Here is a 115,343-nt window from a genome sequence, read left to right as displayed (position 1 = left end):
CGGTAATAATCTCCGGTGCCTGCACCGAATACCTGTGATTTGCCTTGCAGCCGTCGAAAGGTCGGCGAATGGATCAGACGCGAATAATCGCGTTCATATGCGGCTCTGGATGTTTCCAGCCGGGTAATTTCCGGATATTGCCTATGCTCTCTTTTCTCAATTAGTGTCATCTCCGCTGCCCCTATTCCATTGTTCTGTATTTAGTATCTCATTATAAGTCATTTCCGGCAGAACTTTCACTCTAAAATGCGACCAGATAAGTTTCCGGTTCAGATGTTACTTTCATCTTTATCATTAACCTTCCAGTTCGCTCTATATAAAATGCATATTTCCCGGGGCAAATGGAGCATTCTAAGGCTCAAGCAGCGCAGGAACGGCTTATAAAAACACAGGGTGTGGAGTGAAACTTGAGACGCATGAAAAGAGGAATCCGAATCACTGCCGCGGCCCTTGCAGCGCTCGCGCTTATGCACGGCTCTGCAGACATTGCCCTTGGCAGCCCGAACAGGGCCAAGAACCGCTATTATTATGAGGAACGGGGCGACATGATCTGGGAGGTGCAGACCAGCCAAAAGGTTATTGCACTCACCTTCGACGACGGCCCGGACCCCTTCGAGACGGATGGCATTCTGGAGGTACTGCATGAATACAATGCGAAATGCACTTTTTTTGCAATTGGCAAACGGATCGCCGCTTATCCCGAGGTCGCCAGACGCGTCATTAATGAAGGCCATGAGCTTGCGAACCATACCTATAATCACGTTTATTTCAAAAAACCGGTCTCCGGGCAGCAGATTCAGGAGGAGCTGGAGCTGACGGAGAAGGAGATTGTCAAAGTATCCGGCAAACACAGCAGCCTGTTCAGACCGCCGGGCGGAATGTACGACGACACGATGATTGATGTGTCCAACAGCATGGGCCTGAAGCCGGTGCTCTGGTCCTGGCATCAGGATACCCGCGACTGGAACCGCCCGGGAGTCTGGAGCATCTCCAGCAGAGTGATCCGCAATGCCCGGAATGGGGATATCGTTCTGTTCCATGACCATGTCCATGGGCAATCGCAAACGAAGGAAGCGCTGAAGATTATCCTCCCCGAGCTTGAGAAGCAAGGGTTCCGGTTCGTCACTGTCTCCGAGCTGATCACGTTATCCGATGCGCAGCAGGCGAAGACAGAGCGGCACGGGACTTATTGAAGCTCCGTCTACCGCTCTCCGCTTGCGGTCCGGGGGTTTCTTAGATTGCGCAGGTCCACAAAATAAGGTAGTCTTGAGCATTATAAGCATTATATGGCTACCTGTGACTTCTGCCGCAGTGCATCCCTGGGAGGGTTTAATTCATGTCTGAGAATACTTCCTATACCACCGAGGAAATCGCCCGGTTACTCAAAATATCCAAACTTAAAGTCTATGATCTGATCAAAAAAGGAGAGTTGCCCTCCTACCGTGTCGGCAAACAGATGCGTGTTGACCTCTCTGATCTGGAGGCATACAAGCAGAATTCCCGCAGCAGCGGGGCTTATGGGCATCCGCTCCCCGGCGGAAGCGGATTACAGGAAATACAGCCGCTGCAGACGCCCGCTTCCTTCGCGGCTCCGTATCAGGCCTTTGCCCCTCCGCCCCCCCATACCGGCAAAAGCACCAGTATGAATGTGGTCATTACCGGCCAGGATATGTCGCTTGATATTCTGGCGACCTATCTGGAGCGTACGCTGCCGTCCACCCGCCCGCTCCGTTCGTATGCCGGCAGTCTGGACAGCCTGATTGCCATGTATCACGGGGAATCGGATATTGTCAGCACCCATCTCCTGGATGGGGATACCGGCGAATATAATCTGCCTTATATCCGCAAGCTGCTCGTAGGCTTCTCTTATATCGTAGTGCATCTGCTATCGCGCAGTGCCGGGTTCTATGTGCGGAAGGGCAACCCCAAAGGCATCCGCGGCTGGAGTGATCTCCGGCAGAGCGGGCTGACCCTGATCAACCGTGAACGCGGCTCCGGGGCCCGGGTGCTGCTGGATGAGCAGCTCCGCCTGCTCGGAATTCCATCCGCATCGCTGGAGGGCTACGGAACCGAAGAGAACAGCCATCTGGCTATAGCCGGCATGGTGGCGCGGGGCAGCGCCGATGTGGGCATCGGCACCGAGAAGGCCGCCAAGATTATTGACGGCATTGACTTCATTCCGCTCACCACGGAACGCTACGATCTGGTCATGGTCAAGAAGCCCGAGAATGAACAATGGATCAGCACGGTTCTTGATATTCTGCGTTCATCCGCCTTCCAGAACGAGCTGAAGTCCATTCACAGCTATGACCTTACCGAAACAGGGAATATTATATACGAGACTTGAACTAGCGGAACAGCAAAGGGACGCCCGGCGGAGATATACCACCGGGACGTCCCTTTTCGCTGCATCTGTATTTCAATCGGGGTCTTCAATCCTTACTGCTGCATCCGGTCTACAATCCCGGTGAACAGAATACCTATCGCTGTAGCTCCGGCATCGGGGTGGCTGAGGCTCCGCTCGCCCACATAGCTTGCCCTGCCTTTGGAAGCGATAATGTCTTTGGTGTGCTCGGCTCCCTGCACCGCCGCTTCTGCGCCCTTGCGCATGCTGATCAGCAGGGCGTCGCCACTCTCCGCACTCTTCCGCTGAGCTTCAGCAGCAGGAATCAGTGCATCGAGCAGCGTCTTGTCGCCAAGCTTGGCCCCGCCCCGCTTCTGGATGCCCTCTACCGCGTTCTCCAGCAGCTCCGCCAGCTCAAGTCCGCTTAAATCGGTCTTGCCCTTGGCGTATTTCGCCGCGCTGCGGAAGGCCGAGCCCCAGATCGGACCCGAAGCGCCTCCGCAGTGCTCAATGATCACCATTCCGCAGGCTTTGAGGAATTCACCGATATCTTCCTGCGGCAGCTCCTCCCATTCCAGTTTCAGCTGCCGGAAGCCCTTGGCCAGCGACATGCCGAAGTCCCCGTCTCCGGCGAAGGAATCCAGTTCACAGAATTCGACTTCCTTCTCAATGATAAGCTTCGCCATCTCGTCTATCATCACTACTATATCAGCTGTAAGCAGCTTCTCCATTGCTTCCGCCTCCTAACATCTATAAGCTGCCGTCTCCGCGCTATAGTCGAGTGCCTGCTTCAGCTCATCATCCAGCTTCAGCAGGGTGACCGATGCTCCCGCCATATCAATCGCACTCATATAATTACCGACAAAGGTCCGGTATACCCTGATCTTGGCTTCCTCCAGCAGCAGGCTGACGGAACGGTTCAGGATGTAGAGCTCCTGCAGCGGTGTTGCCCCGAAGCCGTTAATCATCAGAGCGACCTCTTCCTCCGGGTTAACCGGCATATCGGCGAGCAGCGCCTGCAGTGCCTTCGCGGCCAGTTCATCTGCCGGAACGAGCTTTTCCCGGGCAATACCCGGTTCGCCGTGAATGCCTACACCGAATTCGATCTCATCCTCTCCAAGCGCGAAGGTTGGTGAGCCTTTGGCCGGCACGGTACAGGGAGTCAGCGCGAAGCCGATCGACCGGACATTGCGCACTGTTTTCTCCGCGATGGCCTTGACCTCCGGAAGTGTATCTCCCCGTTCTGCAGCCGCTCCGGCGATCTTATGCACAAACACCGTTCCGGCCACGCCTCTTCTGCCTGCCGTCGATGCATCGTCCGCTACGGACACATCATCGTTCACATACACTTTTTCCACGGTGATATCATCATCTTCGAACGCCATCTCCGCCGCCGCATCGAAATTCATACAGTCGCCGGAATAGTTCTTGATAATCAGCAGCGTTCCTTGGGAGGAAGCCGTCTTCGTAATCGCATTGTAGACCTGAATCGTCGACGGAGATGCAAACACATCACCGCATACCGCCGCATCCAGCATTCCCTTACCTACGTATCCGCCATGCGCAGGCTCATGTCCGCTGCCTCCGCCGCTGATCAGGGTGACTTTGTCCGGGTTCAGCTCTTTACGCGTAATAATCTTGTATTTCCGGTTCCACTCCAGCAGCTCCGGATGGGCAAGCACCATGCCCTCGATCATCTGCACGACTACATCTTCAGGGGCGTTAATGATCTTCTTCATCTGGCTTCGCCTCCGCTTCCGCCCAGCCGGTCCGCAGCCAGAATGGCCGCATATACATCATACTTCGTAACCGGGAACGGCATATTATGAATGGACTCCCCTTCGGCACAGGCTCTTTCGGCCACCGGCATCAGCCGGGCTTCACTGATATCTGTAACACCCAGGTCCTTCAGGCAGGTAGGTAATCCGAGCGATTTGCAGAAGCCAAGCACCGTGTCCAGTTCTTCCTGCGGCGCATTCTCCAGCACCATGTGCACCAGCGTGCCGAAAGCCACCTTTTCCCCGTGATAATAATGATGAGTCTCCTCCAGAATGGTCAGCCCGTTATGCACGGCATGCGCTGCGGCCAGTCCCCCGCTCTCGAATCCAAGCCCGCTGAGCAGGATATTCGTCTCGATAATATTCTCCAGCGCCTGCGTAACCACCTTGCTGTCATTGGCCGCTTTGGCCTTCAGTCCGTCCTCCAGCAGTGTTTCGTAGCAGAGCCGGGCCAGCTCCATCGCTGCCTTCGTGCTTACGGCCCCGGAATTGTTATAGGTGAAACCTCTGACACAGGATCTCGCCTCAAAAAAGGTCGACAGCGCATCCCCCATCCCGGCCACCAGAAAACGCGTTGGTGCATTGGCAATGATTCCGGTATCCACCAGCACCACATTGGGATTCTGCCGCGCATACAGATAGGATTCGAATTCGCCATGCTCCGAATAAATAACGGAAGAGCCGCTGCACGGCGCGTCGGTCGCCGCAATCGTCGGCACGACAATAATCGCAATTCTCGCGCGGTTGGCGATGGCTTTGGCTGTATCCAGCGCTTTGCCGCCGCCAAGGCCGACAATGACATCACAGCCTTCTGCTGCCGCGAACTGCTCCAGCCGGCCGATCTCCTTAAGTGTACATTCCCCGCCGAACCCGCCGGTTACGAATTCGAACCCTCCTTTGGCAACCGCTTTGTCCAGGTAATCCTGAACCCGGGCCTGATCATCCTTATGCGCCACCAGCAGCGCTTTCCGTCCATAGATCGTTACATAGTCCCCGATGTTGTACAGTTCATCTTTGCCCTGAACATATTTAGAGGGAGAGGTTAGTATTTTTCTCATTTCACAGCACTCCTTAGGCAGGATTTGTAAACGCTTCCTATTCAGTATAAGCGCTTTGCCGCTGTTTGGCATTGCACGATCCTGTATAGAACTATTCCGTCATTTCATCCTATAAACTCCCAGCGCAGCGCGGATTATGCACGGTTCTTCAGGCGGTAGACCGCCGGTGTTTCGCCTGTAGCTTTTTTGAAGGTCCGGATGAAATACCCGCTATCCTCAAAACCCAGCGAATACGCGATGCTCACTACAGATTCTTCTCCCTCCGCCAGACTACGTTTCGCTTCCTCCAGCCTAAGGCTATTTATATAGGAAGAAAAGGTGCTGCCCGTCTCCTGCCGGAACAGTCTGCTGAAATAGTCCGCGCTGATCCAGCATAACTGGGCCATGTCCGCCAGTCTCAGCCGCTCCCGGAAATGCCCATGCATATGCTCCAGCGCCGGCTTCAGCCTGAGGCTCCCGCCTATTGTGCCCGCAGCTTGCTTCCTGTCAGTCGGCTGGCCCGCCTCCTCCTGTACCTGCTGCCGGGGAATCTCATGTACTTGCGCTGCTTCTTCTGTAAGCTTCACATCCGCAGCAGCTGCAGAAGTGCCGAATACATAAGTCCGATTCCTGGCGCTAACTCTGCCGGTTATATAATGGCTCATGTGGGTGACCAGACGGGCTACGGATTCGATCCGTTCATAAGACATCACCGGAAGGCTCCGGTAATATTCCTCCAGCATGCTGTCATGCTCCCTTTGATATGGACGGCTGGTTGCGCTCAGTATATCAAGCTTCTTACCGGTATCCTGTGCGGGAATAGAGATCTGCCCCAGCATAATGGAGCCAAGGTACTTGCTGCCGACTACCAGCGGTACCGCCATATCCACAATCCCCATATGGCATTTATAGACATAGGGACGCTGCATACTCTGTGCGGCATATCCCCCGCGGTAATCACAGCTCTCACATAACCGGGAGGACTGGGTGGCCGATCTCATCGCTCTGCAAAAGTCCGTGCATTTGCTGTGCCGGGTCACCGGCTTGCCGCCAGCATCAACCGTAAGCACAGCCATATCCGTCACCGCAGCAAGATCGTCCTGAATGATCTGCAGCGCCTGTGTATCCACGACATCCTCAAGCAGTTCCAAAGAGTTCCTCATGAGTCCCTCCATTATCATTCAAATTATATCTAAAATTATAACATGATAACGATTGCAACAAGGGGATTCGGCGCAAACATTTTCAATTCTTGATCCTAGCCGACCGTAGTGCCGTTATTTATCGAAAGGGAAACGTTGTGCCGGGCTTAAAGGCTTATGCACACTTGCGTTCTCTCCAGCAGGCGACCAGGTACTTGTCCAGCCCACTTCGGGCGGAATTCGCCTACTTCGGGCGGAATCAAGAGCTTTTATGCTCTTGATTGGCTCGTCCAGACCAATTGTATTCGAAATATCGAATACAATGAACTACTGTGAAGGTAACCAGACCCAATGTATGCGAAAAACCGAATACAATCGGTGCGACCCCCTTATCCCGGAGTCCTCCGTATAAAATCAGTACTTGTTGTAGATATGCTCTTTATTTCGCTTTTTCTCTCGGCCAGAAGAAGCGGGAGCGGTCTTCTAGGGTCAGCACCCACTCTGCAAAGGTAGCTGGCGGCAGGTTACGAAGGCTCGTATGCATTCTGCGATTGTTGTAAAAGTCCATGTACCGGTCCACCGCTTCATAGGCCTCTTCGAACGTTTCGAATGCCTCTTTGCGGAACAAATCCCGATCGATATTACTGTGGAATGATTCAATAAAAGCATTTAAATCCGGCGTTCGAGGCGGAATACGTTCATGGGTCATTTCCCAGCTTTCACACATGTCGCCAAACAGGTGGCTGATGAACTGTGGGCCGTTGTCGGTGCGGATCACAGGGCGAGCGCTGTCAGGGGCGCAGTGATGCTCCATGGCGCGCGCCAGCGTCTGGCAGGCGTGCTTGGCCTCACACGACGATCCCCGGTGGTAGCCGACGATGACACGGGTAAACACATCGATAATGCTCAGGACAAAGAAATGCCGGTCACGTCCCTCCACATACCCGTATTTAATGTCCATCTGCCAGAGCTGGCTCGCTCCTGTAATGACTCGGTTCTCCGGCAGCTTCCGGGGATGCTTAAAGCGCTTCTGACGCTGGGGCTGCAGGATATCCAGCTCCTGACACAGCCGGTAGCTTTTCTTGTGATTGAGCTTCAATCGGTGCTGGTTCCACAAGCACTTGGCCAGGAGTTTGTACCCGTACACGTGCTCTTCTCCAGCGATTAATTCCAGCAGCCATTCCTGGATCTCCTCGTCACTAATCTTTTCCCCAGACTCGTTAAAGGAGTAGCCTGGCTGGGGTCTTCCACGCCCCCCTTGATCGGCCTTTGGGGACAGTGACCTGCGTTTCTTACGGTCGTAGTACGTGGACTCTGCTAGCCCCATGAGACGCAGTACCAAAGCTGCGGTATTCCCCTGCTTAATGAACATGTCGGCTACCTCGATTTTTTCGGATAAGCAGGGGTTGGCTTTTTTAGCAGTTCACGCAGAATCTCAATCTCTAACTCCTTTTCGCCGAGTATCTTGACGGCCTTCTCGTATTTCTGCTCCACTTCCAGGAGGCGCTTTAGTTCCTCCACCTGCTCCTGGGGATACGGATGATCTTGTTCCCCATGGGCCCCTCGGTAATCTCTCACCCACTGATTCACCGTCGCTGGGGTCACCCCATATTTTCGGGCAACCACCGCTGCCTTAATGCCAGACAACACCTCTTGCGCTGCCTTCTCTCTTGTTCCCGTTAAGTGTCCCATTGTGTTCATCCTCCTCCTGTATTCAGTCTACATTTTTATGGGGGAGGACTCCAACTTCATTAGGGGGCTGTGGAGCAATGAGCTACTGTGAAGGTATCCAGACCCAATGTATGCGAAAAACCGAATACATTGAGCTACTGTGAAGGTAACCAGACCAATTGTATGCGAAAAACCGAATACAATGAGCTACTGTGAAGGTAACCAGACCCAATGTATGCGAAAAACCGAATACATTGAGCTACTTTGATGGTAACCAGACCCAATATATGCGAAATTTCGAATACATTGTAGCCACTGTGAAGGTATTGCGCCCTTCCTTCTCTCAACCCTCCCACTCCTTTAAGCTCTCCCTTTCGAAGGAGCACTTAACCGTAAATTCTTATATTTACAACTAAAACAACGCCCACCCCGGTACAGGATGGACGTTGTTCTTTTCAAACCGCTATGATTTGGATTCCGTGATCACAATAACATCCCGGCTATAGCTCCCCCCGGCAAACTCCAAGCCTGCCGGCTCTTCCTTGCGGGGCAGCAGCGCTTCGGCAATGATATTGCCGGTGTGATCGAGGTAGCCCGCTACCTCTACACTATTATGGTATAAGCAGATTTCATCCACTCGATCTCCCATTATAATACGCAGGGCCGTTGCCTCTTCAGCAGATAGCTCTTTCCCGTTCATCCGTGCAGGCAGGGGCTCAATGGTCACCTTAGGTTTCTCCGTTCCGAACGGAACGGCAAGCGTTACGATTGCCGTCCTCCCCGTCACAGTTAGCGAACGCTTCACCACCGGACTCTCAGCATACTCCCCCTGCTTGAAGATCAGGCCCTGCTCAAGCACCAGCTGGTCCTCAGCGTGGCCGGATGGCAGATGCAGCAGCAGCAGATTAGCCCCCTTCAGTTGAGTGGACACTTCCCCGCTGCGGCAGTCATATCCCGCTCCGCCTGTAGGCAGATGAAAGTACTGCTCATAACGGTGCTGTTCCTCCGCTTCAAACAGATCCACAATCAGCCAGTAGCTGTTCTTGATGAACAGCACCTTGCGGGAATGGATGACCGGATCATCGTAACGGGTATAGCCGTAATGGCTCGCGAAGCTGTAGTCATAGGCTGCACTGGACTGGACGTCCCAGATTCTGCAGGCTGCCGTAGTCGGCGTATTCCAGTGAAAGCTGCGGACATGCTGGTCCTGGCCATCCACCACTACGGTATTATGGGCCCGGGTGGATACCGTATATTTACGCTCCTTGTTCCACTCGAATAATCCCATGCCTGAATCCGCCAGCAGCTCGCGCCCTCCGGCGTAGAGCACCAGGCTCAGCGCATCCGAATGGGCATGTCCGCCGACTCCAATCCCTGCACGCATCGCCATGTACATGTCTTCCCTGCTCCAGCCCTGTCTGGAGGTAATGTAACCTCCAATCGGGAAGCAGGCTGCCGTTTCGGCAGGCTGCTTCGCCTTCAGCTGCTCATATTGCTGCACCGCTTCCGGCCCTATTCTCCAGAGCAGCGAGAACGGCAGCCGCTCATGCCCCAGCGCTTTGAAATCGCCGCGCTGATACAGATAAGCGCCCAGACTCATGACATTGCGCAGCTCACTGACCACCTGCACATCCGTATCGCCGAATTTGACCAGCTGTCCGTCGGGGGCCAGCAGATGCATCGTCACGGTGAACATTTTCTCCAAGGTGTCGCGATACTCCCCGGCGTCAATTCCAAGCTTATGGAACAGTGCCACCAGTTCATACAGATCGCGCATCACGATCAGATGATAATTCGGACTGCCTTCGAACTGTACCCCATCCGCATATACGTTCTGGCGGATATATCCCGGCAGCTCACGCAGCCCGTACTCCAGCCATTCTGCGGAATCCTTCAGCTCCGGCAGGAGCAGCGCCGTCTGGATCAGCCCCCGCAGCTGCATGCAGACATGGTTGCCGCCGCTGGCATGATATTTGCGCACATACTGCCCGTGCTCCTGGAAGGACTTGATCAGCTTCAGCTTAACCGCAGGTTCAAACGCAGGTGAGCTGAAGAAGATAATGAAGGCTTCCGGCAGCATAAACAGCCGCACCCCGACAGACAGCGGGTCCCAGGTCGAATGCTCGGAACGGAACGTATCATCGACAGGCATCCTATTATCATCGATGAAGTCGCTGATCATGTCATTGAAGCATTTGGCGTATTTCTCATCACCGGTCAGCGCATAAGCTCTGGACAGATGCTTCACATATACGAACCGGGTCAGATGCAGCTGATACTGTGAGCTGTCATACAGCCAGCTGTTCCAGTCATAGGTTCCACGCGGAAAGACCACTCTTTTCCCTTTAAATAGCGGGATATCCCCTTCCACGATCCGGTCTGCCTCAGCGATTGTCTGCTGCGCTTCCTCCTCATGGCCGTAGTAGCTTGCGGCATACGCCTGAAGCTTGGGAACATCCTTCACTTCAAAGTAATATCTCCCGTTGTTACCTGCTGCAATGACCTCCAGATAGGCATTCCGTGCAGCCGGGACATCACCTGTCTTCAGCTGTGCGGCCACACCGGCAAGCTCAGGTCTGCTCAAGTCCAGCATGGTGCCGAGGAATTCTTCATCCGACAGCTGCGGCTTTGTATATATAGGATTATGGCGCAAGTCTTTATATCCAATCGTCATTTGAACCCTCACCTTTATTGGTTTAACGGATCTCATCCGCGTCTATTCCTTGATCGAACCCAGCATGGCTCCCTTGGCAAAATACTTCTGCAGGAACGGATACACGATTACAATAGGCAGCATAGCGAGCAATATCGCCGCATTCTGGACATTGGGTCCAAGGTTGGCCGCAAGCTGTGCGTCAACTGCAGCCTCTGCCGAAATATTGGAGGCGCTGATCGCCACCATCTGCCGCAGGAGCGGTTGAATCGGCCAGCGTGATGTATCATTCAGATAGATGACCGCAGAGAAGAACTCATTCCAGAACTGCACCATGAAGAACAGCGTAAACGTGGCGATGATCGGCTTGGACAGCGGGAGCACGACCGAATACAGAATTCTGAACTCTCCTGCCCCGTCAATTCTTGCCGCTTCATCCAGACTTTCCGGCAGGCTCTGGAAGAACGAGCGGATGACCATGATATTAAAAGCACTGGAAGCCGCCGGAAGCACCACTGCCCAGTAGGAATCGATCAGACCCAGATTTTTGACCACCAGATAACTGGGAATCATACCGCCGTGAAAGATCATGGTGAAGAAAATAATCAGCAGCATGATGCGGCGGCCGGGCAGAAACTTCTTGGATAAGGCATAGGCCAGGGTAATCGATACAAACAGGCTAAGCAGCGTACCCATTACCGTGATAATCACGGAGTTCTTGACCGAGGTCAGGAACGTATTCGCATTCAGCAGATAGCTGTAAGCATCCAGCGTCCAGTGCTTGGGCCAGATGAAGAAATTCCCGGCCATTGAATCTCCGGGCGGACTGAAGGATACCGCGATAATGTATAGAAAAGGCAGAATAACCAGCAGACTGATTAAGCAGATAATAACTACAATAATGGTGTCAAACCATGTTGCCTTGAGCTTCATAACGTCTCCACTCCTGTTCTTGTTCTAGAATATGCCTTCTTCGCCAAGCAGCTTTGCCGCATAATTGGCCCCGACTACAAGGATCAGACTGGCAACGGATTTGAACATGCCTACGGTAATCGCGAAGCTGTAATTGAATTGCTCCAGACCGATATGGTAGACGAACAGATCGAACACATTGGAGACATCCAGGTTGAGGCTGTTGGTCATCAGGAAGATCTGCATAAAGTTGGAGTCCATAGAGGAGCCCAGACGGAGCAGCAGCAGTATAACAATCGTGCTCTTGATGCCGGGGAGGGTAATATGCCAGATGCTCTGCAGCCGGCTCGCTCCATCCACTTTGGCCGCTTCGTACTGCTCCGGGTTGATTCCTGCCAGTGCCGCCAGGAAGATAATTGTCCCCCAGCCTGCATCCTTCCAGATGGACTGGAAGATGACCAGCGGCCGGAACCATTCATTGCTCACCAGGAAATTGGCATTGCCGTCAAACCACTGGCTGAGATAATGATTAATAACGCCTGAAGGCCCGAAGAACGAAATCGTAATCCCGTAAATGACGACCCAGGACAGGAAATGAGGCAGATAGACGATCGTCTGCGACACCCGTTTGAACACTTTGAGCCGCACTTCATTCAGGAGTAACGACAGGAGTATCGTAAACGGAAAATAAATGATCAGGTTCAGCAGGCTGATCAGCAGTGTATTTTTCAGCAAAATATAGAAATCGGAGGTTCCGAAAAACTGTCTGAAATTATCCAGCCCCACCCACGGGCTGTCCATAATGCCTTTGAACGGGCTGTACTCCTTGAAGGCTAGAATAAGTCCCGACATCGGGATATAATGAAAAACCAGAAAATAGAGAATGCCCGGTGCCGCCAGTAAATAGAAAGGCCATAATTGATTAAACCGTTTAGGACGCAAAGTTCTCTGCACAGGCTAAACCTCCTTATCCATGGGCAAAAGAAAGGGGAAGCCCCCTCCTTTGCCTCTGTGTATATTTATGGGTGTCTTATTTAGTGCGCTGCATTATATTGATCCAGCAATTCCTTGGCTATCTGCATACCTGCACCATTAGTCCAGGTATCAATCTCCTTCTGCACATCTTCCCAGGTGCCTTCACCCAGCACATATTTCGTCATCACGGCGCTCATTTTTTTGTAGCTGTCCGGATTCTTGCTGGCGAACTGTGAGTTGTAGCTGAGGAACGGATTCTCAACACCGATCTTGCTGATAATATCCAGCGTCGCCTTTTGCTGCGCCAGAATCTCCGGCTCCTTGGAGCTGGCGTATACATATGGATCTACCCGGTTCTCCAGCACGAATTGGCTCGGCTTATCCAGGTCGTATTGCTTCTTCTGCTCTTCAGTCTGCACAGCAACACCATCTTTGAAGTCACTGGAGTGAATGCCGGTAACTCCCGCTTTGGAGAATGCTATATTCTCCTCGGAGGCGGTGAAATCAAGGAAATCAACAATCTGCTGAACCTTGTCTTCCGGTACGGAGCTTGGAATGACCCACAGCCCGTAGTATCCGCCGAGTACAGCAGCACCTTTGTGTCCGTCTGCCCCTTCGAGAACGTCGACAATGGCAATTTCAGCATCCGGATCTGTCTGCTTCAGCTTCTCCACATTGGCCTCTCCCAGATCGCTGACATTCCCCACAAAAGCACCAGCTGTGCCTGCCAGGAACTTGCTCCGTGCCTGGCCCTGATTCTTGAGCACCGGCGCATCCTTGTCAATCAGGCCTTTGCTCCAGGAATCTCTCAGCCACTCCAGGAATGCCTTGTATTCGGGAGTCTGGAAATCGCGCACAGCATTCCCGCCGTCCAGCTTCCACACATTAGGAATGCCGAAGGCAAACTGAATCGGAAGCACACCTGAGAACGGTCCGGGACTGTTGACTCCGTCTGAACCATAGATCGTAAACGGAATGGTTTTGCCTCCGCCCGCCGGATCCTTCTCCTTGAATACAGCAAGTGCATTCGTCAGCTCATCCATCGTCTTTGGCACAGCCAGATTGTATTTGTCCAGCCAGTCCTTACGGATCAGGATATTGGCTTCCCCTCCGCCGTACAGGCCGCGCGGCCGGGGAACTCCGTATACCTTGCCGTCAATTCTGATTCCATCCCAGACAACATCATCGATCTGGCTGATATTCTCCGTCTTCTCCAGATAAGGCGTCAGATCATGGAACGCGCCCATCTTCACCAGGTTATTGAATTTGTCATCCTTTCCGCCGTCCATGAGCAGCAGATCATAGGAATCACCTGCCGACACGGCTACGGAGAGCTTATCGGTATAGGCCTCGGAGGGTACGAAGGTCACATCCAGATCAACGTTGCCGCGTTTCTCCAGATCCTCCAGCGCTTTATTGCTGCCCATCTCCGGCGGATTGCCGAAGAGGATCGTCATCGCTTTGATGCTGGCCGGCTTGCCGCCAGTCTCTGTCTGTGCGCTTCCATCCGGTGAGGCTGTGCTGCCTGCTGCAGAATTGTTGTTACCGGAGCAGCCTGCCAGGGCTGTTGCCATTAATGCTGCTGATGCCATAAGCGGTACAAGCTTTCTTGTAAAATTCATTGTTATCCCCCATTCGCTTGTATTGAGTGCGTTTACATTGTTCTTACACTTTGGATTATAGAAGACACCGCAGGTAGTGAACATGCCGGATTCGAGCCAAAGTGTCACCATTCTTAAGATTCCCTCGGATCTGTGTTTCTCCTTATTCTCCAATGTACTATAATCTTTATAGGATAGCCTATCCAGCATCCAGCGTCTAAAACCGGTTAACGGAAGGGGTTCCTATGAGTTCACAATTTTTCAGCTTTTTGCGGCGGAGCTTCTATATCAAGATGATTCTCGTCATGTTCGCCATCTCCGTGATTCCGCTGATTGTATTGTCTATTATCTCTGTAAGCGTATCCACCACAACCGTTGAGAAACAGGTGAACCGTCTGAATGCCCAGCTTGTCAATCAGGTCGTAGACCGGATTGAATTAACCATGACCCGGCTGAGGGAATTAAGCGAGCAATACTCACGTATTTCGTCGATTCAAGGCGCGCTGGTTTCACCGTCGGCCCAATATTTTGAAGAGGTTGTCCGCAAAAAGGACCTGATCTCCGTGCTCAGCAGCGCCTCGGCGATTATCGGGAATGTAGAGGGGCTGCAGGTCTATTCAGCTATTACAGGGGAAGTGCTCTCTTCTACGGAGGCTCCGGCTGCCCTTGCGGATTCCCCTTACCGGCCGCTGATTGAAACGTATTTGGCCTCGGGGAAACCTAATATTTTTCTGGATAAGCACTCTTTGCCGGAACTTGCGATTCTGGACTCTTCCACCTATTATATCTCACGGGTTCCCTTCGACTTGTATGAGGACTTGAAGGGAGTGCTGCTGATCTCCATGAGCAATAACCAATACCAGCGGCAGATCGAGAATATTCAGCTCGGGAGCGAGGGCTCCATTTCGCTGTTGACCGAAGACGGGCTGACGATTGCTACAACCAGCAAGCTTGAGAAAGCCGAGGATACCCGGCGTGTACAGGGTATTCTCAAGCACTGGAAAGAGCTGAACCGCCCCGATCAATTCGCAGCCGGCTCTTCCATTGTCTCAGTCAAACAGACCTCCACCTACGACAACTGGATCGTGGTCTCGGAGATTCCGTCCAAGGAGCTTACCGCCAGCGCAGACATTATCCGGCGGACCGTAACTTATTTCCTGGTCATTCTTGCGGTGCTGGGGGCACTATGCGTTGTCGGGTTCGGGTATCAGTTATACCGGCCGCTGCAAGCCGTGAAGCGGCAGGTCGATGCGCTTAAGAAAGGGCATTTCGAGGCCCGGGTCACTCATTTTGCCAATAATGAAATCGGAGATCTGGGCCGGATGCTTAATACGATGGCTGTCCGCATTCAGGATCTGCTGGCAGATTTGCATGATTCGGAGGACCTGAAGCGCAAGCTGGAGATTAGAGCGCTGCAATCGCAGATTAATCCCCATTTCATGTACAATACCTTAAATACCATCCGGATGTTCGCCATGATGAAGGATTATGAGAAGATCAATTCGCTGATGGGCCGGCTGGTCGCGCTGCTGCGGTACTCTATGGAGAATTTCGAGCAGACCGTGCAGCTTCGGCAGGAGCTTGATTACTTGGCGGATTATGTGGGGCTGCTCAATATGCGGTATAAATGTCAAATCCGGCTGGAGTCAAGCATCGAGGAGCCGCTGCAGAGTATGCAGATTCCGAAGCTGAGCCTCCAGCCGCTGATCGAAAATTCTGTGTTCCATGGGATTCTTCCGCGTAAAACGCCGGAAGGGCATATCAGTATACGGGTCTTCACCGATACCGGGAAGAACTATATCATCCTTGAGATTACTGACGACGGGATTGGCCTTGCGGAAGCCGAACTGAAGAAGCTGCAGCTCCATCTGCTCCATGAAGAGTCCACGGAGAACATCGGGCTGCAGAATGTATGGCTGCGGATGAAGCTGCTGTTCGGAGGGGACGCGCAAATTCTGCTCTCCAGTGCTCCGGGTGAAGGGCTGACGATCCGTATTATGCTGCCGTCTGAGAATGTTCTTGTAAAGGAGGAGCCTCATGAATCCCTATAGAGTTGTGCTCGTGGAGGACGAAATTCCGGCAAGAACGGTATTCCGGCATTTCATTGAAGAGCGTACCGATTTGTTCACGCTGGTCGGCGAAGCCGAAGACGGCCGGGACGGACTGGAATTGTTCCTGAAGCACAAGCCGGAGCTTGTCGTAACCGATATCACCATGCCGGGCATGAATGGGCTTGAGATGCTAAGTGAAATTGAGAAAAGCGGAGAACGTCCTCCGCAGATCATCATCCTTACCTGCCACCAGGATTTCCATTATGCCCAGCAGGCCATTCATCTGAAGGCTGCAGCCTATCTCATTAAAGATGATTGTCTTTCTGATCCCGGCCTGTTGACCCGGACGATGGAGGAGCTGGCCTCCCAGGTGAACTCACTTGATGAAACCCGGGAAAAGCATCTCCAGCTGGAACAGCAGGTCCGCCTCAGCGAGGTGGAGATTGAGCAGAGCCTCTTTCTGGATATGCTGCTGAATCCGGCGGCAGAAGCCAAATGGCTGCGCAGTCTGGAGGACGCTCAGCTCCCGCTTCACGAACAAAGCTTCAAGGTATTGCTGCTGGAGCTGGACAGGAATTCCCTTCGCTTCCCGATCGATCAGCTTGAAGAGCTGAAGCTGTGGCAATTCGCCGGAGTCAACGTACTCAAGGAGCTGCTGGCCGGCATAGGCCCGAATAAAGTCATCGCGCTCGACAAGGGACGTTTTCTCGCCATATACACCGATACGTCAAAGGCTATGCGCCCCAATTTCCCGGAACAGGTGCTGGATTCCTTTGCCGCCAATCTCAAAATGAGCTGCATTGCCCTGCAGTGCAGCTTCGGCCAGGGACTGAAGGCCCGGCCTGAGGCACTGAAACGGCTGGCTTCTGCCCCCTATCCTTTCTTTTACCGCTTTGGCGATAGCATTGCTATTGAGGATTGGGAACAGATCGCCCGTTTCCAGCGGATTCCGGAGCCCCTTAGCCGATTCTGGAGCAAGGTACTCAAGAAAGCACTGCTGGAGCCGCATTTGAACACGGCTGCACTGGAGCAGGAGCGCCTCTCCTTATACCGCCAGGCTATGGAGCAATCCTGGGACCCGGAGCAGATCAAATCCTTATATTTGAGAGTCTTCCTGGATATGAGCCATAACGTTATTGGAGCAGAGGGCGGTGCGGATCTCGAAGCGGACCTGCGTAAAAAAATGGAGCTGTGCCAAACCTTCAACTCCGTACACGAGGCGACCTGTGATTATTTCCGCAAGCTTCAGCAGCTTCAGGAGGGCGGCCGGAAGATCGATGCTTCGATTACAAGAATCATTCAGCATATGCGCGAAGACCTCAGCTATCCCTATAAGCTGGAGGAGCTGGCAGCTTCGATTAATTACAGTGTGCCTTATTTCAGCTCCATGTTCAAAAAAGCAGTAGGCGAAAGCTTCATTCAATACCTGTCCCGTCTGCGGATTGAAAAGGCAAAGCTGCTGCTGCTTACCACGGATCATAAGACATTCGAAATTTCCGAATCTATCGGTTTTGAGAATTACCGGTCCTTTAACCGGATCTTCAAGAAAGAGACCGGCGTATCCCCTTCCGATTACCGCAGAATGGGTATGGGAATGCCCCAATGATAAACCCCCGGTATCTCCAGAATTTCTGGTGATGCCGGGGGTAATTTAGCTTACACTCCGTCAGGATCGGCGGTTAACAAACATCAGCATAAGGGCCGAGATGACAATGATTGAGCATACCCACATCCAGGCCAGCGTCATGTTGCCGCCGTCAACCGCTACATAGATTGCGGTCGGCACCGTCTGGGTACGTCCGGGGATGTTCCCCGCTACCATAATCGTTGCGCCGAATTCGCCCAGCCCGCGGGCAAACCCGAGCACGTAACCTGCGGCCAGTGAACGGCTGGCCAGCGGAAGGGTTACATAGCGCAGGACCTGAAGCTCGCTGGCTCCCTGCGCCCGAGCGGCATCCTCAAGATCCTTCTCCACCCCTTCAAAGCCCGCCTTGACTGTCCTGTATACCAAGGGGAAAGCAACCACTACTGCGGCAATGACTGCCGCGCCCCAGGTAAACAGAATGGTATGCTCGGTGAACTGCTCATACAGCCTGCCAATCCAGCTCCGCCGGCCGAGGATCACCAGCAGGACGAAGCCGACAACCGTCGGCGGCAGAACCAGCGGAAGCAGCAGGACCGTTTCAACCAGGCTGTGTCCGAAGAACCTCCGCCCTGCCATCTTCTTGGCTGCGAGCGTAGCCAGTAAGAACACTATAATGCTGGTAATCACTGAAATCTTGACCGAAAGCCAGACCGGGGCGAAAAAATCGGTCCAATTGATCTCCATCTCTTCTCACCCCATTTATATAGTAGTTATTATTGTGCTAATTGAAAGCCGTAGCTTGTAAATACCGCGTCCGCCGCTGTTGTCTGTACATAATCGTAGAATGCCTTGGCCTCCGCCTGATGCGGGGACTCCTTAACAATGCCTACCGGATAATTAATGGCCTTGTGCACATGTCCGCCCACTGTCAGGGCAATCTTCACTTTGTTCGACGTAAGCGCGTCTGTCTTGTAGACGAAGCCGGCATCTGCATTGCCTGTTTCCACATAAGACAATACCTGACGGACATCCTTGGCAAAGACCAGCTTGCTCTGCAGCGTATCCCATACCTTCTTAGCCGTCAATGACTGCTGCGCATATTGCCCGGCCGGCACGGATTCCGGCTGGCCGACAGCCACCTTCTTGAAGGCTTTATCGGTAAGCTGGGTGATTGTAGTAATGGAAGTCTTCGAATCAGAAGGCACCACGAGAACCAGCTGATTCTTCAGCAGTTCCGTATTATCACTAATGAGCCCGCCATCTACCAGGGCAGTCATCTGTTTGTCTCCTGCAGAGAAGAACAGATCGGCCGGAGCGCCTTGTTCAATCTGCTTTTGCAGCGTACCGGAAGCACCGTAGTTAAAAACAAGATCAATACCGGGATGCTGCTTCTCGTAAGTCACGGCAATCTTGTCGAGACTGTCCTGCAGGCTGGCTGCCGCAGATATAATAATTTCAGTTTTCTTAGCTGCCTGTGCCCGTTCACCAGGTGCAGCAGACAATCCCGCCGCTACCAATCCCGCCACTAACACTAACCCCAGCTTCTTGAACATTTCCATTCCTCCCATGTATGTATCTTATATATTTTGGTGCTATTCTAGCACATCTTTTTTGGTTTTACTATACGTTTTGATTATGTTTGATTATATTTAGTTATTATTGACATGAACAAGTGATAATTCCAGCTGTAAGTATAGCTACTCAGAAAAAATAGCCCTTACAAGCCAAAGGCCTGCAGGGCTATCAGTGAACAGAAGTTAATTCTTCATACGCGGGTCAAGCACGTCGCGCAGGCCGTCCCCTACCAGGTTGAAGCCTAGCACGGTCAGCATAATGGACAGCCCCGGGAAAATAACCGTCCAGGGTGCCTTCTGAATGAACTGCCGTGAATCCGAGAGCATCTTGCCCCATTCCGGATCGGGCGGCTGTGCGCCGAGTCCCAGGAAACCAAGTGCAGCTGCCTCAATAATCGCAGTGGCGATGCCAAGTGTCCCTTGCACGATAATCGGCGTTAAGCTGTTCGGCAGAATATGGGTCAGCAGAATGCGGTTATTCGTCATTCCGATCGCCCGGGCTGCCGTAATGTACTCCTCCGATTTCAGAGAGAGTACCTTGGCCCTTACCAGCCGGCCATAGGTAGGGATATTAACTATGGCGATGGCATATAGCGCATTCTGCAGCGAAGGCCCCAGAATGGCTACGATGGCAATAGCCAGCAGAATACTCGGGAAGGCCAGCAGAATATCGAACATGCGGGAGATCAGCATATCGATCCATTTGCCGTAGAATCCCGCAAGAATCCCCAGAAACGTACCGACAACAATGGAACCGATAACCGAGAAGAAGCCCACCCAGAGAGATATCCGGGCACCGTATAGAATACGGGTGAACATATCTCTGCCCAGATCATCTGTACCGAACCAGTGGTCAGCGGACGGCGCCTTGAGCCGGTTGACCAGCTCCTGCTCCTTGAAGCCGTAAGGCGCGATGAAGGGTGCCAGCAGGGCAATCAGCACAAAAAACACAATGATGCCAAGGCCGAGCATCGCTGTCTTATTCTTGCGGAAAGCCTTCCACGCATCCCGCCAAGGCCCGGAAACCTTGTCAGCAGGTACAGCCGGGGGCGTTACTTGAATTGATGCCTGTCCCATAGGTTCCCCCCTCACTTGTAGTTGATGCGCGGATCAATGACGGCATAGAGCAGATCCACCAGCAGATTAATGAATACGAAGATAAAAGCAATGATCAGGATACCGGTCTGGATTACCGGATAGTCGCGTGAGCTGATCGCCTCAAATATATATCTTCCCACGCCCGGCCAGGCAAAGATTGTCTCTGTCAGCACCGCACCGCCGAGAAGCGCACCTGTCTGCAGACCTACTACGGTCAGCACGGGAATCAGCGCATTCTTAAGTGCATGCTTATATACGACAAGGAATTGCGACAATCCTTTGGCCTTTGCCGTACGGATATAGTCGGAGTTCATGACCTCCAGCATGCTCGAACGGGTCATCCGGGCAATAATTGCCATCGGAATGGTGCCCAGTGCTATGCTTGGCAGGATCAGATGCTTAATGACCGTCCACAGCTGGCGCCAGTCTCCTGCCAGTATCGTGTCGATCACATACAGATTGGTTATACTCTCCACTGGATTCCGCTGATCCATTCTGCCTATCGAGGGCAGCCAGTGCAGCTTCAGCGCGAATAACATCTGCTCCATCAGCCCCAGCCAGAAGATCGGCATGGACACGCCAATGAGCGCTATAATCATCGCGGTATAATCAAACCAGGAATTCTGCCGCCAGGCACTTAGAATACCGGCGTTCACTCCTACAATCGTAGCGAACAGCATACTTGCTGCCGTAAGCTCCAGCGTTGCCGCCAGATAAGGCATAATCTCTTTGGCAATCGGTGTTTTGGTCCGGATCGAGGTTCCCAGATCGCCCTGCACCAAATCGCCCATATAGTTGAAGTATTGCTGCAGCCATGGTTTGTCGAGACCAAGCTGCTCGCGCAGCGCCTGTTTGGACTGCTCGGTTGCCTTTTGGCCCAGAATGGTTTCTGCCGGATCACCCGGAATGGCATGAATAATGGAGAAGACGATAATCGTCATTCCGATCAGCACAGGAAATAAAACCATGACACGTTTTAATAGGTAGGAGTTCAAGTTGGCTCACCTTCCAGTGGTCCTTAAGCATAACTTGCCGCCCGGCATGCGGCGGCAAGGAAATGCTTATGGAGCATACTATTCGAAGTAAATTTCGCTGTAATATTCCGTACCTGTAGGGCCTGGAACGAATCCTTTCAGATTGGCCTTCGCAGCCAGCAGCGGTGTAGTGTGCACAAGCGGAATCCACGGTGCATCCGCTTTGATGATCTCCTGAGCCTGTTTGTACAGGTCGGAGCGTTTCGCCTGATCCGTTTCCTTCTGGGCATTGATCAGGATCGTGTGCAGATCTTCATTCACATAGAAGGTACGGTTATTGCCGGGGATAGCATCCTTATCGAGCAGCGTATACAGGAAGTTATCCGGGTCACCATTATCGCCGGTCCAGCCGAGCATGTAGATATCATCCTTCTCGCCGGCTTTGGTGTCATCCAGATAAGTCGCCCATTCCGGAGATTCAATAACCGTCTTCACACCGATTTTCTCCCAGTCCGCCTGAATGGCTTCCGCAACCTTCTTGCCGTCTGGCATGTAAGGCCGGGATACCGGCATAGCATAGAGGGTTACTGTATCCGGCAGGCCGTCAGGGTAACCAGCTTCCGCCAGCAGTGCCTTTGCTTTGTCCAGATCATAATCATAATCCTGCACAGCATCGTTGTAGCCCCACAGTGAAGGCGGCATCGGGTTAACCGCTGCAGTAGCCTGGCCTGAGAAGAATGCATCGATGATTGCCTGTTTGTTCACCGCATAGTTCAGCGCCTGTCTTACTTTCACATTATCAAAAGGTTTCTTCTTAAAGTTGAAGCCGAGGTACGCTACATTGAACGGCGGGCGCTCAATCTTCTGCAGCTCAGTATTGCCTTCAAGTGTGGACAGATCATCCGGGCTTAAATCCTCCATTAGATCGATCTCGCCGTTCTGCAGGGCATTGAAGCGTGCCGAGTTGTCCGGAATGGAGCGGACGATTACTTTGTTCAGCTTAGGAAGGCCTTCTTTCCAGTAGTTCGGGTTCTTGTCCAGTGTAATGGAATCATTATGCTTCCACTCCGTGAACACGAAAGGTCCTGTGCCTACCGGCTCGTTCTTGAAGTTCTCCTTCTTCTCCTGGATGGCAGCAGGGCTGGCAATCCCGAAGGAGGTCATAGCGATATTCTGCAGGAACGGTGCCTGCGGCTGGTTGAGTGTGAACTTTACCGTAGTGGCGTCTACAGCCTTAACCTCTTTGATTACACGGCTGCCGTCCGGACCGAACATCGAATCATAGTAATCAAAGGAATCGCCTTCGAACTTGAACTCACTTGCCGGATCACTCCAGCGCGTGAAGTTGAAGACTACTGCTTCAGCGTTGAAATCCGTTCCGTCATGGAACTTCACGCCCGGATGAAGCTTGAAGGTATACGTCAGACCGTCAGCAGATACCTCCCAGCTGTCCGCAAGGGATGCCTGTACTTCAGAGGTGCCGGGCTTGTATTCCAGCAGGGAATCGAATACCTGGTGGGCAATCTTCAGGGATTCGCCATCGGTGACAATGGCCGGATCCAGCGATGCAGAATCGCCGCCGCGCCCAAGAATCAGCGTATCCTGAGTGTTAGCCGATGTTTCAGGTGAGCTCTCCGGTGCTGTAGTCGCCGCTGCATTCGTGCCTGCAGTCGCTTCTGTGCCTGCGTTGTTATTGTTACCCCCGCAGCCGCTTAATGTTAATACCGCCCCCAGCGTTACTGCCAGTGCAAGACTACTCCACTTCTTCATCTCTAGAAAACTCCCTTCTCTCATTAAAAGTATTAAAGCGTTTATATGGAGCTGCGCCAAAGCGCTGCCATATATCAGGGCCAATGCATAGAGAGCGGTATTGAATTCTTCCTTCTTTCATTAGGCCAGCCGGGAACGGACTTCCTCATCATACAGATGGCACGCGGTCAAATGTCCGGCCCCTGTCTCCTGCAGCGGCGGTCTGACATTACGGCATACCTCCATCACCCTGAGACAACGTGTATTAAAAGCACATCCGACCGGTGCATTCGCCGGACTCGGCACCTCACCCTGCAGAATGATCCGTTCCTTGCGGATATCAGGATCGGGCTCAGGAACTGCGGACAGCAGTGCCTGCGTATAGGGATGCTGCGGATCGGCATAGAGCTTATGCTTATCAGTGACTTCAACAATCCGTCCCAGATACATGACGGCAACACGGTCGCAGATATGCTTCACCACGCTGAGATCATGGGCGATGAAGATATAGGTCAATCCGAATTCCTTCTGTAAATCCTGCATCAGGTTAATGACCTGTGACTGGATCGATACATCCAGTGCAGATACAGGCTCATCGGCGATAATCAGCTTCGGCTGGAGCGCCAGTGCTCTGGCAATCCCGATCCGCTGGCGTTGTCCGCCGGAGAACTGATGCGGGTAACGCTGCAAATGCGCTTTAGCCAGCCCGACTACATCCGCAAGCCGTTCTACTTCAGCCCGACGCTGCTTGGCATCGCCTACTCCGTGCACGATCATCGGCTCTTCAAGAATACGCTGTACGGTATTGCGCGGATCTAAGGATGAGAACGGGTCCTGGAAAACAATCTGCATCTCCCGGCGCCGCTTGCGCATCTCCTCTATAGATAGCTTCGTGATATCCTGACCTTCGAACCAAACCTCTCCCGCCGTGGGCTCAATCAGCCGAAGCAAGGCACGGCCGGTTGTGGATTTACCGCAGCCGCTCTCTCCAACCAGGCCAAAGGTCTCACCTTTGCTTACCGAGAAGGAGATATCGTCCACAGCCTTGACATAACCCTGCGCGCGATTGAAGAACCCTTTGTTGATCGGATAATACTTCTTAAGGCCCTTGACCTCTAGCAGGCTCTCACTCATACCGCATCCTCCTGTTGACTTTCATGCAGCCAGCATCTGCAGCTGTGCTGTTCCTCCTGGAGCGTAAGCTTCGGAAGACTTTGACGACAGATATCCATGACATCAGGGCAGCGCGGCGCGAACCGGCAGCCCTGCATTTCTTTGCTGAGAATCGGCACATTGCCCGGAATTGAATACAGTCGTTCTCTGGTTTCATCCATCCGCGGTACCGATTCGATCAGCCCCCGGGTATACGGATGCAGCGGATTCTTGAAAATATCACGTACGCTGCCTTCCTCCACTACCTTGCCGGCATACATAACCGCAACACGGTGGCACATCTCCGCTACAACACCAAGATCATGGGTAATCAGCATAACTGCGGTACCCTGTTCTTCGTTAAGCCGGCGGATCAGATCCAGAATCTGTGCCTGAATCGTTACATCAAGCGCAGTCGTCGGCTCATCGGCAATCAGCAGCTCCGGACTGCAGGAAATGGACATGGCGATCATTACACGCTGGCGCATGCCTCCCGACAGCTGATGCGGATATTCATCAATAATGGCCTCCGGCCGGGGAATGCCAACCTTGCGGAGCATCTCTACAGCGTGCTCCCGGGCCTCCTTCTTGGAGAGTCCGCGGTGCAGGCGTACGGTTTCTATAATTTGCTGTCCGACCGTGAACAGCGGATTGAGCGAAGTCATCGGTTCCTGAAAAATCATCGAGACCGAGTCACCGCGGATCTTACGCATCTCTTTCTCTTTGAGCGGGACAAGATCACGGCCCTTCAGCAGGATACGTCCGCCCACGATTTTTCCCGGGGGATTCGGAACCAGCTTCAGAATGGACAGGGAGGTTACGCTTTTACCACAGCCGGATTCGCCTACCACACCCAGAACCTCACCCGGATTAATGTACAAATCAACACCGTCAACTGCAGGAACTTCACCGCGGTCTGTAAAAAAGTGGGTGTGCAAATTTTCAATTTTTAGAATGGGCTGGATCAAATCTCTACCTCTCTTCTACTTAAAAATTGAACAAAGGTCAAATGACAGGATAGAAAATATATTTAAAAAGTTAGATATATTAACGAATACCTGACATGACACGTTACAATAATCCGCTTAAATACACATTGTTGTTATTTAATGTATAACTTACTATATATACCCCGACTAGACAAGGAAAATTTGCACATATAACTAACACGAGTGTTTTGGTATGAATAATTACATGCCCAACCTGTGTAAATACCTATATATAAAAAGAAAAACTGCGCTATTTGTATAGCGACAGCCATTTCTCGAGCTGATTTCTGAGAACTTCCCGGTAGTAGACCGGCTCCATAATCTCAGCTTCTTCCTCGTATCTCATAATCCAGTGAACAAAGCCAATATCCTGCTCCACCGCAACCTTAAAATGCAGACAGCGGTTCTGGCGGTCCACCCTACTGGGCTTCACAAACATCTCCTCATGCTTAAGCCTCTCCATCATCCGTTCCGAGAACTTGACTTTGAATTCTACCTGCAGACTATCCTGGTCCAGAGACCACTTCTGCTCCATAAAAGCCTGTAAATCAAATTTATCCTTGGAGAACCAGCTGTCCAGCGGCTTCACACTGGAAAACCCGTTAATATGAAAGGTGCGGATGATCCCGAAGCGATGACAAAACCCAATCAGATGAAAACGATTCTCCAACGGGACCAGGCAGTAGGGATCAATTTTGATACCTTTTTCTTCGTATGCATTCTCACTGTAGTCCGCCTGTATACTGCGCTGCTTCATCACGGCATCCAGAATGCCGGTCAGATAGAATGGCTGATCTCCATGAGATCCGCTTCTCTCCATCCAATGCTGACCCGCCTCCTTCTTCGCGCTCTCCATCGTTTCTTCCCTTTCTGCCTTTTGCTTATATTCTGCGGCCATCACTTTCTCATAGGCGTCTTCGAAATCCGGGGGCAGTAAAGGTTTGATATCCGTCATAATACTGCGCAACTGTGAAAATGCGGCTGCTTCTTCTTCTGACCAATCCAAAGGGTACAGTGCAAAATTACCGATAAAAGCATATCCCTTACCGTGTCCCATATGGGTAATGGGGATATGCATGGCACTGAGCGCATCCATATCCCGGTAAATCGTTCTCTCACTGTTGCCGCATCGTTCCGCCAGCTCACGGGCCAGAATTCCCGGTTTGGCTTGAACTAGCGTAATAATGCGCATCAGCCGGATTAATCGGTCTGTCATTTTCAGTTCTCCTTGATTCATGGTAAAATAGACCCATTATTTTTAAATAAACTAGTTATATATATCTATAACCAAGGATGTAATAACCGAGATAAGAAAATATAATAGAACTATTTTACTATATTACCACATTTATATATTACACGATTCGTTATCTATTTCTGCGAATTGGATTCAAATTTTAACCTATATGTATGATCACTGCCTATTGTATCCCTGCTGCATTCCTTACATTTATCTCGTTACAACCTTTCCCAAGAGAGTCATCTCCACCTCAAGCTGCTTATAGAGTGCTTCCGCTTCCTTTACAAGCTGCATATCGCCGGAACGTGCAGCGAGCAGCAGCAATTTATCCGCCTGACGCCGCAGCTTCTCCGTGGAGACCTGCTGCTGATTTTGGGCTCTGGCCACTTCCCTTTCTGCTAATAATCCCTCCATTTTGAGCAGTTCTACATGCTTCTCAACATGAAAACAACACTGAGCGCCCAGTACATCCGTATGATGTGAATATTCCATTCCGAGCTTCTTGAGCGGCAGCTCACGTATACGTTCTACCGTGGGCTGTCTGTATTGCCACTGCAGCCAAAGCGCCTCATGTATGCCTGCAGGCATGCCTGACATCGTAAATTCCAAAGCAATAAACCTGCGTTGCCCGGAATGGATTTTGCCCAGCTTCAGCAGCAGTGAGCGTCCTTCTCCTTCTTCTGCTGTACACCCGTAGCATCCGGTCACCGTAACGTGGCTTTCCAGCCATACGCGCAGCTCAATTTCCCGGGCTACAACCTTTCGGCTTTTCTTGCGGAATTCCTCTCCTTGTGACACTCCTTTCCACTCCACGAGCAGGATAATATTCTTCGCACCTCCTGCTAAAATCCGATCCTGGCTCCAAGTAAATATGGGCTGAATACTTGCTTGCATATTTCCACCTCTTTCTTTTTTTGGGTCTTCTATTAATGTACCAATAATGGCGGACAACTCCTTGTCATGGAATATATGTTCGGTCCTATAATATCGACAAAAAAAGAGCCAACCTACCACTAAAGGTAATTGCCTCTTTGCGAAAGTCTATTATTTTGTCAAAATATGACGAACACAGTTTTGCGCATTATAGGCTTCTTGCCCGGTTAGCTTTTTTTTCTTCCCTGAAAAAAAAGCCCAGCGCCCACTTGGCACATAGCAGCGAGAAGAGGAAGAACAGCAGTGCCCACAATATAGCCGGCAGCGGCGTTAATCTGGCCAAATTTGCTGCATCCCCCGCACGGGAAGGCGTCAGTACCGAAGCCGTTACCAAAAATAGCGTCCCCATTACGGACTCCTCCAGAGTCAGAAATGCAAGAAATAAATAATAATATTTGCTGACCTTCGGCCAAAGGAACAGCATAGCGGCATTCAGCAGAATAAAACCGCTCAGCCAAATCATCCCAAAGCCGCCCCGTACATAGAGCACCAGCATCACCAGCGCAACACCGCTGGCCATAATCAGCCCCCACTGCCGCTTGTCTCTACTATATAGATAGAAGAGCAGCAATGAGAACAGTGAAGCCAGAGGATAACCGGCCAGCGATACAAGAATTGCCCTCCCCCCTGCGGCAATCGCTGAATAGGTTACACCGCTATGGTCGGGATGCAGCTCTATCCGCAGCACACTCCCCGAGAGCAGCAGGGTTACCAGCGCATGGCCGAATTCGTGAAACATCGTATCCAGATTACGGAATAAGGATGAGAACGGAATAAACCGGGTCAACAGTGCAGAACCTGCCAGAAACAACAACGTTTTGAGCCATTTATTCACTCGAAGCAGCTCCTTTCCGTTCAAAGTATACGTTAATTTATGTGCACACTCAATATAATAGAAACCTTCATATGATTTGTACTGTATTACACATATGGTTACCTGCATAGACAGGAAGGGTAATTATGCCTAAAGCTGCCCGCACTGCCCAAATCAGGACCGGCTATGATAAAATAAGAATACAACAAGCCTATAACAGGTGGTGATCATTAATGAACAAACGCGCAACAAGAAATATGATAAAGCTGCTGGGGTCGGCCTTGCTGCTGCTCGGGATTTCTTTCACTTATGATATCCCTGCGGCCAAAGCCAACTATTTCACTGATTTATATAATGGACTACAGAGCTTCTCGGAGCTGCCCGGTGAAGTCAACAAACTGCAGGAGAGCTATCAGCAGACGGCGGAGGAACTGCAGAAAACAAAGGCGGAGCTTGGAACGGCAGTGGACGAGCTGGGGCAGACAAAAGACCAGCTGGACCAGTCTCTGCAGCAAATGGCGACCTACCAGGCCCAGAATGCCGCGCTGCAGGAACAGAACCGCCAGCTCAGCCAGGTCGTCGATGAACTGAAGAATGACCGTACGGCACGGGAAAATTACTATAACCGGATCAAGGTGACGGTAATCACCGGACTTGCTCTTATCCTGGGTTATTTCCTGCTAATCCGGCTGCTGCGCTTCACCATGCGCCACCGTTCCAGAAGAAGCGACCGGCTGCGTTAAGGCTGGAGGAAGAAGCGCATGTATACAGCACTGCACGAGGGGAGCATAAGGAATGAATGTTGATGTCCAGGATGAAGGCGACAGCGGCAGCGGACAGGCTGTTGCTTTTACCGTCGCAGAGAATGAAGAGGTTCATGTGCTCCATCCGCAGCAGATTATAGCCTATCAAGGCCCCTCTTCAGGACGGGCGGACCGGCTGATGGATGTGAAGGGCATGTACCGCAAACGAAAGCTGATCCGCTCGGATATCACCGGCCCCTGCCGGTTCGTCGCTGCATTGCCGCCCGGTTACCGTGTCAAGACGCTGCAGCTCGACGGCAAGAGCGATCTGCTCTATGATTTCAGGCATCTGTTCTTCTACAGTAAGGGAGTCACCATGCAGACCAGAGTATTGAATATGAAGAATATGCTGATTACCCGGGATATCGTCAAGGTGAAATTCTCCGGTCATGGCAGCATCGGCATTCTGACAGAAGGTACAGTCTGTGAAGCCGAGCTTGACCCGTTTGATCCGCTGTATGTCGATGCCGGCAGTATTATTGCCTATCCCGAGAATGCCCGGCTTGAGCTTACGGTCTACGGCAATCATCTCGCCAGCCAGCATATGAGCTATCACTGGAAGATGACCGGCCACGGGCCTGTGCTGTTCCAGGCCGGACGCCAGAGCAGGCGTTTTCAGCGGGATAATAATGAAGACGGCATTATCAAACGGTTCCTGCGCGAGGCGTTGCCGTTTGGCGGAGTATTTATCAAGTAAACCTGCCGGGATAACCGGCCATACTGCAAAGAGCGCCCGTGCGGATACCACGGGCGCTCTTCTTATATACTTTTGTTACAGTTTAAGCCAGGTAAGCGTTCAGCATCCAGGATGTTTTCTCTACGCTTGTTCTAATACCGATCAGCAGGTCAGCCGTAGGCTGGTCGCTAAGCTCTTCGGCAGCAGAGATCGCCTGCTTCAGCTCTTCGGCTACGGCAGTGAAGTCCTTAACCAGCTGCGCTACCATTTCCTTCGCGCTTTCGCCGCCGGTTGCTTCCTTCAGTCCGGAGAGAGCCAGATATTGTGTCATTGTGGAAGCAGGTTGTCCGCCAATGGCGAGCAAACGTTCAGCCAGCTCATCCACATAACCGGCAGCTTCATTGTACAGCTCTTCAAATTTCTCATGCAGCGTGAAGAATTGTGCTCCGCTGACATACCAGTGGTAATGATGCAGCTTCACTCCAAGCAGCGTCCAGTTCGCTGTCTGACGGTTCAGGGCAGCATGCAATTCAGTATGGCTTTTAACTTGTGTACTCATTCTAATAACCTCCTGGGATGTGTATTTATTTGTTATTGTATTTAGACTCATTCTAAATCTATATACAATTTAACACAGATTACGCCTTAATGCAACTCTGTTTTATGATATAGGGTTACTGCAAATTCTAGCATTCCCCTTTCGGAACCTCCTATTATTTCGGTCACAATGCTGTAAAATCTGCTATATTGACACAAATCACTTCACCCGGCAGAGAAGCTCACATTTATCCTAAACCGATGTGATATCTGTCTCCGCCGCCTTCCCCTTCCCGCTCCGGAAGATCGCCCGCATCTCGTCCCGTTTGGTCTTGGGGCTGAGTACATATACTGTATCACCCGGTTCAATAACCGTGCTGCCATGCGGCGTCACGATGCTCTTGTTGCGGATAATCGCGGTGAACAGGATATCATCCGGCAGCCCGATCTGCGCAATCTGCATCCCGGCAATCGGCATATGCCGGTCAATCCCGATGTGGTTAAATTCGGAATCCGTCTTGCCAAGAGCCACGAGCTCCATCAGCGACGGCTGGGATGCATCCTCCCGTCCTACCAGTCTAAGCCGCGATGCCAAGGGCGAAATGGTCGTTCCCTGAATGACCGCCGAGGTCAGGACTACGAAGAAAACGACATTGAAGAACAGCCGGCCCTGCGGAAGCCCCGCGAGCAGCGGGTAGGTCGCAAGCACAATGGGGACGGCGCCCCTGAGTCCGGCCCAGGAGATCAGTGTCTTTTCGCGGAAGGAGAACTTGGCAAACAGCAGACTGATGAATACACCCGCAGGTCTTGCTACTACCATTAGAATAACGGACAGCAGTATACCCTGCCAGGCAATATCCGCCAGCTCCTGGGGAAAGACCAGCAGTCCGAGCAGGATGAACATGGCAATCTGCATCATCCAGGCAAAGCCGTGATTGAAATTCATGATCGTACGGTGATACATCAGCTCGGAGTTCCCCAGCACCAGCCCCATGACATAGACGGCAAGCAGACCGCTGCTGTGGACCATCGCCGAAACCCCGTAGGTCAGAACCGCAAAGCCGATGGCCATCACCGGGTACAGCCCGGTGGAGTCCAGATTGATCCGGTTGATCAGATATGTAGCCAGCTTACCGATAAGAATCCCCAGCAGGAGACCAATCCCCATCTCCCAGAAGAAGGAGAGCACCAGACTCCAGATTGCAGTATCAGGATGCTGTATCCATTCGATCAGGGAGACGGTGAGGAATACCGCCATCGGATCGTTGCTGCCTGATTCTGCTTCGAGTGTGGAGGTCAGGCGTTTATCAATGTTTTTGCCGCCCAGTACTGAGAACACCGCAGCCGCATCCGTCGAACCGACAATCGCCCCGAACAGGAAGCTCTCCGCCCACGGCACGCCTAATATAAATCTGGCAAAAACACCGACAACCCCCGTTGTCACAAGCACACCTGCCGTAGCCAGCGACAGCGCCGGCTTCATGACCGGACGGATATCCTTCATACTCGTCTGCATTCCGCCTTCAAACAGAATAACCACAAGCGCAAAAATCCCGGCGATCTGTGTTAATGAAGCATTGTTGAAATAAATGAAATGGCTGAGCACCATCCCGGCAGCGATAAACAGAACCAGTGCGGGCATTCCAAAACGGGTGGAGAATTTGGTGGACAGCACGCCTACCAGCAGCAAAGCCGCCAGCAGCAGAATAATTTGATCTGCAAGATGAGTCATCGATCCGGTTCACCCCTTTCCCATTCATACTTCGCAGCAAAAAACCCCGGTGGCTTCTTAAATCCACGGAGCTTATTATGCCGTCCTTTATTCTCTTGAATACACCTGCAGCTCCTGAATCGACCAATAGTTGCCTCCGGAACCTGTCTGCTGTATGCGGATATAACGGGTTTGGACCTGGGAAAAAGCAATTCTTGTCAACTCCAGCTTCCCTTTGCCGGATGCTACCTGTGTCCAGCTCTTGGCATCATCGGATACTTGGACGGTATATCCCCGCGGATAATCATACGACGATAAAGTATAAATCAGCTCTATGGCTTCTATTGCATGTACTGCACCTAAATCAATCTGGAAGTATTCACCTGATGCCTGGTGCTTACCGGTATCCCAGCGTGTGCGCCGGTCCCCGTCAATGGCACTCTCCGGCTTCGAGGCTGCCGTGTTCACATTAGACGTAACCTTCCAGCCGGTCCGGTCCAGCGGGACGAGTCCGGTTGCTGTAATCTGCGTCTTCTCCGACATGACGCCAGAGCCTGACACTCTTACCGCATAAGTATACAATGTGCCCTCCTGCAGTTTGCTGTCAGTGTACTCTGTGCTCTGCACACCTGCCGCAATCACTTTCAGTTCACTGCCCGGGCCGTCGGCCCGGAGCACTTCATAGCTTGCCCCGGGAGCCTCCAGCCAGCTCAGATGCATCGACAGCCCTTTGACTGCCGCGGCCTTGAAGCCTTGCGGCGCCACATCCGCTACTTCGGAAGAGGGCTGCAGAATATACTGCACCGCCTCACCCGGAGCCAGCGTTTCGGTGAATTCCAGCACAGGCGTAGCATTCCTGCCCGACATATAGCTGCGTGCCTCTTCATAAGTATCTCCGCGGCCAAAGCGTTCACCCTCATATACGGTCTTCTCCGGCATGGTCACCTTCACTTTAACCGTCTGCTCGGTTTCTTCGAAATTGACAAAGTTCACAAGCAGTTTGTTGGATGTGGCTCCGCTGCCTGCCAGAGGCTCAAGGGTGGAAGTGTCTACCGCCCGCACATACACCAGTTTGTCAGCCAAATCATCTTTGTTCGTAATCTGGTAGCTCAGCGGCGCCCCGTGTGTGGCATAAGCCAAATCCAGCCGGCGCATAATACTTACGCGTGAGTCTTCACCTTCTTTGGTATAATAAATCTCTGTAGCTCCCGGATCATGTTCCTCCAGGTTGAAGCCGTACTTGAACAGACTGAAGTTCTTGAAGAAAGCGGCATGCTGCACAAACATATCGGCATATCCGATATGCCCCCGCATAATCCGGTCAAACACCGCCGCAGTCCGCTCGGACGCGCCGTATTGATAGGCATCCACATGAGAATCCGAGGTGCCGAATTCGGTGGTGAGCATTTTTTTGCTGAGACCGTCTACAGCTCCCCCAAAGGTCTTCAGGTTCTCTGTAAAGCTGCCTCCATTGCTGAAAATGTAGGATTCACCATAGGAATGCCCATTGGTCAAATCCGTTACTTCCTCCAGCTCGTTCCGCTGCTCCGGGTCCCGTTCCCAGCCGTCCGGATCTCCGCACTGCTTAAGCGTCCCCTTCTGATTACCACAGGAATCTTCGCTGTAACCCGGCCAGTATGCCCAGCCCGGGGCCACCGTCTGCAGATGCGGTGCGATCGTCTTGCCTTTCTTATTCAGCCAGTCGGCTATCGCCAGATTGACTGCTTTGGAACGGTTGAACAGTCCGGGCTCATTATCCACCTCATAATACTGGAAATACTGGCCGTACTGCTTGAAATAATCGGTCAGCTTCTTCTCCGCATCATCCGGCAGTGAACCGTCTTCCTTGAGCTTGATATCACCCGTGTACAGATAGAGGGCAACAGCCTGCATATTATAATCCTTCAGGACCTCGTAGTACTCTCCCATATTCTCACAGGATCTGCCCACATCGCTGGCACAGCTGGTCCGCATAATGTTGCCGCTGTAGGCTAAACCCAGCCATTTCATAATATAAGGCAAATGCGTAACTGCACCTTTGTCAAAATAGAACTGTTTGTTGTTGACCATGGTTCCGGTCAGCGTATAGCTCCCGTGAATCGGCTCCTTGACCGGAGTCTTCAGTGCTTCCAGACTAAGGTTATCCCATGTCCACCAGTTATACTTATCCTCCGCAGCGGAGGAATAGATCCCGCGCGCTGCCCGCAGTGTCAGCTCGTTGGTTCCGCTGATGAGCTGTTCTTTGGGAATGTACAGCTCATAGGTTTTGCGGAAATCGTATTTACTGTCCGTACCGTCCACACCGGCAATCTGAATAATCCCTGACAGCTGCCGGTTAGAGAATACGCTCATCTGCGGTACGGATTTGTAGGCATCAAGGATGCTGACACGAAATAAGACCCCGTTAACCGGGATCTTATCCAGCTTGTAGGTAATCCGCAGTTCAGGATTGGTAGCGCCGTGCAGCCCGGACGGGATACTCTGAAGCTCCGCCGCCTTCACTGCGGTTGAAGCAACGCTGAATACCCCCTTGGCCCCGTTTGATCCGGCTGCTGCAAACTCTGCGGCTGAGCCGTCATGCTGGCCCAGCTTCCATAGTACAGTCCCCTCCGGAACTGCGGGACCCGCATCCTTGGCTGCAGATAATTCCGACATGTCAACCTCCACCTCGCCGCTATTTGTCCCATCCTCTCCGAAGACAGAAACGGACAACAGAAACAAGATGATCAATGCTGCAAATTTTAGTAGTAGATGAATGGGTTTATTTCTCTTTGTTTTGAGTCTAGTCCTCATTCCCTTGTCCTCACTTTCTTCCAGGGTGGCTGTAATGTACCGGTTTCCGTAGAGCCGCATTCGTGATGACCAGCTTCATTCCTCAAGGAAGAGTCAGCGCGTTCTGGGGAATCACCGCCTGCTTCTGGCGCGGGCTTTGCCACATCAGACGGACGCTTGCGTCACCGTGATTCTCATAATACTCCACTTTAATATCGTAGGCAGTTGCGGCTGTAAGAGTTATACTTCCCTCCCGGCTGACACCGCTTTGCTTCTTCCAGCTGTCAATGATCAGCTTGCCGCCGATCCACACACGGATGCCGTCATCGGAAGAGGCTGTAAAAGTATACTTTTCACTGTAGACTGGCTTGATCTTACCGGTCCAGCGTACGGAAAAAGAGTCCTTGCCGATTCCCGGCGCCGGTGAATCCCCATGCCAGTTGAAGTCAATCCTGTTGTCATTCCGGGTAAGCAGCGGTTTGCCGGACAGCTCCGCATTGCCGAAATATTGCCCCTTGAGACCGTTGCGCGATACCGCAGTAAGTGTGTTGATCTGAGCATTTAGTGCCAGCTTGTAATCATCCCGTGATACGGTGTACTTATTGCTCATAAAGCTTTGAATTTTCTGGAGATTATTATTCTCGAGCAGCATTTTCCCCCATGTCATCGTATATACCCATTTACTCTGGGTTTGAGACAATATGACAGGGTCTGGAAGCTCTCCGCTCTCCCCGATACCGATCGGTTTGCCGTCTGCCAGCTTCAGAAGGTTCTCGTAATAGGATTGCTTAAAGTCATTGTTATAAATATCGGCTGCCAGTACATCCACCTTGGAGGCACCCGGATAATAGTCGCTGTAAGGCTTTGCCCACTCGTTCGGTGCATTCGGGTTCCATACCCATAGCAGGTTATTCAGCTTATGTGTGTTCACCATACGGTCGTACACTATATCCCACAGCTGGGCAAAGTTATCCTTGTGCCCCCACCAGAACCAGTTGCCGTTCATTTCATGATATGGACGCCATAAAACCGGAACTCCGGCATCCCGCAGTTCTCCCAAGTACCCGGCTACCTCATCCAGCTCGGCAATCAGAGCTTTGTACTGCGGAGTTCCCGGAGTAACGTACGCGTCAAATTTGTCCTGGCTCAGATTCATTTTTACATTAGCCCATTCGGGAGCGGTTCCCGGCAGATTCTGATGGAAGGTCATCGCCACAATGCCTCCGCCTTTGTACCACTTAATGGCACTGTCTACGACAGCTTGGCGCTGCCCAGCAATGGTCTCTTCGGACTGGTTGTTAATGGCTCCCAGCTCGTAGCCGTGCAGAACGGCATACTGCCCGCTTGCATTTTTAAGCTTATTATTGAATTCATCGGGGCTCTCCAGGTAATCATGCTGGCCGGAGATCATGCCCTTGCCGCTGAGATCGGACAGATAGCTTAACAGTGCGGTGGCTTCCTTGGAAGCGGAGGAATTAACGGGTTTGATTGGAGCGGCAGGAGTATTGACGGTACGTGCTACCGGAAGACTGCGCGCCTCCCCCCATGGCAGAAGAGAAAGGATAAGGATAATTGGAATAATTGTTGTATATAGCCTGTACTTACGGTAAGTGTTCAATATAATCTCCTTTCCCCGGGCCTCACTGCCGCCTTAGGCGTGCAGGCATGCAGTTCTCTGTTAAGAGGCTGCATTGAATTACCCGGATGGTCTATAGCTTAGTAGCCCTGCTGATAAGCAGGGCCATTAAGATTGGACTTTATAGGATTTAGAATTGTAACGTCTTAACCAGTATCAGCGCCAATAATGAATGCAGCTGCGGGGGTATGATCTTAGGAAGCGGAAGGGAGAAACAGTGCGCTCGCAGGAACCGTTGCCTTAACTTGGCTCGGACTCTCCCACATCAGGCGTGCTCTGGCATCTCCTTGATTCTCATAGTACTCCACTTGTATATCATATAGCTGACCGGCTGTCAGGCTTATGCTTCCTGTGCGTTCGGTCCCGCTCTGCTTCATCCAGCTGTCGATCACAAGCTCACCATTGATCCGTACGCGGATGCCGTCATCTGAAGTGGTATAAATCTGATAAGTCTCAGTGTATAGCGGCTTGAGCTTACCGCTCCAGCGTACAGAGAAGAAATCTATGCCGATTGCGGCATCCGGCGTGCCTTGACGCCAGTTGAAGTCAAGCACTGCATCGGTACGTACCACTGCCGGAGCACCAGACAACGTCATATTATTGAAATATTCCGCAACCAGCCCATTCGCCGCAGGAGCCTCGGCCGTAAGATTCTCCGGTAATGGAGCTTCTGCCGGCGTCGGTACCGCTGTTGGCGTTGGTGCCGCTGTCGGCGTTGGTGCCGCTGTCGGCGTTGGTGCCGCTGTTGGCGTTGGTGCCGCTGTCGGCGTTGGTGCCACTGTCGGCGTTGGTGCCGCTGTCGGCGTTGCTGTTGGCACCGGTGTTGGTGTTGATACTGGTAACGGCGTTGCTGTTGGTACTGGTGTTGCAGTCACAGCCGGAGCATCCAAAGCTGCTTTGCTGGCTGAAGAAGCAGCCGTGTTCACAAATAACGCGCTTGTAGGGACAGTTGCCTTCGCCTGGCTTGGACTCTGCCACATCAGGCGGATATTGGCATCGCCGGCATTCTCGTAATACTCCACTTTGATATCATACAGCCGGCCTGCCTGCAGGTTTATGCTTCCTGTACGCTCGGTACCGCTCTGTTTGGTCCAGCTGTCGATTACAGCTGTGCCGTCAATATAGACGCGGATACCATCATCGGATGTAGTGATAATCTGATAGGTTTCACTGAAAGAAGGTTTGATCTGACCCGTCCAGCGTATGGAGAAGCTATCCACTCCAAGCTTGGCATCCGGCGCTGCCTGGCGCCAGTTAAAGTTCAGCAGCGCATCATTCCGGACCAGAACCGGAGTGCCCGAAAGCGTCATGTTCTTGTAGTATTCTCCCTGAAGACCATTCTGAACGACGGGGGCCGTCACAGAATCATTGGAAGCAGGGGGCGGCGTCAGTATCGGTATTGGCATTGCAGTCTGTACCGGCGCTGGTGTTGCTGTTGGAACTGGCGTTGGCGTTGCTGTCGGTACCGGCGTTGGTGTTGCTGTTGGTACTGGCGTTGGTGTTGCTGTTGGTACCGGCGTTGGTGTTGCTGTTGGTACTGGCGTTGCTGTCGGTTCCGGCGTTGGCGTTGCTGTTGGTTTCGGCGTCGCCGTAGCAAATGTGCCTGCTTTATAATCGTCCCGGGTCACAGTATAGCTGTCGCTCATGAAACCTTTGATGGTAGCAACTGTGTTGGTTTCATACAGCATTTTTCCCCAGCTCATCATATATACCCAATTTTTCTGTGAGAGTTGCAGCTTTGCTGTGCTTGGCATTTGTCCATTCTCGCCAATGGCAATCGGTTTGCCATTCGCAAGTGCGAGCAGGCTGTCATGATATTTATTCATATAATCGTTCTCATATATATCTGCCGCGAGTACATCCACCTTGTCAGCCCCCGGGTAGGTCAGCGCATAAGGATCAGACCAGGCATTGGGTGCATTGGGGTTCCATACCCACAGCAGGTTGTTTAATTTATGAACGTTTACGAAACGGTCATACATAATATTCCAAAGCGCAGCAAAGTTATTTTTCTTCCCCCACCAGAACCAGTCACCGTTCATTTCGTGGTAAGGTCTCCAGAGTACGGGAACACCAGCATCCCGCAGGCTTTTAAGTGAAACTGCCACTTTGTCCAGATCTGCAATCAATGCAGTGTACTGTGTTGTACCCGGAGTAATATATTTATTGAATTCCGCCTGGCTCAGCGGTTTCTGAACATTGGACCAGAGGTATGCGGTACCGGGCAGATTCTCATGAAAAGTCATGGCTACAATGCCGCCGCCCTTATACCAGTTGATCGCGCTGTTCACAACATTTCTGCGTTGCGCCGCTGCTGTACTTTCCGATTGCCCGCTGATTACGCCCAGTTCATAGCCGTGAAGAGCAGCATATTGTCCGCTGGTTCCTTTCAGCTTGTTGCTGAATTCGTCCGGACTTTCCAGATAGTCATGTTGGCCGGTAATAATGCCTTTTCCAGTGATAGAATACAGATCATCCAGCAATCTGACTGCTTCGGTTGAAGCCTCCGGATTAACGGGCGCTTTGGAACTAGACGCAGCTTCTGCAGATGAAGGCATTCCGCCGAGTCCCAGAGGTACTGCAGTCAATAAAAGGGCCAGAGACAGCACAGTGCACAGCAAACGAGACTTACGGTAAGTTATCAAAATCCATCTTCCTTTCGGTAGCCAGGCTGCCACTCTTGCGAAGGCCCTATAGCTTTGCGTCCCTATCTTTCGATTAGGTTTGCCTTTGTCGTATTGGAAGGATTAATCCCTCTTACCGTAAGTATCGTCCCTATTTAGTTTTAATTTAGAGCAAAAATGAATTTTTCTTAATAAATGGTTCTTAATACCTGTTTTGGATTTGTAACAATTGGTTATATAGATAGATTAGACCTATGAAATGAATTGCTGCAAGGCGATATCTTCCCAATCCAAGGTGATTCGGATGTTATCTTCCTCCACCAGCTCAGAGCCGGTCTGCACTTCGATAAATTCCATATCTGTCAATGCCAGGATCGCATGCTTGGTGCCTTCCGGAATCCGTACGACATCCCCCGCCTTCACATTATGCATTTTCTCATTGAGCACAATGCTGGCTTCACCGCTGACAATGGTCCAGATTTCACTGCGTTTGTGATGCAGCTGATAGCTGATATTTTTACCTTCAGAGATAAAGATTCGCTTCGTCAGCACCTCATTGCCTTCCGCATATTTCACATAATCAATTACCTTGTAGTGGCCCCAGCGGCGTTCTTCGTACATCGGTCTTTGTTCAAAAGATTTCAGCACTTCTTTAATGCGCGGGCTCTCCGCCTTGTGCGTAACCAGAATTCCGTCCGGGCTGGCGGCGATAATCAGATCCTTCGCTCCGATCACGGTGATCGGAATGTCCAGCTCGTTGATCAGGCAGGTGCCTTCGGAATCTGCAGTGACGAAGCCTTTGCCGACATGATTGCTGGTCATTTCTTCAGTCAGCGTGTTCCAAGTGCCCAGATCCTTCCAGAATCCGGCGTAAGGCTGAACCACGATATTCTCTTCTTTTTCCACCACTTCGTAATCAAAACTGATGGAAGCCAGCAGTTTATACTGCTTCTGCAGTTCCTCATAGTTCAGCGGCAGTCCTTTGCGCTGCAGAATATCCAGCAGATAACCTAGACGGAAAGCAAACACGCCGCAGTTCCAGAGCGCGTTCCGGCTGATCAGCTCCTCAGCCTGCTTGCGGTCCGGCTTCTCCTGGAAGTGGCTCACCTGCAGATACCCGCTCGCCCCCGCTTCGGCGCTGGTAGGAATGATATAGCCGTATTTCTCGGAGGCATGCTCCGGAACTACGCCCATCAGCGCCAGATTGGCGCCGCTCTCCAGCATCGTGCTCTCCAGCTGCAGAACGGTTTCGAAGAAGGACGACTCCACATAAGGATCGACGGGCAGGATGGCTACCGTCTCGCTTGGTGAAACACCGGCGACCGAATACAGATAAGCTGCTGTCAGTGCGATGGCAGGGAAGGTATCGCGCCGCTCCGGCTCAACGATAATCGGCACCCCGCTGCCCAGCTGGCTCTGAATCATCTCTACCTGGCTGCGGCCGGTAGCCAGGTAGGACGATTCCGCCATCCCTGTCTCCTGCAGCTGTCTCCATACCCGCTGTACCATGGATTCCGGTTCACCTGCCGGGCTTTCCAGTACTTTCAGAAATTGCTTCGAACGTGAATCATTGGACAAAGGCCAGAGCCGTTTACCAGAACCGCCTGATAGAAGTACTAGTTTCATAAGTGAACCCTCCTAAGTTTATATGATGTCGCGAAAATATCGGATTGTTATTGGGAGCAGGCTGCGTTTGCTTAAGCCTAAAGGCGGCTGTTATGAGGGTCACTGCAAGGAATGTTTGGACTTTCGGCCGCTGTTGTCTCCAGATTTCCTGATTTAAACCGCTTATCGCGGTAGAAATCCGGAGACAAAGGCGGACGCTAACGCTCCTACAGTTCCAAAATTCCTCTCCGTTCCATTACATAACAGCTGGCTTATTCGCTTCGCCCGCAGGCTAAGCTCCCGGCTAAAGATCCGGCTATTGCCGCTTGGTTGAGCGGCAATTGAATCAGCTGCTGCCGCTTGTTGTTGCGGCAATTGAACCTGCGGCTGCCCCGCCTGCTTTTGCGGCGGCAAGGCCATTCACGCTTGTTCCAAGGCGGCGCCGCTCAACTAAGCGGCGGTGAGAGATTTAAGGGATTAAATGCATCTTGTTCCAAGGGATTTCCGCTCGCTGTAGCAGCGAAGGGGAAACATAACACTCTTGTTCCAAGGTTTTACGTTCACTTACGCGGCGGTGGAATCAAGAGCACTAATGCCCCTCATTTCCTCCATTGGCCCACATCCGGTGCATTCAGAGGAATTTATCCCTTAATTTCCCCGTACAGCACACTTTCGGCGGAATTAGAGGGGTTTTTCCCCTTAATTTCCCCATACAGCACACTTTCGGCGGAATCAGAGGGATTTTTCCCCTTAATTTCCCCATACAGCACACTTTTGGCGGAATTAGAGGGGTTTTTCCCTTTAATTTCCCCGTACAGCACACTTTCGGCGGAATCAGAGGGATTTTTCCCCTTAATTTCCCCGTACAGCACACTTTCGGCGGAATCAGAGGGATTTTCCCCCTTAATTTCCCCGTACAGCACACTTTTGGCGGAATTAGAGGGATTTTTCCCTTTAATTTCCCCATACAGCACACTTTTGGCGGAATTAGAGGGATTTTCCCCCTTAATTTCCCCGTACAGCACACTTTCAGTGGGAGGCTGCGGGATCACTGATAGACCAAGAGCTTAGACCGCGCCAGCAACGCTGGCGGAGAATCCGCTAAGGCCGCCCATCTGCGGGCGTCCGACAGAATGATACTCCAGGCCGGTTCCTTCGATCTGCTCTTTGCTATAGACATTGCGGCCGTCGATCAACACCTGACGGCGCATGCTCTTCGCCAGCAGATGCAGGTCGATATCCTTGAACTGGCTCCAGTCGGTCAGGAGGCATACCGCATCGCTGCCTTCGGCAGCCTCTTCCGCCAGCCCGCACCAGCGGAGCTGCGGGTGATCATATTGCGCCCGGAAATTCTCGGCGGCAATCGGATCATAGAGCTTCACCGTGGCGCCTTCGGCTACCAGCGCTTCAACGATTTCACGGGCAGGCGCCTCGCGGACATCATCAGTGTTCGGCTTGAAGGCGAGGCCCCAGATGCCGATGACTGCGCCGCGCAGGCTGCCCAACGACTCATGGAGCTTGGAGATGATCATGAAGCGCTGGCCTTTATTGACCTCGACCACCGATTTCAGCAGCTTGAACTCGTAGTCCACGTTGCCGGCAATCTGGATCAGCGCATTGGTGTCTTTCGGGAAACAGGAGCCTCCATAACCGATACCGGCCTGCAGGAAGGTAGATCCGATTCTCCGGTCCATTCCCATGCCCTCGGCCACCTCGGTTACATCAGCTCCCACTTTTTCGCAAATATTGGCGATTTCGTTAATGAACGATATTTTAGTAGCCAGGAATGCATTTGACGCATATTTAATCATCTCGGCGCTGCGGATATCCGTGACGAACACATTGTCTGTGAAGCCCTGATGAAGCTGGCGCATCATCGGCTCAAGCTCAGGATTATCGAGTCCGATCACGATCCGGTCGGGATGCAGCGTATCGCGGATCGCGGAGCCTTCACGGAGGAACTCAGGGGCGGAGACAATGTCGAAGGGATGATTCGTGTGCGAAGCGATCAAATTGCGGATTTTCTCATTGGTGCCTACGGGTACGGTTGACTTGGTCATGATGACCTTGTAGCCTTCCATTGCCTGCGCAATTTCAATGGCTGCCCCTTCGATATATCTTAGATCCGCTTCACCGCCCGGCAGTGAGGGGGTCCCTACGGCAAGGATGACGATGTCGGAGCGGCGGACCGAATCCTTAAGATCGGCCGAGAAGCTCAGCCTGCCCTCACGGAGATTCATTTCGATCAGTGCCTCAATACCCGGCTCATAGATTGGGGATTCCATCCGGTTCAGCTTCTCGATCTTCGCCTCATCCTTATCCACACAGATGACATGATTTCCGTTAAGGGTGAAGCAGACACCTGAGACAAGACCTACATATCCGGTACCGATTACTGCGAGTTTCATACAATCATCCTCCTTTTAGGAAATTGACGTAGGCCTGTTCCACATACTGCTTGAACTGGACCATAAACGCCTGCTCATCAAATTTACGTGCATGGCCCATAATCTGCTCGATATCCCACGCATAGGATTCTGCTTCATCTATGGCCTGGAGCAGATCATCAACTTCCTGGTGCTGGAAGAACACGCCGTTGACGTAAGGAATAATCGTGTCCAGCGCTCCTCCGGCCTGATAGGCGATGACCGGTCTACCTGCTGCATTCGCCTCCAGGGGCGTAATGCCGAAATCCTCTTCTCCGGGAAAAACAAAAGCCCGGCACTGCGACATCAGTCCAGTCACTTCTTCATCCTCCAGCCGGCCCAGGAAAGAGATATTATCCTTAGCCATGCCTTCCAGACGCTTGCGGTCCGGCCCGTCTCCCACGATGTACAGCTTTACACCGTTACGGTTGAACGCCTCTACTGCCAGATCGATCCGCTTGTAGGAAACCAGCCGGGATACGATCAGATAGTAATCTCCAATGGTAGGGGAGCTGGTGAAGCGTGCTGTATTGATCGGCGGGAAGATCACATCGGAATCCCGGTGGTAATAATTCTGAATCCGCGTCTTCACGACGGAGGAGTTGGCTACGAACTGATTTACATTTTTGGAGGTACGCTGGTCCCAGTTCTTCAGCCGCTGCATATACACCTTGAGCAGTCTTTTGAATAATCCGGAATTCGACTGCCGCTCCATGTAAGTGTCATAATCCCAGGCGAACCGCATGGGGGTATGGCAGTAACACAGATGAAATGTAGACTCGGGCACCTGGATGCTTTTCATAAAAGCACTGCTGGAGCTAAGGACGATATCATACCCGCTGAAGTCCAAATCGCGGACGGCCATGGGATAGAGCGGCAGCACCCCTTTGAAATTCCGCTTCACGCCGGGGATTTTCTGCAGCCAGGAGGCCCGGATATCCGCATCTTTGAGGTTATCGGTCAGGCGGCTTCCGTTAAAAACCGTTGTGAAGATCGGAGCATCCGGATACATGTGATGAAAAACCTCCACCACTCTTTCCGCTCCGCCCATTTGGATTAAGTAATCGTGCGCTATCGCAATTTTCATGTGAATCATCCTCAAAGTTTTATGGAGCAGCATCATCAAGCAGTGAACGCATGGTAGAAACGGATAGTGAAGCAAGTCTTAAGCATTGTCCAAGTACGAGGGTCAGGTAACCGCCAGCAAACCTTTGTAGTAAGCGACGATATCCTTGACCGTATTCTCGATGACAAAATGCTCTTTCACCCGTTTCATTCCATTATCCGCCATCCGTCTACGCTCTTCGGGATGGTTCAGCATCCAGGTGATGGAGTCTGCAAGTACAGTAGCATCTCCCGGCTGGATCAGCATTCCTGTTACGCCAGGAACTACAATCTCAACCGGTCCGCCTTCATTGGAGGCAATCACCGGCAGTCCAGCCGCCATACCTTCGACGATGACCTGGCCAAACGGCTCGGGGGTGATCGACGTGTGAATCAGTAAATCGGCTTTGTTCATAAGTCCTTGTATATCATCTACATGACCCAGCAGGCTGACATTGGTAATGTTGCCTTGCTGCATCTGCTGAATTAATTCCTGTTTGTATTCCTCTTCCCCGAACAGCGCGTCTCCGGCAAGCCAGAACTTCACCCGGCTGTCATGCTTGAAGGCCTTGGCGGCTTCCAGTACAATATGCTGGCCTTTCCAGTGAGCCAGGCGTCCCACCAGCAGGACATTGAAGTCCTTCTGGTCCCGCTTGCCGATCCCTTCACCAATCGCTTTGGCAAAAGCGGAGTAAACGACCAGCGTCTTCTTCGACCGCGGCAGCTCCAGCGCATTCAGCGTGGAATGGGAATTGGCGATGACGCCGTTCGGCAGCAGGCGTGACAGCAGCCGGATCGCCTTGGCGACAACCGGCTTCAGGTACGGGGCTCCGATATGGTCCCGGATATGCCAGATCAGGGGCACTCCGGCTTTTTTGGCAGCCACCGCTCCGTAAAATGCCGATTTCAGCGAATTGGTATGCACGCAATCGACCTTCTCCTCTTTGAGCAGCGGAGCGAGCTTACGGCCGTAGGCCAGCAGCTTCATTGCAGCCGCCGGGGCGCCGAGGTTCACGGCATTGCGTCCGCGGCTGCGGATGCTCTCATCCAGCGGGATAATGCGAACATCAATGCCCTTCTCCCGCAGCCGTTCGGCCAAAGTGCCTTCTTCCGCCAGAATCACCAGCGGGCTAATCTGTTCACCGATGTTGGTGAGAATGTTGAACAAGGCAACCTCTCCGCCGCTCCATTTGGCGGTGTGATCAATATAAGCGACTTTGATCATCCTACGCTCACACCCTTTCCCAAAGTTTCGAGGAATACGGACTCCACTTGATCGCCTACATGCTGCCAGGTATATTTCTCCAGCACATGATTCCGGCATTCGTCACGGCCCGGCAGCAGCTTGCGGTTGCTCAGCATATGAATCATGCCTTCTGCCATATCGTCGCTGCCTGCACTCTTGAACAGCAGCTCCGGCCGGAAGCCCTGCAGAATCTCCTTGTTGCCGCCGACCGGAGTCGCCATTACCGGAAGGCCGGAGGCCAGCGCCTCCACGGTGATCAGGCCGAAGCCTTCCAGCGCCTGCGAAGGAACGACGAACATATCCGCCGCCTGATAATAGGAGGCCAGCTCATGATCGGGAATATAGCCCAGGAGCCGGACCTTGTTGCCCAGTCCGTAATCGGCTATTTTCTCTTCGAGCTCACCGCGCAGCGGGCCTTTGCCCCCGATCAGCAGAATTGCGTTCGGGAACCGTTCGGCAACCTGCTTCCAGGCTTCGAGCAGCTGCAGCAGCCCCATCCGGTTCATCAGCCGCCGGACCGTCAGCACGGTAGTTGCACCTTCCGGCAGATTCAGTGTCCGCCGGATCGCCAGCCGGTTGGTGGAAGGCACGAACCGTTCCACATTAGCCGCACCCGGAATGACGATGATCTTGTGCAGCGGCACCCCGTGCAGATCATGCAGCATACCCCGGAAGTATTCGCTCAGGACAATGAATTTGTCTGCCAGCTTGTAAGCCTTATGTTCAATCGATTTGGCAATCGTTGTTTTCACCTTGTGCCTGATGCCTTGACCTTCGATCTTCATCTCTTCATTCCAGGGGCCGTGGAAGGTCATAACCACCGGAATGCCCCGCTTCTTCGCTTCTATCGCCGGCCCGATGCCGTAAGGTGCGAAGTGGGTATAGAGGATATCAATCCGCCCGCTGCCGTCTCCCATCAGGTCCGCCGCCTTGCGCTGGAAGGCATCCTTGCGTTTCCAGATCGTCTCCTTGGGATCACCGGCGTTGTGGATGATCAGTTCCTTCGGGGTAGCAGGTGTCTCCTGACTACAGATCAGGGCATGCACCTGGTTCCGTGAGGAGAGCTGCTCACATACGGATTTGAAATAGGTGTTCAGTCCTCCGGGCTGTAACGAGGGCCAGCTGAGGCCGGTCGTCATAATGTTCAATCCGTCATTGTACGACATAGCTTCTCTCCCCTTTGTTCTCCTTGTCGGCCTGGCCCATGGCATTATGCCGGGTCAGCTTGCCGGAGCTGTGTAATTCGTAATGCTTGAAGCCGACCATGAATTCATACATCACCCAGAATATCGATACCGCGAAGCCTGAAATTCCTTTTTTGAATAATCCGTGCACGAAATACTTCTGCAGGAAACGTGCCGGCGGCCGCAGCAGCAGGTGGCTCAATTTGAACGGCTTGCCGCTTTCAAAGGCGCTTTGCGCTTCCAGATCCGTGTATTTGTTGAACCGGGCCACGTGGTCGTTGATGCTGCGGAAGCCTTGATGCCACAGCGTTCCGTTCAGCTTCACCGTCCGTTCCTCGGATACCTCGGGCATCTCATGCACCAGGCTGTTGCGGATGCCGTACTCCTTGCGGTTATACAGCCGCACCAGGTACTCACCCTTATCCAGCCATTTGCCGAGAAAATCACCAATCCGGTATAGCGAGAACGCTACGGTAGCATCCGTAAGTCCCGGCTTGCGCTCCAGAATATCCCGCGCCAGCTCTTCACTGACCACTTCGTCGGTATCAATCAGGAAGACCCAATCATGGACGGCGCGTTCCACTCCGAATTCCCTTTGCTTCGCATATCCGGGCCATGGGTTAACATACACCCGGCATCCCAGGCTCTCGGACAGCTGGACCGTCCCGTCTTTGCTGCCCCCGTCGATTACAACCACCTCGTCGGCGAACAACCGGCAGGACTGAATTGCTGCGGAGATTCGAACTTCGTCATCCTGAGCAATGATGACCGCCGATATCGGGTAACTCCCCCGGCCGCCAAGCACGCTTGTCATTGAATCCATGAAGGTATCCTCCTTTGCCTTGTAGGTCCGGTGTGTGTCGTCGCTGCGAGAAAAGTTTGGGCTTCCGGCCGCTGTTGTCTTCTGATTTCATTGATTGGACCGCTGTTTGCGGTTGAAATCAGAAGACAAAGACGGACGCTGACGCTCCTGCAGCTCCAAATTTTCTCTGCGCTCCTCCAAGCACCGTCCCTTGGTTTTTTAGCAGATAAGTCGCTCGCCTCGTATTCTCGGCTCGCTGAATCAATTACTTACCTGCTTACACATCCATAGGTTTCTTGCGAATATACGAATTCATCGTCGTCTTCAGCCACTGAAGGTCCTGGGCGTTAATAAGCAGCCGCGGAAGCTTAACCTTCAGGTTGTATCTGATATTAAGAATAATGAACAGGAACCGCAGCACTGCCGAGGAGAGCATGGCCACTCCGGCTCCGAACAATCCGAACTTCGGCACCAGCAGGAAGAGCAGCGGAATCACGAGGATGAGGCCGACTCCCTGAAGGATGGATACGAACTTCGGCTTGCCCAGCGCCATGAATACCTGGGCCAGAATCAGGGTCCCTCCGCTGATGGTCACTTCCAGCAGCAGCAGGCGGAACACGGTAAGCGCCGTATTGAAATCCTTGCCGTAGAGCAGAGGGATGACGAACGGGGCAACCAGCATCAGGAACACTGCGCCTAGCAGAGTACAGGTAGTACTGATCCGGAAAGCCTTGAAGGTAAGGGCTACCGCTTCGTCCTTCGACATCTCGGAGGCTTTGGGGAACAGGACCACCGTAATCGAATTGGAGAAGAAGTTGACCATTCGCGACAAGCTTACCGCAACCGCATAGAGCCCCAGATCGGCCGGCCGGAGCAGCCCGGCAATAATGATCTGGTCTATGTAATAAGAGAACTGTCCAAGCAGGTCATTACCATAGGAGCCCATACCGTAAGTAAACAATCTTTTGAAGTTAAGATAGGCATCCCGCAGCTTTACTTTGTAGGTGCGGAGCAGCGAGACCGTCATTCCGATGAACAGCGGAACCGACGGGACCAGATAGGCCAGCGCTGTTGTATAAGGATTCATGTGTCCGGTCAGGATGAGTATCCCAATCGCGGCCAGCGTCAGCAGGGGAATCAGATAACGCAGCCAGTTGAAGGTTTTGTAATCGCCTCTGAACTGGAACGCCGCATTATTGACCTGTGAGACCACAATCAGCGGACACAGGATCATCGACCACTGGGCGAAGACCACAACATCATGGCTGAAGGACTTCAGCCAATACGGGAGAACAATAATTCCGATGATCATGGCCATGGTTCCGAACACAAGTCCGATCAGCAGCGCCACCCTGTACAGCACCCCGGCTTCATCCGGGTTTTTCTTGGCGTTGTAGATCAGTGCCGAGGGGATACCGAAGCTCATGCTGAACGCCAGGAATTGTGACCAGTTCACCATAGCGGTCTGTTCCCCCCGACCTGTCGGGCCGAGATACCGCGCGGTCAGCACGCCGGTCAGCATATTGACCAGCAGAATCAGTACGCTGACGAACATTGTTTTGACGGCAGCCGAGCTATTGTCCTTACTCTTCGTGAAGCGCCGGAGGGAGGACCAGACTGTACTAGCGGGAAGTGATTTTGCGTTCAACTGCTGCATGTGGTATACCCTTCTTTCTGCTCTGAGTAATCTCTTTGGCACTGAGTCCGAGTCCGATCAGCATCCAGATCAGATAACCCTTAAGGCCCGGAAATCCGTTATCCGATACCAGACTTACCACAGCCCCCATCCATGCCGCCAGCGACAGGCGGGCATAAGGCTGAAGATGATCCTTGCTGGTTACTCTGACGGCAATCTCTTTAATGACGGCCCCCAGGGCTCCGAAAAAGAACAATGCGCCGAGTACTCCGAAGGTAAGCAGCAGTGCGATCACACCGTTATCCATGTTCCCGTATTCACCAAGCTCCCCGCCGTTGCCGATCTTCGTCCCCTGTCCTACACTGCCGATACCCTGCCCGACCGGATTACCTGCCACCATCGGCAGCATGTTCGTCCAGAGGCTGAGACGTTCATTGTAGGAATGATCCTCCTGCACCGAGGTGAGGGTCTCCATCCGGGCGACCAGCCCCTCTGCCCCCGGCAGCTTGGGAACAATCGTGAACAGCGCGGCTGCCACGAATCCAAGCTGCAGCAGGGTTTTCCATTTGCCTTTGGACGGAGAGGAGGCAATGTACACCAGCAGCATCACCAGCAGGACCAGCCATGCGGAACGCACCAGCGTAGTCAGCAGGCAGACTACTACGAGCAGAACACCGATCCAGCGCAGTGTCCCCTGCCATCTTTTCTCCAGAATCATCGGGACCAGTGCGAAGACCAGGAAGGTTGCCGCCGGGCCCGGAGAATTCAGAGTGGAGAACACCCGGATCTCCAGGGGATACGGTGTGCCGATGGACATCATATCCGCGTTCCGCATCCAGAAGGCGTCCCACGGGGGAACCGTCAGATACTGTACAATTCCATATGCTGCAACCAGCACGGCGATATTCGCAAAAGCGTACAGCAGCCGGTCGATATCCTTCGGTTTGTACTGGGTTACCGCGAAGAACGGAATCAGCAGCAGTGGAACGATATAATTCGCCAGATCGTATACCGAGCCAATGCCGTTCTTCGCGAGGCCAATCATCGCGCCGTAGGCCAGCGCAATGGAGAACAGCAGAAGGATCCGGGTAGAGGATTTGCGGATCTTGTGAATCTCCTTCAGCACCGGAATGGCTAAGGTAGCTCCGGTGAGCAGGGGAGCCAGACTCAGCAGTGATACGGAGTGATACACCCCTTCATACCAGTCTGCGATCCGCCGCAGCTCCGGGGCAACCGCCCAGATCAGCAGCGTGTAAGGAATCAGCATCCGTGTATTCAGCAGCGCCAGCAGGAAGGCCGGGAAGAGGATTCCTGCCAGTATCACTCCCTGCAGACTGTTTGATGAGCTGAGCTTCGCACTGGCGAAGCCGATCAGCAGCGGCAGAATCACTGCTGCGCCGCAGATCATGGTCATCACTGCCGCTGACTTCACAGCTGATCTAGAGGGAAGACTCAGACTGTTCTCATCCCTGCTTAGCATCTTCATTCCCCCGCCTCCCGTCTCCGCCGCTTCTCGTTTATTGCGATTTGCTGTTCTTCACTTTATCCCGCTTGCGCAGCTCCTTGAGGAGCAGCACCAGGAACTGGGCATCATCGACCAGGTATCTTTTCCATAGACGGCCCGGCTCCTGACTGAGCCTCCACAGCCATTCCATTCCGGTTCTCTGCATGAAATCCGGAGCCCGTTTGACCGAGCCTGACAGGAAGTCGAAGGTTGCGCCCACACCGATCGAGATCGGCGCCTGATAAGAGGTATAGTGACGGTATATCCATTTCTCCTGCTTCGGCGCTCCCACGCCTACGAACACAATATCCGGCTGACTCTCGGTCAGCATCTGGATAATCCGCTGGTTCTCTTCTTCGTTGTGCTCAAAGCCGTAGGAAGGAGAATAGCAGCCGACAACATTGATACCCGGATAAGCTGCTTTCAGGTTCTTCGTCGCCTGCTCCGGCACGCCTTCCGCTGAGCCCAGGAAGAACAGCCGGTATTTCCTTTGTTCAAAAGCATTGCCCAGCCTGCTGAACAGGTCCGCTCCCGATACCTTTTGCTTCAGCGGCTTACCGAGCATTTTGGAAGCCCAGATGAGCGGCATTCCGTCTGCCACAACAGCTCCGGCTTCGGAATAGACCTCCTGGAACTCTTTGTCCTTGCGGAGCTTGATCACATGATCGACATTGCATGTCAGGATGTAGGACTGGTTCCTTTCCTGAATCGTTTTGTCAATGTAATCGAGCAGGTCCATGAAATCATAGTTATCGAAATTGACATCGAACATATTCACTTGGTTCATCGTATCACTTCTTTTTGTGGGGAATCGGCCAGCTGTGAAGATCGATACAGGCAGTTCAGGTACCAACAGAACGGAATGATGAATTGGACCGTCGACAGCGTGTTATCTGTAAATGAGTAGATCAGAAACGCTGCTATAAAGAGCAGATAATAAGGTTTGACCGGCGGTGCCAAAGCCCTGTACACCAGAAGGAACACAGCCAACAAGGAAAGCAGCAGCAGGATTGCGCCGAAATACCCTCCATCGAAGTAGAAGCGGATATACTCATTGTGAGGAACAACAAACCCTTTGTAGAGCGATCCGTCATTCGCCACCGTCACCGCTCCAAGACCCCGTCCCGCATAGGGGGAATCCTCCGCTTTGTTCAGGAAGTACTCCCAGGCTTCGGCACGCCCTGACAGGTCGACCCCCGTTTCCGTCGTACGTTCGAAGGAACGTTTCTTGATGTTATCGAGCTGCAGGTATACTGCCGAGGTGATCACGAGCAGTGAACACAGCAGCGGGATTAGAAATTTCGTTTTGCCTTTTAAATACTGGCGGGAGATGTCGTAGAAATAATAGAGCACCATCAGGACCAGCGCCAGGATCGGCCCCCGTGTCCCGGTTCCAATGAGAATCAGGAAATTCAGACCCAGCATTGTGTAGTAAAAGCGGATATGCTGCGGGCTTCGCTTAATTTCAATGAACGCGATCGCGACTCCCATGAACGCCAGCATAGCCAGATGCGCCGGAATATTCGCCCCCTGAATCCGTACTGCGCCGGTGAATTCGATGTCGAGTAAGGAATGCAGATGAGCCGCCTGCAGCACCACTCCGGCCAATACACTGACCAGCGGCAGCAGGGTGATGATGCGGATTTGCTTCTCAGCCACCTCCTTCTTCCAATTGATAAGCAGGAATACGAAGGGCAGAGATAATCCGATAAAAGCTTTGACTGCAATCGATGAGCTCATCTCCGGCAGCCAGATGGAGAAGGTGAAGGTGATGAAGACCAGCGCCAGCATCGCCCACAGGGGCTGGCTGAGCCGGAACTTCAGGCCGTTGACCAGAATGCACGGCACCAGCAGCACCAGGATAACCAGTTTGTAGAGTGAGAGAATCTCAACACCGAACATACTGCCGCTGAACAGGAAATTAATCGAGACTGCGGTGGTCAGCAGAACGAAGTAGCTGATCAGTTCCGGACGGGAGATGGAGACGAACAGCAGCATAATCAGGAGTACAGCAGCTACGGCTATGACCGGCTGGTAGATGACCGCTGCCCCCAGGAATAATGCGGACATGAGATAGAGCATTCCGTATGGCAAAGCGTTTATTTTGGAGCCCCATTCAAAATTAGTCATGTCACGCACTCCCCTCACCCCGCTGCGGATTCCCTCTTCCGGTTCCAAATCATATGGAGAGTTCCGCGAATACTCTCCAGCCGGCATTTGTTCAGCAGCCTTCTTCCCTGACTGCGGGAGAGAATGGAATCTGCCAGAATGTACATCACCTTGGCCCCTGTTTTACCCAGCAGCAGCAGGTTGCCCTTCATCCCTTCGCTTTTCATCGCGTTCGAGATGCCTTGGCTGTAATAACGTTTCATAATCCAGTCTTCCGTCAAACGGTTAGCCGGTACGAAATGATCCACCGCCATCTCCGGATGATAGAGAATGGAATGCCCCTCCTGCTGGATTTGGCCGAACAGCCAGGTCTCTTCACCGGAGAGCAGCGAATCACCTTTTCTCCCCAGCTCCAGCGGAAACAGGCTGATGTCGAACACGATCTTGCGCATCGCCATATTGGCTCCGCAGGGGTGCAGACGCTTCGGATATTCCCTGATCCGGTTGCCCAGATCAACTATGGTATATGGAAGCTCGAATGGCTTAATCAGCCATTCCGGCCGTTTGCTCTCGAAGATCGGAGCAATTTTACCGCCCATCGCCATCACTTCCGGCTTCTGCTCAAACGTACTGACGATCGTACTAATCCAGGTCCGGCAAGGTATCGCATCATCATCCAGGAAGGCGATGAGCGGCGATTTGGAAGCCAGAATCCCCGTATTCCGGGCCGCCGACAGTCCTTGCACCGGCTCCAGAAGATAACGGATATCCATATCAGCACCATAGGTATCAATAAACCTCCGGATAGCGGCTGCCGTATCATCCTTGGAACTGTTATCCACTACGATGATTTCGGCGTGGTCCAGATTCTCCAGCGGAAGCAGCGAATGAAGAGTCTTGACCAGCAGCGCCGACCGGTTGTAGGTGCAGATGATAATGGAAATCTTAGGTACTTCTCCGTGTACAAGCATCGGCATTCACCCAATTCCCATAATTTTAATAAGCATTTTTGGAGCCGAGCAGCATCAGGCCGGTTTTGACAATGATCTTAAGATCCAGCATAGTGCTGCGCATGTGGATATAGGTCAGGTCCAGCTGGACCATTTCGTCAAAGCCAACGCTGTTTCTGGCATTAACCTGCCAGTACCCGGTGCAGCCCGGTGTAACCATCAGCCGTTGTTTGTCATACTCCGTATACTGCGCCACCTCTTCAACGAGCGGGGGACGGGGTCCTACGAGACTCATATGGCCCATAAGCACGTTCCAGAGCTGAGGCAGTTCGTCAATACTTGTCTTGCGCAGGAATCTTCCTGTCCGCGTGATGCGGGGATCATTCTTGATCTTGAACATTGCGCCGCTCACCTCGTTGTAGGCCATCAGATTGGCCTTCAGCTCCTCGGCATTGGAGACCATGGATCTGAATTTGTACATAGGGAACAGCTTCTCATCCTTGCCGACCCTGTTCTGGCGGAAGAATACTTTGCCTTTAGGATCCTCCAGCTTGATTAGGACAGCCACCACCGCGAACAGCGGCAGCAGCACGAGAAGGCCAAGAGCGGAGAAAAAAATGTCGATAATCCGCTTCAATACCAGATAGGAATCCATTTCCTTACTTCCTTCATTGGCATGCAGCATGTAAAGTTTCGGCAGGACGGCCTCATAGTCTTCCGGCAGTTTTTGCATGCTCATCTCTCCTCATTCCTCCTAAATATTGTTGGTTCAGCTGCTCAGCGTGGGTTGTCCGGCCTGTTTCAGCCATTCCGACATTGCATCCATGACCTGATAGCGCAAATCCTCGCTCTGTAGAGCAAATTCCAGTGTGGTCAAAATATAACCAAGGCGTTCACCAACGTCATATCGTGTACCATCAAAGTTATAAGCATATACCCGTTCGCTCTGGTTCAGCTTCTGGATCGCGTCCGTGAGCTGAATTTCACCGCCCGCGCCTTTTTCCTGAAGGTCCAGATACTTGAAGATCTTCGGTGTGAACACGTAACGCCCCATAATCGCCAGGTTGGAAGGAGCCGTTCCGAGCGGAGGCTTCTCCACGAAGTTGTTAACCCGGTAGAGCCGTCCGTCCTGCAGATCCGGTTCGATAATCCCGTAGCGGTTGGTGAATTCATCAGGGATGACCTGAACACCAATCACTGAATTCTGTGTTTCTTCATACTGGTCAATCAGCTGCTTCAGGCAGGGGACCTGTCCGGTTACAATATCATCGCCTAGCATAACGCCGAAGGGTTCATCCCCGATAAACCGTCTGGCACACCATACGGCATGGCCCAGACCCTTGGGTTCCTTTTGCCGGATATAGTGAATTTCCACTTTTGAGGAACGCTGTACTTCTTTGAGCAGCTCCAGCTTACCGTCTTCCAGCAATCTGGATTCGAGTTCAAAGGCATTATCGAAATGATCCTCAATCGCCCGCTTTCCTTTACCGGTAACGATGATGATGTCTTCGATCCCGGAAGCGATTGCTTCCTCCACGATATATTGAATCGTTGGTTTGTTGATAATAGGCAGCATTTCCTTAGGCATCGCTTTGGTTGCCGGAAGGAAACGTGTGCCTAACCCGGCTGCCGGGATTATTACCTTTTTGACCTTTTTCATCACACATACCTCCCAAAAGTTTCATTCACCTTGCCGCTTCAGTACATTATTTGGTCTGGTTCATTGCAATTCCGATAATTCTCACACCTGTCTGTTCCATAAGAGCCTTCAGCTTGCGGAGAGACTCACGCTTCGTCCGGCCATGTCTGGCCACGATGATTACACCGTCTGAGAGCGGAGCCAGAATGCGGGCGTCACTGAATTCCACCGCTTGCGGCGAGTCCAGCAGAATCAGATCAAAGCTTGCTTTCAGTTCTTCCAGCAGGGCTGACATCTTGTCGCTCCCGAGCAGATCCGGGGGACTGACACTGGTAATACCTGCAGGAATTACGGCCAGATTAGCCAGGCTGCCGTATACGGCAATATCTTTGGTTTCCTCATAACCGGCCAGATAAGCGGCCAGCCCTTGGCTTCCTTCTACCTCAAACACACTGTGCAGTCCGGGCTTCCTCAGGTTGCAGTCTACAACGGCAACCTTCTTGCCGTCCTGGACAAAGGATACGGCCAGATTGGAGAGAATCGTTGTCTTGCCTTCCCCGCCTTCCGCAGAAGTGAAGAGCAGCACCTGTCCACCATTGCCCTTCAGCAGACCGAGCTGGCGGATGTAGGTACGCAGCGAGCGGAAGGATTCAGAGATATGCGAGGACGGGTTCATGTCCGTAATCAAACTTCTATTCAGCCGTAACATAAGCGCCCTCCCCTACTCTTGCCTTGGCATTTGCCGCCTTGCCCAAATCACGTTTACGGATTGCCGGAATACTGGCAATGACCGGAAGGCCAAGATCGAACTCTGCTTCCTTCTCGGATCTCAATGTACCGTTCAGCGTTTCCATCAGCAGGATGATACCTACTGCCGCCATCAGCGAGACTACAAAGCTGATGATAATGTTCATGGTAGAACCGCTATTGACCGGTCCAGGCTGATTCGCCGGGTCCGCCGGGGTCAGGAACGTTACATTGTCCAGATTCATCAGTGCCGGCAGGCTGCGGATGAATGTTTGTGAGACCGCGTTTACGATCGTAGCTGCGGTGGCGTAATCCTCATCCTGCACACTCAGATTAATCACTTGGCTTTTCTCTGAGGATTTGATCTGCAGCTTGGCAGCGAGTTGGCCTGCCGTCAGACCGAATTCGGGATGCTCCGCGATCACACTCTTCATAATCGTTGGTGACTTCATGATTTCCTTATAGCTCTCGATGAGGTTAAGACTGAAGTTGAGTGCGTTGAGATTGTTGCTCTCGGGAACATTTACGACGTTGTTGACCAGTAGCTGTCCAGAGGCGGAGTAGACGGGGACAACGAAGTTTTTGCTGACATAGAAGGTGGTGGCGCAGGAGATAAGCACAAACACCGTGATTAACCATAATCTTTTTTTAATCAGGTTAATGTAATCCAAAATCGTCTTTTCCACAGTAACCCTCCTTCCGCATGTGTTCATTTTGAAAGCAATCATGAAAATTTCAGAACTCTTGCTTTTATTCTATCAACGCGCAACATTTGTCACATGCCTCATAGCATCCCTTTACACTTCACTTTCGTGTGATGCCATTTAGTCCCTAAGAGGGTAGGGATGGTATACTTTAGTACCATACGACTGGTAATAACTAACAGCATCCGGTAGCGTTACCTACTTCACGTGTCACTTCATGCTTTTGAAAGATAAAGAAACTGTTCAGAAAATGTTCAGATGCTCATGCTAGGGTAGGGACCAAAGGGCACAAAAAAACACGGACATCACTGTCCGTGTTCATGAACCATCCGTTATGAGGTAACCTTAGTCGTACGACATCTCGTATTTGGTAAGCCCAACCGCATTGGCATATAATGCTGCCTGCGTCCGGTCCGCTACCTGAAGCTTCGCCAGAATCTGGCTGACATGCTTCTTGACTGTGAATTCACTGATGAACAAGCGGGAAGCGATCTCCCGGTTGCAGGCCCCCTGTCCAAGCTCAATCAACACTTCCTTCTCTTTCGGTGTCAATTCATCCGTTGGACTGTTGCCGCTCATCCGCATCTTGTCTTCCATCAGGCCGGGATCATAATACTTTCTGCCTTTGTGCACCAGTTGAATCGCAAACAGCAATTCCTCCGGCAAAGCTTCCTTCAGCACGTAACCGTCTACCAGCACTTCTTCCGCCTTCAGGAAATCCTCCCGGCTTGCGGAGGACGTAAGCAGAATGAACTTACTGGAAATTCCGCGTATACGGGCTGCCTTGATAATGTCCAGACCCGATTCATCGGCAAGCTTCAGGTCAATCAGCACAAGATCAGGCTGTATCTCTTCTATAACGAGAAGAGCTTCCTGGCCATTCGTAGCCTCACCGGCAAACTCCAGATTAGCCTGCATTGAAATCACAGCAGCCAATCCTCTTCTCACCAAAGGGTGATCATCAACAATGACGATTTTCACTTGAACGACCTCCTGCCTAAAGTTTATGCATTTTTTAGTTCAGCCACACCGACAGGGATTGAGATCAAAATTCTGGTGCCTGCATTCTCACTGCTGGACAACTGGAAGTCACCGCCAAGGGACTGTGCCAAATATTGCATATTCTTCATTCCCAGTCCGCCGGTGTTATCCTCGGACTCGGTCCAGATCAAGTCCGTATCAAATCCGACGCCATCGTCGATAATCGATAGTCTGATCCATTTGGGCTTCAGGGACAATTCAACATCCACCCGGCTGGCCGCACCATGACGTATGGCGTTGCCTGTCGCTTCGGAGATAATCCGGAAGAGCGCCTTGTGGTAAGGATAAGGGAGACTGAAATCATCCCCCGTTATTTTCAGTTCAATTTCCACATCATTGAGCCGGGACAGGCTCTTGAGATGGGAGCGCACCATGCCAAGCCAGCTGGGGCCGCCGCTCTTCTTGGAGCTGAGGCTGTAGATGGTGATCCTGAGTTCCTTGGCCACCTTGGTGGCTGAATCGTGGATCAGCTCAATTTGCTCCTCCAGCTCGCCTTCGGACATTTTGCGCCAGGACTGCTTCAGGGAATGCGTAGCATATACAATGCCAAAAAGGCTCTGCGATACACTGTCATGCATTTCATCGGCTATCCGGTTCTGTTCGTTCGTGATGATCAGCCGGTTCTCGATCACGCCCAGCTCATGGCGCTCAAGAATAATCGCACTCAGCTCCGACAGGAACATCAGCTGCTGGATATACCATCTGCGGCCTTCCAGCCCTTCCGAGGATTCCAGCCTCACGCCGATCATCCCGACGAAACGTGTACTCATCCTTACCGGCATCAGCAGGAAATCTCCAAGACCCGGCAGACTCTTGAATACCGGTTCCCGCTGCAGCCTCCATTCATGCTCATGCTTCTCCAGCTCCATGAACAGAAACCGTTCTTCCTCATGCTGCCAGCCCGTCTGCCGGCTCTCCGGAGCGGGTTCTCCGCTCTTCTTCGCGAACCAGAACAAGGCCTTCTCCAGCTTGGTAAGCTTTACAACGTAGTCGGTGATGACTTGGCCTATGTTCATGAAATCATGCTGGCTCGATGTTTCCACGATGTGATAAAGCGACTTGATATGTTCCATGGTATCGTTGGTCCGCGCGTTTGCTTCCTCCCGTTGCCGCTTTATCCCGTTAACCATTTGCATAACTATAACCGCAAGAGCCAGGGCTAGAAACATGTTGCCGTTCGTAAGCACGATTTCGGAGAAAGATTTCCCCGCAGAACCGGAGAGAAAATAACATAGCGCGGCAACGATGCCGAAATACCCGAGAAGCAGGCTCCAGACAAAATAGTATGATAGCGATCCAGCAGCAATCAGGACGGGACTCAGCACATACAGCTTAAACGGGCTGTCATATCCCCCTGTAAATAGCGTCAACACAATGATTCCCGCCAGCTCTATACAGATAACGAGCATAAGAATACGCGGTCTTGCACGAAGCCTCCGGTAATAGAAAGTGAATACTTGAGCAAATAAGAATAGCACAATGATTAGTAGGGATTTGTATATTACGGAAGGCCCCGCAGGAACCATGAGGAACATAAACGATGTGAGGGACAAAGAAATGGTTCTGTAAAAGGCGATCATTCTGTCTTCGGCTGTTGCTTTAATTTTCATCCCACCACCCTATTCTCCAGTTTGTGGAAAATTCGAGCTTATTCTAAGCTATGTTTAAAAGCATCATACATGAGAAAAATCACAATAACAAGTTTCGCTTTTTAATGACAGCGTTTACTTTTAAAATAAAAAGCATGTCATTAACCTTTTTTTACAAAATCGCACTCAGTTATATCCATAATTCCAAATAATAGCGCATTCATGGTCTAACAATGATTTCCTGCACAAGACAAACAGCCTGTCCCCCTGGAGGGACAGGCTGTTCGTTATATAATATTCACAACCGTCATGATCATTCTGTCATCTGCAGTCTACTCAGTCACCGCCGGCAAGGCTGTTTGCTGCTTGGCCTTATTACATATGCAAATCTGGTAACGCTGTTCGCCAACGATATGATACCCGGTGGACAGAATACGTAAGGTATGGTTTCTTGCGTCCACCTTATGGAGACTGCGGCAACTGATGCAGTAATATTCTCTCATGGCTTCATCTCCGGCATAGTCTAGAAGAACTATTCAAAAAACTGCTAATATGTTCTAAATCATATCACTGTCTTTTTCAGCATGTCAACAATAATCTGCAAATTACGACATATATCCAGAAATAAAGTAGAATTATGTCGGTTTTTATACGTTGCTGCGGCAGTTCTGCGGAGAAATGCCCATATATTTCTTAAACAGCCTTGAGAAATAGAAGGAATCCCTATAATGAAGCATTCCCGCGATTTCCTGTACCTGCAGGGAAGTGTTGAGCAGAAGATGTTTGGCTTCTGCCATTTTGAGACGATGGATATATTCATGCAAGGGGTAACCGCTGCTTCTGCGGACCGTACGACGGAGTGTGGACATGGAGATGTGCAGACCTGCAGCGATTCTAGGCAGATCAGGCTTCTCATAGATGCAGGCATTCAGCGCTTCGCGGATATGAGACATGGGTTCTGCCTGCAGGAGCCGGTTATTGCCCTGGATACGCAGTGAACATTCCAGCAGCATCTCTTCGAGCTTCATGGCCGCCCGGTCCGCATCTCCGGGAGCCCCGCCGTCCATTAGCCCCAGAACCTCTTCAAACAAGGCCGTAAGTCCCTGCACCCCATCCGCCTGACAGACAGCCCCGCCGGCTATCATTCCGGTCTCCAGCCATTCCGTGACACGGCTTCCGGCGAAATTAATATAGTATTCATCCCAATACCCTCCTGAAGGCGGTCCGAAACTGTAGGTGCAGCCGGGACGGAAAAAGAACAGGCTCCCTTCACGGACCTGCTGCTCCTTGCCTCCGTTCTCACTATAAGAACCGCCACCCGAAACTATGTATACAAGCGCCCAGTGCTCGAACACCACACCTGAACGAAAAAGCGTTCTTCCCGGCAGATGACCCGCTTGCCCTATCCGTATCGACTTCAGCCGGAGCCTGGAAGCCTCAACCTTGGGATCGATAATCCGGATCGGATAGGGACTGATCATATAATCCATGAGCTTGGGCATACATTGCATTCCTCCACCTGTTTAGGAGTGATATGGTTGTAATGAAGATGATCATATTCTACATGAATAAGAGGTGTCCACGCTATGCCTGAAAACAGTAATTTACAGCTGCTCCCTTACCCCCAGCAGGTCACAGTATCCCAAGGCCAGTTTCTCATTCCCGCCAAGGGGAGTATTGTTCTGGCCGGTGAGAGGAATCAAACCGCACTCCCGGCAGCACGCAAGCTTCAACAGGTTACTCTACAGGCGGTTCAGCTCCGTCTGTCTCTGTCGGTGGGGATACGCCCTTCCACCGTTTCCGCCTTTACCTTCAGCTATAATGCCCTGCTGGCGGCCGGAGCCTACGAGATTCACATTGATGAACACGGAATCACCATTGCCTATGGCTCCCCGGAGGGCGCTTATTATGCGGTTGGTACGCTGAAGCAGCTGCTGGAGCAGTATGCCAGAAGTATTCCCCAGCTGGTTATCCGTGATCAGCCGGATTTTGCCGCCAGGGGACTCATGATCGATATCAGCCGCAACAAAATCCCCAAGCTGGAAACCCTGTACCGGATCATTGATCTGATGTCCGATCTGAAGCTGAATCAGTTACAGCTATATATAGAAGGAGTTCCATTTGCCTATGAGTCTTTTCCGCAGGTCTGGGAGCTGGAAACGCCCATTACCGGGGAGGAAATTCTGCTGCTGGATGCCTACTGCCGTGAGCGTTATATCGAGCTGGTGCCTAACCAGAACAGCTTCGGCCATATGGAGGGCTGGCTGACCCGTCCTGAATTCAATAGTCTGGCCGAAATTCCCGAAGGCTTCATGCTCCCTGATCATATGTATGACAGCGATCTGTATCCCGACGGGCTGTTCATGCATCCCGGAACCTTCGATACGGAAGATCCGCAAGTACTGAAGCTTCTGGGCACAATGTATGATGACCTTCTTCCTTACTTCCATTCGCAGCTATTCAATGTCGGATGTGACGAGACCTATGAACTGGGACTTGGCAAAAGCAAAGCGAAGGCTGACTCCGCCGGTAAAGGCGAGCTCTATCTCTCTTTCCTGGAGAAAATTCACGGGCTCGTTACGGAGCGCGGTAAAACCATGCAGTTCTGGGGTGATATCATTATCCAGCATCCGGAGCTGATTCCCCGCCTGCCGAAGGATATTATCGCCATGGAATGGGGCTACAGCGCCGCTCATCCGTTCGAAGCGGATACCCTGAAGTTCCGTGAAGCGGAGATTCCGTTCTATGTCTGTCCGGGAACCAGCTCCTGGAATTCACTTACCGGACGGACCGACAATATGCTGGCTAATCTGCGCAGCGCGGCAGTCCACGGCAAACGTAATGGTGCAATCGGCTATCTGATTACAGACTGGGGCGATTTCGGCCACTGGCAGCATCTGCCGGTCAGCTACGCCGGATTCGTATACGGGGCTGCACTGGCCTGGAATGTGGAGGGCAACCTTGAAGCGGATGTTGCCGAATACCTGAACACCTCCATCTTCCATGACCGTTCCGGAGCGATCGGGCAATTACTGCTCGACCTCGGAAATTATTATACCTTCGAATCCGGAACCCTCCGCCCGAATGATACGGAAATGTCCATGCTGCTGCGCAGCAGTCTGGATCATGTGCATTTGGCAGAGAAGCTGACTGGAGAGCAGCTTCAGCAGCTTGAGCATTACATCACCGGCATAGAAGCAAAGCTTGAAGGGCTCGCCCTGGAATGCGATGATGCCGGTCTTGTCGTAGAAGAGCTAAGCAACGGGATTCACTTCGTGAAGCATGCCGTGCAGTTGACCCGGCTTAAGAAACAGATGGCCGGGGCAACGCCGCAGATTGATGCGGCACTCGTTCAAGAGCTGATCCATGATCTGGATCTCCTGCTACATCATTACCGGCAGCTTTGGACCCGCCGCAACCGGCTCGGCGGCCTGGAGCAAAGTGTGTCGAAGCTGGTACGCCTGCGCGGAGAGTATGTTGCGCTTGCAGCCAAGCTGAGTGAGGCTGAAGTACAAGGATAGAGCTAGTCCTAGGACTATACCCGCGCTTAGTGTGATCAGAACAGGTAAGCGCAAAAAAATGTTGTAAGAATTACAACTTTAACCTCCTGATAGGCGGGCTTTTAGAGGAATGTTGTATGGAATACAACAATTCCCCCGCTAAGCCGGTTGGAAGAGGAGAAATGCTGTATTTTCTACAACAATCTCCGGTTAAGGGTTATATATCTCGAAGAATGTTGTATTTCGTGCAGGAATTCTGATCGAAGTTGTACTGGAATGCGGTACCCAACCATTCATGATCTCTAAATAAACGAGTCCCTATCCACAATAGTGGAATGGGGACTCGTTTTTTCACTACATCAGGCACTTCCCTGATCCTGCTCCGCTCTTCCCTCCTCCACCCGCCAGTTGGTCACTCGGCCGCCCAAGGCTGAGTAGTAGAGCGGACAATCTCACCGCTTGCCGCAGCCTGCTCCATCAGCAGCGCCAGATATTGATCCTGGCTACCCTCGGCCAGGCTGTAGAATGAAGGGCCTCCCTCTACGTGCCGCTGCATTCTGTCCAGACTCTCGGCGATAGCAATTTCTTCCTCCGTTAGCCGGGCAGGAATGAAGGGATTGCGGTACAGCCACTCCCCGTCCCCCATAATCCCCCTGAGATATAAGCCCTCCAGGTTCCCGCCGTGGCCGGCATCAATCCGGCTCAGCCTGCTGTAGACTGGAGTGTCATAGCTCTGCAGCCAGGAGACTTCATCGTTCATCATCTCTCCACGTTCCCCCCGGACGAGCACCCGACCAGCGCGAATCCAGGAGAAATACTGGTCACGGGTGAAATCATAGACCCCGAGCTTGCCGCCGAAATCCAGGACAGCCAGCGTTTGCTCGGTCTGCACCAGCTCCTCGGCAGCCGGAGGCCCGCTGCGTTGCGGACCGTTAATAATCGAAGAACCGAAACGCTGTGCACGGATACTCACATTCTCGAAGCGGAGATCCAGCAGCTGCCGGATCAGGCTGATCCCGTGATATCCATGGGCCGCTGACACCTGCGCCTGACTGATTGTCCCGAGGCGTCCTGAGCGGGCCAGCCTGATCCGGGCTGCATGCATCGGCTGGAACATATACTGCTCGGCTATTTGGATAACGGCTGAACGGTCCAGCGCATTCCATAGCTGAGTGAGCTGTTCCAGATCCGGCGCCGGCGGGGTTTCCGCCAGGAGTGGAATCCCTTCCGCCGCCAGTCTAATGATGTAATCTTTACTGGCCTCCCGCTTCAGGCAGATAACAGCAAAGGAATAGCCGCCTGCTTCAATAAACGTATCGATTGAAGTAAATACTTCCACTCCCCAGATTCTCTTCAATGCTTCCGCTTTATCCTTATTACGGACGTACATTGCCCCTACGGCAAAGCGCTCCGGAAGTGCTCTGGCGATCCGCAGATAGAATTCAGCCCGCCAGCCTCCGCCCACCAGTCCGAACCTGATAATATCCATGCTTAACATCCTTCCTTTCTGCACTGCTCACATAGTGTTATTCTGTTGCTCCAGCCTTCTCCAAGCCTATAATCTCTGCGGTTAAATAGTCCGTTAGACCCCCAGGGACCTCATTTCCAAAATTGGATTGAAATAGGCTGAATCTAGGACTATAATCATGACAAATACCCACTTTTTTCCTAATAGTAGAAGAACAATACATTGTTGACAGGAGACAAGCCTATGGATTGGCTTCATGATTACGAGGACGAGCTCCGCCTGGTTTTTCAGGAGAGCTGTACGGTTATCTCAGCGTTTCCCAAGCCGCTTAATGCTCAAGGCCTGTCCTATCTTGATCAGTTTAACGTATTTAGGGCAGGAAGCCACAAAAATTACATATGTTATCTCCTCCCCTTCTGGCTGCAGGACAGATGCGGCCTGAGTATCCCCCTGACCCGTCAAATGTCGGTCGGCAACGTCTTTTTTATGCTTTATTTTTTCCTCCAGGATGATCTGATGGACAGTAATGAGCTCTCCGCTGCACAGGCACTGCCGTTGGCCAATCTGCTCTATGTCGAGTTTCTGAATATTTACCGTCCGCTTTTCCCGGCGGATTCCCCGTTCTGGTCATACTTTGGGCGTTATATCTCGGAGTGGGCAGACAGTGTAAGCGGTGAAGCCGGCGGAGATTATTTCCTGAGGGACCGCCTCCGTATCTCCCACAAAGCCAGTCCGCTTAAGCTTACCAGCACGGCGGCACTGCTGCTCTCAGACCAATCCCACCTGATAACTGAAGCTGAAGAGATGATTCATGGCGTACTGCTGACCTTGCAGATGCTTGACGACTATGAGGATTGGGAACAGGATTTGGAGGAGGGAAATTACAATTGCCTGCTGTCGCTGGCACGCTGCCATGGGGAGGATGAAGGAGTACCGCTCACTAAATCATCGGTGAAGGATTTTATTTTCACAAATGGCGGGCTTGCTTCGTATGCGGGGACAGCTCTGGTTAATCACAGCACACTGGAAGCCTTCACGCTGGAGCTTCCCCATCTGTTATCCTTCCATCAGGTGCTGGTGAAGAACCTGCAGCATATGGCCGCAGCGATCGAAGCCGAGAAGCAATTATTGCAAAGCGGAGGGCTCAATTATTGGTTAACCAAAAATATGAATATTTTATAAAATATATAAAAAAGCAATAGAATTATAGATTGGCCTATGTTATGCTTATCAGGAAAATATAACCATTTTGAAAGGGTGATTGTATTGTCAGACGCAATTCTTAAGAATCAAGTGATTCAGAAGGCCTGGGAAGATCCGAGTTTCAAACAGAGACTACTCACAGATCCGAAAGCAGCCCTCAAAGAAGTGCTCGGCATTACCCTTCCTGATAACATTACACTTAAGACAGTAGAGGAAGGCTCCAATGAGTTCTATCTCGTTATTCCTCCAAGTCCGGCCTCCGGAATGATGAAGACTAATGTCTCTGCGCTCGGCATCTGGTAACTTTCACTAATGAAATCAAGCTAATAGGGAGTTGGAATCATCCGGACCTTCTGCACGCGGCAGAATGGTGATGGATTCGGTTCCGGCTCCTTTTTTGCTCATGAAGCGGATTTCACCCTCCATCGCCTCGATAATACGGAAGGTAACCATCAGTCCAAGACCCGTACCTTTTGTTTTGTTGGAAGAGAAGTACGGTTCACCCAGCCGGCTGAGGACCGCAGGCTCCATCCCCGCCCCGTTATCCTTGACATGAATGTATACTTTATCCCCTTTACCATAGGCCAGCAGGTGGATCGCGCCGTCTTCTCCCAGTGATTCGATACTATTCTTGATAATATTGATCAGCGCCTGCTTGAATTTGGACGAGTTGCCCTTAACCCATAAGCAATCCTCAACATCCAGAATCATTTTGCCTCCATTTAAATGGCACAGCGGCAAGAGTATGCTCTGGATATGCTTGAATTCTTCGTTCACGTTAAGCAGGGAAATCTGCTCAAACTCCGGTTTGGCAAAGGTCAGGAAATCCGTGATAATACTTGCTGCACGGTCCAGTTCACTGAGAGCCATGAACAGATATCTCCGCTCATCGCCGTTCGACTTCTCGCTGAGCAGCTGGAGGAACCCCCGGGTAACCTGAAGCGGGTTGCGCACCTCATGGGCTACAGACGCTGCCAGCTCGCTGATAATCTCCATTTTCTCCGAACGCTGCAGTTCATTGTTGAACAGCTCCAGCTCACGCGAATATTTCACCACCTGCTGATGATTCTGCGCCAGCCGCCGGCCCAGGATGACAATCAGTGACAGGATGAATACTACCAGCGCCCATTTCCAGTAGAACAGGTCATAATTTCCGCCCTTAACATAATACCAGACCAGCTCCGAGGCTCCGGTTAATGCTGCAGTACCGAAACCAATGGCGAAAATGATGGCATCCTTATTGCGCTTCAGGGAGAATATGATCACGCAGGCGATTAGCAGAATGAATTGCAGGATCATGATGATCCCAAGAATCTTAGTCGAGACAAAATAGTAGAATTCCAAAATCCGGTCGCCGGAGAGCGTATTAATAATCAGACAGAGGATGCAAAAAAGGGAGTAAACGGACTCGAATTTACGGAATGAGCGGATGATGCCGAATTTGCCGCCGCCGAATATTTTCTCAAACAGAAAGGTCAGGGAAGGCAACAGCGACAATAGCGCCACGTCAAAGAACACCACGCTGACCGGTCCCAGATAACTGTAGAAGGTATATGTAAACGGTGAGTAGGTAATAGACAGCACTCCGGTGGAGGCTATCACTATGGCTAAGGAAGCTGCAACCGGGAAGTACTCCTTGTTCAGATAAAATGAGCAGACAAACAGGACCACCGCCACGAACACAAAGGCGCCGCCCAGGATCACATCGATAAGTCCATTTTTAATATAATCCTTGATCAGAACACTATGCTCACCGACCACGATCTTATCCTTGATTCCAATCCGGTCCTTCAGGGTTTCCGTCCAGATATACATCGTTTTGCCGTTGTCCGTCATATCCAGAGGCACAAGCAGCGAATAATTATCCTTAATAAAGCTGCGGTCGCTCTCAAAAATCAGCCGTTCTTCCACGTACACTTTGACATGCAGGGCATAGATCGCATCAATATAGACGGAAGGGGCTGCGTAGCTATATGAGGGCAGTGTTAGCTTCGTCCAGGCGGAGGATACCCCGGAAGGCAGCTGAGGCATCTCTGTCTTCGCTTCAACTTCCATCCATCCCTCGGTTTCCCTCAGAGGAATCTTACGCCCGCTGTCTCCCGGACCCTCCTGCCACTTCATCTGCCAATGGCTGATCTCGCTGGCAGGGTAGTAACTTTGCGCTGATACCAGAAACGGTCCACAGGTTACTGAGAGCAGAAACAGCACTAAGGTTATATGTAAACTTTTGAACATCAAAGACATGCAAGCACCTCAGAAGAAAGTTTCAGAAACAAAGTTCTGTTAGTGTTAGTATTTCGCTCCGCCCTCCGCCCATCCCTTCAAAAAAACGGAATAAACAAAAATAATTCCTAATTATTACCTGAGGCTGGTAATTTAACAATAACCTCTGTCCCCTCACCCTTCCTGCTCTGAAACTCTATGGAACCGTTCATCGCTTCAATAATCCGGAAGGTAACCATGAGTCCAAGCCCCGTCCCCTTCGTCTTATTGGAATAATACGGCTCCCCCAGCCGGGCCAGCTCGCTGACCTTCATGCCTTCGCCGTTATCCTGCACACTGATGACCACATGATTGCCTGTCTTCCAGGCGGTTACTATAATCAGGCCTTCCTCCTGCAATGACTCAATGCTGTTCTTAATCAGGTTAATGAATGCCTGCTTGAATTTGGCCGGACTGCCCGACACTTGAAGATCCTCCTGCAGATGCAGTTCAATGGCTCCACCCTGCAGATTGGCGAGGGGCACCAGAATGCCTGATACATGCTTCAGCTCTCCGGAGACTTCAAATACATCTACCGTATCCATACCCGGCTTAGCGAACGTCAAAAAGTCGGTAATGATGACCGAGGCCCTGTCCAGCTCCTCCATGGCCATCTGCAGATACTCCTTCTCCTTCTTGCCGGAGCGTTCTCCCAGAATCTGCAGGAAACCGCGGGTTACCTGCAGGGGATTCCGTACCTCGTGGGCAACCGAGGCAGCGAGTTCACTGATAATCTCCATTTTCTCCGACCGCTGCAGATCATTATTGAATTTCTCCAGTTCCCTGGAGTATTCCAAAGCCTGCTCATGACTCCCCGCAAACCGTCTTCCCAGAATAACAATCAGGGAAATAACGAACAGAACCATTCCCCATTTCCACCAATACAGATGATACCTCTCCGAAGAGAAATAATAGATCAGCAGCTCACTCAGGGACAGGAAGGCAAACACTGAGAACCCCATCGAGAAAATCACAGCATCTTTATTGCCCCTGAGGGCATAAGTCAGCGACATATACAGCAAATAAACAAACTGCGCCATAATCAGCACACCTGTCACATTGATGGTCAGGAAGGAGTACAGGTAGTCGAGCCGAAATGAGAGCACGGCATTCAGTGCAAGCGCACCCAGGCAGAACAAGGAGTAAGCCAGCTGGAAATTGCGCAGCCGGGTGGTATATCCCCGCTTGCCGGGTCCAAATAATTGTTCAAAGTAGATCGTAAACGCCGGCAGAAGTGTGAAGAGTGCCAGATCGAAGCAGATTCCCGTAAGCCGCTCCTGGCTGTTCACGATCAGCCGCAGGAACGGAGAATACGTAATCAGCAGCACGCCAAAGGATATAATGACCAGAATCAGAAATAATCCGCCCGAGAAAAATTCCGGTTTAAGGAACAACAGACAGATCATCAGCGCTCCGCCCATAAATATCAGTGCCGCTCCAATGACAATATCCACCAGATCCTGCTTCACATAGAAGGACAGCAGCTTGTCATAGCTGCCGACCCTGACCTTACCCCCGATGCCGAAATCCTTGCCGCCGCCGGCACTCCATAGATACAGCTGCTTGGCACTGTCCTCCCCGCATAGCGGAATTAGCACCTTGTTGCCGCTGTAATTGACCACCTCACTGGAATCATAGATGAGCTGGCGGTCTATATATGCTTTAAGGCTGTCGCCGTATACTTTGTCAATCAGGAGTGCTGAATTCGCCTCTGTCCGCGGCAAAGAAAGCCGCAGCCAGACTGAATCCGCACCTGCAGGCGGTTGCGGCCTGCCTGCCCGCGCCTGTACAGTCCGCCACTCCCCGGAAGGAGCCGCCATCGCCTCCTGAATATCATGTAGAGCTGCATGTTCCCATTTAAGCTGCCATGCCGGGAGGGTTACTTCTTTATGTCCGCCCCATTCCATGGCAATGCCAACCGGGATTATGGCAATTACAAGCAGCAGCATAATTAGTGCGGCTGCTGTTTTGGTTGAAGGCAACTTCATTGTGGCACCCCAGTGAATCCTTAGTTGTATTTATGTAGTTCATATGATTCTTATTTTCGACAACGTTCGCACTATACCTGCCTTATCCTGCAAAAAACCTCGAAAAATAGAAGGATAAGTTAGCTTGTGAAGCCTATGCATTCTTATATTTACGCGTTAATTGTGGTTATTCCACGGGTGGAATGAATATATTAACAGAATGGCTGCCCGGGTGCCGAACAGATTCGCCGCTGGTTTAAAGGGTATACAATTACTATAGGTAAAGGAGGCTCGCGATGGACACTCATAAGAAACCTGCTGATGGTGAAGAACAAGACCGTGAGGACCTGATTACCGAGCGGGATATTGATGAAGAGTCCGGACTGTTTCAGGAAGGCACCTATCCCGGCGCACTTCCGGACAAGGATCAGAAAGCTGCGGTTAATCATGCTGTCCCCAAAGAGGGGCAGACTTAAAATAAAGGGAGCTGAACAGCAATGGGCAATGAATTCAATAAGACCGAAGCCGACTTTGTGTACGAGCGTTATACCAAAATGGGCGGCATTTCCCCGGAACAGGATATTCCGCTGGAAGAATTGCGTCCGCTCGGCACGATTACCGAACAAAGTCCAAGTGATGAAGTGGACACCGCCGGGAACCGGCCGCTTGAATCTGCTCTGGCCAGCCACGATCCCGCTAATTTCACACCCATAGATTTCGACGGTGTGGTGGACGACGGTTCCGATCCGGCACTGGTCGGCGATAATATCCTGGCTGCCGACATCGGACTGAATGTGCCGGATTCCGGGCTGGGCCCGCGTGCAGACCGGAACCCCCCTCCGCCAGGGACTCCGGCGCCGGAACGGGACGAGCTCCTGGAATCGGATGCACTGTACGCTGCCGGCGCGGCAGGCCTGACCGGCAATGTAATTGATTATGCGGATGAGGAAGAGCTGCTGGAGGAAGAGGAAGAGCTTCCGCTGGAGGATATTCCGGATGCCGACGATATTGATCCCGGCAGCGCGATCGACCCGGTCTCCCCGGACCCCGACGCAATGCCCGGAACCGATGTGCTGAACGGCTCGAGCGGCGAAGAGGACTAAGCGGCATAACCGTATTGACATTTGAACGAAATAAACTTACTATAATGGCATTCAATACGGCGATGGAGTTCGCCATAACCGTCCTTCGGGACTAATGACTCCTACCAGTGATCACTCGCTGGTAGGAGTCTGTTTATTTTCAGGGAGCAGACTCGGGATATGGGGGCATAGCAGGATGAAGAGGAAGTATGCACGGTGGGTGGAGCTTGCAGCACGGCAGAGCCAGCTCGCTCTTTGGAGTACATTTGTGAAATGGGTGGTGCTGGGGGGAATGGTAGGACTATTGTCGGGGAGTGCCTCGGCTATTTTCCTGAAAAGCCTGGAAGCCGTGACCAAGGTCCGGCTGGAGCATGCCTGGCTGCTGTTCCTGCTTCCTGTGGGGGGCGCTCTGGTTAGCGGCATGTACATGCGTTACGGCAGGAATAGCGCAAAGGGTAACAATCTTATTCTGGAGCAAATTCAGCAGGGAGATGAAGCGATTCCGCTGCGGATGGCGCCTCTGGTCCTTATCGGGACACTGATTACTCATCTCTTCGGAGGTTCTGCCGGGCGTGAGGGAACGGCTGTGCAAATGGGCGGCAGTCTGGCCGATGCGCTGGGAAGACGGCTCCGGATCAACTCCCTGGACCGCAAAATTCTGCTCATGTGCGGAATCAGCGGAGGTTTCGGCTCGATCTTCGGGACCCCGCTGGCCGGAACGGTCTTCGGTCTGGAGGTTATCGCCATCGGCCTGATCAGCCACAAGGCCCTGCTGCCCTGTTTCGTTGCCAGCTTCACCGGTGATCTTGTCGCTTCCCGCTTGTGGGGTGTGCACCATATCCACTATCAGGTGGATGTTGTCCCCGGAATGGATGCGCTGGTGCTGGTCAAAGTAATTGCCGCGTCCATTGTGTTCGGTCTGGTCAGCCTGCTGTTCAGCGAGCTTACCCATTATCTGAAGCGGACCTTCACCGCCCTAATCCGTAACCCTATGCTCAAAAGCGCCACCGGCGGTCTTATCGTTATCGCCCTGGTGTACATTGCCGGTACACGGGATTACCTGGGCCTCGGGATTCCGCTAATCAGCGGTTCATTTACGGGGGATGTCCATCCTTTCGCCTTTCTGTGGAAGCTGGTCTTCACAGCCTTCACCCTAGGGACTGGTTTTCAGGGCGGCGAGGTGACCCCGCTCTTTGCCATCGGAGCTACTCTGGGGAATAGTCTGGCCGGCTTACTTCATCTCTATGGACCTTTCCTGGCTTCGCTCGGCTTCATCGCCGTTTTCTGCGGAGCGGTCAATACACCGATCGCCTGCTTCATTATGGGCATTGAGCTGTTTGGCTCCGGCGGAGCGGTATACATGTTCATCGCCTGCGTAATCAGCTATCTGTTCTCCGGACACAGCGGCATCTACAGTTCCCAGCTCATCGGCATCTCCAAAAGCGCACTGCTCCCTGTTCCTGAAGGGACAACGCTGGCCGCCGTCAAAGAGCTTCACAAGTAGAAACAGCGGCAGTTACTTCTCAAGGTGTCACCTGGATTCCCGCGTGCGCGGCATTCACCTTCGATTCCAGCTTGTGGGTCTTCACGAGTACAGCCGCTACAAGCAGCATGACGCCGTTAATGACAAATACCCAGCGGATCGGCAGGAAGGCTCCGAGCAGACCTCCGATAATCGGTCCCGCCATCGTTGCCAGTTGGCTGGCCGCCTGATTCAGCCCGAAGGCCCGTCCGCGAAATCCCGGTTCAATGACCTGGACTATCATCGCGTTAACGGAAGGAAGCACACCGGCATAGAAGAGGCCGTAGGCAAACCGCAGAATAGCAAACTCTACATAACCTGATACAAAATACTGCAGAATATTCCCGATCCCTCCGCCAATCAGACCGATGAAGAGAATAAAGCCATAGCCTTTGCGGCTGCCGATTCTTCCCCACTGCGGTGCCATAATTACGGTAGCGATACCGACTGCCGAGAAAACGATTCCGGAGCTAAGCGAGGCGCTGCTGCGTGAAATCCCCATGTCCAGCAGATAGATCGGCAGCAGCGGCTCCAGAATCATGACGGAGAAGGTACTGATGCCCGCAAGCAGAAGCAGGGTGATAAATGCCCGGTTCTGGCCGGCTTCCCGGATATCATCACTTACCCTGGAACGCGGGGCAGAACGGTCGAAGTTCTCTTCCTTGGCGAAGAAGGTAGCGATCAGCGCGGAGACCAGCACAATAACAGCCGAGAACAGGAACGCAACACGGTTGCTGGAATAATAGCTGACTACGCCGCCGATGAGCGGCCCGATGATGCTGCCGGTGGCTCCGGCTGTAGACATGATGCTAAGCGCATAGCCTGTCTTATCCTCCGGTGTGTTGGTCGCTACCATAGCAATTGCTGCCGGAACGAACCCTGCGAGCAGTCCCTGCAGAATCCGCACGACTAAGAATACATAAGGATCATGCACGAAGAAATTAATCAGATACAGGGCCGCCAGGCTGAAGCCCGAACGGATAAGCATCGGCTTGCGGCCGTATTTGTCGGCAAGTGAACCCCAGTAAGGCGAGATTAGCGCGCTGGCCAGAAACGTAATGCCGAAGCTGACCCCAGACCATATCTCCAAATGGCTTGTAACACCTAACTGGTCGCTAAGAAAAATTGAGAGGAACGGAATCGAGATCGAATATGCCGTACTGCAAAAGAAAACCCCTACCCAGAGCACGATCAGGTTCCGCTTCCATGAAAAACTCATGCTGTACACATCCCTTCAGCGTTTTTTTGGAAGCACTTCTCCCATTCTACCCCTCTTTGAAGAATGTGCCAATCCCGGCCGGAGGGGCAGGCTTTGCATGAAGCGGGACAAAGAAGGTATGATACTAGGGAGACTGCACCTATTATTCAAAGATAAAAGGAGAGATTTGTACCGTGAAGCTTACTACTAGAAAACCCGTCATCCTGCTGGCGGCGATGTGTCTGATGCTCGTGATTCTGGCGGGCTGCGGCAACAAGCCTGTGAACAATAATGCTGCTGCCGGAAACGGAAATAGTACTACCGCCGGCAGCGAGGCTACTACGGCGCCACAGGATAATGCTGCTGCAGCTACGGAAGGCGTACCTTCAGCCACGGCCAGCCATCCGGTAGTTACAATTGAAATGGATAACGGCGCCATTATTAAGGCTGAGCTGTATCCCGAGGTTGCCCCCAACACGGTCAACAACTTCATTTCGCTGATCCAGAAGGGCTTCTATGACGGAACCATCTTCCACCGGGTTATTCCCGGCTTCATGATTCAGGGCGGCGACCCTGACGGTACAGGTATGGGCGGTCCGGACTACAGTATCGCCGGAGAGTTCTCCGCCAATGGATTCACCAATAATCTGCTGCATACAGAAGGCGTTCTATCCATGGCCAGAAGCCAGGATGTGAACTCGGGAGGCTCGCAGTTCTTCATTATGGCCGCCGCGTATCCGAGCCTTGACGGCAGCTATGCCGCTTTCGGCAAGGTTACCGAAGGACTGGAAGCCGTCCAGGATATCGTCAATCTGCCGCGTGATGCTAATGACCGCCCTGAACAGCCGCCGGTGATGAAGAAGGTAACGGTCGATACTCTCGGCGTAACCTATCCGGAGCCGCAAAAGGTGCAATAACCGCTATTTATCCCGTACCCCGCTGCCGCCCTTCCAGCAGCGGAATTGCAAAGCAAGAGCCATCCTCCGGTTACGGACGATGGCTCTTGGTCTGTCTTACGTATTCTTAAATCATGCGGCGGATTATTGGAAATGAGTATTCTTCGTTCTCCACTGCTCCAGCTTAATTCTTACCCAGAAGCTGTAGATGCCGAGCGTTATTAATGACAGCAGGAACCACTTGATCCATTGTCCGAACAAGCTTACGGCACTGCCGTCAAACCGCAGACGCTGCCCGTTAACTACGGTATGCTCCACCTTCCAGCGGTAGATCATCACCACAGACCAAGGATAGCAAATTCCGAGGGTACACACCGTAACCAGCCAGCCTGCCAGGCACCAGCCAATATACTCGATAAGTGTCCCGTCAAAGTACGACTCCCTGCTTCCGTAATTCATTGCCGCATTCATATTCACCGCTGCCATGTGTCTCCACCTTTCAATCCTGCAAGATCTTTCCTGGTTCTATTTTCCTTATTATCCAAGCCGGCTACTGCTACATTTCTCACTATTCTGCATGAAATAGCAAACGAATTGTCGAATGATCTGCTATACAGCCTAAGAAACGGCCCTGTTCACCGCCGATTAGCGGAACAGGGCCGTTCATGTACAGATTCAACGCAACCCGGATTATGCAGCGGGATCACCGCTCCCGCCCCGGCTGCTCACCTTATCTTCTGCTAAGGGCATGCTGCCCGTTGCGCAGGAAGGTACTGCGGCTGTTACGCAGCAGCGAGATCCGCTCCTCTGCGAGCTGATCCGCTGCAGCGTAAGCTGGAATTCCGCTCAGCTGGGAGATTTCCAGCACGCGGGTGATGCTGTCGTAGATTTTGGCGATTTGCTTGAACGCCCGTTCCTTGTTATAACCGTTCAACTCGTCGGCGATATTGATTACACCGCCGGCATTAATGACATAGTCCGGGGCGTAGACAATCCCCATCTCATGCAGGGCATCCCCGTGGCGCGGTTCTTTAAGCTGATTGTTAGCGGCTCCCGCCACAACCTTGGCTCTCAGCAGCGGCAGGGATTCATCATTAATGGTGGCACCGAGTGCGCACGGCGCGTAGATGTCACAATCCGCCTGAATAATCTCACCCGGGTCCACCGCTGTAGCCCCGTAAGCCTCTACTGCCCGGCTGACAGCCTCCTTATTAATATCTGTGACGATCAGGCGTGCCCCCTCCTCGTGAAGGTATTTGCACAGCGTGAAGGATACATTGCCGACACCCTGCACGGCAACGGTTCTGCCGTTCAGTGAATCACTGCCGAATGCCGCCTTGGCCGCTGCCTTCATTCCCCGGTATACCCCGAAAGCTGTAGCCGGTGAAGGATTGCCGGATGAACCGTAGGTAGCCGAGATGCCGGTGACGAAATCCGTCTCCTGATGGATGATGTCCATATCCTCTTCCGTAGTGCCTACATCCTCGGCTGTAATATAACGGCCGTTCAAGCCCTGTATGTATCTGCCGAAGGCGCGGAACATCGCCTCATTTTTATCTTTTTTGGGATCCCCGATAATCACCGTCTTGCCGCCGCCCAGATTCAGCCCGGCAACCGCATTCTTATACGTCATGCCCTTGGCGAGCCGGAGCGCGTCCACAACCGCCTCTCCCTCTGTAGCATAGGTCCACATTCTCGTTCCACCCAGTGCGGGACCCAGTGTTGTGTCATGAATAGCAATGATTGCCTTCAAGCCTGATGCCTTATCCTGACAAAACAGCACTTCCTCGTAGTCGTCCCGCTCCATTGCCGCAAACAATTCCATTAGCTTCATTTCTCCTGTCTCCACTTTATGTACATGTTACGTTTCATAACAAAGCTAGACCTTTCAGGACATGTTGTCAATATCTTTTGTCCCATTTTCAGCTTTTTTCAGCAAAATCCAGCAAGCAACAGACATCAACCTCACGCGAAGCGTTAGAGAGTCAGATTGATGTCTTTGCAGCTTTATTCCCAGTATTGGTCCGGCCGGTATTCAATCTCGGATTGCACAGCTATCGTCAGACGGCCTGTGGCCGCATCATATACTACAGGATGATCACCTACGTAATACCAGTGCTTAATCACCGGCCCGCCAGCCGGTTCCTCGAAACGGAATACATTCAGCTCTGCCTTGAGTTCAGCAACTGCCGCACCCTTATCAGCCGGAACTCCGGTTAGGGTAATCACGGTTAGCCCGCCCTGCTCATCAAAGGTATAGCCTATGCCATCTGTACTGCTGATCAGCATACGCCCTGTTACGGAATGCTTCACCAGTACTCTTTCCTGCTCTGCCATCAAGGATTCCTCCTCCACATTTAGGTTTAAGCCTTATTTAAGGCAGATCAATCAGCATGACAAGCATATCCCCGTCTGCCTGCAGCTCCAAATGGCTCACCCCTTCAATCCGGGCAGAATCTCCCGGCTTCAGCACAGCGTCCCCGTTCAGCGTAATTTGTCCGCCGATTAAATAGACGAAGATCCGCCGGCCCGGCTCCTGCCGGAAATCAAGCAGCCCGCCAGCCTGCGCTCTGCCCAGATAGATGGTCATATCCTGGGCAATGCCGACGACCTCCGGCGAGGCTTCAGCTGCCACTACCGGAAGCAGTCTTCCATCCAGCTTCGCCGGATCGAAGCGGCCCGTCGCATAGGATGGGGCCGTTCCCCGGGTACGCGGCATGAACCACAGCTGCAGCAGCCGCACCGGCTCGCTGTCAGAAGGGTTATGCTCTGTATGAATAGCGCCCGTGCCGGCTGACATCCGCTGAATGCCGCCAAAAGAAGTCTCAGCCACATTGCCCAGGTTATCCTCATGGCGCAGCACGCCGGACAGCACAATGGAGACGATCTCCATATCACTGTGCGGGTGGGCACCAAAGCCTCTTCCCGGAGAGATGGTATCATCGTTGCAGACCCGCATCGGGCCGAAGGCTGTATTGTCAGGATCATAGAAATCGCCGAACGAGAAGACATGACTGCCCTTCAGCCAGCCGTGATCGAACCGGTGTGCAGACTCTGCAGGATATACTGTAATCATTGTGATCTCCTCCTAAAGGCTGTTATGGTCTGTCTTAATGAATTTCAGGGTCTTCCATACCTTCAGTGTAGCAGAAAGCTCCGCAAACAAGAAGAAACGGGCACCAGCCCTTGGGGCGGCATCCGTTTCTTCAGAAGACAGCAGGTACAGTAGTATAGTGTGGAGCTTAATCCTTCAGAATTAGGCCTGAAAAGCGTTCCATTGCGCAACTGCTTCCAGCGGAAGTCTGGCTGTCGGCCGTCCCTCTACAGCTGCCTTGCCCAGTGCAATGAGCATCACCGGCACATAACGCTCCGTAATCCCGAACAGCGCCTTGAAGCTGTCGTGCACGAATCCGCCCATAGGCACGGTATCATAACCTCTCGCCTTGGCTGCCAGCATAAGCTGCATGGAGATCAGCCCTCCGTCGATCAGCGCAATCTCCTTCAGCTTCTCAGCAGGCATGCCCGAATAGCCGTCATAGCTTCTTTTGGCCATAGCCGCACCTATTTCCGCTGTGACATAACCGGCTGCTTCTGCGTACTGATAGATGGTCTCCGCGTTGCGGTAAGCCTCCAGATCGCCAAGCACGGCTATCGTTGCTGAGGATTCGGTAATCTGTGCCTGGTTATGGGCGATCGGCAGGAGCTGCGCCTTCACGTCCGGGTCGGTAATAACAATGAACCGCCAAGGCTGCAGATTGGACGAAGACGGGGCAAGAATCGCCTCTTCGAGGATCTCCTTAATCTCCGCATCGGATATTGTCCAGGATGGATCGTATTTGCGCACAGAATGCCTATCGCGAATCACCTTGCTGAATTCCTGTTCTACCTTTAGTTCTGCTGACATACGCTCATCCTCCTCTTCCTCTTCCTGATCCAAATAAGCACTTCATCAACCGCTGTATTCTAGCGCCAGCGTTTAACTGTATAATATTACGCACAGTATAATTCAAAAAAAAGCACCCTGTCAATCTTCCGTTTTGCGCACCATATCGGCCAGCGTATAACGTTCCAGAACTCTTAGCGCACTCTGGTCCAGCTCGTCCAGCAATTCACCATAGGCTACCTTCATTTGTGTCCCCAATGCATTTACACATATTGTATCACTATGACCATTATCGCGTCCTTCTCCTGCCTCCATAGCCTGATAAATCTCAGCAAGCGTCAACTCTTCCGGCGCCCGGTTAAGCAGATATCCTCCGTCACGCCCCTCGCGGGTTACCAGAATCCGCTCACGGGTCAGATTAGCCATAAGGCGCCTCAACAGTGTGGCTTCAGACGACAGCAATCCGGCGATTTCGCAGCTGGAACAGGTACTTCCTTTTTTCGCGAGAATCACCAATGCCTGCAGTACAAGACCAAACGACTTATATTGGGGAGCTCCGCTGTTTCGTGTTTTTGCCATATTCCCCGCTCCTCCTTCATGATGAAGACCTTAAGTGGTCGATATCTGCAGTTCGGAAACGATGAACCATTTCTTGGATGCAGTGTCTTTCAAATAGACCTGGATCGTATAGCTGCCCTTCTCCGTGAAGGTGTAATTATACGCCGCCGACTTGAACCAGAAGCTCTCCTTCTTCTCCGTAATCTGCTGATTGTCCACAGTATCCGTTTTGCCGGCCGGGTCAGTAATTGTTATTTTCAAATCGGAAACATCCGTTTTCAGCTGATCCACCTGCACCAGGGTGTAGAATGTACTGCTGGACGCGGTTCTTACTTTGCCGAAAATGGTACCCTTTTCATCAAGCAGCACCGTGTTCACATTGGGCTTATAGATACGGACCGTCCCCGCCGACTCGTCCAGAGACAGGATCGCATGCATATTGTCAGGAAGCTGGTCCAGCGGCACATAGGTCTGGCCTTCCGATGATATCCCCGGCTGCTTTTGAAGCACATTATTTATGTATACAGAGAGATCCGCTTTGCCCGCAGCAGCATACAGCAAAGTTCCTCCTGAGATAATCATCAGTCCAAGTGTGGACACCGCCAGCTTACGTATCTTCCCCATCATTTCCGTCCCCCTCAAATATTCCTATGCTGATTATACCCGCCAAACCGGAAGGAGTTGCTGTCAATTGTAAAATAAAACCGGTTGCTTCATCCTGTTAAGAATGCCGCAGCCGGTTTTATGTAAAATTATGGATTATTCACTGTTCCGGATAACTTCCGGGCGTGCCTGTTACAGCTTGGCAATCGTTTCGGTCAGCACCGGTACGATCTGCGATTTGCGGGAAACTACACCCTTCAGCACAGCTTTGTTGTCGTCCAGCTTCACATTGTAAGCCTGCTCCACAGCACCTGCCACGCGGCCCAGAGCCAGTCCAACCGAATCGTTGTTCAGGATATCGGTAACTACGAACAGGAACAGATCAAGTCCCTTGTCGTCGATAATCGCGGTAAGGGCTGTTTCCAGCTCTGCCTGCTTGGAGAGCACATCGTTCACATCTACCGCATTGACCTGGGCGATCTCCACTTTGTATTCACCCATTTTGAATTCCTTGGCATCCAGGGAGATCAGCTGGGCAATACTCTTGTCGCTTAGGTCCGCACCCGCTTTGAGCATGGCAAGGCCATAGCTGTCAGCGTCTACACCAGCAATGTCAGCCAGCTCACGGGCAGCGGCAACATCTTCATCTGTGCAGGTCGGCGATTTGAACAGCAGGGAGTCGGAAATGATAGCGGAGAGCATCAGACCGGCGATGTCCTTCGGAATGGCTACACCATTCTCTTTGTACAGCTTGTTCAGGATTGTTGCAGTGCAGCCTACCGGCTCTGCACGATAGTACAGCGGATGAGCGGTTTCAAAGTTGGCAATCCGGTGATGGTCGATAACTTCAACCACACGGACCTGATCAATATCATTCGCACTTTGCTGGCGTTCGTTATGGTCAACGAGAATAACCTGCTTCGCTTCAGCGGCAACATTCTCCACGTGGCGCGGTGCCGGTACCCCGAAGTGATCAAGCGCATATTGGGTTTCTCCGCTGACTTCTCCCAGCCGGACCGGCTCGGCATCCCAGCCCAGTTCCTTCTTGAGTGCTGCATAAGCAATTGCTGAACAGATGGTATCTGTATCCGGGTTTTTGTGTCCAAAGATCAAAGTTTTTGTCATTTCCAATCTCCTTACTTTGTTTTTTGTGAGAATAATATACCATACATTGATAGGGCCTTGCCAGAATGAACAGATACCCGGCCCCGGATTAAGGGCGGGAGCGCTCCCGGGCTGGCCGGTGCTGCGGAATTCCCGGCTTCGTCTTGGGTAATGCTTCAGGCACATCCCCTCCGCTTAGCGGTTCATTGTCCGAGAACAAATCCGGATTGTCCTCCAGCATGCGGCTCAGGATATCCGTGGTCTCCACGGCTCCGCAGATCATGACTCCGGCATCCCCGAAGCTCCCCCGGCGCAGAGCGCCGCCTTCCTCCAGCACAGGCTCCACTTTCCAGAAATGCTGCGACCAGGACAGCCCGGAATGTCTGCGTGAAGGAACAGCGATTTCCTCCCCTTCAGGTGTCACAGTGTAGAGCAGTTCATGCCCGTCCGTCATTCTGCCGGGGATATCCACCCACTCTTCAATGCCATGGATGAAGGTATTCCTCCGCAGATCCACACCCAGCAGCATAATCTCTGCCTCGCGGTCCAGCAGCTTACCGTAGACCGAGCCTCGCGCGCAGGGCGTATCCCAGCGCTGGTCTCCGGCAGTGAAGGCCGCCGCGTCTGCTCCAAGCGCAGCTACAGAGTGGGTCGGATGCCAGGAGCGGATCACACCCGGCCGCTTCCGGAACAGCTCCGGCAGGATGCCGACACAGACGGGTGACTCCAGAACAGAGAACTTCGGGTTCGCCCCGTTAATATATGACCAGGTATGTGCCGGCAGGACAAGCAGCCCTTCCTTCATATATTCGGAGAGCGCATCCAGTACGGTGTCCGCCCCTCCTTCTACTTCACCGATGCTTTTATAGGAGGAATGAACCAGCAGCGTTCCGCGCGGATCGATTCGCAGGTTCTCCAGCTGCCGCAGCAGACTTGATTGGGTATGCATGTTTACCCCCGCTTTCTTGGATACTATATAGGATTATAAAATACATCTTGCATTTATTCTTATTAACTATTAAAATTATAGTAACTTAAAAATACTCATTAAGTATCCGGCACGTTCAAATACATCCGCTTAAGGTCACAAAATTATAGCTGCTGCTTACGAAGCGGCAAAACTTTATTAGGAGGTCTTCCCATGAGTTTAACATTAAAAGGGCTTCATCATGTATCCGCCATTACAGCCAAAGCACCGGAAAACTACAAATTCTATACAGAAGTGCTCGGACTCCGCCTGATCAAAAAAACAGTAAACCAGGATGATGTCTCTGTCTATCACCTGTTCTATGGTGATGAGACCGGGAATCCGGGTACGGAGCTTACCTTCTTCGAGCTGCCGAACGCCGGCCGCAACCGCGACGGCAACAACAGCATCTCTGCACTTTCACTCCGTGTACCAAGTGATGATGCGCTGCTCTTCTGGACCCAGCGGTTCACGGTGTTTGGTGTAGAGCACGATGAGATTACCGAACGCGGCGGCCGCAAGACGCTGGCCTTCACCGACCACGAGGGACAGCGCCTCATCCTCGTCTCGGATGAGCATAATCAGGGCATGGCCGGCGGCAAGCCCTGGGACAAGAGCCCCGTACCGGCGGAATATGCCATTGTTGGACTGGGTCCGGCACATCTTACAGTGGAGACTGCCGAACATACGGCACTGATTCTGGAAGACCTGCTCGGCTTCCGCCGCGCAGGCACTTATCCTTCGCCGGTAACCGGACAGCCGGATGTCATCGTGTTCGAGACCGGAGAAGGCGGGTCCGGCACGGAGATTCATCTGGAGGAACGCAAGGATCTGCCGCAGGAGCGCCTCGGACGGGGCGGTGTACACCATGTCGCCTTCCGCGTGGATAACGAAGAAGAGCTCAAGCTGTGGATCGAACGTATCCGCACCGTGCAGCTGCCCAATTCCGGATTCGTCGACCGCTTCTACTTCCGCTCCCTGTACTTCCGCGAGCCGAATGGAATCCTGTTCGAGCTGGCTACGGATGGACCGGGCTTCGCCACCGATGAAGAGGTGGAGCATCTGGGCGAAGCTCTGGCCCTGCCGCCGTTCCTGGAGTCGAAACGTGAACAGATCGAAGCCCATTTGAAGCCGCTGGATACCCGGCAGCAGGCTTAAGGCTTCTGCCCGGCTGGCGGGCACAGCATCTATCCTTCTTAGAGGACCCACGGACAGTGTACAATCAGGGTCTCCGGGTGCAGAAGTCCGTGTACCAGGCACCTCCTGAATCTGCAGCATCCCAGCAAAAACTCCGGGCCGACAAGCGGCCCGGAGTTTTGAGTCTGTATACGGCTGTATGACGGCATACTTACTCCGTCAGCTCTCTGACCAGGTAACGGTGAAGATATTGAAGCCCGGCCGGGCAGTCGAAGCTTTACCAGTGATCGATACCGGACTTGTACCACCGAGTCTGCCAGTAATTTTGACCGTGCTGGCGGATACGGTCTCAGAGGCATTATCGAGCCGCTTAATCCGCACATATTCACTGTATACGAATCCCATCATGTCCAGCGTTTCCTGCGTGGAGTAGCTGAAGGCTACCTTTTTCACACCGTTAGCATCCGTATCAAGGGTAGTCGCAATCAGGGCATCGGCCGGAATCGGGAAATCCTTCGGCAGATTAACCGGCCGGGCAGTACCCTCTACCGGAGCTGTAGTCCCGCCGCCGGCGGAGGTTCCCGGTGAAGGAGTGACCTCGCTGCCGGTACCGATCCGCACTTTATAATTCGCGGCATCATAAGTTATCGGCACATCCAGCGCATCCGCGATCGAACGGATTGGCAGGTAAGTGGTGCCTTCGTAGGTGATTGGCGTTAGAGTTTTGCCATTGCCGTCCTTCAGCCAGTAAGGAGTGCCATCCACCACAATCCCGAGACTGTGGTTGAGATAGGCTTTGATCTGCTGCAGCTTGGCGCCTGCGTAGACTCCTGCCGAGCCGGTTACCGTAAGTCCGGTGACCACGGCGGCAATCAGCCATTTTTTGTTCATAGTAATCCTCTCCCGTGTGTTGTTATCAATATAGGATGAATATAGCGTCCTTATATATTTAACACAGGGGAGAATCTTTCAACCTCCCGGAAGCCAAGTTCAAGAAGGATTGGCGCGCCACTTCACCCGCCTGCCACAAACTTCGCCCTAGCGCACAATCTCCAGCAGCTCATGTAAACTGCGGATTTCATAGGTAGGCAGCACATCCGGATCTCCCGGCTTCTCCAGCGGATTGAACCAGCAGGTATCGATGCCATAATTGATCCCGCCCTGGATATCCGAGGTCAGGGAGTCACCGACAATCAGCACCTTACTTTTATCGGTAATCTTAAGCCGCTCAAAAGCATAGTCAAAAATCCCCGTCTCCGGCTTCTGATACCCGGTCTCCTCAGAGATAATAATCGCCTCGAACACCTCGCTCAGCGGCGAACCCTTAATTCTGGATTGCTGCACATCCTTGATTCCGTTCGTAATAATCGCCAGCCTGCATCCGGCAAGCTCTCCGCACAGCTCTATCGCGCCTTGAATCAGGAACGTGCCTTCACCGAGGAACCGCAGATAAGCTTCGCTGAATTCATCCGGCTTAAGCTCAAGGTGATGTGCGGCAAACAGCCGGTTGAACCGCTCCACCCGTAGCGCGGCAGAGGTAATCCGCCCCTGCTCGAAATCCTTCCATAGCGAATGGTTAATTGCTTTGTAGCTGGCCGCATAGTCCTCTGCCCCTGTCGGCAGGCCAAAATGGGCAAAGGCGTGGTACAAGGCATGGCTCTCCGCCATCCCGTAATCAAACAGCGTATCATCAGCATCAAATAAAATACATTCGTATTTCAAAATAATTCCCTCCATCTCGTTTGCCGGTTCGACAACGTATAACCTTCTGCGATATAATTTAGGACAGACCAGCCCAAGCAGAAACGGCTTTGCCGTCCTTTTTTTAAGGATGGTAGCGTTTCTGCGAGAAATAGAAGGATAAGTTATCGTGTGAAACCTATATGTTCTTATATTTTAAATAAATCAACGGGGTGATTGTCATTTTATACGTTTTAGCGTTTCTCGTGTCATTTTTTATCGTTTATCTGCTGATTCCCCCTCTTGGTAAGCTCGCTTTCCGCCTTGATTTTGTGGACAGGCCCAGAGAAGATGTAGAACGCAAAATACATAGGGAGCCGATTCCGCTCACGGCCAGCTATGCCATATTCGTAGGCTTCTTTATTACATATCTGCTGTTTGCCCGGGATTTCTCACTGGAGACGCTGGCCCTGTTCATCGGCGGCGTGCTGCTGCTGACAATAGGAACCATTGATGACTGGTACAAAACCAAAGGCAAGGACTTCCCGGCGCTTCCGAAATTCATTGTTCAGATCGCCGCAGCGATTCTCGTCTTTTTCTCAGGCAATGCCTTCACGGGATTCATCAATCCCTTCTCAGGAGATTATATCTCACTGCCATTCATTCTGCAGTTCCTGCTGACGATTATCTGGATCTTCGGCGTCACCACGGTGATTAATTTCTCTGACGGCATGGATGGCCTGGCCGGAGGACTGACGGCGATCTCGGCAGTAACCCTGTTCGTAGTCGCCATTACCATGGGACAATCCTCGTCGGCCATCATGGCGATGTCGCTGATCGGGGTCACAGTCGCGTATCTGCGCTACAACAAGGCTCCCGCCAAAATCTTCATGGGTGACGCCGGCGCCACCTTCCTCGGCTTCATTCTGGCCGTGATTGCGCTCGACGGTGCCTTCAAGCAGGCAACGGTGCTGTCCCTGTGCATCCCGATTCTTGCGCTCGGCGTGCCGATCTTCGATAATATTTTTGTTGTCGTCAAAAGGTTCCTCAAGGGCCAGGCCATCTATCAGGCCGACGCCACCCAGGTTCATTACCGCCTGCTCAAAGCCGGCCTGAACCAGAAACAGGTCGTTGCTGTGCTGTATCTGGTCAGCGTCTGCCTGTCGTTATCATCAATCATTCTGCTGCTGATTCAGATCTAACTATGTAAGCCCCCTTGAGCCTTTGAGCTGAGGGGGCTTTTGTTTGATGTGCAGTTCACTGCAATTGTTCGAATTTACCAGCTTTATCCGCTTATCCGCGTTCCGGGGCAAAGATCTGGTGACCTTTTATAAAATCCTACCCATAATACAACATTCCCTTCATCCTATGGGCCTAAATCCAGAATTGTTGTACAAAAGGCATGATTTCGCCTTTCTCTAGCGGCTTAGCAGGATTATTCTTGTATTTCATACAACAATCCGCCTGAATACCTGGCTCTCAATGAATCAAAGTTGTAAAACGTACAACTTTCAGGTCTACAGGGCTTCCTCAGAAGTCCCCATCCTGCGGAAACTACGAATCAAGTATATGGCGGCCCTTGCCTCAAGTCTCCTTCTCTTCCGTAAAATCATGCAGACGCCGGTAAATATCCACGATCTCCGGCATTGGCATACGGACGAGACCGCTGGACGAAGGCGCGACAAACTCCCGCACTCCATCCACCACCGGAGTCACCCCCTCCTGAAATCCCCAGTCCGCTTTGGTTCTGCGGCTGAATTCCGTGTATACGCCTTTGCCGACAAAGCAGGCGATCTCCGGACGGTATTGCTCCAGCTTGGCCCGGAGCAGCTCCCGGCCCTGCGTGTATTCCTCCCGGGTTATATCTTCAGCGCCTACCGTGGGGCGGGCGACAATGTTCGTGAACCCGTAGCCCAGCTTCAGCAATTCGCCGTCCTCCGAGGCATCATACAGCCGCGGCGTCAGACCGGACTTATGCAGGATGCGCCAGAAGTTATTGCGCGGATTGGCATAGTGGTGACCCAGCTCTCCGGAACGGATGCTGGGGTTAAATCCTATGAAGACGATCTGCAGTCCATGATCCAGATGATCCGGTACCTCTTCCATTAAAGTTCCCTCCTTACACGGCAGCTCCATGTGAGTCATTATGCTTACTTTATATAAGCATAACCCAAGCAGAGGCTTAAGACACGCAAGCGCCTCATTATCCGCACCTCATTTCCTCCCCGGCACGCTTCGGGCGGAATAAAGAGTATCCATCCCGAATGCAGCAGCCTCATTCTCTATTTCCCCCATACATGCGGCAGAGCAATGCCCCCGTCCGGGAAACATCACCGGATACGGGGGCATTAGTCTGACTTTGGTTTAATTTTAATAGACAAGATGACTATGGTAGAAGGGCCTTTAGCTCTGGCGTTACGTCTTGTTCGTCTATTGAGATGTAACTCGTCATTCCAATTTTGTACTCTATCTTCACCACGTACCTGCCATCTTGTCCGGTGACATTCTGACGGTGCTGCAGAATATCATCAATAAGTGTCTTATCTTTAACTGTGACTGAACGTTCCTCGTTGCGGGCCAGATTCAAACGCCGTTCAATATTGCCACGAAGCGCTGAAGCCATTCCATCCTTGTTGTAATCTTTGAAAATTACAGCCGACAATACGTCCTTTGCTGTTGCTTTAACTTTATTAGCATAGCCCTTCTGTTCCAGCCAGGTCCCCAATTCATGGTATGAAGGATACCACGGATAAGAATAATAGCGCTGATAACCTGTTGAATCCGGTTTATTGACTAACTCAATGGATGCCCGCTCAAGCTGACCGGAAACCTGATCTTCATAGGACATATTCAATACTTCCCGCTTCAGAATCTCCTTAAGCTCCTGAACCTCCTGCCGGTCAGAAATACTGACCGCCTTATCCAGATTACTCAGTCTGAAGCTGTCTACATTCCGGTCCAGCATGGACAGAACATATTTCACGCGCTTAAAGTCCGCATTCTCCATTATGGCTTTCAGTTCCGGCTCGAAACCCTTGGCCGGAACATTGTAGGTCCGCATCAGCTTCCGCCCGCTCTCCAGCTTATATACCAGGGTGAACTGCCGGTTACCCGTATAATCATAACTCGGCGCATTCCCGGGATCCGGCCTCAAAGTAACAATCGCATGATGCAGCGCAGTGACAGCTTCAATGTACCGCGGATCCGTGGATAGAATCTCTTCCTCCGGTTCCTTAATGCCGTTAATCCCTTGTGGTGGATCCTGGGTTAAGAACTCGTAATTCCCCCCGGCATATACCGCAGTCACTTTATCAACCTGTGGCACCCTGTCCTCATACCCGGTTAACCCTGACACGGGAATGTAGAGCAGCAGACCCAGCAGCACGCTGTAGACCGCGAATTCAAGCGGCAGCCTGCGGGTCATAATATGCCAGGTTTTACGGAGAATCATCTCTACTACAATGTAACCAACCAGCCCTCCGATAAAGACACTGCCGATGATCCAGCCAAGCTGATTCCGCCCGGTACCGAAGTAAAGGCTGGCCAGAAGCATACTGCACAGCATCACACCGGCTTTGAACAGCGGATTGAAGTAGGAGAAGGCCAGAGCCTGACCGGCTTTTTCCCCGTGGCGTTTACGGTACAGCAGGAAGGACAGCGCCATGAACACAGCGGAAAGAATGGCATATACCCACGTCTCCACACTAGTTAAAGGCTCCACGGACAGGTCCATAATACGCAGAAGCGGTGCCCAGTTATTCAGGATATTCTGCAAGCCGGACCATTCCGGATACCCGTAGAGATATCTGTTCAGATGCAGGTCGATGAATTGCAGGAGTGCAGCGGGAAGAACCAGCAGGATGAAGATCAGGATTCCCTGGAGAATGGTCTGTCCCGTGCAAATGCCTACAAATACCGTGAACACAAATAGAAACAGCGTCAGCAGGCTGACGGTCAGGCACCATTCCCAGACATCGGCTGCGTTGTAGATATACATGATGCCGTCCAGCGGGCGGATGATAGCCGCAACCGCAGCCGTAATCCAGACAGGCGGAAGCAGCAGGAGCAAACCGCTCAGCGTATGGGAAGCCAGCAGATGCGAGCGCCGCAGCGGCAGGCTGTGCCACAGGTCGGAAGGCATTTTGGACTGCAGATAACGGAACAGGAATAAGCCGGCTCCAACAGGAAAAGCAACAAGGAAAGGTGCAATATCTATGCCAATGTTAAAAAGGTCCGGTATCTCCATCGGCTCCGTAAAACGATAGCCGTTCATGAGTATCTGCAGCGGGAATATGAACAACAGTACCAGTGTATATAGAATTCCGATCCAGCCGTGCTGGCGCAGATTCTGGCGGATAATGCTGCTGTTAAAGAAGTATCGGCTGCGCGTCATAACCGGCATCCCCCATTTCATAAATAAAGATTTCCTCCAGCGTCAGCGCCAGCAGATCGAACACATAAGGCTCGTAGACATGAAAAGCCTGGGCGATCCGCTCCCGGTCGCCTTTTACAATATACAGGCTGACACTCCCCCGCTGCTCCTGATGGAGAATCTGCAGCTTGGCCTCCAGCGCCGCAGCATGGCGTTCATCGCGGAAAGCCACCTGGATCTTATGCGTGTCCGCCTTCAGATCATCCAGATCCTTCTCAACCAGCATCCGGCCTTCATGCATAATGCCGACATGGTCGCATAGATCTTCGATTTCCCGCAGGTTATGCGAGGAGATCAGCACGGTAAGCTCCCGCTCGGCCACCTCCTGGAACAGCAGATTCTTGATCTGCCTGCGCATGACCGGGTCCAGCCCGTCGATCGGCTCGTCCATAATCAGCACATCCGGCTTGCAGCTGAGGGCCAGCCAGAAGGCGGCTTGGCGCTGCATTCCTTTGGAGAAACGGCTGAGCTTGCGCCGGGTATCCAGCCGGAACGCCGTCCCGAGCTCCTCGTATCTCTTCTGGCTCCATTCCGGATAGATGGAACGGTAGAATGCCGCCATACTTCTGATAGTTGCCTGCGGGAAGAAATAAGGACTGTCCGGCATGAAGATCAGCCTGCGCTTCACCTCAGGAGCTTCGAACACCGGCTGGCCGTCTATTTTGACACTCCCTGTTTCAGGACGATAGATACCGGCGAGCGTCTTCAGCAGCGTTGTTTTACCGGCCCCATTGGAGCCCAGCAAGCCGTAAATGGCGCCTTTATGTACAGTCAGCGAAATGTCTTCAACAGCCTTTTCCTCCTGGAAAATCTTGCTCACTCCGCGTATCTCAATCATGGCTGTTCTCCTCTCTTCTCTTATCCAGCGCCTGGCGGTACAGCGCACTCATCTCACTCTCCGTGAATCCGAGGTAGACTGCCTCTGCCATCAGCCGCAGCAGCTCTTCCTTCAGCTCTGCCCGTTTGCTCTCATTCTGTCCGTGCTGCAGCGGGGCTACGAAATTGCCTTTGCCCTGCAGTGAATAGATGTAACCTTCCCGCTCCAGCTCCCTGTAGGCTTTCTGGATCGTATTGGGATTCACCGTAAGCTGCGAGGATAAAGCCCTCACCGAAGGCAGCTGTTCATCCGCCTGCAGAATACCATGCATAATCATCTCTTTGACCTTACCGGTCAGCTGTTCATAGATCGGCTTGCGGCTGCGTACATCGAGTTCGAACATGACAGTCCTCCTTTCATATGATGTTTCACAGGATGCCAGGGTGTATTAACTGTACTACTATTATTAATACAGTCATGGGCATATGTCAATCATTAACATACAAGCATTGATTGAACCTTAACCAGCGCTTTTCCAGCGAGTCGGCCGGGTAAACCGTTTCACTCCATGCACAAAAAGAACCCGGGCCACAAGAGGACCCGGGTTAGACGATATGCCGGCCCGTTTCGAGCCCGGTGCAAGTGCAAAACTACCAGCCCCGGGGCTGCTGCTGGGTAATACAGTGAATATTCCCGCCGCCCAAGGCGATCTCACGGGTATTGACCTGCACCACCGTGCGGTCTGTGAATAACTGCTGCACGGTCTCCAGCGCCTCCCCATCCCGCCTGTCCCCGAATGCCGGCATTACCACTCCGCCATTGCAGATATAGAAATTCACATAAGTCGCAGCGAATGTTGTACCTGAGGCACGGCTGTAGCTGCCGCTGGCCGGGTCGATCCATCCCGCCTCTTCATCTGTAATGATCAGCCGCTCCGGGATGTGCAGCCGGTGAACCTCCAGTTTGCGCCCGCGGGCATCCCTCTGCCGGATGAGCCGTGAATAGGCTTCGTGCAGCACCTCATATTGCGGATCTTCCCGGTCGTCCGTCCAGCTCATCACCACTACGCCCGGCTTCACAAAAGCGGCCACCTCATCAATATGCCCGTCCGTCTCATCATCGCTCATTCCTCGGGGCAGCCAGATAATCTTGTCTACGTTCAGCGTATCGCGCAAATAACCCCCGATCTGCCTTTTGGACAGATGAGGGTTGCGGTTCTTATGCAGCAGACACTGCTCAGTAGTTATCAGCGTACCTTCTCCATCCACATGAACAGCTCCGCCCTCAAGGATGAAATGCCGCAGGTCATAATAGTCCAGCTTCTCGATCTCCAGCACCTTCCGCTTCACCAGCAGATCCTGGTCCCAGGGAAAATACAGCCCTCCGTCCAGTCCGCCCCAGGCGTTGAACCCCCAGTCAATTCCCCTTACCCCGCCGCTGCTGTTCACTACAAAGGTCGGGCCGATATCCCGCATCCACGCATCGTTCGAGGAGATCTCCACCACACGTACCTGCGGCGGCACAAGTGCCCGGACATGCTCATATTGGGCACTGATGGTGCCTATCGTTACAGGCTCAAACTCCGCAATCGCTGCCGCCACTCTGGCAAAAGCAGCCTGCGCCGGCTTCGCCCCCAGCCGCCAAGTGTCCGTCCGGGTCGGCCAGAGCATCCATGTCCCCTGATGCGGCTCGAATTCTCCGGGCATACGGTAGCCGTCTTGTCTGGGTGTACTGGTAATTCTGCGTGGCATAAGCATCCCTCCCGGCACTTGAACAGGATGGGGACCGCAGAGAACGCTGCCCGGCATCTCGTCCTGTTCCAATTTATGCGGGGCCGGGACTTATTGCTACGATTCGGAACACCGGTGAACAAAATAATCACTGTCCAGTTTCGCAAACAATTAATTTTCGTTGTTATAAGAATAATATTATTTTAGGGATTCTGCCAGACACAGACAAACAGCTGTAGAGATACGACACGCTAATTATCAAACGCTGCCCCGCCGCTGTCTGCGTTCATCACTGAATAAAGCTGCGGCGATGCCGGGAAGGATCAGGTAACTTGCGAACTTATAAGTCTGGCTGAAAGCATCTACGGCAGCCTGCTGCTGCACATCCGCTCCAGGTATCACCCGTATGTTAGCGGAGCCCGCTGCTCTCAGCTGCCCGGCTGTATTATGCTGCAGCACGGTGACGATAATAGCCACGCCGATTACACTGCCGAGTGACTTCGCCATATTGGTTACCCCTGAAGCAATACCCACCTTATCTTCAGGAACGACCCGGATCGCCGAAGACATCACAGGCGCCATCGAGAGCCCCACACCAAGGCCGGCCAGCGCGAGCCGGAGCATCACCGCGCCCAGTGTAGAGCCGGCGTGCAGCCCGCTCATGGAATAGGTGGCACCGCCTATCAACAACATGCCTGCTGCAGCAAACCGGCTGCTGCCATATTTCGCAGACAGCGGTCCGGAAATGGCTGAGCTGGCGATGGAGCCGACTGCCATCATGGAGAGAACAAGGCCCGCCTTCAGTTCCGACACCCCCATCACCCGGGTCAGATAAAAGGAGGTCAGCAGCGAAACATTCATCAGCGCCGCACCTAAGATGATCATAGAAACCGATGTGCTGTTGAATGCTCTGATCCTTAGTAATGACAAGGGCAGCATCGGCTCCTTCCCCTTGTACTGCGTAATAAAAAAGAACACCACAAACAATACTCCCGCAGCCAGCAGCGCTAGGAAAATCCGTGAGCTCCAGCCGTAATCCTGCACTTTGATCAGAGCATATGTAAGGAAGAACATCCCTCCGGTGATCCCCAGGATCCCGGCGTAATCTATGGAACGGCCCGCTGTGTTATCCCGCGATTCCTTAATGAATATGGCCGTCAGCACAATACTCAGCAGCCCAAGCGGCACATTCACAAAAAAAATCCATTCCCAGCTCAGCTTCTGTGTCAGAATCCCGCCAAGCGCCGGACCGCTTGCAGCCGCCACCCCGGAGATGGCACCCCAGATGCCGATAATCAGGCCGTGCATTTCTTTGGGAAAGGTTGTGGTAGTCAGCGGAATCGTGACCGGCACAATCACCGCACCGGCCAATCCCTGAATGACTCTAAGTGCGATAAGCATACCGAGTGAAGTAGAGAGACCCGCCAGCAGGGAGCTCAGCGTAAACAACGCCACTCCGATGAGGAACACCTTCTTCCGCCCGAACTGATCGGCCAGACGGGAGGCGGTGAGAATAAAAACGGCGAATGCCAGATTATAGCCGTTCATCACCCAGGAGACTTGTGATACACTTCCGCCGAAATGACGTGTCATCTCCGGCAGGGCAATATTAATAATCGTGGTATCCAGCAGCGCCATGAAAAAGCCCAGGACTATTGCCGTAAAAGATAACGCTCTTCGTGTTCTAACGCCCATCTCCATCACCCTTCAAAACATGAAATAAAGTTCATATTTTCATTATATGAACCAAAGTTCACATTTGTCAATCACAAAAAACGAACCATGGTTCAACTTTTATTGACAGCTTAAAACGGCTCCTCTAGAATTCGTACTATAAGGGGGACCTTAAGACATGGGTGAAATCGAGGACAAAGTTAGAACTCCGCAGCAGGAGCGCAGTATCAGAACCAAGGAAGCCATTATCCGGGCGGCAATGAAGCTATTCTCGGACAAGGGCTTCCATCAGACCAATACCAAGGAAATCGCAGCGGCGGCCGGGGTATCCACAGGCAGCTTCTATTCCTATTTTATTGATAAAAGAGCCGTATTCATCGATGTTCTCCATATGTACGGCGATGACCTTCTGGCCAGGATCGATGCTTCAATGTCAGAGATTAATTTCGAAACGATCGGCCGCTCCGAGCTGATTCTGCATCTGATAGACACCCTTCTGCTCTCGCATAAGGCGTTTATCGGATATCATAAAGATCTGAGCATCATGTACCACAGTGATGAGGTCATCAAGCAGCTGATGGATGCCCAATATGAAACAGGCCGGCTCAGAACGCTTAAGTACCTGCAGATGGGTCAGGATGAATTGAAGACTGAAGACGTTGAGGCAGCTTCCGTAATTGTGTTCGAAGCGGTGAGCGCGATCGTCGATGTCATTTCCTTCTCCCCACAGCGGATTGCCGTGGACCGGTTGAAGTCGGAGCTGGTCAATATGCTTGTCCAATATCTGTACAAGTAGCGCCTCCGTTACTCTCGTGCTAACACATCTGGCCGCTGATTCAGCCGGCGCGAACCTGCATTGTTGTACTTTATGCAGGATTTCCGGCGATTCGGCGGGCGGCAAAAAAAGAGCAAGCCGCCGGAAACCTCCCGCAGCTTGCTCTTTTGCATTCAAATCCTTCTGATTACCGTTTATCCTTCCAGAAATTCACCGGCTCCATATCCTTCGTAATGACCTGGAAGGTGTAGCCATCCTTCTTAAGCGCTTCTAGCAGACGCGGCAGCACCTTGAGGGTGGCCTTCTGATCATGCATCAGAATAACCGGATTGGTCTTCGACTTCTTCAGCGTGTGAACCTGCTCCATTACTGTATTGTAGATCTTGTCACTGTCCTCTTTGTATCTCCAGTCATTCGAATCCACATTCCAGTCCCAGAGATGATAGCCCTGACCCAGCACCTTATCCCGGAAAGACTTGGTGAAATACGGTTTGCTTCCGTAAGGCGGCCGGATTAGCGTTGTAGTAGCACCCGTCAGCTTCTTAAGGACAGCATTATCGCCCGACATCTCCGCCAGTGCCGCAGCCGGGGAAGCATAGAATTTCTCCTTGCGGTGTGTCATGCCATGAAGCCCCAGGCCGTAGTCCTCCTTCACAATCCGCTTCACCTGCGAAGGATATTTGTTCATATTATTTCCCAGCATGAAGAAGGTTGCCTGCACCTCATACTTGCTTAAGATATCCAGCAGCTGGGAAGTCGTCGCCGACGGGCCGTCATCAAAAGTAAGATACACGGTTTGTCCCGGCTTGCCGGGTTCAGCGGATGGCGCAGGAGCCGCAGGCACTGTTTCCTTCGGCTTCAGCTCTGCTGCATACTGGGCGACAAAGGCTTCATCCGTAAGCCCCGCCGAGCCGTCCTTCACCCGGAGTAAATATTTATCCCCCGCAAAGGATATGATATACCCAAGATACCCGCTTACTTTCAGCGGAACCATAAGTTTACCGTCCTGCAAAAAAGTGCTCACAGGCACCACTGTGCCATCTTTGAGCACAGCGCCGGCATCGCCCTGCAAGGTCAGCGACCCGGAGCCGCCAGACACCAGAACTCCGTCGGTCAGGCCGGTAAGCGTCCATTTTAATTCATCGGCCAGAGCACGCAGCGGGACATAGTAAGTGCCTTTTACAGACACGGCTTCTATACCGCTCAATTTATCGTTGATCCCGAGCTTCAGTACATTAGTCTTACCTTCAGCATTAGCAGGGATCTGTACAAGACCCGTAATCAGGAATAAAGAGAAGAATAACAGCATTATTTTTTTAATGGGCACAGCAGCAATCTCCAATCTATGTATATTTGTCTATTACTTTATCACACATAGATATAACGTAATTTGAGAGATTGTAACCGCAAGCTAAAATATTGTTACCCTTTTTGCAATGAGAAAATGATTATTCAGCTTTTTTTCTGAAATACGACAATTCGCGTCGAATGCTGTCACAGCAAGCAATATGCGGTTAAATCACATCTTTTTGACCCAAAATAAATGTGACAAAATTAATAACAATTGTGCAATCTTGAACAAAGTTTGAACAACCTTAAAATTAGCTTAAACTGCGCCACTACAGTGATCTTTATCATACCTTTAAGTAGTTGTAACAATTTGATCACACATATTTAACTTGTTCGCCATTTTTAAGGTCTTTTTTAGCTTAATATACAAAATATGTATTTTGCATTATGGGTAAGTAGTTCTTACTATAGATACAGGTTAAGTAGTAAGACCGTTAATGAACGGCGAATGAAAAGTAGTATTGAAGGAAGGAGTTCTATATGAAAAAAAAGGGACCGTTATACGCTTTGTTTCTAAGCCTGATCCTTCTCCTGCCGGGATGCAGCTCGATCGCTGTTCTGAACCCGAAGGGGCCGTCTGCAAGGACGTTATCGGACACCATCATTCTCTCCATTGTTGTAATGCTTGGTGTTCTGGCAGTTGTCTACATCTTATATATCTTTGTACTGGTGAAATACCGGGCGAAGAAGAGTAACGAGGGTTATATTCCTGAACACGAGGAGGGCAACAAGGTACTTGAAGCGATCTGGATTATTATCCCGATCATTATCGTCGCCTTCTTGTCAGTTGTAACCGTCAAGACAACTACCGAGGTTGAGAACGTGGCCGCGGATTACAAAGATCAGACACCGCTGGTCATTTACGCATCATCCTCCAACTGGAAATGGCATTTCAGCTATCCGGAGGAAGGCATTGAAACGGTTAACTACGTGAATATGCCTGTGCATCGTGCAGTTGAATTCAGAATGTACTCATTCGGCACCATTACCAGCTTATGGATTCCACAGCTTGCCGGACAAAAGTACGCCATGAGCGACATGCTCACCACGCTTCACCTTTCTGCTGATACCGAAGGCTCTTATATCGGAAAGAATGCCAACTTCAGCGGTAAAGGCTTTGCCCACATGGAATTTGAAGCTCTTGTTATGAGCAACAAGGATTATGACGAATGGGTGAATGACGTCAAGGAAACCGCGCCAGAGCTTACAGAGGATGAATTCAAAGGCCTGCTCGCCACGGACTTCCTCGGACGCAAAACCTATTCCTCGACCCATTTGGAGTTCAGTCCTCCCCCTGGAGACCACAGTGAACACATGAGTGGTGACGGAAGTGAGATGGATATGGACAACGGCAGTGAAGAGCATCAGGATAACAAAGAGATCCACCCTTCTCCTGAGCCGTCCAGCGGAACCGAATTTGACAGCGAACCTGATCCGGAAGTCGAACAGCCGCTGCCAAGCTCACCCGTAGATGCCGAGACTCATGATGGCCACTAGCTCTGCAAGAGCTTAACGTAACACACTGAAAGGAGCCACCCTAATGGATTTAGACAAATTTAAGGTTCACGGCGAACCCTTGATATACGGAGCCATGGTCAGCATTGCACTTGCCACCATCGGGATTCTCGTCGGGCTTACCTATTTCAAGAAATGGGGATACCTCTGGCGTGAATGGCTTACTACTGTAGATCACAAAAAAATCGGTGTCATGTATATCCTCGCGGCGCTGCTCATGCTGTTCCGCGGCGGTGTGGACGCGATGATGATGCGTCTGCAGACGGCAGCGCCGGAAATGAAATTCCTCGATGCCCAGCATTACAATGAGGTATTTACCACGCATGGCCTAATCATGATCCTGTTCATGGCCATGCCGTTCATCATCGGTCTGATGAATGTGATCATTCCGCTGCAGATCGGCGCGCGTGACGTCGCGTTCCCGCGGCTTAACGCCGTCAGCTTCTGGCTCTTCTTCATGGGGGCCATGCTGCTGAACATTTCCTTCGTTATCGGCGGATCGCCGGATGCCGGATGGTCAGCCTACTTCCCGCTGGCGAGTCTTGAATTCAGCCCGACGGTCGGTAACAACTACTACTCCCTGGCCCTCCAGATTTCCGGTATCGGGACTCTGATTACAGGGGTCAACTTTATCGTAACGATTCTCAAGATGCGCGCACCGGGCATGAAGCTGATGAAGATGCCGATGTTCACCTGGTCCGTACTCATCACCAACGTCATTATCGTCTTCGCCTTCCCGGTACTTACTGTTGCGCTTGCGCTGATGATGTTCGACCGCCTGTTCGGCTCCCAGTTCTTCACGATGGCCAACGGCGGGATGGATATGCTCTGGGCCAATCTGTTCTGGGTATGGGGTCATCCGGAGGTCTATATCGTTATTCTGCCGGCCTTCGGTATTTATAGCGAAATTATCGCCACCTTCTCCAAAAAGAACCTGTACGGATATACCTCAATGGTATTCAGTATGCTGATTATCTCGCTCCTGTCCTTCCTCGTATGGGCTCACCATTTCTATACGATGGGTCAAGGCGCAATGGTCAACAGCTTCTTCTCCATTACAACAATGGCTATTGCCGTACCTACAGGGGTAAAAATATTCAACTGGCTGTTCACCCTGCGAAAAGGCAGGATTACCTTCACAACGCCAATGCTGTATACACTCGCCTTTATTCCGATTTTCACCATCGGCGGGGTAACGGGTGTCATGCTCGCAATGGCCAGTGCCGATTACCAGTATCACAACACGATGTTCCTGGTGGCGCATTTCCACTATGTGCTCATTCCGGGTGCCGTGTTCGCCGTCATCGCCGGATTCCATTACTGGTTCCCTAAAGTGTTCGGCTTCCGCCTGAATGAACGGCTCGGTAAGCATTCCTTCTGGTGGATCGTGATTTCCTTCAACGTAACCTTCTTCCCGCTGTTCTTCCTGGGTCTGATGGGAATGACACGCCGGACGTATACCTATTCCGAGGAATCGGGCTTTGGTCCGCTGAATATGCTGTCCTTCGTAGGGGCAGTCGGCCTGGCTATCGGATTCCTGCTGCTGGTCTACAATATTTACTGGAGCACACGTTATATGCCTAGAGACACAACAAGTGATCCATGGGATGGACGGACACTCGAATGGGCTACACATAGCCCGATGCCGGTCTACAACTTCGCAATTGTACCTACTGTGCAGACCCGCGATGCCTTGTGGTCCGCGAAGCAGGACAATATCCCGCTCTATGACGACAAAAAAATCACCAAGATCCATATGCCTAGCAATACCGGCAAGCCGTTCATTCTGGGCGTGATCTTCTTCATCCTGGGATTCTCCCTGGTATTCAGCTTATGGATTCCGGCCATCCTCTCAGGTCTCGGTGTCATTGTCATGCTGGCCTTCATGTCCTTCGACCGGGATCACGGCTACTATATTTCGGCTGAAGAGGTTATCGCTACAGAAAAGAAATTGAAGCGGGGTGAGACTGTATGAAAATAGATGCGTCCAAGCCGCTCGAATATTCAACGGAAGAGAACAGTAACAAGATCTTCGGCTTCTGGGTCTTTCTCGGAGCTGAAATTCCTCTCTTCGCCACATTGTTCACTGTTTACTTCGTAATGGTCAACCGCTTTGCCAGCGGACCGAGCGCCAGCGAGCTGTTCAAAATCGGCCCAGTGCTGATCGAGACCTTCCTGCTGCTGTCGAGCTCCTTCACGATCGGCCTGGCTATCCATGCCATGCGGCATGGCTATAAGAAAGCGATGATGGTCTTCATGGCCATCACGCTGCTTATGGGCCTCGGCTTTATCGGCATTGAAATTGACGAGTTCTTCACTTACGTCCATGAGGGTGCGACCCTGCAAACCAGCGGTTTCCTCTCCAGTCTGTTCGTACTGCTCGGAACGCATGGTGCCCACGTCAGCTTCGGCTTCCTGTGGGGAGCGGGAATCATGATTCAGCTGTGGCGCCATGGCATCACACCGGCCACCGCCAACAAGGCTTTTATCTTCTCCCTGTTCTGGCATTTCCTGGACGTTGTCTGGATCTTTATCTTCAGCTTCGTCTACCTGAAAGGACTGATGTGACATGATGAAGCAACTGTTCCCAATTCGCCATGTGATGGGTTATCTGGCCTCTCTGGTCCTTTCTGCCGCTGCGCTGATTGTCATCTACGGAGATCTCTCCTCCGGGGCCAATATGGCCGTGCTGCTGATTACAGCGCTTATCCAGGCTTCTCTGCAGCTGTTTGTATTCATGCACATCGGGGAATCGGCCGACTCCAAGAAAGAGCTGTACATCAACATCGCCTATGCACTGTTCGTGGGTCTGGTTACCATCTTCGGAACCCTGTTCATCTTCGTGTGGGGTTGGTACTCTTAAACTTTATGAGGGGCGGGAACGCCTCTTCTACGCAGCATAATAAAAGCGGTCCGTTTCCGGTATGTTCCGGGACGGGCCGCTTTTTTGGTGCAAATCATGAATTAATATTGATGTGGTCGTAACTGCGGTGAATATTTAAACTTCCCCCTCCGTCACTTCCATCTTGTATTGTCCATTCAAGTCCGAAAGCTAAAAAATCACTAATCCTGCAACTGCACCACACTGCTGCTGCTCTCATCCCCGCTCCATTCGGTATACGCCAGCTGTTTGCCCGAAGGGCTCCAGGAGGTCGTCAGATTCCCTGTACCATCTGCAACCTTGACAGACTTACCCGATTCCAGATCGTAGACATAAAGAGCAGTAGAGGCCGTACCGTCCCCGTCAGCGGACATGCTGTAGGCAATCATCCGCTGGTCCGGCGACCAGGAGATACCGCCAAGCTCCGCGCCTTCCACGATAATCTTCTGATTTCCCCCGTCTGTATCAGTGAGGAGCAGCGCTTGTGCGGAATCCTTATATTGCTGGACCAGCAGCTGATCTCCGCCCGGTGAAGGAATTACGCTGCCGACACGGTCAATTTTCAAGGTGGCTTTTTCCTTGGTATTCAGATCGAAGGTTTGCAGCGATTCGCCGGAATTGGAGGTGTAATAAATCTTATCTTTGATTTGCCGGACAACAATCAGTCCTTCACCGCTAAGTCCCTCTACCGCAGCGATCTTACCGGAGGTATTTGCTGTAAAAGCACCGCCGCTGTATGCAGGTCCTATAACGGTGTCATCATCAGCCCACCGGGCGCTCATAGCTCCTGCAATGTCATCGCCTGTGATACTGAAGGTCTTCTTTGACCCTAAATCCATCACATAGTAGACCGGATCTCCTAATGAGAATTCACTATACAGCAGATGCTTGTGATCGGATGACAATACAGCGTCTCCCAGAAACACATTTTCCTGTTCCTTGATCAATTCAAATTCTTTGGTATCCAGGTGGTAGAAGTACAGGCTTTTGGGCAATGAATCCGCGAGCTCCTCCAGACTCATTTTACCTAACTTGTCGTTCTCCTTGGACACTACAACCGTATCCTCATCCATCCAGTCAGAAATAACTATATTCTCCTAATGCCCGATCTCCTCCGCCGTTACCGCTGGCCCGGCTGCTTCCCGGGTTGGTCCGGCAGATTTGACGGGTTCAGCGGTTCGGGCAGGTCCGGCTGGTGTACCCGTGCCCTCCGTGCTGTTCCCCGGCTCCTGGACAACGGCATTATTTCCGTCCTGACCTGCACTGCAGGCAATAAGTGTGCTCAATAATACCGGAACTAGGGCCAGTTTGAATATTGGGGTCCTCATCCTGTGAATCGCTTCCTTTGAATTCAGGTTCACTTCCTGGAATGAACATCCAATCATGGAATCATGGAATCGCGCTCAAGATGCCCTTCCGTTTCCTTAGCAATACCCGGAAGCTACTCTCCCGGTATCTTTAAAGACGTGAGCAGAAAGCCGTATGTTGCAGGAAGCTGCCTGTTGTTGTAGGGCGGATGACCTTATTCATTCAAAAAAAAGCCCTGTTCAGCTGCAGATAACAGGAAACTCCCTGCTATCTTTAGCCGAACAAGGCTTTAGTACTTCCTATAGCTTGAACCGGGCCAGATGCTTCTGCAGATCCTCGGCCAAGGTGGCGAGGTACTGGGCAGAGGAAGACATCTCCCCCATTGCGGTAAGCTGCTGCTCACTCGCTGCGCTTGTGTCCTGAACATCACCGGCGCCTTTACGCGAGATTTCATCCACCTCAGCCATCACCTGGGCTACGCCCTCCGATTCCTGGGCGACATGTCCGATAACCTCCGTAATCAATTCCATCTGCTCGCTGGCTGCTTGAATAGAGGTCTGTATCTCAGTAAATGCGGCGGAGACTACTTCACTCTGTGCTACGCCATGGGAGACAATCCCGGAGCCCAGCTCCATCGATTCCACTGCGCTTTCAGTCTGCTGGCGGATATGGGTAATAATCTCCGTAATCTGCAGCGAGCTTCTTCCGGTAGCTTCCGCAAGCTTGCGGATTTCACCCGCAACCACAGCGAAGCCCCGCCCATGCTCTCCCGCTCTGGCCGCTTCAATCGAGGCATTCAGTGACAGCAGATTAGTCTGGGTAGCAATGTCATTGATGGTTGTGATGATCGTGTTGATCTCTTCGGACAGGCTGCCCAGACTGCCGACAATACTCTGGCTTGCCGATACACTGGAGTCGATCTCCCGCATTTGGGCCAGAATCCGTTCAACCGCTTCGACGCCCCGGTCCGTTGATGAGGCAGCCTGTGCCATCAGACCGTTCATTTCATTGCCGCTGTGCCGGGCCTCGGTAATATCATACGTCATCGTCCGGACGGACCGGGCGGTACGTGCGATGCTCTCGGCCTGTACATCGAATCCGGCAGCGATTTCACTTGAGGTCTCGGCGATCATCTGGGAAGCATGTGCCGTCTGTTCTGCGCTTGCGCTCATCTCCTCTGAGGAAGCCGACAGAATCTCGGCACTCTCGGAAACTCCGCGCATCATATTCTGGAGGCCTTCCAGCATTGTATTAAACGAAGTGTTAATCTGGCCGATTTCATCCTTCGACTGATAGGAGGCGGCAGCAGTCAAATCCCCCTCCTCTGCCCGCTTCATCAGCTGCTGCAGTTCCTTGAGCGGTTTCGTAATCAACCGGGTAATCATGATGCTGATCACAATACTCAGAACCCAGGCAATAGTAATCAGAATGCTGCTTAAAGTGATGGAGCTCTTGGCGCTCGCTACAGTATCCTCATTATGCGCGGATGAATCCTGTACAAGCAGGGCCGCAGTATCCTCCAGCAGGTTAACCATCGTCCGGCGCGATTCACTGAACGCTCCACCCGAGAAAACCTGATAACCCTCATCATTCAGTTTATTGTCGGCAAGATGGATGATATTATCACGCTGGGAGCGGTAGTCCGGCAGAAGGAGCAGATATTCGTTGATATTGGCCGCGATTTTGTCATTGCTGAACTCAACCGTCTTGAGCTGTTCTAAAAGTTCATTGTTCGTAGTGATATTCGTTTCAATAGCCGCCTTAAGCTCCTGGCTCTTGGCAGCATCCCTGGTAATGAGATCCTCCAGCAGAAAAGATTCGATCGCCCGGTTATTCCCGCGGATCTCCGTAATGAGATAAATCGGCAGCAAATTCTGTTCATATGTCTCCTGGGACCTGTCCGCCATTCTGCTGGTGGTCATAATGCCTGTCGTCCCAATGCCTATGAGTAACACTACAATCACTGCAATCAGCAAAGTCATTTTATGCTTAATCTTCAGATGTCTCATTCTTATAATCCCGCCTTCTCGATATCTTGCTGTAACTGTATTTATCGGAGAATTAGGCCAAAATGTTGATAATACACTGAAAAAAATGTCGAAAAAAGAAAAATATTATCGATTCATATGAACAAAGACCTATAAACAGCTTTTCACTCTTGAAGCAGTCCGTACTTCTTGCGGAATCTCTTCAGCACTTTGGTCCAACCACCCGCCAGAATAGTCAGGAAAAAAACATTGGATAAAGCATGGGCCAGGTCAAAATAAAAGCTGGCTCCATAGGTCGCTGCCACAAGCCCCCAGCTGAACGCATCCGGGAGACTGAGAATAACCCAGAGATTCATAATCCAGCCGAACAGGAATCCCCAGATAAAACCGAAGATCAGCAGCCCGGGCCGTTTCTTCATCCACCAGGTATTCCGCAGCCAGCCTGCCGTAAGTCCGGTCATCCCCCAGGCGAACATCTGCCATGGTGTCCAGGGGCCCTGACCGAAGTAGATATTCGAGACCAGCGCCGCCACTGCACCGATGACGAATCCTGCCTCTGCCCCAAAGACATAAGCCGACAGAATGACAACGGCAGACACGGGCTTGACCCCCGGCAATGCGGCAAAAGGAATCCGGCTGACCGCAGCAATAGCAGATAATACGGCCAGCAGCACCAGTTCACGGGATGCCAGCTGGCGGCGCTCCAGACGGAGAAACAGCGGCAGCAGCGCAGCCAGCAGCAGCACCAGGCTGAGCAGGACATAATGACGGTCTTTCAGCGCCGCTGTTAGCGCGAGGCCAGCCGCGAATAATCCCAGGGCAATCAGCAGGGGGGCGCGGAACCGGACCATGTTCGAATCACATCCTCTATTGTCAATGCCTGCGGCAGTAAGTCCCGGACCATACGGTTGACTGCCGTAGTATAGAAATAATTACTGCTGAAGAACTCTGCCGGCGCCCCTTCCGCTGTTATGCTGCCGTCAAACAGCAGCGCACAGCGGGAAGCATATTTAGCGGCAAACTCCACATCATGCGTTACGATCAGAATACTGGCACCCTGCCCGCGCAGTTGCTGGAGCAGAGCAGCCAGCCTGTCCTTGGCTGCCGGGTCGAGCCCCTTAGTCGGCTCATCCAGCAGCAGGATATCCGGCTTCAGCAGCATCATCATGGCAAGTGCGGTCTGCTGCTGCTGGCCGCCGCTGAGATCATGCGGATGGCTCTGCAGCACCCCGCGGAGCCGGAAGACTTCCAGCAGGGAATCTATTTCCCGCCCGGCTTCATCCAGGGACGCCCCGGCATACTGCGCCATATGCTGCAGTTCCTCAGCCACAGTATCATAGCTGAAATAGAGCAGCGGATTCTGGGCCAGAAGTCCGGTTGTACACCCCTTGGACAGCTCGGCCTTGCCGCGCTGCGGCTTCATCAGGCCGCCCAGTACATGCAGCAGGGTCGACTTCCCGGCACCGTTCCCGCCCATAACCGCCAGAAGCTCTCCCCGCCTCAGCGTTAGCGAGAGCTTCCTCAGCACCTCCCGGCCTTCCTTGTCGTAGCGGAAGGTAACCTCCCGGCAGCTGAGCAGAATTTCTGCGGATGGTGCAGGAAGGTTCACGGGTGAATCCTGCCCGGGCGGGCCGGAGGCTCCAGCCGGATAAGTAACGGGCTCAGCGGCTGTATTGCCGGGTGTGACAATACACGGAGCTGCAGCAGAGGCTTCATGGGAGAGCGCAGCAGGTAATCCAGCGCCGGGATTAGCGGCCGGATGATCACGAATGACAGTAGCGCATACTCCTGCTTCTGTCACAACTGAAGCTCCCGCTGCCCTGGAATTCAGCAGCCAGCGTTTGCCCTCGCGTACGGTCAGCGGAATATTCTCCGCTGCGGCCGTTCCCGCTTCCGGTGACAGCGCCAGATATAACCGCGAAGCTGCCGGAAGATAAGCCTGACGTGAAGCGAGTGATGCGCTGCCGGCTTGCTGAACGAAAGCACGCGGGCCTGCATCTGCCACCAGCCTGCCGCCCTCCAGCATCAGCACACGGTCGGCCAGCGGCAGTACCTCCTCCAGCCGGTGTTCGCTGATGATTACCGTCACTGACATTTCCTCGTTCAGCCGCTGCAGCGCCATAATGAATTCCCGGGCAGCTACTGGGTCAAGCTGCGAGGTCGGCTCATCCAGCAGCAGCACCTTGGGCTGAAGCAGCAGCACCGAGGCCAGATTGAGCAGCTGCTTTTGCCCGCCGGACAGCTCATGCACGGATTGGTAGAGCAGCGGCTCCAGCCCGAATAATCCGCAGATCTCAGCCAGCCGGGTCCGCATCACTGCAGGCGGCATCCCCAGATTCTCCATAGAGAAGGCCAGCTCATGCCAGACGGTATCCATCACGATTTGCGCATCCGGATTCTGGAAGACCATGCCGATCTCCCCGGCGGCAACGGCTGCGGGAAGCTCCGGCAGGAGCTGCCCTTTATATGTCAGGCTTCCGCTGAACATGCCTACCGGAGCAAGCTCGCGTTTCAGATGGCGCAGCAGTGTCGTTTTGCCGCCGCCTGACGGACCGCAGAGCACTACGAATTCGCCTTCTTCTATTGTGAACGAGAGCTCATGGAGCGAGTCCCTGTCTTCTTCAGGATAGCGGAAGGATACTTGTTCCGCTTTGAGGATCTCCATAACCATTTCTCCTTTCCTTCCAGACCTGCAGGGAGCAGGACGAACAAGCAGAAGCTGCCGTACATCACGGCATCCTGCCAGCCGAAATCCATACTCTTCATCCGGGGATAAATCTCCAGCGTACCGTAGCCCTGCAGCCAAAAGAACAATGCAATCATACCGCTGAGCGTCAGTACCAGCAGAATTAGCTTATCCTGCCGATCCGGCTTGTATATACTGTACGTGCTGCGTTTGGCAACCCCGTAGCCGCGGGCCGTCATGGAATCTCCGGTCTGCAGCGCTTCCTCCAGCGACCAGGTGAGCAACACCTTCAGCAGCGTCATGCCGTCTTGCATCCGCTTGCGCAGGCTTCCTGTGCGGACATCCACCCCGCGCAGGCGCTGGATCAGGGTAATCTGGCGCAGCCGCCGCTGGAATAAGGGGACGAACCGGAGCGCCATCAGCGTAAGTAATGCCGTTCTTGGCGCAGCGGCAGCGAACAGGTACATGAATTTATCTGTCGTTACCGTGTAATTGTATGAAATGAACCAGATGAAGATTGTCAGCAGTACGGTCATCATTATAAGTCCGTACAGCACAGCCTCCAGCGTAATCGGCTGGTCCAGCCAGTAGAAGAGAATATGCGCCCCCCTGTGCGAGAACAGCGGATTCAGCACTGCGACTGAAACCCCCATCAGGAGCATAAAAGGCAGACCGCGCAGCAGCGCCTTCCCTTGGCCCTGCAGCAGCAGCAATGCCAGCAGACCTGCTATTTCCGTAACCAGAAACAACGGATGAAGCCCCAGCAGGGCGAACAACAGCAGCCCGGCATAATACAGCAGGGCTACGGCAGGATGCATGGACCGGAAGCCGCTGTTCATGGCGCCGCTGCCCCGATATCCTTGCCAAGATCAAGCGTATACAGCCACTCTACCGTATCTCCGGGCTTCATAACCCAGCTGCCGGAAGCCTTGGACGGAAACTCTCCGTTCACCTTATACATCCAGCCGCTCTCTGCCCCGTGATCATATTCGTACAGATTATCTATACCTTCCACATAGGCAAAGGTTTTGCTGCCCTGATATTCCATCTGGATCTTGTGCTGGCGGGTAATCCGTCCCAGCAGCTCCAGCGCAGTCTCATTCTTCTCTATTTCATAAGCCGCCGGGGCCAAAATAACGCCGTGCTCCTCATCTCCAGTAATGGAGAGAGTCACCGTATTCACCGGTGCGGCGGTGGCCGCCGGGGCTGGCGCGGCTGGCTTGCCGGAGGCCGCCGGGGCTGGCGCGGCTGGCTTGCCGGAGGCCGCCGGGGCTGGCGCGGCTGGCTTGCCGGTGGCGGCCGATGCTGGCGCGGCGGGACTGCCCGTAGCCGCCGGGGCTGGCGCGGCGGGACTGCCCGTGGCCGCCGATGCTGGCGCGGCGGGACTGCCCGTAGCCGCCGGGGCTGGCGCGGCGGGACTGCCCGTGGCCGCCGATGCTGGCGCGGCGGCACCGGTGTGGCCGGGCGCCGGCGCGGTGGCCGCCGGCACCGTGGCTTGCGTAACGGGAGCTTGCTCCGTTACGCCGGGGGCGGCTCCGGCTGGCGCTGCGCCGGAGCTGGAAGCTGCCATGCCGTCCGCCGTGGCGGAGGGTATGGCAGTGCCCTCAGGCCGCGGCGTCTGCGCGGCCTGGGAACTGGCGGGCGGCACAGGCCCGCCGCCTGCGGAATCCGGCTGCGCCTTGGAGCAGCCGGAGAGCAGCAGGACAACCAGGAGCAGGAGCAGCGGATAGAGCCTCGCCCTTCCTGATTTCAATAGACTGAACATTACCTCAAGCACCTCCACAAAAGGGAAAAGAACGGGGGCAGTCAGCCTGTTCCCCGTTCCGTCCAAACACCTTATGATTTCTTAGTGTGACTTATACATACTAATCCTGAGCAAAGCACCATCAGCCAGCCCCTTGGCCGCTGAGCATCCAGCCCCGCAACCCGAAGGAGCTTCTCTATCGGCTAAAATCAGCCGCTTAAAATACTGGCTGGCACCATACTCTCAGTTTCATTAGCTCTAGCTTCATTAGCTTCATTAGCTCTAACCCCACTAGCAGTAGCATCAGTAGCTTCTTCAGCATTAGCTCTAACTTCACTAGCAGTAGATTCATTGGCTCATTAACTCTAGCCTCACTAGTAATAGCTTTATTAGCTTCATTGGCTTCATTGGCTTATTAACTCTAGCTAAACTAGCTCTAGCTTCTTCAGCATTTGCTCTAGCCCCACTAACAATTACATCATTGGCATCATTGGTTCTAGCCCACTAACGGTTGCTTCATCAGCCCTAGCCCCACTAGCAATAGCTCCATCAGCTTCATTAGCTCTAGCCCACTAGCAGTAGCATCAGTAACATCAGTAGCATCAGTAGCATCAGTAGCATCAGTAGCATCAGTAACATCAGTAGCATCAGTAGCATCAGCAGCAGCAGCAGCATCAGTAACATCAGCAGCATCAGTAGCATCAGTAACATCAGTAGCATCAGTAGCATCAGCAGCATCAGCAGCATCAGTAGCATCAGCAGCATCAGTAGCATCAGTAGCATCAGTAGCATCAGTAGCATTTTAAATCATCGGCTCAATCCGGGAAAGCATGCCTTCCCGAGCGAAACTCCACAAAACATTCCTCCGCCGGAACAGTAATTGGATTTATGACACTTGTTTATCCTATACGGACTTCACTGCCGATCCTAGTTGGATTAATGACACTTAATTCTGCCCCTAGCCGGGTCATTCGCTAATTCATGCGAGATTAAGTGTTGTTTTTCCAACTACGCCGCCATATCGGGAGATTTACCGGGAATTAAGTGACATTTTTCCACTTATATATCCCACCAGCACCCCGCACTATCGCTTTATTAGGCTGCTCCATGCAAAATCTTGCAGAAAATACAACTTAACTCCCTTAATCCTTAGGCATTCGGAAGATTGTTGTATGAAATACAACAATCTTCCCGCTACAACGCTTGTTAGAAGAGAAATGCTGCCTTTTGTACAACAATTTCCGATTATAGCCGCGATCTTGATTGAAATGTTGTATTTTGTGCAGGATTTTCAACAAGCATTCGGATTCCCACCACAAACGAGGGTTGAAATCGTGAGATTCTTGCCCCAGCAGCCCTACTATTCAAATTTCACTGCAGTGAAGACTAAGTTATATATTCATATTTAAGGTTTAGCTTATCTAGGATCTTTTCTTCATCAAGGCTCTTCTTCCTTGACCCATATCCTTCCTAAGGCAATCTAACCGCTACAGCAGCGGCCATTTCTCTGGTTACAGCTGTGGCAGGAGCGAATTCGCCGCCGGTACCGCTCATAATTCCAAGTCCGGTTACAGTACGTACCGCCGTTAATGCGTAGGCGCTGATCTGGTCTTCATCGGTGAATTTCCCGGTTCCGGCTGCTGCCGAAGCCTCGTCCAGCTTCAAGGCTCTCACGATCATTACAGCCATATCCTGGCGGGTAACGGGGCCGTCCGGTTTGAAGGCTGTGCCTGCTACTCCGCTGACAATTCCCAGTTCCTTCGCTTTGTTCACTGCTCCATAATACCACGCATCCGCCTTAACATCACTGAAACTCTGGGCTGACGATGCCGCAGACGGCTCGTTGCCGGTCAATCTCAGCAGCAGTGCCGCAAATTCAGCGCGGGTAATATTCTGCTTCGGTGCGAACACGAGGCTGCTCTCACTGACACCGCCCATCAGCTTGCGGTCATAGACCGTGTACACTGACTCCAGCGCCCAAGGCGAGATTGACTTCACATCGGTAAAAGCAGCACGGTCAGCCGCAGCAGAAGCCACGGTCAGCGGCTGCGAATAGCGGACTACCGCAGGTGTGCTGTCTTTGAGATATCCGGTAACGGTAATCGTATATTTATTCGCTGGCAGGCCGCCGGCAACAACAGCTGAACCCGCAGCATCCGTAACAGCAGTTTTACCGCCGATGGATACCTGAACCCCTGCGGCTGGCGAGGATACCGGGTCGGAAGTGAAGGTCGCTTCATTCCATACCCACTGCTTTTGAGTTACTTTTACAGTAATATCTTGTCCAGGCTGCGGCTGTGCAGGGGAGACCGCCACGGACTCTACCACCTGTGTGTTATCCCCGCCATAATAGACAAGCACGCGGTCATTCTCCGCAAGAAGGAAATCACCCATGCCTACACTTGGATAGATCCACGCTCCACCGCGGGCTACAACATACATCCACCCGTCATAGCCGCCAAAAGCACCCGCAGTTACGCCGCCGATTCCCGTCACGTAATTGCCAGCTTCATTGACCAGGGCCACCTTCTTCGCCGCCGCTGCCTTCTCCAGTGCTTGAAGTACATTTCCCGCATATACAGTGCCTTCTGCCAGGGTTCCGTTAGGGCTCTCAATGGCAACGGACACACTAACCTGAGGACTCTTCACAGGTGAATTGCTAAGATCATAGAGCTTGCTGCCTGTGCTGAAAAGCTTGTAAGCTACCAATGCTTCCAGTGCCTGCTCTGTCGAGAGCTGATTGTAGCTTCCCCCCGCTGTATGAGCGAACCCGCCATCTGCTGCACTATAGCTAAGAAGCTTACTGACAAGGTTTACATTGCCTACGGTATACTCCGCCCCTGCCGGGTCAATGCCAAAGGAGGACAGACCAATAATGGCTTGAGCGACACTCTCGCTGCTGTCACCATAGCCGCCGTTCTTGTCCTGTGCAGTCGCCAGCCAGGCTGCCGCCCGCTGTCCTGCGGTATTGACTGCCGGATCATCCTTATGTCCTGCCAGCACAGTAAGCACCATCGCCGTCATGTCCGGATCACTAGCCCCCGTAGTCAGAGTGAAGCCTCCGTCAGTGTTCTGCTTGGACAGGATCTCAGCCAGCAATTTAGCTGGGGTCCATTTCGCATTGTCAGGCATAGTATAAGTTCCGGAATCAAGCGCCAGCAGTACATAGGCTGCGTTGTTCAGCGTCTGGCCGGTAATTTTATCGTTATTGTAGAGCTTCTCAATCAGATTGTAGCCGGCAACATCCGCCGGATTCCCGCCAAGCGCCCTAACCGTAAGCGTAATCCGCGCATAGTCCGTAGCTCTGGCGTAGACACCCTTGGCTGCGGCTACTTTACTCTCAAGCGCCTTTAAATAACTATCCGGAACCTTATAGCCCGCCTGCGCTAGGCCGATGGCCTGCCAGTCGGACTGGACTCCGGCCTTCAGCACAAACTCCGAAGTGGCATAGACTGCCTCAGCTACGCTAACTGCTGTGCCTGAAGGTAGAGATGCCGCGTTATTCCCAGTGCTCGCAGCCGTCTCTGCAAAAGCCTGTCCCGCCGGAGCTACAGCCGCTCCCAGAACCGCGAACATCATGACAACGATCAGACCCAGCCGGATAAACTTGGATGATAAATTGTTCTTCATTGCTTGACCTCTTTCTGTGAATAGAATGGTATAGATGAATCCTGCGTCCTCCGCTGATGCGGGTGCAACATAAAGACCGCCCTGTACAGGGCGGCCGGGGAAGGATACAATACATGCAGCTGATATGAAGTTTCCCTCACACAGCCACTGCTTATATTTGCACCTGTTCCGCATTCTTACCCCCGAAGAATAGAAACAACAACGAAAAAGGCAGGTCTCCTGGCTTAAGCTTCATTGCTTCCCCCGCCTTCCCATCCTATTATCAGACAGTGACTTCTCAGGAGTCGCTCCGCATTTACAGTGGCGGGACCGCACCGGACTTGCACCGGACTTCCCTTTTAAGCAGATTACAATCGTAGAACCGGCATGGGTATCTGTTGCATGACTGCGCCTGTTTCTACGGAAATCCGCACCTTTTTCCAAAGCTTATTAAATTTGAATATTCACAAACAATCATATCTACTATTCCCCTGTATGTCTATAGACAAGCTGTTTCAATTATAGGCACAACCGGCCCCTTCCGCACAAAAAATCCTGAACAACACTCGCCGCATTCTCCCGGCATATCATGCTGTTCAGGACTTAAATAGTGATGCTTCCGCTTCCGGCAAGAGCCGGCAGCTGGTTGATTGTATTATGTACAACAGAATGGGAATATACGGCGGCCATAATGCATTCTGCTGTATTTAATCCAATTGATTTTGGAATATACCCCCTATAAGCTCTAAAATCCGGAATCTAATGTACCCAATACAATAGAACGCATAATAGGGCTGATTATTCCTGATTTGAGTGGACAAAGTACAATGACCTCTCTGCCAGCTTACGCGGAAGCACCGTTGATGAAATGCCGGACTTCTCTTACATCCGGCTTCGCCCAATTCAGGCTCTCACCCAATCATTCCGCATCCGTGTCCGGGCTGGCGGAAGGAGTGGGGCCGGTGCCGGGTGTAGTCTCCGGAGTAGTGCTCGGGGTACTTCCCAGAATGCTCCCCGGACTAGCCTGTAGCTTCAGCGTATAGATGCCCGCAGTGATCACATCACCCGCGGCCAGCTTTGCGCCCGGCTCCAGCTCCACCGTCACTTCATATACGCGCGCAGGTGTTCCTGCGCCCGATGCACCCGTCGCCAGGGAGGCTTCGGCTTCATCAGAGCCGCCGCTATTTCCAGCGGCTGCATCTCCGCCGCCGTCAGTCCCCACGGCTTCATTTCCGGTCGCCCCGCCGTCAGTCCCGGCAGCTCCCTCATCAGAGCCGCCGTCATTTCCGGCGCCCGATGCACCCGCCGCCGGGGAGGCTTCGGCTTTATCAGAGCCGCCGCTATTTCCAGCGGCTGCATCCCCATTCGCGCCGCCGTCAACTCCGGCGGCCAGGCAACTGCTCGCAGTTGCTACAACCTTGTAAGTGTCCGCAACGTTATTACCGGACATCACGATGATCTCCGCCGGGTTAAAGGCGGAGCATTCCGCCACAGAGGCAAAGCTGAACACCAGCTTGACGCCTGCCTCCCCGCTGCTTTCAGCCCCGCCAGCATTCCCACTGCCTTCTGTTCCGCCGCCTTCAGCCCCGCCAGCATTCCCGGTACCTTCTGTTCCACCATTTCCGGTTCCTGTGCTTGTCCCGGCATCTGCCACACCACCAACCAGCCGTACAGAGACCGGGGCTTGCTCTTGCCCATCCGCACTGTGGATATCGCCCCGAATCGGGCTCACAGTCGGCTGCGGCGCAGCAGTATCCGCATCCGGCCGCAGCCAGCTGATGGCGATGACGGCTATGATCAGTACGATCCCAAGCACGCTGCCGGAGATCAGGATCTGAAATCGGCTGCGGCTGACCCACCGCGCCAGCGGCGAAGCCAGCTGGGAGCGGGCTTCATTGTAGACATTCTGCATGGCGGGCGTTGCGGCCGAGCTATAGCTTTTGCGGAAATCGCGGTTCTTGAACGCCTCGCGGTCGTTCTTCAGGAAATACTTCAGCACCGCCCGCCGGTAATTCGGCCACAGCTTTTTGCTCGAGATGGTGAACAGCCGGTTATGCTGCGACCAGGCCAGGAAACGGTAGACCGTTTCCTTATCATTGCCCGCTTTGCGCGCCACCAGCTCCAGCAGCGCATCGTAATCAAGCGGACCGCCCTCACGTTCACTGCTGTGGTAGAAGGCCAGCGGCAGCCGTTCGAACGGCTCGATGCTCCGCGACTCCTTCAGCCAGCGTCCTCCGAGCAGCTGTACATCATCCAGCTCCCGGGGAGACAGACCGGCGAAAATCTCCTCGTCCGGCTTCTCCTCCCCGAACCAGCGGTACGCAGCGCGCAGCGCATTCGCTTTACGCTTAGCGATTGCATCCAGCGGCGGCTGCCAATCCGCCGTATCCCGGTAGCGCAGGAAGGAAATCTCCAGCAGCTGCTCCATCGTCAGCTCGTCCAGCGAGATCCGGTTCAGCAGGAAGCGGTCGGCAACGGTTCCCAGCTCCTGCAGCAGTGACAGCGCTTCAGCATGTACACCGCCGCCTCTGCGGCGTTCTTTCTCGGCCTTCTGCACCGACTCATGAACCGATGCCACCGCCGCCACCGGATCATTGTCCCGCTGCAGCTTCTCCAGCAGATATTCCTTGACGGTATCGCGCACGAAAGCCTGCTGAAGCGCCTCCGGAAGGAAACGGCCCCAATGCGCCACGAACCGCAGAATATCCGCCGATTTCGGCGCGTCAGCCAGCCGGGATTCCATATAAGGCTCCAGCAGCGCTTTGCGGAAGATAGGCTGGGCCAGCACTCTTTTGAAGAAGGCCGCACTAAGCTCATCGTTGCCCTCAATAATACCGTAAGCGGCAGCAAGCGCATCCTCACGTCCCGCCGACTGGCAGTTCAGCATTCCGTTGATGAAGTAATCCACAATTTTGACCCGGTAATTATGGCCCGGCAGCGCAAAATACTCCTTGAACCACTCCAGAATCTCCGGCGCCGGTATCCCTTTTTTGCGGATCAGATCATACTCACGGTCGAACCGCTCCAGGAACATATCATTCAGCCGCACCCGGGATTCCAGCGCCCCCTCCGGCTTCAGATAGGACAGCAGACCGCCGAGCACAGCGTTCTTGTTCCCAGTATATAAATCTTCATTGCCCTGCTCAATCTCATAAAAGACAGCCAGCTCATTGTAGAGTGCCAGCGACAGCTTGCGGTCCACGCTCTCCCCAAGCAGCAGGGAGTCGGCGAATCTGGCGAAATCTCTGAGACTCCCGCCCTTTTGCCCCAGCGTCTTCCAGGCCAGGTCTGCATACGTCTGCCGGGACTCCCCGAAATCGGCATTCAGAATCCGCGCGCCTGCCAGATCAAAAATATAATCCTTCTCAATACTCCGGTCCCCCGGGCGCAGCGAGCCCTTCTCCACAAAGGTCAGGTGAATATATTTGCGGCTCTGCGGCTCTTTGGCATAAGTGATCACTCCCAGCCTGCGGCGGAAGTCATGCGGCATTGAAGCATAGAGGACCTCCGTCAGCTCCACCGCACGCTGCGACAACTCACTGATCGGTACATCCAGCGCTACATAGATCTTCTTCTTGCCGGCTACGGACAGCATGACCGCCTGAAGCAGGGCTTTGAACAGCTCTTCGGTGAATCCGAGGCTGCGAAGTACGGTCAGCGGGTCTGCAGACTCTTCACGGACCCCGACTGGAATGGACTCCAGCTCAGGCAGTGTTCCGCCCGGCTCTCCCTCATAACTCCGGGCGAAGCCGGCATGCAGCCATTCCCCGTACCCCTCAACAATCTCCTCCGAGCGGATAGGCGGCACCACGAAATTATGGGCAAAAAAAGCGCTCCGCTGCCCCGTGAAATCCGCCGCCAGATAGCGGCTCAGGCCAATCACTGTCTCATTGCTCTCCGTATGGAACAGATGCAGCGCGTCAGGATACAGCTCCTCATCCTTCTCACCGCGTGCCGCGAGCTCGGCCGGAGCATCGTAGAGGCAGAAGGGATGCAGGATTTTTTTGACAAAATTATTGTCGAGACTCTCCGATTTCGCTACCGTATCGAATCCCTCTGTCGCCCGGTAAACGCCGCGGCGCTCGCGGGTATACATCTGCTGGGTGATCATGGACCCTGAAAATCTGTTCACGGCCCGTCGCTCCCCTCAATATAATTCAGCTTGTGCAGCAGCCAGATAAACGGCTCGTCCACACGGATCGGACTGACGACACCCTCCACCTTCTGATTGACCGGATTGCTGCCCAGCGCAGATACCGCGAAGTAACCGGTGTTGGCAAAGTACACATCCATCGTATCCTTGAACGGACGGTCGACCTTCTCGATAAAGCGGCGGATTTCACCGTCGATGTTGTGGAACTCGTCCAGATTCAGCGTGTTGCGGTGCACATAGTTGTTGAACACGTTGCTGTTGGACTTGATGTAATCGCCATCCTCATCCTTGAGTGAGTGCAGCATGTCGCTTTTGGCCAGTACAATGGCCGTTG

General features: G+C 52.5%; 96 protein-coding genes, 1 pseudogene and 3 riboswitches (2 of these 100 running past the window's edge). Of the genes and pseudogenes, 21 read left to right on the top strand and 76 right to left on the bottom strand.

Annotation, left to right across the window (positions count from 1 at the left end; all coding sequences use genetic code 11):
* A protein-coding gene (gene dgt, locus NSU01_RS05645) for a dGTP triphosphohydrolase (protein ID WP_042134021.1) crosses the window boundary here: on the bottom strand, positions 1–170 show its 5' end (the start). It extends 1,240 nt beyond the left edge of the window; the window shows 170 of its 1,410 coding nt (coding positions 1–170); it begins with the start codon at positions 168–170; its stop codon lies beyond the left edge, outside the window.
* Between the two features lie 246 nt (positions 171–416).
* Between dgt and NSU01_RS05640 the strand changes: the two genes are divergently transcribed.
* Positions 417–1,193, top strand: coding sequence for a polysaccharide deacetylase family protein (locus tag NSU01_RS05640; RefSeq protein WP_042134019.1), 777 nt, complete (start codon positions 417–419; stop codon positions 1,191–1,193).
* A gap of 143 nt (positions 1,194–1,336) precedes the next feature.
* Positions 1,337–2,347, top strand: coding sequence for a helix-turn-helix transcriptional regulator (locus NSU01_RS05635; protein WP_042134017.1), 1,011 nt, complete (start codon positions 1,337–1,339; stop codon positions 2,345–2,347).
* 92 nt (positions 2,348–2,439) lie between these two features.
* Here NSU01_RS05635 and dhaK read toward each other — a convergent pair.
* The 9 genes and pseudogenes from dhaK to NSU01_RS05590 form a co-directional block, all read right to left on the bottom strand.
* Positions 2,440–4,083: pseudogene (gene dhaK, locus NSU01_RS05630) on the bottom strand (dihydroxyacetone kinase subunit DhaK).
* Positions 4,080–5,180 carry a glycerol dehydrogenase gene (locus tag NSU01_RS05625; protein WP_076242274.1) on the bottom strand — a complete coding sequence of 367 codons (1,101 nt, stop codon included), beginning with the start codon at positions 5,178–5,180 and terminating at the stop codon, positions 4,080–4,082. Before NSU01_RS05625 ends, dhaK begins: the two are co-directional and overlap by 4 nt.
* A 134-nt stretch (positions 5,181–5,314) precedes the next feature.
* A complete protein-coding gene (locus NSU01_RS05620; RefSeq protein ID WP_076242273.1) occupies positions 5,315–6,322 on the bottom strand; it encodes a PocR ligand-binding domain-containing protein in 1,008 nt (335 codons plus the stop codon).
* A 418-nt stretch (positions 6,323–6,740) separates the two neighbouring features.
* Positions 6,741–7,673 (bottom strand): IS3 family transposase, encoded by a 933-nt coding sequence (locus NSU01_RS05615; protein ID WP_076248994.1) that lies wholly within the window; start codon positions 7,671–7,673, stop codon positions 6,741–6,743.
* A gap of 5 nt (positions 7,674–7,678) precedes the next feature.
* Positions 7,679–7,993, bottom strand: coding sequence for a helix-turn-helix domain-containing protein (locus NSU01_RS05610; RefSeq protein ID WP_052421685.1), 315 nt, complete (start codon positions 7,991–7,993; stop codon positions 7,679–7,681).
* Positions 7,994–8,435: 442 nt separating this feature from the next.
* On the bottom strand, positions 8,436–10,646 hold the full coding sequence (locus NSU01_RS05605) for an alginate lyase family protein (protein WP_076247442.1): 2,211 nt from the start codon (positions 10,644–10,646) through the stop codon (positions 8,436–8,438).
* Positions 10,647–10,688: 42 nt separating this feature from the next.
* On the bottom strand, positions 10,689–11,558 hold the full coding sequence (locus NSU01_RS05600; protein ID WP_042134005.1) for a carbohydrate ABC transporter permease: 870 nt from the start codon (positions 11,556–11,558) through the stop codon (positions 10,689–10,691).
* A gap of 24 nt (positions 11,559–11,582) precedes the next feature.
* Complete coding sequence (locus tag NSU01_RS05595; RefSeq protein ID WP_042134003.1) at positions 11,583–12,491, bottom strand: ABC transporter permease subunit; 909 nt, start codon at positions 12,489–12,491, stop codon at positions 11,583–11,585.
* Positions 12,492–12,571: 80 nt separating this feature from the next.
* A complete protein-coding gene (locus tag NSU01_RS05590) occupies positions 12,572–14,134 on the bottom strand; it encodes an extracellular solute-binding protein (protein WP_042134002.1) in 1,563 nt (520 codons plus the stop codon).
* Positions 14,135–14,358: 224 nt separating this feature from the next.
* Here NSU01_RS05590 and NSU01_RS05585 point away from each other — a divergent pair, with 224 nt between their 5' ends.
* On the top strand, positions 14,359–16,164 hold the full coding sequence (locus tag NSU01_RS05585) for a sensor histidine kinase (RefSeq protein WP_076247439.1): 1,806 nt from the start codon (positions 14,359–14,361) through the stop codon (positions 16,162–16,164).
* Entirely contained in the window at positions 16,151–17,770 is a 1,620-nt protein-coding gene (locus NSU01_RS05580) for a helix-turn-helix domain-containing protein (RefSeq protein ID WP_076247436.1), read from the top strand. The genes NSU01_RS05585 and NSU01_RS05580 overlap by 14 nt, the downstream gene beginning before the upstream one ends.
* Before the next feature lie 60 nt (positions 17,771–17,830).
* Here NSU01_RS05580 and modB read toward each other — a convergent pair whose 3' ends face one another.
* The 10 genes from modB to NSU01_RS05530 form a co-directional block, all read right to left on the bottom strand.
* Positions 17,831–18,493 carry a molybdate ABC transporter permease subunit gene (gene modB / locus NSU01_RS05575; RefSeq protein WP_042133997.1) on the bottom strand — a complete coding sequence of 221 codons (663 nt, stop codon included), beginning with the start codon at positions 18,491–18,493 and terminating at the stop codon, positions 17,831–17,833.
* Between the two features lie 29 nt (positions 18,494–18,522).
* Positions 18,523–19,302, bottom strand: a complete 780-nt coding sequence (modA, locus tag NSU01_RS05570) for a molybdate ABC transporter substrate-binding protein (RefSeq protein WP_042133995.1) — start codon at positions 19,300–19,302, stop codon at positions 18,523–18,525.
* 204 nt (positions 19,303–19,506) lie between these two features.
* On the bottom strand, positions 19,507–20,400 hold the full coding sequence (gene nikC, locus NSU01_RS05565) for a nickel transporter permease (RefSeq protein ID WP_042133992.1): 894 nt from the start codon (positions 20,398–20,400) through the stop codon (positions 19,507–19,509).
* Between the two features lie 11 nt (positions 20,401–20,411).
* On the bottom strand, positions 20,412–21,416 hold the full coding sequence (locus tag NSU01_RS05560) for an ABC transporter permease (protein WP_042133990.1): 1,005 nt from the start codon (positions 21,414–21,416) through the stop codon (positions 20,412–20,414).
* Between the two features lie 78 nt (positions 21,417–21,494).
* A complete protein-coding gene (locus NSU01_RS05555) occupies positions 21,495–23,165 on the bottom strand; it encodes an ABC transporter substrate-binding protein (protein ID WP_231575292.1) in 1,671 nt (556 codons plus the stop codon).
* A gap of 120 nt (positions 23,166–23,285) precedes the next feature.
* The gene (locus NSU01_RS05550; protein ID WP_076247433.1) at positions 23,286–24,278 is read right to left on the bottom strand and encodes a dipeptide ABC transporter ATP-binding protein; all 993 of its coding nucleotides are present in this window, start codon (positions 24,276–24,278) and stop codon (positions 23,286–23,288) included.
* Entirely contained in the window at positions 24,275–25,264 is a 990-nt protein-coding gene (locus tag NSU01_RS05545; RefSeq protein WP_042133986.1) for an ABC transporter ATP-binding protein, read from the bottom strand. The genes NSU01_RS05550 and NSU01_RS05545 overlap by 4 nt, the downstream gene beginning before the upstream one ends.
* 271 nt (positions 25,265–25,535) lie before the next feature.
* Positions 25,536–26,501: a WYL domain-containing protein gene (locus NSU01_RS05540; RefSeq protein ID WP_076247430.1), complete on the bottom strand. Its 966-nt coding sequence runs from the start codon at positions 26,499–26,501 to the stop codon at positions 25,536–25,538.
* Between the two features lie 234 nt (positions 26,502–26,735).
* The gene (locus tag NSU01_RS05535; protein ID WP_042133982.1) at positions 26,736–27,419 is read right to left on the bottom strand and encodes a hypothetical protein; all 684 of its coding nucleotides are present in this window, start codon (positions 27,417–27,419) and stop codon (positions 26,736–26,738) included.
* Between the two features lie 187 nt (positions 27,420–27,606).
* The gene (locus NSU01_RS05530) at positions 27,607–28,293 is read right to left on the bottom strand and encodes a M50 family metallopeptidase (protein WP_042133981.1); all 687 of its coding nucleotides are present in this window, start codon (positions 28,291–28,293) and stop codon (positions 27,607–27,609) included.
* A 212-nt stretch (positions 28,294–28,505) separates the two neighbouring features.
* Here NSU01_RS05530 and NSU01_RS05525 point away from each other — a divergent pair, with 212 nt between their 5' ends.
* Both NSU01_RS05525 and NSU01_RS05520 read left to right on the top strand, forming a co-directional pair.
* Entirely contained in the window at positions 28,506–29,015 is a 510-nt protein-coding gene (locus NSU01_RS05525; RefSeq protein WP_042133980.1) for a hypothetical protein, read from the top strand.
* A gap of 52 nt (positions 29,016–29,067) precedes the next feature.
* Positions 29,068–29,772, top strand: a complete 705-nt coding sequence (locus tag NSU01_RS05520; protein ID WP_042133978.1) for an AIM24 family protein — start codon at positions 29,068–29,070, stop codon at positions 29,770–29,772.
* Between the two features lie 82 nt (positions 29,773–29,854).
* Here the strand turns inward: NSU01_RS05520 and NSU01_RS05515 are convergent, their stop codons facing one another.
* The 23 genes from NSU01_RS05515 to NSU01_RS05405 all read right to left on the bottom strand — a co-directional run bounded on the left by NSU01_RS05515 (position 29,855) and on the right by NSU01_RS05405 (position 60,819).
* Complete coding sequence (locus NSU01_RS05515; protein ID WP_042133976.1) at positions 29,855–30,310, bottom strand: DNA starvation/stationary phase protection protein; 456 nt, start codon at positions 30,308–30,310, stop codon at positions 29,855–29,857.
* Between the two features lie 231 nt (positions 30,311–30,541).
* Entirely contained in the window at positions 30,542–32,020 is a 1,479-nt protein-coding gene (locus NSU01_RS05510; RefSeq protein WP_042133975.1) for a potassium/proton antiporter, read from the bottom strand.
* A gap of 87 nt (positions 32,021–32,107) precedes the next feature.
* Entirely contained in the window at positions 32,108–34,654 is a 2,547-nt protein-coding gene (locus NSU01_RS05505) for a discoidin domain-containing protein (RefSeq protein WP_076247427.1), read from the bottom strand.
* Positions 34,655–34,874: 220 nt separating this feature from the next.
* Complete coding sequence (locus NSU01_RS05500; protein ID WP_076247424.1) at positions 34,875–36,389, bottom strand: glycosyl hydrolase; 1,515 nt, start codon at positions 36,387–36,389, stop codon at positions 34,875–34,877.
* Positions 36,390–36,601: 212 nt separating this feature from the next.
* Entirely contained in the window at positions 36,602–39,052 is a 2,451-nt protein-coding gene (locus NSU01_RS05495; protein ID WP_339302693.1) for a PA14 domain-containing protein, read from the bottom strand.
* 13 nt (positions 39,053–39,065) lie between these two features.
* A riboswitch (cyclic di-GMP riboswitch) is annotated at positions 39,066–39,146 on the bottom strand.
* A gap of 137 nt (positions 39,147–39,283) precedes the next feature.
* Positions 39,284–40,657, bottom strand: coding sequence for a sugar phosphate nucleotidyltransferase (locus NSU01_RS05490; RefSeq protein ID WP_042133969.1), 1,374 nt, complete (start codon positions 40,655–40,657; stop codon positions 39,284–39,286).
* Positions 40,658–41,703: 1,046 nt separating this feature from the next.
* A complete protein-coding gene (locus NSU01_RS05485; RefSeq protein ID WP_042133965.1) occupies positions 41,704–43,044 on the bottom strand; it encodes a UDP-glucose/GDP-mannose dehydrogenase family protein in 1,341 nt (446 codons plus the stop codon).
* Between the two features lie 4 nt (positions 43,045–43,048).
* A complete protein-coding gene (locus NSU01_RS05480) occupies positions 43,049–44,149 on the bottom strand; it encodes a glycosyltransferase (protein ID WP_042133962.1) in 1,101 nt (366 codons plus the stop codon).
* A 102-nt stretch (positions 44,150–44,251) separates the two neighbouring features.
* Positions 44,252–45,391 (bottom strand): glycosyltransferase family 4 protein, encoded by a 1,140-nt coding sequence (locus NSU01_RS05475; RefSeq protein ID WP_042133960.1) that lies wholly within the window; start codon positions 45,389–45,391, stop codon positions 44,252–44,254.
* The gene (locus NSU01_RS05470; protein WP_042133957.1) at positions 45,388–46,578 is read right to left on the bottom strand and encodes a glycosyltransferase family 4 protein; all 1,191 of its coding nucleotides are present in this window, start codon (positions 46,576–46,578) and stop codon (positions 45,388–45,390) included. The genes NSU01_RS05475 and NSU01_RS05470 overlap by 4 nt, the downstream gene beginning before the upstream one ends.
* Positions 46,565–47,419, bottom strand: coding sequence for a glycosyltransferase family 2 protein (locus tag NSU01_RS05465; protein WP_042133955.1), 855 nt, complete (start codon positions 47,417–47,419; stop codon positions 46,565–46,567). The genes NSU01_RS05470 and NSU01_RS05465 overlap by 14 nt, the downstream gene beginning before the upstream one ends.
* 256 nt (positions 47,420–47,675) lie before the next feature.
* Entirely contained in the window at positions 47,676–49,055 is a 1,380-nt protein-coding gene (locus NSU01_RS05460; protein WP_042133953.1) for an oligosaccharide flippase family protein, read from the bottom strand.
* Positions 49,021–50,520 (bottom strand): O-antigen ligase family protein, encoded by a 1,500-nt coding sequence (locus NSU01_RS05455; protein ID WP_042133951.1) that lies wholly within the window; start codon positions 50,518–50,520, stop codon positions 49,021–49,023. Before NSU01_RS05455 ends, NSU01_RS05460 begins: the two co-directional genes overlap by 35 nt.
* A 31-nt stretch (positions 50,521–50,551) precedes the next feature.
* Entirely contained in the window at positions 50,552–51,325 is a 774-nt protein-coding gene (locus tag NSU01_RS05450) for a WecB/TagA/CpsF family glycosyltransferase (protein ID WP_039302998.1), read from the bottom strand.
* Positions 51,322–52,668: an O-antigen ligase family protein gene (locus tag NSU01_RS05445; protein ID WP_042133950.1), complete on the bottom strand. Its 1,347-nt coding sequence runs from the start codon at positions 52,666–52,668 to the stop codon at positions 51,322–51,324. The genes NSU01_RS05450 and NSU01_RS05445 overlap by 4 nt, the downstream gene beginning before the upstream one ends.
* Before the next feature lie 14 nt (positions 52,669–52,682).
* Positions 52,683–53,624, bottom strand: a complete 942-nt coding sequence (locus NSU01_RS05440; protein WP_231575290.1) for a glycosyltransferase — start codon at positions 53,622–53,624, stop codon at positions 52,683–52,685.
* Between the two features lie 19 nt (positions 53,625–53,643).
* A complete protein-coding gene (locus NSU01_RS05435) occupies positions 53,644–54,336 on the bottom strand; it encodes a sugar transferase (RefSeq protein WP_039302991.1) in 693 nt (230 codons plus the stop codon).
* A 30-nt stretch (positions 54,337–54,366) separates the two neighbouring features.
* Positions 54,367–55,257, bottom strand: a complete 891-nt coding sequence (galU, locus tag NSU01_RS05430; protein WP_076247419.1) for a UTP--glucose-1-phosphate uridylyltransferase GalU — start codon at positions 55,255–55,257, stop codon at positions 54,367–54,369.
* 46 nt (positions 55,258–55,303) lie between these two features.
* Positions 55,304–55,945 carry a CpsD/CapB family tyrosine-protein kinase gene (locus NSU01_RS05425; RefSeq protein ID WP_076247416.1) on the bottom strand — a complete coding sequence of 214 codons (642 nt, stop codon included), beginning with the start codon at positions 55,943–55,945 and terminating at the stop codon, positions 55,304–55,306.
* The gene (locus NSU01_RS05420) at positions 55,929–56,669 is read right to left on the bottom strand and encodes a Wzz/FepE/Etk N-terminal domain-containing protein (protein ID WP_039302983.1); all 741 of its coding nucleotides are present in this window, start codon (positions 56,667–56,669) and stop codon (positions 55,929–55,931) included. The genes NSU01_RS05425 and NSU01_RS05420 overlap by 17 nt, the downstream gene beginning before the upstream one ends.
* A gap of 363 nt (positions 56,670–57,032) precedes the next feature.
* Complete coding sequence (locus NSU01_RS05415) at positions 57,033–57,668, bottom strand: response regulator transcription factor (protein WP_076247414.1); 636 nt, start codon at positions 57,666–57,668, stop codon at positions 57,033–57,035.
* A 23-nt stretch (positions 57,669–57,691) separates the two neighbouring features.
* Entirely contained in the window at positions 57,692–59,101 is a 1,410-nt protein-coding gene (locus NSU01_RS05410) for an ATP-binding protein (RefSeq protein ID WP_339302686.1), read from the bottom strand.
* Positions 59,102–59,964: 863 nt separating this feature from the next.
* Positions 59,965–60,819 (bottom strand): helix-turn-helix domain-containing protein, encoded by an 855-nt coding sequence (locus NSU01_RS05405; RefSeq protein ID WP_076247408.1) that lies wholly within the window; start codon positions 60,817–60,819, stop codon positions 59,965–59,967.
* A gap of 84 nt (positions 60,820–60,903) precedes the next feature.
* Between NSU01_RS05405 and NSU01_RS05400 the strand changes: the two genes are divergently transcribed.
* Positions 60,904–62,838, top strand: a complete 1,935-nt coding sequence (locus NSU01_RS05400) for a glycoside hydrolase family 20 zincin-like fold domain-containing protein (protein ID WP_076247405.1) — start codon at positions 60,904–60,906, stop codon at positions 62,836–62,838.
* A gap of 391 nt (positions 62,839–63,229) precedes the next feature.
* Here the strand turns inward: NSU01_RS05400 and NSU01_RS05395 are convergent, their stop codons facing one another.
* On the bottom strand, positions 63,230–64,306 hold the full coding sequence (locus NSU01_RS05395) for a Gfo/Idh/MocA family oxidoreductase (RefSeq protein ID WP_083705693.1): 1,077 nt from the start codon (positions 64,304–64,306) through the stop codon (positions 63,230–63,232).
* 222 nt (positions 64,307–64,528) lie between these two features.
* On the opposite strand from NSU01_RS05395, the gene NSU01_RS05390 reads away from it, so the two are divergent.
* Both NSU01_RS05390 and NSU01_RS05385 read left to right on the top strand, forming a co-directional pair.
* Positions 64,529–65,467: a hypothetical protein gene (locus NSU01_RS05390; RefSeq protein ID WP_076247400.1), complete on the top strand. Its 939-nt coding sequence runs from the start codon at positions 64,529–64,531 to the stop codon at positions 65,465–65,467.
* A gap of 84 nt (positions 65,468–65,551) precedes the next feature.
* Positions 65,552–65,791 (top strand): NHLP leader peptide family RiPP precursor, encoded by a 240-nt coding sequence (locus NSU01_RS05385; protein WP_039302970.1) that lies wholly within the window; start codon positions 65,552–65,554, stop codon positions 65,789–65,791.
* A gap of 15 nt (positions 65,792–65,806) precedes the next feature.
* Here the strand turns inward: NSU01_RS05385 and NSU01_RS05380 are convergent, their stop codons facing one another.
* Positions 65,807–67,723 carry a HAMP domain-containing sensor histidine kinase gene (locus NSU01_RS05380; RefSeq protein WP_231575288.1) on the bottom strand — a complete coding sequence of 639 codons (1,917 nt, stop codon included), beginning with the start codon at positions 67,721–67,723 and terminating at the stop codon, positions 65,807–65,809.
* Between the two features lie 116 nt (positions 67,724–67,839).
* On the bottom strand, positions 67,840–69,738 hold the full coding sequence (locus tag NSU01_RS05375; protein WP_076247397.1) for a sensor histidine kinase: 1,899 nt from the start codon (positions 69,736–69,738) through the stop codon (positions 67,840–67,842).
* A gap of 275 nt (positions 69,739–70,013) precedes the next feature.
* Here NSU01_RS05375 and NSU01_RS05370 point away from each other — a divergent pair, with 275 nt between their 5' ends.
* The 3 genes from NSU01_RS05370 to NSU01_RS05360 all read left to right on the top strand — a co-directional run bounded on the left by NSU01_RS05370 (position 70,014) and on the right by NSU01_RS05360 (position 72,303).
* Positions 70,014–70,193 (top strand): hypothetical protein, encoded by a 180-nt coding sequence (locus tag NSU01_RS05370; RefSeq protein ID WP_042133927.1) that lies wholly within the window; start codon positions 70,014–70,016, stop codon positions 70,191–70,193.
* Between the two features lie 21 nt (positions 70,194–70,214).
* On the top strand, positions 70,215–70,820 hold the full coding sequence (locus tag NSU01_RS05365) for a hypothetical protein (RefSeq protein ID WP_052421682.1): 606 nt from the start codon (positions 70,215–70,217) through the stop codon (positions 70,818–70,820).
* A gap of 49 nt (positions 70,821–70,869) precedes the next feature.
* Positions 70,870–70,931: riboswitch (Fluoride riboswitch) on the top strand.
* A gap of 64 nt (positions 70,932–70,995) precedes the next feature.
* Positions 70,996–72,303 carry a voltage-gated chloride channel family protein gene (locus NSU01_RS05360; protein ID WP_042133926.1) on the top strand — a complete coding sequence of 436 codons (1,308 nt, stop codon included), beginning with the start codon at positions 70,996–70,998 and terminating at the stop codon, positions 72,301–72,303.
* Between the two features lie 19 nt (positions 72,304–72,322).
* Here the strand turns inward: NSU01_RS05360 and NSU01_RS05355 are convergent, their stop codons facing one another.
* Positions 72,323–73,540, bottom strand: a complete 1,218-nt coding sequence (locus tag NSU01_RS05355) for an MFS transporter (protein WP_042133924.1) — start codon at positions 73,538–73,540, stop codon at positions 72,323–72,325.
* 173 nt (positions 73,541–73,713) lie between these two features.
* Here NSU01_RS05355 and NSU01_RS05350 point away from each other — a divergent pair, with 173 nt between their 5' ends.
* Positions 73,714–74,436 (top strand): peptidylprolyl isomerase, encoded by a 723-nt coding sequence (locus NSU01_RS05350; RefSeq protein WP_144026184.1) that lies wholly within the window; start codon positions 73,714–73,716, stop codon positions 74,434–74,436.
* 123 nt (positions 74,437–74,559) lie between these two features.
* Here the strand turns inward: NSU01_RS05350 and NSU01_RS05345 are convergent, their stop codons facing one another.
* From NSU01_RS05345 to NSU01_RS05305, 9 genes are all read right to left on the bottom strand, one after another.
* Positions 74,560–74,901 (bottom strand): DUF898 family protein, encoded by a 342-nt coding sequence (locus NSU01_RS05345; RefSeq protein ID WP_039302961.1) that lies wholly within the window; start codon positions 74,899–74,901, stop codon positions 74,560–74,562.
* 244 nt (positions 74,902–75,145) lie between these two features.
* A complete protein-coding gene (locus tag NSU01_RS05340) occupies positions 75,146–76,240 on the bottom strand; it encodes a Glu/Leu/Phe/Val dehydrogenase (RefSeq protein WP_042133922.1) in 1,095 nt (364 codons plus the stop codon).
* Between the two features lie 182 nt (positions 76,241–76,422).
* Positions 76,423–76,752, bottom strand: a complete 330-nt coding sequence (locus NSU01_RS05335) for a hypothetical protein (protein ID WP_076247394.1) — start codon at positions 76,750–76,752, stop codon at positions 76,423–76,425.
* Between the two features lie 37 nt (positions 76,753–76,789).
* A complete protein-coding gene (locus NSU01_RS05330) occupies positions 76,790–77,491 on the bottom strand; it encodes a pirin-like bicupin family protein (protein WP_042133919.1) in 702 nt (233 codons plus the stop codon).
* A gap of 180 nt (positions 77,492–77,671) precedes the next feature.
* On the bottom strand, positions 77,672–78,319 hold the full coding sequence (locus tag NSU01_RS05325) for a nitroreductase family protein (RefSeq protein ID WP_042133916.1): 648 nt from the start codon (positions 78,317–78,319) through the stop codon (positions 77,672–77,674).
* A gap of 120 nt (positions 78,320–78,439) precedes the next feature.
* On the bottom strand, positions 78,440–78,877 hold the full coding sequence (locus tag NSU01_RS05320) for an Rrf2 family transcriptional regulator (protein WP_042133909.1): 438 nt from the start codon (positions 78,875–78,877) through the stop codon (positions 78,440–78,442).
* Between the two features lie 30 nt (positions 78,878–78,907).
* A complete protein-coding gene (locus NSU01_RS05315) occupies positions 78,908–79,483 on the bottom strand; it encodes a hypothetical protein (protein ID WP_144026183.1) in 576 nt (191 codons plus the stop codon).
* Positions 79,484–79,651: 168 nt separating this feature from the next.
* On the bottom strand, positions 79,652–80,584 hold the full coding sequence (locus NSU01_RS05310) for a manganese-dependent inorganic pyrophosphatase (protein WP_042133906.1): 933 nt from the start codon (positions 80,582–80,584) through the stop codon (positions 79,652–79,654).
* Positions 80,585–80,672: 88 nt separating this feature from the next.
* Complete coding sequence (locus tag NSU01_RS05305; protein WP_076247391.1) at positions 80,673–81,512, bottom strand: AAC(3) family N-acetyltransferase; 840 nt, start codon at positions 81,510–81,512, stop codon at positions 80,673–80,675.
* Positions 81,513–81,704: 192 nt separating this feature from the next.
* Here NSU01_RS05305 and NSU01_RS05300 point away from each other — a divergent pair, with 192 nt between their 5' ends.
* Positions 81,705–82,688 (top strand): ring-cleaving dioxygenase, encoded by a 984-nt coding sequence (locus NSU01_RS05300; RefSeq protein ID WP_076247389.1) that lies wholly within the window; start codon positions 81,705–81,707, stop codon positions 82,686–82,688.
* A gap of 198 nt (positions 82,689–82,886) precedes the next feature.
* Here NSU01_RS05300 and NSU01_RS05295 read toward each other — a convergent pair whose 3' ends face one another.
* Together NSU01_RS05295 and NSU01_RS05290 are read right to left on the bottom strand one after the other, a co-directional pair.
* Positions 82,887–83,558, bottom strand: coding sequence for a hypothetical protein (locus NSU01_RS05295; protein WP_052421681.1), 672 nt, complete (start codon positions 83,556–83,558; stop codon positions 82,887–82,889).
* Between the two features lie 147 nt (positions 83,559–83,705).
* Positions 83,706–84,389 carry a YjjG family noncanonical pyrimidine nucleotidase gene (locus tag NSU01_RS05290; protein ID WP_039302939.1) on the bottom strand — a complete coding sequence of 228 codons (684 nt, stop codon included), beginning with the start codon at positions 84,387–84,389 and terminating at the stop codon, positions 83,706–83,708.
* 191 nt (positions 84,390–84,580) lie between these two features.
* Between NSU01_RS05290 and NSU01_RS05285 the strand changes: the two genes are divergently transcribed.
* Entirely contained in the window at positions 84,581–85,549 is a 969-nt protein-coding gene (locus NSU01_RS05285) for an MraY family glycosyltransferase (RefSeq protein WP_042133899.1), read from the top strand.
* Between the two features lie 382 nt (positions 85,550–85,931).
* Here the strand turns inward: NSU01_RS05285 and NSU01_RS05280 are convergent, their stop codons facing one another.
* From NSU01_RS05280 to NSU01_RS05255, 6 genes are all read right to left on the bottom strand, one after another.
* On the bottom strand, positions 85,932–86,453 hold the full coding sequence (locus NSU01_RS05280; protein WP_144026182.1) for a mismatch-specific DNA-glycosylase: 522 nt from the start codon (positions 86,451–86,453) through the stop codon (positions 85,932–85,934).
* 280 nt (positions 86,454–86,733) lie between these two features.
* Complete coding sequence (locus NSU01_RS05275) at positions 86,734–88,740, bottom strand: DUF6449 domain-containing protein (RefSeq protein ID WP_144026181.1); 2,007 nt, start codon at positions 88,738–88,740, stop codon at positions 86,734–86,736.
* A complete protein-coding gene (locus NSU01_RS05270; protein ID WP_042133894.1) occupies positions 88,715–89,617 on the bottom strand; it encodes an ABC transporter ATP-binding protein in 903 nt (300 codons plus the stop codon). Before NSU01_RS05270 ends, NSU01_RS05275 begins: the two co-directional genes overlap by 26 nt.
* Positions 89,610–89,999: a GntR family transcriptional regulator gene (locus NSU01_RS05265; RefSeq protein ID WP_042133893.1), complete on the bottom strand. Its 390-nt coding sequence runs from the start codon at positions 89,997–89,999 to the stop codon at positions 89,610–89,612. The genes NSU01_RS05270 and NSU01_RS05265 overlap by 8 nt, the downstream gene beginning before the upstream one ends.
* A 247-nt stretch (positions 90,000–90,246) precedes the next feature.
* Positions 90,247–91,347, bottom strand: a complete 1,101-nt coding sequence (gene aguA / locus NSU01_RS05260) for an agmatine deiminase (RefSeq protein WP_076247379.1) — start codon at positions 91,345–91,347, stop codon at positions 90,247–90,249.
* Positions 91,348–91,584: 237 nt separating this feature from the next.
* Positions 91,585–93,021 (bottom strand): MFS transporter, encoded by a 1,437-nt coding sequence (locus tag NSU01_RS05255; RefSeq protein WP_076247377.1) that lies wholly within the window; start codon positions 93,019–93,021, stop codon positions 91,585–91,587.
* Between the two features lie 157 nt (positions 93,022–93,178).
* Between NSU01_RS05255 and NSU01_RS05250 the strand changes: the two genes are divergently transcribed.
* On the top strand, positions 93,179–93,796 hold the full coding sequence (locus tag NSU01_RS05250) for a TetR/AcrR family transcriptional regulator (RefSeq protein ID WP_042133887.1): 618 nt from the start codon (positions 93,179–93,181) through the stop codon (positions 93,794–93,796).
* A gap of 166 nt (positions 93,797–93,962) precedes the next feature.
* Here NSU01_RS05250 and NSU01_RS05245 read toward each other — a convergent pair whose 3' ends face one another.
* The gene (locus tag NSU01_RS05245) at positions 93,963–95,102 is read right to left on the bottom strand and encodes a polysaccharide deacetylase (RefSeq protein WP_076247374.1); all 1,140 of its coding nucleotides are present in this window, start codon (positions 95,100–95,102) and stop codon (positions 93,963–93,965) included.
* A 503-nt stretch (positions 95,103–95,605) separates the two neighbouring features.
* On the opposite strand from NSU01_RS05245, the gene qoxA reads away from it, so the two are divergent.
* Genes qoxA through qoxD form a run of 4 tightly spaced genes read left to right on the top strand, consistent with a single transcriptional unit; the run spans position 95,606 to position 99,503 of the window.
* Positions 95,606–96,622, top strand: coding sequence for a cytochrome aa3 quinol oxidase subunit II (gene qoxA / locus NSU01_RS05240; RefSeq protein WP_042133885.1), 1,017 nt, complete (start codon positions 95,606–95,608; stop codon positions 96,620–96,622).
* Between the two features lie 43 nt (positions 96,623–96,665).
* Positions 96,666–98,615 carry a cytochrome aa3 quinol oxidase subunit I gene (gene qoxB / locus NSU01_RS05235; protein ID WP_076247372.1) on the top strand — a complete coding sequence of 650 codons (1,950 nt, stop codon included), beginning with the start codon at positions 96,666–96,668 and terminating at the stop codon, positions 98,613–98,615.
* A complete protein-coding gene (gene qoxC, locus NSU01_RS05230) occupies positions 98,612–99,208 on the top strand; it encodes a cytochrome aa3 quinol oxidase subunit III (RefSeq protein WP_042133881.1) in 597 nt (198 codons plus the stop codon). Before qoxB ends, qoxC begins: the two co-directional genes overlap by 4 nt.
* Before the next feature lies 1 nt (position 99,209).
* Complete coding sequence (gene qoxD / locus NSU01_RS05225; RefSeq protein WP_039302907.1) at positions 99,210–99,503, top strand: cytochrome aa3 quinol oxidase subunit IV; 294 nt, start codon at positions 99,210–99,212, stop codon at positions 99,501–99,503.
* Between the two features lie 200 nt (positions 99,504–99,703).
* Here the strand turns inward: qoxD and NSU01_RS05220 are convergent, their stop codons facing one another.
* The 8 genes from NSU01_RS05220 to NSU01_RS05185 all read right to left on the bottom strand — a co-directional run bounded on the left by NSU01_RS05220 (position 99,704) and on the right by NSU01_RS05185 (position 108,021).
* Positions 99,704–100,573 (bottom strand): hypothetical protein, encoded by an 870-nt coding sequence (locus tag NSU01_RS05220; RefSeq protein ID WP_144026180.1) that lies wholly within the window; start codon positions 100,571–100,573, stop codon positions 99,704–99,706.
* A gap of 45 nt (positions 100,574–100,618) precedes the next feature.
* Positions 100,619–100,849, bottom strand: coding sequence for a hypothetical protein (locus tag NSU01_RS05215; protein ID WP_076247367.1), 231 nt, complete (start codon positions 100,847–100,849; stop codon positions 100,619–100,621).
* Between the two features lie 279 nt (positions 100,850–101,128).
* On the bottom strand, positions 101,129–102,838 hold the full coding sequence (locus NSU01_RS05210) for a methyl-accepting chemotaxis protein (protein WP_076247365.1): 1,710 nt from the start codon (positions 102,836–102,838) through the stop codon (positions 101,129–101,131).
* A gap of 143 nt (positions 102,839–102,981) precedes the next feature.
* Positions 102,982–103,668 carry an ECF transporter S component gene (locus NSU01_RS05205; protein WP_076247362.1) on the bottom strand — a complete coding sequence of 229 codons (687 nt, stop codon included), beginning with the start codon at positions 103,666–103,668 and terminating at the stop codon, positions 102,982–102,984.
* On the bottom strand, positions 103,641–105,482 hold the full coding sequence (locus NSU01_RS05200) for an ABC transporter ATP-binding protein (RefSeq protein WP_076247359.1): 1,842 nt from the start codon (positions 105,480–105,482) through the stop codon (positions 103,641–103,643). The genes NSU01_RS05205 and NSU01_RS05200 overlap by 28 nt, the downstream gene beginning before the upstream one ends.
* Positions 105,398–106,342, bottom strand: coding sequence for an energy-coupling factor transporter transmembrane component T (locus NSU01_RS05195; protein ID WP_076247356.1), 945 nt, complete (start codon positions 106,340–106,342; stop codon positions 105,398–105,400). Before NSU01_RS05195 ends, NSU01_RS05200 begins: the two co-directional genes overlap by 85 nt.
* The gene (locus tag NSU01_RS05190) at positions 106,339–107,268 is read right to left on the bottom strand and encodes a DUF4430 domain-containing protein (RefSeq protein WP_339302663.1); all 930 of its coding nucleotides are present in this window, start codon (positions 107,266–107,268) and stop codon (positions 106,339–106,341) included. Before NSU01_RS05190 ends, NSU01_RS05195 begins: the two co-directional genes overlap by 4 nt.
* Before the next feature lie 543 nt (positions 107,269–107,811).
* A complete protein-coding gene (locus NSU01_RS05185) occupies positions 107,812–108,021 on the bottom strand; it encodes a hypothetical protein (protein ID WP_339302661.1) in 210 nt (69 codons plus the stop codon).
* Between the two features lie 398 nt (positions 108,022–108,419).
* Between NSU01_RS05185 and NSU01_RS05180 the strand changes: the two genes are divergently transcribed.
* Entirely contained in the window at positions 108,420–108,656 is a 237-nt protein-coding gene (locus tag NSU01_RS05180; RefSeq protein WP_042133865.1) for a hypothetical protein, read from the top strand.
* 61 nt (positions 108,657–108,717) lie between these two features.
* Here the strand turns inward: NSU01_RS05180 and NSU01_RS05175 are convergent, their stop codons facing one another.
* The 3 genes from NSU01_RS05175 to NSU01_RS05165 all read right to left on the bottom strand — a co-directional run.
* Positions 108,718–110,877: an S-layer homology domain-containing protein gene (locus NSU01_RS05175; protein WP_179093604.1), complete on the bottom strand. Its 2,160-nt coding sequence runs from the start codon at positions 110,875–110,877 to the stop codon at positions 108,718–108,720.
* Positions 110,878–111,068: 191 nt separating this feature from the next.
* A riboswitch (cobalamin riboswitch) is annotated at positions 111,069–111,258 on the bottom strand.
* Between the two features lie 517 nt (positions 111,259–111,775).
* Positions 111,776–114,988 carry a hypothetical protein gene (locus tag NSU01_RS05170; RefSeq protein ID WP_076247349.1) on the bottom strand — a complete coding sequence of 1,071 codons (3,213 nt, stop codon included), beginning with the start codon at positions 114,986–114,988 and terminating at the stop codon, positions 111,776–111,778.
* Positions 114,985–115,343, bottom strand: the 3' end of a protein-coding gene (locus NSU01_RS05165; RefSeq protein ID WP_076247346.1) for a hypothetical protein. 904 nt of this gene lie beyond the right edge of the window; the window shows 359 of its 1,263 coding nt (coding positions 905–1,263); its start codon lies beyond the right edge, outside the window; it ends in the stop codon at positions 114,985–114,987. The genes NSU01_RS05170 and NSU01_RS05165 overlap by 4 nt, the downstream gene beginning before the upstream one ends.

The sequence above is a fragment of the Paenibacillus sp. FSL H8-0259 genome (assembly GCF_037963255.1).
Taxonomy (GTDB): domain Bacteria; phylum Bacillota; class Bacilli; order Paenibacillales; family Paenibacillaceae; genus Paenibacillus_AQ; species Paenibacillus_AQ phytohabitans.
The sequence above is the reverse complement of the archived record's forward strand: the minus strand, read 5'-3'. Positions and strand labels throughout refer to the sequence as shown.

What these genes read in the sequence shown, in the direction of transcription:
- NSU01_RS05590 (WP_042134002.1), bottom strand. Translation starts at nt 14,134, where the DNA reads ATGAATTTTACAAGAAAGCTTGTACCGCTTATGGCATCAGCAGCATTA.
- NSU01_RS05555 (WP_231575292.1), bottom strand. Translation starts at nt 23,165, where the DNA reads ATGAAGAAGTGGAGTAGTCTTGCACTGGCAGTAACGCTGGGGGCGGTA.
- NSU01_RS05370 (WP_042133927.1), top strand. Translation starts at nt 70,014, where the DNA reads ATGGACACTCATAAGAAACCTGCTGATGGTGAAGAACAAGACCGTGAG.
- NSU01_RS05380 (WP_231575288.1), bottom strand. Translation starts at nt 67,723, where the DNA reads ATGTTCAAAAGTTTACATATAACCTTAGTGCTGTTTCTGCTCTCAGTA.
- NSU01_RS05310 (WP_042133906.1), bottom strand. Translation starts at nt 80,584, where the DNA reads ATGACAAAAACTTTGATCTTTGGACACAAAAACCCGGATACAGATACC.
- NSU01_RS05505 (WP_076247427.1), bottom strand. Translation starts at nt 34,654, where the DNA reads ATGTCGGAATTATCTGCAGCCAAGGATGCGGGTCCCGCAGTTCCGGAG.
- NSU01_RS05390 (WP_076247400.1), top strand. Translation starts at nt 64,529, where the DNA reads ATGGATTGGCTTCATGATTACGAGGACGAGCTCCGCCTGGTTTTTCAG.
- NSU01_RS05205 (WP_076247362.1), bottom strand. Translation starts at nt 103,668, where the DNA reads ATGGTCCGGTTCCGCGCCCCCCTGCTGATTGCCCTGGGATTATTCGCG.
- NSU01_RS05365 (WP_052421682.1), top strand. Translation starts at nt 70,215, where the DNA reads ATGGGCAATGAATTCAATAAGACCGAAGCCGACTTTGTGTACGAGCGT.
- NSU01_RS05460 (WP_042133953.1), bottom strand. Translation starts at nt 49,055, where the DNA reads ATGCAGCAGTTGAACGCAAAATCACTTCCCGCTAGTACAGTCTGGTCC.
- NSU01_RS05480 (WP_042133962.1), bottom strand. Translation starts at nt 44,149, where the DNA reads ATGAAAATTGCGATAGCGCACGATTACTTAATCCAAATGGGCGGAGCG.
- NSU01_RS05490 (WP_042133969.1), bottom strand. Translation starts at nt 40,657, where the DNA reads ATGAAACTAGTACTTCTATCAGGCGGTTCTGGTAAACGGCTCTGGCCT.
- aguA (WP_076247379.1), bottom strand. Translation starts at nt 91,347, where the DNA reads ATGCCACGCAGAATTACCAGTACACCCAGACAAGACGGCTACCGTATG.
- NSU01_RS05440 (WP_231575290.1), bottom strand. Translation starts at nt 53,624, where the DNA reads ATGCCGATGCTTGTACACGGAGAAGTACCTAAGATTTCCATTATCATC.
- modB (WP_042133997.1), bottom strand. Translation starts at nt 18,493, where the DNA reads ATGGAGATCAATTGGACCGATTTTTTCGCCCCGGTCTGGCTTTCGGTC.
- nikC (WP_042133992.1), bottom strand. Translation starts at nt 20,400, where the DNA reads ATGGGACAGGCATCAATTCAAGTAACGCCCCCGGCTGTACCTGCTGAC.
- NSU01_RS05345 (WP_039302961.1), bottom strand. Translation starts at nt 74,901, where the DNA reads ATGGCAGCGGTGAATATGAATGCGGCAATGAATTACGGAAGCAGGGAG.
- NSU01_RS05295 (WP_052421681.1), bottom strand. Translation starts at nt 83,558, where the DNA reads ATGAACAAAAAATGGCTGATTGCCGCCGTGGTCACCGGACTTACGGTA.
- NSU01_RS05435 (WP_039302991.1), bottom strand. Translation starts at nt 54,336, where the DNA reads ATGAGCATGCAAAAACTGCCGGAAGACTATGAGGCCGTCCTGCCGAAA.
- NSU01_RS05180 (WP_042133865.1), top strand. Translation starts at nt 108,420, where the DNA reads ATGAAATACAACAATCTTCCCGCTACAACGCTTGTTAGAAGAGAAATG.
- NSU01_RS05320 (WP_042133909.1), bottom strand. Translation starts at nt 78,877, where the DNA reads ATGGCAAAAACACGAAACAGCGGAGCTCCCCAATATAAGTCGTTTGGT.
- NSU01_RS05625 (WP_076242274.1), bottom strand. Translation starts at nt 5,180, where the DNA reads ATGAGAAAAATACTAACCTCTCCCTCTAAATATGTTCAGGGCAAAGAT.
- NSU01_RS05615 (WP_076248994.1), bottom strand. Translation starts at nt 7,673, where the DNA reads ATGTTCATTAAGCAGGGGAATACCGCAGCTTTGGTACTGCGTCTCATG.
- NSU01_RS05455 (WP_042133951.1), bottom strand. Translation starts at nt 50,520, where the DNA reads ATGAAGATGCTAAGCAGGGATGAGAACAGTCTGAGTCTTCCCTCTAGA.
- NSU01_RS05255 (WP_076247377.1), bottom strand. Translation starts at nt 93,021, where the DNA reads ATGGGCGTTAGAACACGAAGAGCGTTATCTTTTACGGCAATAGTCCTG.
- NSU01_RS05355 (WP_042133924.1), bottom strand. Translation starts at nt 73,540, where the DNA reads ATGAGTTTTTCATGGAAGCGGAACCTGATCGTGCTCTGGGTAGGGGTT.
- qoxB (WP_076247372.1), top strand. Translation starts at nt 96,666, where the DNA reads ATGGATTTAGACAAATTTAAGGTTCACGGCGAACCCTTGATATACGGA.
- NSU01_RS05525 (WP_042133980.1), top strand. Translation starts at nt 28,506, where the DNA reads ATGAACAAACGCGCAACAAGAAATATGATAAAGCTGCTGGGGTCGGCC.
- NSU01_RS05600 (WP_042134005.1), bottom strand. Translation starts at nt 11,558, where the DNA reads ATGAAGCTCAAGGCAACATGGTTTGACACCATTATTGTAGTTATTATC.
- NSU01_RS05200 (WP_076247359.1), bottom strand. Translation starts at nt 105,482, where the DNA reads ATGGAGATCCTCAAAGCGGAACAAGTATCCTTCCGCTATCCTGAAGAA.
- NSU01_RS05315 (WP_144026183.1), bottom strand. Translation starts at nt 79,483, where the DNA reads ATGATGGGGAAGATACGTAAGCTGGCGGTGTCCACACTTGGACTGATG.
- NSU01_RS05275 (WP_144026181.1), bottom strand. Translation starts at nt 88,740, where the DNA reads ATGACGCGCAGCCGATACTTCTTTAACAGCAGCATTATCCGCCAGAAT.
- NSU01_RS05395 (WP_083705693.1), bottom strand. Translation starts at nt 64,306, where the DNA reads ATGGATATTATCAGGTTCGGACTGGTGGGCGGAGGCTGGCGGGCTGAA.
- NSU01_RS05375 (WP_076247397.1), bottom strand. Translation starts at nt 69,738, where the DNA reads ATGAAGTTGCCTTCAACCAAAACAGCAGCCGCACTAATTATGCTGCTG.
- NSU01_RS05270 (WP_042133894.1), bottom strand. Translation starts at nt 89,617, where the DNA reads ATGATTGAGATACGCGGAGTGAGCAAGATTTTCCAGGAGGAAAAGGCT.
- NSU01_RS05405 (WP_076247408.1), bottom strand. Translation starts at nt 60,819, where the DNA reads ATGCCCAAGCTCATGGATTATATGATCAGTCCCTATCCGATCCGGATT.
- NSU01_RS05510 (WP_042133975.1), bottom strand. Translation starts at nt 32,020, where the DNA reads ATGACTCATCTTGCAGATCAAATTATTCTGCTGCTGGCGGCTTTGCTG.
- NSU01_RS05250 (WP_042133887.1), top strand. Translation starts at nt 93,179, where the DNA reads ATGGGTGAAATCGAGGACAAAGTTAGAACTCCGCAGCAGGAGCGCAGT.
- NSU01_RS05465 (WP_042133955.1), bottom strand. Translation starts at nt 47,419, where the DNA reads ATGGATTCAATGACAAGCGTGCTTGGCGGCCGGGGGAGTTACCCGATA.
- NSU01_RS05300 (WP_076247389.1), top strand. Translation starts at nt 81,705, where the DNA reads ATGAGTTTAACATTAAAAGGGCTTCATCATGTATCCGCCATTACAGCC.
- NSU01_RS05620 (WP_076242273.1), bottom strand. Translation starts at nt 6,322, where the DNA reads ATGAGGAACTCTTTGGAACTGCTTGAGGATGTCGTGGATACACAGGCG.
- NSU01_RS05265 (WP_042133893.1), bottom strand. Translation starts at nt 89,999, where the DNA reads ATGTTCGAACTCGATGTACGCAGCCGCAAGCCGATCTATGAACAGCTG.
- NSU01_RS05445 (WP_042133950.1), bottom strand. Translation starts at nt 52,668, where the DNA reads ATGACTAATTTTGAATGGGGCTCCAAAATAAACGCTTTGCCATACGGA.
- NSU01_RS05515 (WP_042133976.1), bottom strand. Translation starts at nt 30,310, where the DNA reads ATGAGTACACAAGTTAAAAGCCATACTGAATTGCATGCTGCCCTGAAC.
- NSU01_RS05175 (WP_179093604.1), bottom strand. Translation starts at nt 110,877, where the DNA reads ATGAAGAACAATTTATCATCCAAGTTTATCCGGCTGGGTCTGATCGTT.
- NSU01_RS05450 (WP_039302998.1), bottom strand. Translation starts at nt 51,325, where the DNA reads ATGAACCAAGTGAATATGTTCGATGTCAATTTCGATAACTATGATTTC.
- NSU01_RS05475 (WP_042133960.1), bottom strand. Translation starts at nt 45,391, where the DNA reads ATGATCAAAGTCGCTTATATTGATCACACCGCCAAATGGAGCGGCGGA.
- NSU01_RS05470 (WP_042133957.1), bottom strand. Translation starts at nt 46,578, where the DNA reads ATGTCGTACAATGACGGATTGAACATTATGACGACCGGCCTCAGCTGG.
- NSU01_RS05215 (WP_076247367.1), bottom strand. Translation starts at nt 100,849, where the DNA reads ATGAGGACCCCAATATTCAAACTGGCCCTAGTTCCGGTATTATTGAGC.
- NSU01_RS05330 (WP_042133919.1), bottom strand. Translation starts at nt 77,491, where the DNA reads ATGATTACAGTATATCCTGCAGAGTCTGCACACCGGTTCGATCACGGC.
- NSU01_RS05305 (WP_076247391.1), bottom strand. Translation starts at nt 81,512, where the DNA reads ATGCATACCCAATCAAGTCTGCTGCGGCAGCTGGAGAACCTGCGAATC.
- modA (WP_042133995.1), bottom strand. Translation starts at nt 19,302, where the DNA reads ATGTTCAAGAAGCTGGGGTTAGTGTTAGTGGCGGGATTGGTAGCGGCG.
- NSU01_RS05335 (WP_076247394.1), bottom strand. Translation starts at nt 76,752, where the DNA reads ATGGCAGAGCAGGAAAGAGTACTGGTGAAGCATTCCGTAACAGGGCGT.
- NSU01_RS05535 (WP_042133982.1), bottom strand. Translation starts at nt 27,419, where the DNA reads ATGCAAGCAAGTATTCAGCCCATATTTACTTGGAGCCAGGATCGGATT.
- NSU01_RS05195 (WP_076247356.1), bottom strand. Translation starts at nt 106,342, where the DNA reads ATGAACAGCGGCTTCCGGTCCATGCATCCTGCCGTAGCCCTGCTGTAT.
- NSU01_RS05585 (WP_076247439.1), top strand. Translation starts at nt 14,359, where the DNA reads ATGAGTTCACAATTTTTCAGCTTTTTGCGGCGGAGCTTCTATATCAAG.
- NSU01_RS05400 (WP_076247405.1), top strand. Translation starts at nt 60,904, where the DNA reads ATGCCTGAAAACAGTAATTTACAGCTGCTCCCTTACCCCCAGCAGGTC.
- NSU01_RS05210 (WP_076247365.1), bottom strand. Translation starts at nt 102,838, where the DNA reads ATGAGACATCTGAAGATTAAGCATAAAATGACTTTGCTGATTGCAGTG.
- NSU01_RS05640 (WP_042134019.1), top strand. Translation starts at nt 417, where the DNA reads ATGAAAAGAGGAATCCGAATCACTGCCGCGGCCCTTGCAGCGCTCGCG.
- NSU01_RS05340 (WP_042133922.1), bottom strand. Translation starts at nt 76,240, where the DNA reads ATGGAATTGTTTGCGGCAATGGAGCGGGACGACTACGAGGAAGTGCTG.
- NSU01_RS05605 (WP_076247442.1), bottom strand. Translation starts at nt 10,646, where the DNA reads ATGACGATTGGATATAAAGACTTGCGCCATAATCCTATATATACAAAG.
- NSU01_RS05580 (WP_076247436.1), top strand. Translation starts at nt 16,151, where the DNA reads ATGAATCCCTATAGAGTTGTGCTCGTGGAGGACGAAATTCCGGCAAGA.
- NSU01_RS05280 (WP_144026182.1), bottom strand. Translation starts at nt 86,453, where the DNA reads ATGGAAGAGGTACCGGATCATCTGGATCATGGACTGCAGATCGTCTTC.
- NSU01_RS05190 (WP_339302663.1), bottom strand. Translation starts at nt 107,268, where the DNA reads ATGTTCAGTCTATTGAAATCAGGAAGGGCGAGGCTCTATCCGCTGCTC.
- NSU01_RS05520 (WP_042133978.1), top strand. Translation starts at nt 29,068, where the DNA reads ATGAATGTTGATGTCCAGGATGAAGGCGACAGCGGCAGCGGACAGGCT.
- NSU01_RS05610 (WP_052421685.1), bottom strand. Translation starts at nt 7,993, where the DNA reads ATGGGACACTTAACGGGAACAAGAGAGAAGGCAGCGCAAGAGGTGTTG.
- NSU01_RS05425 (WP_076247416.1), bottom strand. Translation starts at nt 55,945, where the DNA reads ATGTTACGGCTGAATAGAAGTTTGATTACGGACATGAACCCGTCCTCG.
- NSU01_RS05550 (WP_076247433.1), bottom strand. Translation starts at nt 24,278, where the DNA reads ATGAGTGAGAGCCTGCTAGAGGTCAAGGGCCTTAAGAAGTATTATCCG.
- qoxD (WP_039302907.1), top strand. Translation starts at nt 99,210, where the DNA reads ATGATGAAGCAACTGTTCCCAATTCGCCATGTGATGGGTTATCTGGCC.
- NSU01_RS05325 (WP_042133916.1), bottom strand. Translation starts at nt 78,319, where the DNA reads ATGTCAGCAGAACTAAAGGTAGAACAGGAATTCAGCAAGGTGATTCGC.
- NSU01_RS05360 (WP_042133926.1), top strand. Translation starts at nt 70,996, where the DNA reads ATGAAGAGGAAGTATGCACGGTGGGTGGAGCTTGCAGCACGGCAGAGC.
- NSU01_RS05485 (WP_042133965.1), bottom strand. Translation starts at nt 43,044, where the DNA reads ATGAAACTCGCAGTAATCGGTACCGGATATGTAGGTCTTGTCTCAGGT.
- NSU01_RS05635 (WP_042134017.1), top strand. Translation starts at nt 1,337, where the DNA reads ATGTCTGAGAATACTTCCTATACCACCGAGGAAATCGCCCGGTTACTC.
- NSU01_RS05185 (WP_339302661.1), bottom strand. Translation starts at nt 108,021, where the DNA reads ATGCTACTGATGCTGCTGATGCTACTGATGCTGCTGATGCTGCTGATG.
- qoxA (WP_042133885.1), top strand. Translation starts at nt 95,606, where the DNA reads ATGAAAAAAAAGGGACCGTTATACGCTTTGTTTCTAAGCCTGATCCTT.
- NSU01_RS05540 (WP_076247430.1), bottom strand. Translation starts at nt 26,501, where the DNA reads ATGACAGACCGATTAATCCGGCTGATGCGCATTATTACGCTAGTTCAA.
- qoxC (WP_042133881.1), top strand. Translation starts at nt 98,612, where the DNA reads ATGAAAATAGATGCGTCCAAGCCGCTCGAATATTCAACGGAAGAGAAC.
- galU (WP_076247419.1), bottom strand. Translation starts at nt 55,257, where the DNA reads ATGAAAAAGGTCAAAAAGGTAATAATCCCGGCAGCCGGGTTAGGCACA.